Below are 113,943 nucleotides of genomic sequence, written 5' to 3'. Positions count from 1 at the left end.
AAAGGACATCCTGGCCATCGGCTTGCTTCCGCCTGGAATGATCGAACCGCGAAAGACGCGAATCGCCCTGCGGGCGCCCGAACGGCGCACGGCCTTGCTTCCGCCTCCACACGCGGGGCGGGCCCGGCGGCCTCCAGGAGCCGGCAATCCCGCCCCGCGTGTGGCCAATCGCGCATGGCGCGATTGGGGGCCGAAGGCCCAGGCGGCCGAACTCCGTTGCGTTTCGCGCCCTTTCGCGTCATTCGCGGTTGCTAGCGCTTTTGGCTGAGTCAGGCCGATAACCAGGAAGGACACCCCTTTCAGCCTTCGCGCTTTTCTTCGCGCCTTTCTTAGCGCCCTTCGCGTTCCGCAGTTGCCTTTTGTCCTCGCGGCCTCCCGCCCAGCAGCCCCATCTCCTCCAGGCTGTCCCGGATGCCGGCCTCCGGCCCGCGGGGCGTCACGCCCAGGTCGCGCACCAGGCGCGGATTGAGCACCCGCCGGGACTCCCGCAGGAATGCCAGGAGGCCCGGGCTCAGGGCGCCCTGGGCTTCCGCCCAGGTGACTTCCCGGGGGGCGGGCAGGCCCGCCAGGACCGCCACCCGCGCCGTGAAGGCGGCCATGCTCTCGGAGCAGCCGTCCGCCACGTTGACCACGCCCGCCACCGGTCGCGCCAGGGCCGCCAGGCAGGCCGCCACCAGGTCGTCCACGTGGATGCGGTTGCCCGGGCCCGAGTCCTCGGCCCGGAGCACCGGCTCGCCGCGGCGCAGTCGGTCCAGGGGCAGGCGATCGGGCCCGTAGATGGCCGCCACGCGCAGGATCACCCAGCGGGCCTCCCGCGCCTCGCACCAGCGCCGGGCCTGGCCTTCCGCGTGCAGCCGCTGGCGCGCGCGGTCATCCGCAGGCGCCGGCGGGGCGGACTCGTCCACCGCCGCGCCGCCCGTGTCTCCGTACACGCCGGTGGTGCTCACGTACACGAGCACCCGGGGCCGGGCCGGGCCAAGGACCGCCAGGAAGCGCCGGAACCGCCCGTCCTCGCCGTCCGGTCCGGCCGGTGGGGCCAGGTAGACCACGGCCGAGAGGTCCTCCGGAACCGGGAACGCCGCGGTCCCGTCGAAATCCGCCGGGACGGCCCGGATGCCCTCGCGGGCCAGCCCGGCCGCGGCCGCCGCCGACCGCACCAGGGCCAGCACTGGGCCCTGGCCGACCAGATGCCCGGACAGGCGCCGGGCCAGGCGTGTTCCCGTGTAGCCGCAGCCCGCGATGAGGCAGGTTCCCGCCGATCCAGCCAGTTCATGCGCCATCCAGCCAGCATAGCCCCCGCCGTGAGAGGCTGGTCGGGGGGTTCCCCCCGGTTCGGAGCCTTTGGTGTCCCCCCTGTTCAAGATGGTCGTGCTGGCCTGGCTGGTGATCGGCCCCGTGGGGCTCTGGCTGCGCCGCCGGCGCCGACGGACCACCTGACCCGGCGGGACCGCCTCCAGGGCCGGAGGATCAGAGCTGGGGCGGCAGGGCCAGGCTGAAGCGGCTGCCCCGGGCCAGGGGCTCGTACCAGGCGTCGCCGCCGTGGTCGTGGGCGATGCGGCGCACGATGGCCAGGCCCAGGCCCGTGCCCTTCCACTTGGTGGAGAAGTAGGGCTCGAAGAGCCGGTCCCGCTCCGCCTCGGCCACGCCGGCCCCGTCGTCCTCCACGTCGAAGCGCAGCCGCCCGTCCGTATCCGTGAGCGACATGGAGACGTGGCCATGGCCCTCCACGGCGGCCACGGCGTTGTCCACCAGGTTGATGAGGGCCCGCTTCACCATGTCCCCGTCCCAGAAGGCCTCCCGGGGGCCCTGAGGGAAGGTCAGGGTCCATCGGATGCCCGGCTGGTTGGGCTCGTAGAGGGCCAGCACCTGGCGCAGCAGCTCCGCCGGATCGCAGGGCGCGAACTGGGGCGAGGGCAGGCGGGCGAAGCGGCTGAAGCTGTCCACCAGGCGCGAGAGGCTGGCGACCTCCGCCAGGATGGTCTCCGCGCCTTCCTGCACGGCCTCGGGATCCAGGCGCCCTTCGCGGGTGCGCCGCAGCAGCCGCTGGGCCGTGAGCTGGATGGGCGTGAGCGGGTTCTTCACCTCGTGGGCCATGCGCCGGGCCACCTCCTGCCAGGCCGCGCGCTTCTCGGCCTGGGCCAGGAGGGAGAGGTCCTCCAGCACGGCCAGGACGCCGCCGCCCTCCAGCGGCTCGAGGATGGCGCGCACGGGGCGGCCCTCGCCTTCGCCGCCGAGGCGCAGCTCCTCCTGCACGCCGCGGCCGGATTCGCGGACCGCCGCCAGCAGCTCGGGCAGGCGGCCCAGCCGCGGCAGGGCCGCCACGGAACCCCAGCTCTCCTCGGAGGGATCGAAGGCTTCCAGGCCCATCCAGGTCTTGGCCGCGGCGTTGAAGGTGCGCAGCTCGCCGTCCGCCCGCCAGCTCATGACGCCCACGGGCAGGGCCGCCAGGATCTGGCCCAGGTAGGCCCGCTGCTGCTCCAGGCGGCTGGCCTGGGCCTCGATGGCGGCTCGGCTGGCCTTGAGGTCGCGGATCATGGCGTTGAAGGTGCGGGCCAGGAAGGCCAGCTCGTCCTCGCCCATCTCCGGGATCTGCACCTCCAGGTCCCCGCTGCCCACGCGCTGGGCGGCCTTGGCCAGGGCGCGGATGGGCTCGCTCAGGGACTTGGCCAGCGCCAGGCCCGACCACACCGCGAAGAAGAGGGTGAGCAGGGTGAGGAAGAGGAACGTGCTCTGGGGCAGGGTCTGGAGCGTGGCGCGGGCGGCCCGGATCTGCTGGCTCTCCCGGTAGCGCTGCTCCAGGGCCAGCACCCGCTCGAGGGTCTCCCGCGGCATCAGGATGCCCACGGCCCAGGTTCCGTCGCCCCGGGGTACGGTGCGCAGCAGCCAGAGGCCCTCGCGGGTCTCCCGCCCACCCTCGGCCCCCAGGCCGGCCAGGTCCGGCGGCTCGAGGCCCTCGCGCAGGTCCATGGCCTTCACGCCGCCCTCGCCGCCCTTCACGCCTTCGCCGGCCCGGGGCCCTAGAAAGGCCACCAGGTCGAGGTTGGTCGCCGCGCGGAGGGCGGGCGCCTCTGCCGAGGGGGACTCCAGCAGGCGGCCCGCGCCGAAGACCAGGCGGGCCTCGGCGGCGGCGCGGAGATCGCCGGCCACCTTCTGCCCGTCGCGGATGGCCACCTCCGTCTCGGGGCTGAACCAGCGCTCCACGTTCTTGTTGATGAAGTTCCGGCCCACCAGGAAGAGGATCAGGCTGGGCACGATGCCCACGATGAAGAGGGTCAGCACCATGCGGGTGCGCAGCCGGGAGCCCAGGATGCCGCTCTTGCGCTCGAAGTAGAGCTTGGCCAGGCTGCGGGCCACGATGAAGAGCAGGGTCCCGATGGCCAGCACGTTGGCCAGGCCCAGGGCGATGAGGGCCCAGCGCGAGGGCGCGTCCAGCCCGCCCTCCGCCACGCGGTTCCCCACGGCCTTGTAGCTGAGGATGATCATGACGATCAGAACGCCCAGCCCCACCGCCACGTAGAGTCGGGTCAGCTCGGGGTGGCGCTTGGGCGGCTTGGGGACCATGCCAGCAGGCTATCCTGGAAGCTCCCCGAAAGGCAGGGCGATGGATACGGAGACAGCCGCGAGCAGGGCCTTCCTGGCCGACCTCGCCCCGGTGGAGGACGCGGCCTGGGATGAGGTCGAGACGGCCTCCGGCCGGCGCCCCCGCCTATCGGCCGAGTTCTGGACCTCCCGCCAGCGGCAGGCCGCCAACCTCCACGAGATCTCGTACCGGGCCTGCTACAAGCCCCAGCTCCCCCGGCACTTCATCGAGCGCCTCACCCTGCCCGGCGAGCGGGTCTACGATCCCTTCAGCGGCCGGGGCACCACCGCGCTGGAGGCGGCCCTCATGGGACGCCGCGTGGCCGCCAACGATCTCAATCCCCTGTCCCGGATGCTGGCGGAGCCCCGCCTCACGCCCCCGGAGCCCGCCGCCGTGGCCGCGCGCCTGGCGGACATCCCCCGCGCCGGCGCCTCCGACGGGCTGGACCTGTCCATGTTCTTCCACGCCGACACCGAAGCCGAGATCCGCGGCCTGCGGGCCTGGTTCCTGGGCCGCGAGGCCGCGGGCGAGCTGGACGCGCTGGACGCCTGGATCCGCATGGTGGCCACCAACCGCCTCACGGGCCACAGCCCCGGTTTCTTCTCCGTCTACACCCTGCCTCCCAACCAGGCGGTCAGCGCCGACAAGCAGCGCCAGATCAACGCCAAGCGCGAGCAGGTGCCCCCCTACCGGGACACCCACGCGCTGGTCCTGAAGAAGACGCGGCAGCTCCTCGCCGGGCTCGACGCCCTGGCCCTGCGGAACCTGGCGATGGCGGCCGAGGACGCGTTCTTCCTCACCGGCGAGGCCCGGTCCACACCGGCCCTGGCGGACGGCTCCGTGACCCTCACCGTCACCTCGCCGCCCTTCCTCGATGTGGTCGACTACGTGGGCGACAACTGGCTGCGCTGCTGGTTCAACGGCCTGGACGCCCAGGCCATCGGCCGGGGCCTCAGCACCCACCGCACGGTGGAAGCCTGGTCCCAGGCCATGGGCGAGGTCTTCGCCGAGCTGTTCCGCCTCACCCGGTCCGGCGGCTTCGTGGCCTTCGAGGTGGGCGAGGTGCGGGGCGGCAGGCTGAAGCTCGACGAGGTCGCCCTGCCCCTGGGCCTGGCGGCGGGCTTCCGCGCCCACGGGGTGCTGGTGAACACCCAGGTCTTCACCAAGACCGCCCACATCTGGGGCGTGGACAACAACGACAAGGGCACCAACAGCAACCGCATCGTGCTGTTCGAGAAGGTCTGAGGGTCAGGGCCACCGTGGCCTTCGCCAGAGCCCAGCCCGGGATTCAGGCGAAGCCATGGTTAAAAACCGATGCAAAAATCGTTTTGATTCATTGACTCAGGTTCAATAAATCCCATCTTGGGGCTCTGTCCTTGGCTGCCCAGCCATTCCCGGGCAGATGCCTTGGGCCGCCAGACCCAGCCACCCGGAGGTGCGACCATGACCGCGACCGCCACCGCCCCCCTGACGCCAGACATGGCCGCCCTCAAGGCCCGCCTCAAAGCCGTGTGGATGGCCGGCAACTACGGCCATTTCGCCACCTACCTGGAACCGGGGGCCCTGGAGTTCCTGAACCGCCTCGGCCCCGAGCCCGGCACGCGGATGCTGGACGTGGCCTGCGGCGCGGGCCAGATCGCGATTCCCGCGGCGCGGGCCGGGGTGCGCGTGACGGGCATCGACATCGCCACCAACGCCATCGAGGCCGCGCGGTCCCGCGCCAGGGCCGAAGGCGTGGAGGCCCGCTTCGAGGAAGGCGATGCGGAAATGATCGCCTACGAGGATGCGGCGTTCGACCTGGTGGTGAGCCTCATCGGCGCCATGTTCGCGCCTCGGCCCGAGCAGGTGGCGGCCGAGCTGGTGCGCGTGTGCCGGCCCGGCGGCCGCATCGCCATGGCGAACTGGACGCCCGAGGGCTTCGTCGGCCAGATGTTCAAGGCCATCGGCAAGCATGTCCCGCCGCCCCCGCTCATGGCGCCCCCGGTGAAGTGGGGGGACGAGGCCACGGTCCGCGAGCGATTCCGCGAGGGCGTGGCGAAGGTGGAGTCCCGCAAGCACCTGTATCCCATGCGCTATCCCTTCCCGCCAGGGGACGTGGTGGACTTCTTCCAGACCTACTACGGCCCGCTCAACCGGGCCTTCGCCTCGCTGGATTCCGACGGGCAGATGGCCCTGCACCAGGATCTCGAGCAGCTCTGGGCCGACCACAACCGCGCCCAGGACGGCACCACGGATGTCGAGGCCGAGTACCTGGAAGTGGTGGCGGTCCGGGAATAGCGGCTTGCCCCAGACCCGGAAGGGCCGACCCTTGTCCTGGTTTCAGAACCAGGAAGGGGGCGGGATTGGGACTCAGAGTCCTGCTGGTCTATCCGGAAATGCCGCCCACCTACTGGAGCATGCGCTACGCCCTGCCCTTCATCGGCAAGAAGGCGGTCTTCCCGCCCCTGGGCCTGCTCACGGTGGCGGCCCTGCTGCCGGAGGGCACCGAGGTCTCCATGGTGGACCTGAACGTGACGCCGCTGACGGATGCCGCCCTCGCCGCGGCAGACCTCGTCTTCATCTCCGCCATGATCGTGCAGAAGGAATCCATGGCGCGGGTCGTCCGCCGCTGCAACACGCTGGGCAAGCCGGTGGTGGCGGGCGGGCCCTACCCCACCAGCTGCCATGACCAGATCGAAGGCGTGGCCCACTTCGTGCTGAACGAGGCGGAAGTCACGCTGCCGCTGTTCCTCCAGGACTACGCCAAGGGGGAAGCCAAGCCCCTCTACGCCAGCGCGGAGAAGCCCGACCTCACGCGCAGCCCCGCGCCGCGCTTCGACCTGGTTCGGCGGAAGGACTACGCCGAGATGGCTCTGCAGTTCTCCCGCGGCTGCCCGTTCGATTGCGAGTTCTGCGACATCATCGAGCTCTTCGGCCGCCGTCCCCGCACCAAGACGCCGGCCCAGTTCCTCCACGAGCTGGAGCTCCTGCATCGGGAAGGCTGGCGCGGTCCCCTCTTCCTGGTGGACGACAACTTCATCGGGAACCGCCGGGAGGTGAAGGCCCTGCTCGCCGAGCTGATCCCCTGGCAGCGCGCCCACCACCACCCCTTCGCCTTCTTCACCGAGGCCAGCCTGGACCTGGCCAGCGACGAATCCCTCATGGACCAGATGGTCCAGGCCGGCTTCAACATGGTGTTCCTGGGCATCGAGACGCCCGACCCCTGCGCCCTGAAGGCCGCCGGCAAGCAGCAGAACCTCCGGGCCGACCTGCTCGCCAGCGTCCGGACGATCCAGCGCAAGGGCATGGAGGTCTGCGGCGGCTTCATCGTGGGCTTCGATAGCGACCGCGGCGACATCTTCGAGCGCCAGGCCCGCTTCATCCAGGAGGCCGCCATCCCCACGGCCATGGTGGGCCTGCTCACGGCCCTGCCCCGTACCCGCCTCCACCGGCGTCTGGCGGCGGAGGGGCGCCTCACGGGCGATTCCGGCGGCGGCAACAACACCCACGACCTGCGCCTCAACTTCCTCCCGAAGATGGAGCCCCGCAAGCTCGTCGACGGCTACAAGCGCCTCCTGGCCGAGATCTACCACCCGGACCGCTACTTCGACCGCTGCCTGCGGCTCCTGAAGACCCTGAAACCCCATCGCGCCACGCGGCGGAAGCTGCACGCCATGGAGCTCCGGGCCTTCGTCCGGTCCCTTCTCGTCCAGACCTTCTCGCGCTACGGCTGGGCCTACTGGCGCTTCCTGGTGAAGGGCTTCTTCGCGCGGCCCCTCATGGTGCCCGAGACCGTCACCCTGGCCGTCAAGGGCCACCACTACTTCAAGATCACCCGCAGCCTCCTCGAGCTCGAGCGGTTCAAGGCCAGCCTGCAGGAGCTGGCGCGGACCTTCGAGGCGCGCCTCCAGGCCGCCCGCGCGCAGGACGTGCCCCAGCGCCTACCCCAGCATTTGGCCGAGCTCAGATCCGCCCGCGACCGGGTGCTCGCCCAGATGCAGGCCCGGTACCGGCGCCTTCCCCAGGACTTCCGCGCCTACGCCGACGACGCCGTGACCGCCTTCCGCGCCGGCCTGGACGAGCGCCTCGCCCGCATCGCAGGCGAAGCGCCGATCCCCATCTCCTGAGCTGATTCCAAGGAGTCAGCGATTAGCCAACGTCCTCGGACAGCAAGCCCGGACGCGGGGGCCCGGGGGGATGCGCGCAGCGCGCCGATGGATCCCTGCCATGCATGCATGGCAGGGATCCATCGGACAACATTAAAACCGGTAGCCGACACCCACCCCGAAGAGGAACGGATCCACCTTCACCGTGGTGACCTTGGCGCCGGCGGCGGTCTTCACGTCGCTGCGGATCTGCGCGAACTTCGCATCCAGGTTGATGAAGCACCGCTTCGCGACCTTGACGTCCACGCCCACCTGGGCGGCGAGGCCGACGCTGGTCTTGTCCAGGTCCAGGGCGCCGCCCGCCAGCTTCACATCGGAGATCAAGGTGAGGTTCAGGCCCAGGCCCACGTAGGGATCCATCGTCTGGTCCGGGAGGAAGTGCCACTGGGCCGTGAGGGTGGGCGGCAGCTCCTTGAAGGTGCCGATCTTCGCGCCCGACAGCGTGACGTCGTGCTCCTGGGGCACGGTGAGCACCAGCTCCGCGGCGAGGTTCTTCGTGAAGAAGTAGCTGATGTCCACTTCCGGAATGGTCTTCGAGCTGACGTGGATGGCGTCGGCGGGGAGGCCGGAGGCCGCGTCGGACTTGTCGGCGGGCTGGAGCGAGACGGCGCGCAGGCGCACCATCCATGGCCCTTCCTGGGCCCGGAGCGGGGCAGAGCTCAGCAACCCGGCGGCCAGAGCCACCGGCAGGATGAGGGACTTCATGGGACATCTCCTTGGCATCGCCCCAGAAGCGGGGCATGGGACACAAAGGCCCCCCGCCCCGCCATGGGACGGGGAGCCGGTTCACACGCGAGGGATCAGATCAGTAGGAAGGTCCGCGTTCGATGCTCTCGGCGGTCACCGCATCCCGGAACGTCAGGTACACCCACAGCTGGTAGCCGATGACCACGGGCAGGAAGCAGAGCACCACGCCCAGCATGATCTTCAGCGTCAGCGGGCTGGAGGCGGCGTTGAACGCCGTCACCGAGGCCGCGGGGTCCAGGCTGGAGGGCAGAAGATCGGGGAAGAGGCCCGCCACGCCGAAGAGCACGGCGCCCAGGATGAGGGCCGACGAGGCGAACCAGGCCTTCCACCAGGCGCCCTTCCCTGCGAAGACCCGCGTCAGCAGCAGGCCCGCCACGGCCAGCAGGGGCAGCGCGAGGAGGACGGGCTTCGCCAGCACGTTCTGCCAGAGCCGCGTGCTGAACCAGGTCTGGACGAGGAAGGCCACGGCCACGACGGCTTCCATCAGCCACAGGGTGGTGGCCATGCGGCCGGCCCGCGCCTGCAGGTCGCCCTCGGTGCGGGTGGTCAGCCACAGGGCGCCATGCACGGCGAAGATCAGCACGAACAGCGCGCCGCCCAGCAGGCCGTAGGGGTTCAGCAGCGTGAGCAGGTTGCCGTGGAAGAGCCCCGCAGCGTCCAGGGGCAGGCCCTGGAAGATGTTGGCGAAGGCCACGCCCAGCAGCAGCGCGGGCAGGAAGGAGCCCGCCACCAGGCAGGCGTCCCACGTGGCGCGCCAGCGGTCGCTGTCCACCTTGCCCCGGAACTCGAAGGCCACGCCCCGCAGGATGAGCGCGAAGAGCAGCAGCATCAGCGGCGTGTAGAGGCCGGAGAACATGATGGCGTAGGCCCTTGGGAAGGCCGCGAAGGTCACGCCGCCCGCCGTGATGAGCCACACCTCGTTGCCGTCCCAGAAGGGCCCCATGGCGTTCACGAGGATGCGCTTGTCGGTTTCGTCCTTCGCCAGGAAGGGGAACAGCGTGCCCAGGCCCAGGTCGAAGCCGTCGAGCATGAAGTAGACGGCCCAGGCCACGCCCCAGATCACGAACCAGATGGATTCCAGCATGGTCGCCTCCCTCACTTCGCGGCCGCGGCGGCGGCGTCAGGGCCCTTGCGGGCGAACGTGAACAGCAGGTAGAAGTCCACCGCGCCCAGCAGCGCGTAGACGAGGAAGAACGCCGCGAGCGAGGTGCCCACCTGCGAGGTGGCCAGGGGCGACACGGCGTCGGAGGTCTTCATCAGGCCGTAGACGATCCACGGCTGGCGGCCCAGCTCCGCGATGGTCCAGCCCAGCTCGTTGGCCAGGTAGGGCAGCGGGATGAGCCAGGGCAGCACCTTCAGGAAGCGCGGCTGCTCTTCGATGCGGTGGCGCTTGAGGAAGGCCCAGAGGCCCAGCGCCAGGAACAGCATGCCCAGGCCCACCATGGCGCGGAAGCTGAGGAACACGGGCAGCACGGGCGGGCGCTCCGAGGCGGGGTAGTCCTTCAGGCCCTTCACCTCGCCGCCGGTGGAGTAGGTGGCCAGCAGGCTGAGGCCGCTGGGCACGGAGAGCGACTGCACGGTGTTGCGCTCGTTCGCGGCGTCGGGCCAGGCCAGCAGGTGCATGGGCACGTGGCGGCCCGTCTCCCAGTGGGCCTCCATGGCCGCCAGCTTGGTGGGCTGGGCGGTGCTGAGGATCTCGGCGTTCATGTGGCCCTGGGCGATCTCAAACAGCGCGAAGATCAGCGTCCAGGCCGCCGCCAGGCGGAAGGACTTCTTGAAGAAGGCCGTCTCATGCCTGCGGATCAGGTGCCAGGCGGAGATGCCCAGCACGAAGAAGCCCGCCGTGAGGTAGGCGCCGCCCAGGGTGTGGATGAACTCCAGGATGGCGAAGCGCTGGGTGATGACGGCGACGAAGTCCGCCAGCTCGGCGCGGCCGTTCCGCAGCACGAAGCCCGTGGGGTGCTGCATCCAGGCGTTGGCCACCAGGATCCAGAAGGCCGAGAGGTTCGAGGCGATGGCCACCAGCCAGATGGCGGTGACGTGGGCCTTCTTCGAGAGCTTCTCCCAGCCGAAGTGCCACACGGCGATGAAGGTGGACTCCAGGAAGAAGGCCGCCGTGGCCTCGATGGCCAGCAGCGAGCCGAAGATGTCGCCCACGTAGGCGGAGTAGCGCGACCAGTTCGTGCCGAACTGGAACTCCAGCGTCAGGCCCGTCACCACGCCCACGGCGAAGTTGATGAGGAAGAGCTTCCCCCAGAACTTCGCCATGCGCTTGTAGTCCTCGTCGCCGGTGCGCACGTACTGCGTCTCCATGAGGGCGACGAGCATCGAGAGGCCCAGCGTCAGGGGCACGAACAGGAAGTGGAAGTAGGTGGCGACCGCGAATTGCAGGCGCGACAGGGCTAGGACATCCAAGGTGTCCTCCTTTCAGGGGGGGGTATGGGTGAGTGCGCTAGGAGACGGTACAGGCCGACGCCGCCGTCCGGACGGCGGCGTGGCGGGAGAGGTGGGCGCTGAGGTGCGCCTCGGAATCGTGGGCCAGGGCGTCGAAGCGCACGCCCGCCAGGTGGTCCCGCAGGGCCTGCGTGGCGGCCGCCCAGGCGCCCTGCACGGGGCAGCCCTTCGACAGGGGGCAGATGTGCTTGCCGTCGAGGCACTGGTTGAGGACGATGCCGCCCTCCACCGCCTCGATGACATCGAGCAGCGAGATCTCCGCGGCGGGCCGCGCCAGGCTGATGCCGCCCCCCGTGCCCCGGGCCGTGCGGAGGATGTCCGTCTTCACGAGGCTGGCGGACAGGCGCCGCACGAAGGCCTCCGGCAGGAGGCGGAGCTGGGCGATCTCGCCGATGGAGACGCGCGTGCCGGGCTCGAGCGTGGCCAGGTGCAGCACCAGCCTCGCCGCGTAGTCCGTCTGTCTGGAGATGCCGATCATGGGGCCCCGGAATGTGACTATTTCACTAACATTACCGAACGAGTCACATTGGTCAATACCCATGGGTCAACAATTTTGCGGATGACTGAGTCCCCTTCTCAGCACAACCAGCACGTGGGCTCCGCACCCCCCTACAGCTTCACCGACCGCAGCCGCAGCGCGTTCCCGATGACCGACACCGAGGACAGGCTCATGGCGGCGCTGGCGATCATGGGGCTCAGCAGCAGCCCGAAGACCGGGTACAGCACGCCCGCGGCCAGGGGGATTCCGATCACGTTGTAGATGAAGGCCAGGAACAGGTTCTGGCGGATGTTGCCCAGGGTGGCCCGGCTCAGGCGGATCGCCCGCAGGATGCCGCGCAGGTCGCCCTTCACCAGGGTGATGCCGGAGCTCTGCATGGCGATGTCCGTGCCCGTGCCCATGGCGATGCCCACCTGGGCCAGCGCCAGCGCCGGCGCATCGTTCACCCCGTCGCCCGCCATGGCGACGACGCGGCCCTCGGCCTGGAGCCGCCTGACCACATCCCCCTTGCCCTGGGGAAGGATCTCCGCCTCGAAGTCCTCAAGCCCGAGGCGCGCCGCCACGGCCGCCGCCGTGGCCCGGCTGTCGCCCGTCAGCATGACGATGCGGAGGCCCTCCTTCCGCAGCTGGGCCAGGGCCTCCGGCGTGCTCGCCTTGATGGGGTCCGCCACGCCGATGAGGCCCGCCGGGCGGCCGTCCAGGGCCACGAGCATCACGGTCTGGCCCTCGCGCCGCAGCGCCTCGGCTTTCGCCTCCAGGGCTTCGGTGGCGATGCCGCGGTCGCGGAGCAGCCCCGCATTGCCCAGGAGCACCGCGCGGCCTTCGACGGTGCCCGTCACGCCCAGGCCCGTGACGGACTGGAAGCCGTCCGCCGGGGGCAGGACCAGCTGCCGGGCCTCGGCCCCCGCGACGATGGCGGCGGCGAGCGGGTGCTCGCTGCCGCGCTCCAGGGCCGCGGCCAGGCGCAGCAGGGTGGCTTCGTCCTGGCCCTCGACCGGCGCCACCGACGCCAGGCGGGGCCTGCCTTCGGTGAGCGTGCCGGTTTTGTCCACCAGGAGCGTGTCCACCTTCTCCATGGCCTCCAGGGCCTCGGCGTCGCGGATCAGCACCCCCGCGCGGGCGCCGGCACCGGCCCCCACCATGATGGACATGGGCGTGGCGAGCCCCAGGGCGCAGGGGCAGGCGATGATGAGCACCGCCACGGCGTTGAGCAGGGCGTAGGCCAGGCGGGGCTCGGGCCCCCGGAGGGCCCAGACCAGGGCCGTCGCCGCGGCGGCGACCACCACGGCGGGGACGAACCAGGCGGCCACCTGGTCCGCCAGGCGCTGGATGGGGGCGCGGCTGCGCTGGGCCTCGCTCACCTGCTGCACGATCTGGGCGAGCAGCGTGTCGCGGCCCACGCGCTCGGCGCGGATGAGCAGCCCGCCGGTCCCGTTGAGGGTGCCTCCGATCACCTTCGAGGCGGGGGCCTTCTCGGTGGGGATGGATTCGCCGGTGACCATGGATTCGTCCACGGCGCTCGCGCCTTCCAGCACCACGCCGTCCACGGGCACCTTCTCGCCGGGGCGCACCCGCAGGCGGTCCCCCACCTGGACCTCCGCCAGGAGCACATCGCGCTCGGCGCCGTCGGCCTCCACCCGCCGCGCGGTCCGGGGGGCGAGCCCCAGCAGCGCCTTGATGGCGCTCGACGTCGCGCTGCGGGCCTTCAGCTCCAGCACCTGCCCCAGCAGCACCAGGGTGACGATGACCGCGGCGGCTTCGAAGTACACGGGGACCGTGCCGCCGTGTCCCCGGAAGCTGTGGGGCAGCGCCCCCGGGAACAGGGCCGCGAACAGGCTGTACACGTAGGCCACGCCCGTGCCCAGGGCGATCAGCGTGAACATGTTCAGGGAGCGGTTCCGGACCGAGGCCCAGCCGCGCTCGAAGAAGGGCCAGCCCGCCCAGAGCACCACCGGCGTCGCCAGCGCCAGCTGGATCCAGGTGAAGGCGGCCGCGCCGAGGCGGGCGCGCAAGGGGTCGCCCGGGACCAGGTCGGACATGGCCATGAGGAACACGGGAAGCGTCAGGGCCGCGCCGGTCCAGAAGCGCCGGCTCATGTCGGCCAGCTCGGGATTCGGCTCATCCTCCATGGCTGCGGCGCGGGGCTCCAGCGCCATCCCGCAGATCGGGCAGGCGCCGGGCCGGTCCCGCACCACCTCCGGGTGCATGGGACAGACGTACTCCGTTGCCGCGGCCTGCATCGGAGCCTCGGGCTCCAGCGCCATGCCGCACGTGGGGCAAGCGCCGGGCCGGTCCCGGCGGATGTCGGGATGCATGGGGCAGACGTACCACGGCCCGGAAGGCGCTGCCGGGGCGGCTTCGGGCCGGGCGGAAGGATGGTGCCCGTGGTCGTGAGGCATGGGTGTCTCCCGCGGCAAGCGATCCAGGGCACTCTATCCCGTTTCAGGACTCCCAGCCGCCGCCGGTTCCGGGAGCCCCTCGCGCGGCCCGCTCAGCTCTGCCCGCCCCATCCCGGCGGCTCGACGAGGACATAGGCCCGGCCGTTCTCGTTCCAGGCCTGGGCCCGGTGTCCCTCGGAAGCGATCCGGCGGGGCTGGTCCGAATCGAAGGGCAGGCCCTGGAGGGTGCGGTCGAAGACGTAGATGGCCCGGCCGTCCTGGAGGTAGTAGCAGACGGCGCGGCAGGCCTCCATGTCGCACACGCAGCCCCCCTTCATGGCCTGCCCGGCCAGGCACTTCGGCAGTGCGGCGGAGAATCCGGCGGCCTGGGCGGACCATCGCCGGCCCTGCTCCCCGGAATCCGGGCCGGAGGCCCCCGCGGTGAACTCCATGCGCGGGCCCTCCATGTACTGCTGGATCGAGGCCCGGGCGAGCCGCGAGCCTTCCTGGCCGCGCCCGAGGGCCATCCACCCCCAGGTTCCCCCGCCCAGGAGGACCATCAGCAGGGCGGCGATCCCCAGGGCCGGCCAGGTCCAGCGCGAACGCCGCGTTCCGGCCCCGAGCAGCAGGCTGCGCCGAAGATCGTCGGGGGCGGCGCCGGGGCGCAGGGTGTCCTTGAGCTGCTGGTCGAACCCAGGGGTCGAGGTCATGTTCCGGGTCATACCGCACCTCCTTTCACGGGGCGCCCTTCCTCTGCCATGGCGGCCTTCAGGGCCGCCTTGGCCCGGTGGATCCGGCTCTGGACGGTGCCCAGGGGAAGGTCCAGGAGGCCACCGATCTGCTCGTAGGAGAGCTCCTGCTGGAAGCGCAGGAGCAGGATGGAGCGGGCCGCCTCGGGAAGCCGGTCGAGGGCGCCGGGCAGCGCCGCGAGCAGCGACGGATCCACGGCCTCGTCCACCTCGGGGCCCGGCAGGTTCTCGAAGGCCTCGTCGTCCCAGACTTCGAACCGGGCGCTGGCCCTGAACTCCATGGCGATCTCGTGGCGGAGGATGGACAGCAGCCAGCCGCGGGCCGCCAGGGCGTCCCGCAGCTGGCCCAGCTTCTCGAAGGCCTTGAGAAAGGTCCGCTGGACGAGCTCCCGGGCGAGGTCCTCCTGGCGGAGCTTCGCCCGGGCGTAGGCGTACACCGCGTCAAGATGCCCCTCCACCAGGGATTCAGATGTCAGGTCCAATGGATGTCCTGCATGCCGTCCTCGACGCGCCCGACCGTGGCGACCACCCCGCGCGGCATCCGGACGAACCGGCCGGGACCGGGGCGCGGTGGGCCACTCCACCAGACCACAGGACGGATCAGGACGGCAAGTACCAGGACTCGGCGGGCTTCTCGGACGGAGCGGGCTGGGCGTGGCTGGCCTGGTTCATGGGGCAGGCTGTCTCGCAGCAGGCCATGGGATTCGCCGCCGTGGCGGCGGCATCCTCCCAGGTGGGCAGGTACCAGGCGGTGGGGGCCGTCACGGCCGGGGCCGCGGGGCTCTGCACCTCATCGCAGGCCATCATGCCGTTCGTCGCGGCCTTCGCCTCCTCCCAGGTCGGCAGGTACCAGGAGCCGGTCGCCTCCGGGGCGGGCGCGTCGTGGGCGGCCTTCGCCATTCGCATGTGCGCCATATCCATGTGCGCCATATCCATCTTCATGGTGCAGGAGGCCATCTGGCAGGCTGAGGGGGCATCGGCGTGCATCGAGTGCATCGAGTGCATGGAGCCTGCGCCCCCGGCGAAGGCAGGGGCGAACGCGGCAAGCGCCAGCAGGGCGAGTGGGGTTCGAGTGATCTTCATGGCTTCTCCCAGGTGAGTCCGCCGGATTCGGCGGCTCACAGGAAGGGATGCACGAGGGGACGCTTTGTTCCCTCCCATTCCGCCGGCCTGCGGTTCCGGTGGCCCGGCTCAGCCCAGGCGCTGGTACAGCAGCGCGTCCTCGCCGTCGGCGTAGTAGCGGGGGCGCCGGCCGCAGGGCGACCAGCCGCAGGCCTCGTAAAGCCGCACGGCGGCCTCGTTCGAGGGGCGCACCTCCAGGTACAGCCGGTCCATCCCGTCCGCCGCCAGCTCCCGCTGGCTGGCCAGCAGCAGGGCCCGGCCCAGGCCGCGGCCCCGGGCCGCCGGGGCCACCGCGATCCGCACCAGCTCGGCCTCCCCCGCCCGGGGCGCCCGCGACCACAGGGCGAAGCCCACCTCCGGCACCGTCCACAGGGCCTCGTGGCCGGCCAGGTCGCCCCAGGGCTCCCCGAAGGCCTCGCGGTCCAGGGCCACCACCCAGGGCGGCAGCGCGGCCCCCTCCAGCAGCCGGTGGACCGCGTGGGGCCGGGTCATCGCGCCACGCCCTTCCGCAGGGCCTCCGGCAGGTGGGCGGCGGCGTGGGGGAAGTTGACCTCCGCGTCGGTCTCCCGCAGGTAGAAGGGCTTGAGGGGCGCTTCCGGCGTGCCCTGGGCCACCCGCCGCGCCAGCGCCACCAGGCCCGCCAGCGTGGCCGCGCCCTCGTCGGCCAGCGCGATGCGGTGGTCCGGCAGCACGGCCGCCACCTTGGGCGCGAAGGCCTCCGGCGCCCACCAGGCCTCCTCGCCCACGCGCCCGGGCAGGTCCGCCAGGGCATGCTTGGCGGCGGGTTCCGTGGGGCCGTCCGCGCCCCAGCGCTGATGGAAGGCTTCGCCCCGCTGGCCGTCCAGGAGGATCCAGACCGGCCCGGCCACGCCCGCTACTTCCCCCGCTTGGCGCAGCGCTTCCGCCCGCAGCGCGAAGGCGGAGAAGCCCCAGGTGGGCAGGCCCGTGAGGCCGAAGCCCTCGGCCGTGGCCACGCCGATGCGCAGGCTGGTGAAGCCCCCGGGCCCCAGGCAGGCGGCCACGCCCGTGAGGTCGCGCGGGGCGGCGCCGGCCTCGGCCATGAGCTCGTCCAGCGTGGGGATCAGGCGCTCGCTGTGCCCCCGTCCCACACCCGAGACCACCCGCCGCGTCCACGCGCGGTCCCCCCGGATCAGCGCCAGGTGCAGGATTTCCGTGGTGGTGTCGAGGGCGAGCAGCATGGAATCCAGTCTGACAGGCGCGCCGTGCCCAAGCGCTCGAACCGGCGCGCCGCGCCCATACGCGAAGCGGCGGCCGTCCGGCCGCCGCTTCGCGTATGGAGAAAAGCCCTAGACCGCCTTCAGGACCTTGCCGGCCTGGATGCAGGAGGTGCAGACGCGCAGGCGCTTGGGGGCGCCGCCCACCAGGGCGCGCACGCGCTGGATGTTCGGATTCCAGCGGCGCTTGGTGACGTTGTTGGAATGGGAGACGTTGTTCCCGAACTGGGGCTTCTTGCCACAGACTTCGCACTGACGGGACATGGGAACCTCACGGGCCAGAAAGGGAAATAGCCAAGAGACTCAGTGTAATCGGATGTCTGGGAAATGCAAGGGGAAAGGGCTTGCGCCGCGCGCCCCGCCGCATCCAGGATAGCCTCCACGACCTGGAATCCCATGGACCTCGCCCTCTGGGCCCTCGCCTTCACGGTTCTGGACTGGCCCGAACGCCAGAAGGCCGAAGCCTGGGCGGCGGTCCAAGCGGGGGCGGAGCCCGCGATGGCGCCCGACCAGGCCGCGGCCCTGGCCCGCCTGGAGGCCAGCCTGCCCCGGCGGCGGCAGGAGGCTCTCAACCGCGGCGCCCGCCTGCTGCTGCCGGGCGACGAGGGCGCCGACGCCCTGCTGGCGCCCCTGCCCTACCCCGTGGCCCTGTGGGTGCGGGGAAACCTGCCCCCGCCGGTGCCCGGCGGGCGTCATAGCCTGGCCATCGTGGGCAGCCGCCAGGCCAGCCGGCACGGTCGGGACCGCGCCCGGAACTGGGCCAAGGTGCTGGCCGAGGCGGGCGTGGCGGTGATCTCCGGCCTGGCCCGGGGCATCGATGTCGCCGCGCACCTGGGGGCGCTGGACGCGGGCCCGGGCGGCGCGGGCACCTGGGGCGTCCTGGGCTCGGGCCTGGACCATCCCTACCCGCCGGAGCACGCCCCCCTCATGGACCGCATGGTGGCCGCCGGGGGCGGCATCATCACCCCCTTCCCGCCCGAGGCCCCGCCCCGGAAGTGGCACTTCCCCCGCCGGAACTGGCTGCTGGCGGCTTGGTCCGAGGGCGTCCTGGTGGTGGAGGCCCGGTGGCAGTCCGGGTCCATGGTCACCGCCCGCCTCGCCCTGGACCTGGGCAAGGACCTCTGGGTGTGCCCCGGGTCTCCGGAGGACCCTTCCGCCGAAGGTCCGAACTTTTTACTAAGGGAAGGCGCTGCACGGGTTTGCCTATCCCCGGAGGGCCTGTTGCAGGACCTGGGCCTCCCCCCCCGCACTTGACAAACCGGCAGGGCCAGGATCCATCCTTAGGGGCCGTTCGGGGCGGACAGCGTTTTTCGGGCGGCCCCGGGGCGGGCCCTGCGCCCCCTGGCTTTTGAGAATGTCCAAGTGCTGTGAATGGGAGGCCTGGCCTCCAAGGAGAAGTGCCGTGACCAAACTCGTGATCGTCGAAAGCCCGTCGAAGGCGAAGACCATCACCAAATACCTCGGCAAGGGGTACAAGGTCATGGCCTCCGTGGGCCACATCCGGGACCTCCCGCGCAAGCTGGGGGTCGACATCGAGAACGGCTTCCAGGAGGAATACGAGATCAGCCCGGCCAAGGAGAAGGTGGTCAAGGAGCTGAAGGCCGCCGCCAAGACCGCCGACGAGCTGGTGCTCGCCACCGACCCCGACCGCGAGGGGGAGGCCATCAGCTGGCACCTGCTGGAGGCCATCAAGCCGCCCAAGAGCCTGCCCGTGAGCCGCGTCCTCTTCAACGAGATCACCCCGGCGGGCATCCAGAAGGCCATGGCCGCGCCCACCTCCATTAATAAGAAGCTCGTGGACGCCCAGCGGGCCCGCCGGGTGCTGGACCGGCTCGTGGGCTACAAGGTGAGCCAGGTGCTCTGGGACAAGGTGCGCCGCGGCCTCAGCGCCGGGCGCGTCCAGAGCGTGGCCGTGCGCATCATCGTGGACCGCGAGAAGGAGATCCAGGCCTTCAACCCCGTCGAGTACTGGGTGCTCAAGGGCAAGTTCGCCGCCAAGCTGCCGCCCAGCTTCTGGATGAAGCTGGTGAAGGTGGGGGGCGAGGCCCTGCAGCTCGGCAACAAGGAGGCCAAGCGCCGGGTGGCCGACGCCGCCCAGGCCAAGGACCTGAAGACGAAGCTGGAGAAGGCCGCCTACAAGGTGACCAGCCTGGAGACGAAGGAGAAGAAGCGGAACCCCGCCGCCCCCTTCACCACCGCCAAGCTCCAGCAGGAGTCGGCCCAGAAGCTCAAGATGAGCGTCAGCCGCACCATGCAGAACGCCCAGCGCCTGTATGAAGGCGTCGACTTCGGCGAAGGCCCCGTGGGCCTCATCACCTACATGAGAACCGACTCGCCCCGCATGGCCCCCGAGGCCGTGGAGGCCACCCGCGAGCTCATCGCGAAGAAATACGGCAAGGAATACCTGCCCGCCAAGGCCCGCGTCTACACGGGCAAGGCCGGGGCGCAGGACGCCCACGAGGCCATCCGCCCCACGGACGTCGCCCGCACCCCCGAGAGCCTGCGCGGGCACCTGGAGCCCGACCAGTTCCGCCTCTACGCCCTCATCTGGCGGCGGACCATGGCCTCGCAGATGGAAGCCGCGCGCTTCGACGAGACGGTGGTGCAGACGGAAGCGGAAGTGGGCAACGAGACGGCCCTCTTCGAGGCCAAGGGCGAGATCGAGCGCTTCCCCGGCTGGCTGGCGGTCTACCGCGCCGACAAGACGGAGAGCGACGCCGAGTCCATCGCCGACGCCACCAAGGATGGCACCCGGGATGGCGAGGAGGACGAGGACGAGGAGCAGCTCCCGGCCCTGAAGCTGGGCGAGGCCCTGAAGCTGGAGCAGCTCGACGCCGACCAGTCCTTCACCAAGCCCCCGGCGCGCTTCAACGAAGCCACGCTGGTGAAGGAGCTGGAGGAGGACGGCATCGGCCGGCCCTCCACCTACGCCAGCATCATCAGCACCATCCAGGACCGGGACTACGTGAAGAAGCACGAGGGCCGCTTCAAGCCCACGGAGCTGGGCATGGTGGTCACCGAGCTGCTCATCCAGGGCTTCCCGCGCCTGCTGGACAGCAAGTACACCTCGGGCATGGAGGGCAACCTCGACCGCATCGAGGAGGGCCAGCTCACCTTCAAGAAGGCCATGACGGACTTCTACGGCCCCTTCGAGAAGGCGCTCCAGGCCGCCGGGCAGGACATGCAGAACCTCAAGGCCGGCGTGCCCACGGGCGAGAAGTGCCCCAAGTGCGGCGACCGGAAGAAGCACCCGGGCATGCTGCTCAAGCGCATCGGCCGCAACGGGCTCTTCGTGGGCTGCACCAACTACAGCGCCGAGGCCGAGAAGGACAAGTGCGACTACACGGCGGACCTCGAGAAGATGGAGGAGCCCGAGGACGCGCCCGAGTGCCCGCTCTGCGGCACCACGCCCATGAACCTGCGCAAGGGCCAGTGGGGCCCCTTCTGGGCCTGCCCCAACTACCCCAAGTGCAAGGGCATCGTGAAGGCCGATCCCAAGGGCATCCCCGTGCCGCCGGACGAGCCCATCGGCGAGAAGTGCCCCAACTGCGGCAAGGACTTCGTGAAGCGCCACGGCCGCTACGGCGAGTTCATCTGCTGCATCGACTACCCCACCTGCAAGACGGTGAAGAAGGAGATCCTGGCCGTCCCCTGCCCCAAGTGCGGCGGCGGCCTCAGCCCCCGCAAGACCCGCTTCGGCAAGGTCTTCTACGGCTGCGTGAACTACCCCAAGTGCGACTTCACCGCCTGGGACAAGCCCGTCCCCGTCACCTGCCCCGCCTGCAAGAACCCCACCATGGGCGAGAAGACCCGCAAGCCGCGGGGGAAGGATCCGATTCAGGTGCTGCTCTGCCCCAAGTGCGGGCATGAGGAGCCGATGGGATAGGCTTCACGTCGACGCCGTCATAATTTACGGCTCGTGAATTGCCGACCACAAACGCTATTGCACACCCGCAGATCAACAAACATAATCTACCAACACAAGTGAATGATTATAGCTATTGAACTATCAGAAAGCGGGGGATACATTGATTCCTGCAAGCCAAATCGAGAAAAATAGATTGTTATCTATCGCAGTCCTACGCTCCTTCATGATTGAGCATCAGGACTACTACGACATGTTGATACCGTTTGTTAAAATTGCGATTTCAAAAATTCAATCCCAAAATATTACTTCTGAACAAGTAAGGGTTTCACTACTTGAAACAAGTGGACTAGAATTACCAATAAATATTATAGATCGTTTAATCGTAAAATTAATTGACAGAAATATTTTAACAAAGCATGAGAATGTTATTGTCGTAAAGAATAAAATCAGAACTGCCGAGATAGTGGAGACTATCAACAGGAACAACAAAAGATTTGATACGATCAAGGACAATTTTATAACATTTTGCCGTGACAAAGAAATTAAAATTAATGAAAATTTTAATTTTATGTCCGAAATAATTAATTTCTTACAAATTCATTCTTATGATCTACTAATTAAAGATTTCTCAATCAAGAAAAAAGAAACCACTGGTAAGTTATGGCCGATTGCTCAATTCATAAAACACCTTCATGATAATAATTTAGCTGAGTTCGAAATCATCTCTTCCTTTTTTCAAGGGTTTTTGTTATATCAATCCGTAACCCATGAAGAAAACTGCAACGATTTTAAATCAAATTACACTAGTTGTTTATTTCTTTATGATACAAGATTAATTTTAGCTTTAATTGGATTATCATCTCCCGAAGAAGAGAAGTCAATTCAGGAACTTACAAATTTATTGCTCGCATATAAAGCAAAAATTGCTTTTTTCGACAGAACCAAAGATGAAGTTGTTGGTATTATTTTGGATACGGCAAAAAACCTTAATGATACCAATATTAAAACAATCAAAACGGCATTAAGAGCAGCTAGAAGTAAAAAAATCTCTACTGCTGGCCTTATGCAAATTAAACTCGAGTTTGTTTCTACTCTCAACTCAAAGGGCATTGACCAAATCGATATACCGCAACGGGACCCCAATTATGTAATTGATGAAAGAAAACTAGAGGAATTAATAAATCAAGAGTATGGTCGAGAACGGCCTTTGGCGGCCAATCGACATGATATAGATTGTATTGCAGCAATTTACCAATTTAGAGAAGGGAAATTGACGAAAAAAATTAGCGAAAACGCTGCAATTTTTATTACTCACAATTCCGCATTGGCTAAAGCCGTTAGAACATTTATAAACGCAGAAGGGGATGACTTTAATGGATTCCCACCCATTGTGACCGATTATTGGTTAATCAATCGTCTGTGGTTACTGGCCCCGAGCAAGAACAGCAGAATAATTGACAATGCCTTGCTCGCACACTCAATATCTTGCCTCGAAAAAATCACAATCCGTAACGAACAAGTTCAGTATGAATTAGATGATCTTTTAAGGAAAGAAAAGATCGATAGCGACACCTATTACAAATTGAGAGCTCACTCCTCAGAAATTGCCGATTTTACACTCACTAATGATAAGGCATTATCCGAAAAAACACTTCCAGAAATAATTGAGTTTACGACACAAAAATTCGAAGCACTTGTAGAGAAGCAAATTGAACCAATCGCTAAGCAACTTCAAAAATCAGAACAAACCATTCAAACACTTAAAGAAGAGGCATTACAGCAGAAATGGGCCCGGCGACAGCGTCAAAAAAGAAAATTGAAACAAATCATAAATCTACTGAACTGTGGTTTCATAATATTCATATGCGGAATCTCCTATTCAATTTCTTCCTACATCACTCATCTAAATTTAACTAAATACCCGGTTCTCATCCCAATAATTAAAATACTTGTATACATTCTCGGATTTTTATTTATATATATTAAATTAGAGCCCTGGGTCTTCCCCAAAGGGCCTCTTCGCTCGATAAGCCATAGGACTTTTTCAGGCCTCAGAAAATCTTTCTTAAAGGCGGGTCGCATTAGATCGCGGCTGGTCAATTAAAAAATATTTAGATATGCAGGTCAGCTTAGAAAATCATTTCGCCACCTAGTGGAGCCCTCTCCATGCTTCAGGATCTCCAGGCCATCCTCGCCTACTGGCGCAACGCCCGCTCCCGCACGGTGCGGGTGCTGGAGGCGCTGGCACCCGAGGATCTGGAGTGGGCGCCGGCGACCGGGGCCTTCACCTTCGGCGACCTGTTCCGCCACCTGGCTGGGCTGGAGCGCTTCATGTACGCGGAGAACGTGCAGGGCCGCCCCAGCACCTACCCGGGCCACGGGGCTGTCTTGGCGGCGGGCCTGGACGGCGTGCGCGCCTACCCGGACCGCTGCCACGCCGAGTCCCTGGCCATCTTCGGCACCCTCGCGGACACGGACCTGCTGGCCCCCTGCGTGAACCCAGCCGGGGCTTCCATGGCCACATGGAAGTGGCTCCGCGCCATGGTCGAGCACGAGGCCCACCACCGCGGCCAGCTCTACCTCATGGCCAGCCTCCGCGGCCGCCCCGTCGCCCCCCGCTTCGGCCTCACCGAAGAACAGCTCGCCGCCGCATCCAAAGCGAAAAGCTGAATCAGCCTCGGATGAACACGGATGAAGACCGATGAAAGATCATTCAGCCGGAGATGAACGGGGATGAACGGTGATGGCGCGCCGCGAGCTTCCCGCATGGGCCCGCCGGAGGCGGCTTCCGGCCTGGAATGATCGAACCGCGAATGACGCGAATCGCCCTGCGGACGCGCGAATGGCGAACGATCCTGCTTCCGCCTCCACGCGCGGGGCGGGTCTGGCGGCCTTCAGGAGCCGGCATTCCCGCCCCGCGTGTGGCCAGCCGCGCCTCGCGCGACTGGGGGCCGAAGGCCCAGGCGGCCCATCCCCGCCGCGTTTCGCGCCCTTTCGCGTCATTCGCGGTTGCTTGCTTTTCATGGCTGAGCCAAGCCGATCAGCAGGAAAGCTGAATGAACCGGTGATGAACAGTGATGGACGGTGATGAAAGAATTCCTATCACTGTTCATCACCGTTCATCACTGGTTCCCATGCTCTTCCGGCCCTGCATCCGTGTTCATCCATGGCTATAGGATGGCCATGAGCAGGCGCTGGAGCTGGTCCAGGTGCAGGAGGTCGTGGCCGGCGAGCATGGGCAGGAGCTGGCCCAGGGATTCGGGACCGCGCTCGCTGTGCAGGCCGGCGCGTTCCAGCTCCACGGGCGTGAGGCTCCCCCAGAGGCGCAGGTTGTGGGGGCGCAGGGCGCGGAACGTCTCGACGAGCTCCCGGGGGTCGCGCGCGTTGTGGCGCTGCCCCACCACCCACTGATCCTGGTCCATGACCTGCATGGGCGGGTTCTCCTCGCAGAGGATGAGCCGGGTGCGGTAGCCGTAGACCCACTCGCAGTCGCAGAGGTGGCCGATGACCTCGCAGGGCGTCCACTTCCCGGCGATGGGCCGGGTCTGCAGCCGCTTCCCGGCGTGGTCCCGGACCAGGCCCGCCAGCACGTCGCCCGTCGAGCCGAGCACCTCCAGCGGATCCCGGTCCCCCAGGAACCCCAGGATTCTCGCCCGGTAGGCGGCGGTGGCGTCCTGCGGATCCGGGGTGCTCGCCATGGGGTCCTCCGTGGGGGTGGGGAGAGAGCCTACCCAGATCCGGGGGCTCGCGAAAGGGCCACTGATGGCCACCGATTGAAAAGATCTTTTCGCCACCGATTCCGCTGATGACGCTGATGGCGCGCCGCAAGTTCTCCGCATGGGCCCGCCGGAGGCGGCTTCCGGCGTCGCCGGAAGGGAGCCGGGGGCGCCGTGGCCGCGCTCCCAGAAGGCACGGCGGCGGCGCCCCCGGCTCCGCCCATGCTGCCTGGTCGCGGTAATCACTGAAATCGGTGAAATCGGTGGCGAAAAGCAGTTCCGCTTTCATCGATGTTCATCGGTGGCTCCAGAAAACCTTTCCTCCACCCCGCCCGAAGGCTCCGATGGCACCGACCCCAGGCCGGCCCCATCCTTGGGGGTGCGCTGTGTCGAAGGAGGCTGCCATGGCCACGACGAAGCTGGAGGAATTCCTCAACCAGAACGGGGTGGTCCACCAGATCATCCATCATCCGCTGGCGTTCACGGCCACCTCGGTGGCCGGGGCCGCCCACATCAAAGGCAAGGAGATGGCCAAGACCGTCATGGTGAACCTGGACGGCCACCTGGCCATGGCGGTGCTGCCCGCCGACCGCAAGGTGGACCTGGAGCGGCTGCGGCAGGCCACCGGGGCCGTCAACGTCGAGCTGGCCGACGAGCGCGAGTTCATCGGCGACTTCCCCGAGTGCGAGCCCGGCGCCATGCCGCCCTTCGGGAACCTGTACGGCATGGACGTCTACGTGGAGCCGCACCTGGCGGCCGACCCGGAGATCGCCTTCAACGCCGGCTCCCACACCGAGCTGATCCGCATGGCCTACAAGGACTTCGAGCGCCTGACCCACCCGAAGCTCGTGGACATGTAGATCCGCTGAGATCGGCCTTTCCCGGGCGGCGCCCGGCGCCGGGCCCTGTGAGGAGGTTCCCATGCGCCTGAAGGGCAAGTCCATCCTCATCACCGGCGGCGCCAGCGGCATCGGGCTGGCCACGGCGGTTCGCTGCCTGGAGGAGGGCGCCAGCGTCGTCCTCGCGGACCTCCCCACCTCCCAGGGCGTGGCCCACGCCAAGGACCTGGACGGCCGCCACGCGGGCCGCTGCCTGTTCCTGCCCTGCGACGTCACCGCCACGGATCAGGTGGACCGGCTCATCGCCGACACCGTCAAGGAGCTGGGCCGCCTGGACGGTGTGTTCAACAATGCCGGCATCGGCGGCATGAGCCTGGCCCACGCCACCAGCGACGAGGACTTCCTGCGGGTGATCGACATCAACCTCATCGGCGTGTTCCGCGTGGCCCGGGCGGCGCTGCGCCAGATGTACCCGCAGGGCAGCGGCAGCATCGTGAACTGCGCGTCCATCCTGGGCGTGTTCGGCCAGACCATGGTGGCGGCCTACTCGGCGGCCAAGGGTGGGGTGGTGAACCTCACCCGCACGCTGGCGCTGGAGGCCGCCGCCAAGGGCGTGCGCGTGAACGCCGTGGGGCCGGGCTACATCGACACGCCCCTGCTCTCGGGCCTGGACCCCGATGTGCGCCGGGCGCTCATCGAGCTGCACCCTCTGGGTCGCCTGGGCCGCCCGGAGGAGGTGGCCCACGCCGTGGCCTTCCTCCTGAGCGACGAGGCCAGCTTCACCACCGGGGCCCTCCTGATGGTGGATGGCGGCTTCACGGCCGGGAAGTCCTGACCTCGGCGGCCTGGTAGATCCCCCGCACCATCTCGACACCCCAGCCCTTCAGGGCCGCGGGCAGGTCGAACCCGAGCCGCTGGTAGTGGGCGCGGACCTCGCGGCCCGCCGCTTCGTAGGCGTCGCGGCTGGCCCAGGCGGCGAGGGTCACGAGGTTGAAGGCGGACGCCCCGTCCCGCTGCTCGAGGACCAGGTGGCCCCGGAAGCCGGGCAGGGTGCGGATGAAGGCCAGGTTCTGCTGCATCCGGTCCGTGAACGCGGCCCGGTCGGCCTCCGGCACCGTGAAGGCGTCGTGCAGGAAGTAGAGTCCAGGCTCGCGGTCGAGGTCGAGGGAGAAGGGGGACATGGGGGCTCCTGATGGATGGCGGAACGGATCGCGCCGCCTCCCGAATGCTTGTCGCGACGGCCATCTGGAACTTGTATGAATTCAGGAACTCCAGGCAGGAGTAGCATCACCCCATGCAGGTCCACGCCTTCGCCCCGACCGAAGCGCTCGCCCCCTTCGTCCGCGCCTTCGAGATCATCGAGGCGGACGGCGCCACGGAGAAGCTGCTCATCCCCGAGACGGGGCTGATCCTCGGCTTCCGCTACGCGGGTTCGTCGAGTCTGGTGGAGGGCGCCACGCGGCTCGCGGTCCCGGACCACGTCGTGACGGGCCTGCGGGCCACGGCCCGCCGCATGGTCACCGCCGCCGGCAGCGGGATCGTCCTGGCGAAGTTCCGGGACGGCGCGGCCGGGGCCTTCTTCGATCCGCCGCTGCACCAGCTCTTCGGGGCCACCCTGCCGCTCGAGGAGCTGGCGGATCCCCGGGCGGTGGAGGCGGCCTCCGCCGGCATCCGGGCGGCCCGCGACCACCGGGCGCGCGTGGACGTCCTCGAGCGGTTCCTGCTGGCGCAGAGGGCGCGCCGGGACTGGCGCAGGGATCCGGTGGTGGGTGCCGCGCTCCGGGCCCTCCGGGCCGATCCGTCCCTGCGCGTCGCGCCCCTCGCGGGAGAGCTCGGCCTGAGCGTGGACGGGCTGGAGAAGCGCTTCCGCCGCGGCGTCGGGGCCTCTCCCAAGCAGGTGGCCTCCATCCTCCGCCTGCGCCGGGCCCTCGGCGCCCATCGCCCGGGGACGCCCCTGACCCGGCTCGCCCTGGACGCGGGGTACTACGACCAGGCCCACTTCATCCGCCAGGTCGTGGCCGCGGTGGGCGTGGCCCCGAGGGCCTTCCTCCACGCGGCGGAGTTCTGCCTCTGAGGCCTTCCCGCGCGAAGCTGGGATACTGCCCCCATGTCCCTCCCAGGTTCCGACCCTTCGCCGGCCCGCGCTGAGCGTCCGCTCCTGGTCCTGCTGCCGGGCCTGGACGGCACGGGGATCATGTTCGGGCCCTTCGTGGCGGCCCTGGAGGCCGCGGGCTTTGAGGCGCGGGTGGTGCGCTATCCGCCGGCCCTGGTGTCCTACCCGGCCTGCGCCCACTTCGCCCGCACGCTGCTGCCCCGGGACCGGCCCTTCCTGCTGCTGGGGGAGTCCTTCTCGGGCCCCGTGGCCCTGGCCCTGGCGGCGGAGGCGCCGGAGTACCTGGTGGGCGTGGCGCTCTGCGGCACCTTCGCGAAGAATCCGCGGCCCGGCCTGGGCCGGCTGGCGCCGCTGCTGCCCATCCTGCCCAACCGCCTGCCGGCGGCGGTGATCCGCTTCCTGCTCCTGGGCCGCTGGGCCACGGAGCCGCTCATGGACCTCCTGCGCGCCCTGGTCCCGCAGGTTCCGGCCGCCACGGTGAAGGCCCGCCTGCGCGCCGTGGTGGCCGTGGACCAGACGCCGCTGCTGGGCCATCTCCGCGTGCCCGTCCTGGCCCTCGTCGCCGCCCGGGACCGCCTGGTGCCCCCTTCCGCCACCGCCTGGCTCCGCGCCCGCCTGCCCAACCTGGACATCACGCGCCTGCAGGGCCCGCACTGGCTCCTGCAGACCCGCCCCGACGCCTGCGCCCAGGCCATCGAGGCCTTTCTGGGCCGCCTGCCGAATGCCAGGTGATGGGATACTCCCCCCATGCCCTTCCTCGCCCGCCCCGCGATCCGCTGGTCCGTCCTCATCGCCCTCTGGGCGGTGGTGGGCGCGGTGCTGTGGATCCTGCTGGTGCAGGTCTTTCTGCTGGCGCTGAACCCCTTCTGCCACGCGCAGCGGCCCGGCGTGGCCCACGTGGAGGTGCGCAGCGTCGACCGGGACCCCGACAGCCAGATCACGGACTTCGTGACGGTGAAGCAGGGGGACTCGGAGCAGGTGCTCAAGATGGCCAAGGCCGAGGCGGCGGAGCTGCGCCCGGATGACGAGGTGTGGATCCTCGACGCCTGGTACGCCGACGGGCTGCGCCCCACCCAGTTCCGCCTGACGCCCCTGCGCGTGCTGCTGGAATACCCGGTGCTGCTCCTTCTGCCCGCCGCCTGGGGCCTGTGGCGCGTGCGGAAGGCCAAGCGGGTGGCCGACGCCGCCCCGCCCCCGCCCGTGCGCCGGGTGTTCACGGACGACTTCCACCTGCGCGCCCAGCGGTTCGCCAAGCCCACGGCGGAAGACAAGCATCCGCCGCAGGACGTTGACGAAGGCTGAGCGCCGGGCCCTACTTCGCGGGTTCCTTCGCGGGCTTGGGCGCCCAGAAGGCGGGATCGCTGGCGATGAGGCCGGGGCTGGGGTAGCTCAGCTTGGGGCTGAAGGCGAAGAGCTGGTTGCTCACCCCGTTGACTGTTTCCACGAACGCCTTCTGCATGGCTTTCCGGCCCTCCTCGCCCAGGGCGTCCATGAAGGCCTTGTTGGCGGTGTCCATCGCGTCCATGTCCGCCAGGGACTTCATGGGACGCAGCACCACGTAGGTGGGCGACCAGGTGCCGGCCTCGACCTCGTAGAAGGCGAAGGAGGCCGGGAAGTGGCTCTTCTCGTAGGCGGCGATGGCCATCTTCACGGCATCCTCGAAGGCCTTGGTCATGCCCTGCTTGACCCGGAAGGTGCGCACCCGCATGTACCGCATCTTCCCGATCTCCACGTCGGGCCCGTAGCTCAGGTCCTTCCGGTAGGAGGACAGGAAGCTCTGCGCCTCGCTGAGGTGCTCGCCATCCTTCTGCGAGATGGCGTCGACCTCCTTCTTCAGGGCCATGTTCTTCTCCTGCTCCTGCTGCTTGGCCTCCCAGTCCGCGTAGGACCGGAAGCCCATGCAGAACCAGGCCTCCGAGGGCCCCGTGAGGGAGCTCATGCCCAGGTAGTGCTCCGAGGACTTGCCCTTGGCCAGGGCCCGGCTCCAGGCGGACTCGGTGGCGGCGTGGGCGGCGCCGTGGCCTGGCTTGACCGCCTCGCGGTAGACCATCAGGAGCGGGGGCGGCGGCTGGGGACCGCCCTGGGCCCGCAGGGTCGCGAGGGACGGGGCGAGGAGAACCGGGGCCATGAAGAAGGCCAGCCGGAAAGCCGGGAATGGGGAGAAGGGGGAATGCTTCATGGAAGCCCACCTCCAGAGGGCGGACCCGAGGGTAGTCCCCCTCCATACTCCATACCTAGTATTTTTTATGTTGTAACAGGATAAATAAACCTGTTTTATCCAATAACAAACCAGAGCATCAGCAGCTTCTCGACACTTGCCCATCAGCCATTCCGACCTGGCGCAGGCGCTGGATGGCCTCGGCGGTCCCACCGCCGGAAGGGCGGTGTTCCATGGGCACCGGCCGTCCCGTTCAGGCGCCCTCGGGCTTCCCCACCTCCGAGGCCTTGAAGCTCCGGTAGAGCAGCAGGTCGTAGAGGATCTTCAGGGTGCCGGCGATGAGGAAGGGGGCTCCGGCCAGGGCGGGCACCGCGAGCAGGGGTCCGGCCAGCGAGGGCGAAATCGCCGCGCCGGTGGTGCGGGCGATGCCGGTGACGCCGGCGGCGGCGGAGCGCTCGTCCGGCGCCACCACGGCCATGGTGTAGGCCTGGCGCGTGGGCACGTCCATCTGGGAGATGCTGAAGCGCAGCAGCAGCATGGCCACCGCGAGCGGCAGGGTGGGCATCAGCGGCACGAGGATCAGCAGCACGTTCGAGGGGATGTGGGTGAAGACCATGGTGCGGACGAGGCCGATCTTCTCCGCCAGCTTCACGGCGTACAGGCTGGAGAGGCCCGCGAGGATGTTCGCCGCGAAGAAGATCGACCCCAGGGTCCCGGGCGCCACGCCGAATTTCACGTGGAACCAGTAGGCCATGATGCTCTGGATGACGAAGCCGCCGGCGAAGGCGTCCAGCGAGAACAGCGCCGACAGCCGCAGCACCACGCCCTTGGAGGCGTGCAGGCCCCAGCGGCTGGCGTGGGCCGCGGCGGGCGGCGCCTCCACGGCTGGCGACATTCGCGCGAAGAGCGCTGCGAGAAGCAGCCCCACGGCGGCGTAGGCGAAGACCAGGACGCGGTAGCTGGCCACGGGGGTGCGGCCGGCGGCCTGGAGGGCCTGGGCGGACCAGCCCCCGGCCAGGGCGCCCAGGGCGGTCGCGAAGGAGCCCGTGAGGTTGTACCAGGCGAAGACGCCGGTGCGCCGTTCCCCGGGCAGCACCTGGGAGAGGGCCGCCTGCTCGATGGCCAGGAAGGGCCCCACCTCATTGCCGGAGGGGCTGATGACGCCGAAGGTGGCCGCCAGCACCAGCACCGTGAAATCGCCGCTGAGGGCGAAGGGGATGCCCGCCGCCACCATGAGGGCGGCGCCCACCATCAGCATCTTCTTCCGGCCCAGGCGGTCGGCGTGGAGGGTGATCCAGAGCGAGATGAGCGTGTCGCCCACCAGGGTCAGCGTGAGCAGCAGCCCGATGCGCCCCTCGCTGAAGCCCAGGCCGGCCAGGTAGAGCACCAGCACCACGGACAGGAAGCCGTACGAGAACATCCGCGCGGCGCGGGTGAGGAAGAGGAGGCGGCCGTCGGCGTCCAGGCGGGCATTCGAGGGCATGGGACCTCCCGGCGAGTCCCCACTGTACACTTGCCCGGCCGCCCGCCGGCAGAAGGTCGCCCATGGACATCAAGCTCTCCCCCGACACCGAGAAGCGCCTGCGCGGCCCCATCCAGCGCTTCGTGAGCGAGGAATACGGCGTGAGCCTCGGCGACCTGGGAGCGGACACGTTCCTGCGCTTCTGCCTGGTGGAGCTCGGCCCGGCCATCTACAACCAGGCGGTGGCCGATGCCCAGGCCTGCGTGCAGGAGCGCGTGAGCGAGCTCTCGGACATCTGCTTCGCCGACGAATCCGACTACTGGGACAAGGGCGCGAAGAAGAAGGTGGCTCGCAAGCCCCTGGCGGGAAGGTAGGAGCCGACCATGCCCCACTGCATCCTCGAAGCCTCGGACAACCTGCTGGACGTGCCGGACTGGGCGGGCCTGCTGGAGCGGCTCCACGGGACCCTGACGGCCACGGGCCTCTTCCGCGAGGAGGACCTCAAGAGCCGCGTCATCCTGCACCGGACCTTCCGGGTGGGGGACGGCGCGCCGGACCGGGCCTTCGTCACCCTGGACCTGCAGATCATGGAAGGCCGCGAGGACGCGGTGAAGGCGCAGCTCAGCGAAGCCCTGATGGCCCTGCTCGCCAGGGCCTTCCCCCGCACCTCGGCGGCCATGCGCCTGAACCTCACCGTGCAGGTCAGCGAGCTGCACCGCGCCAGCTACCGCCGGCAGACCAGCGAACCCTAGGAGCCCCCGTGGCCGAACCCATCACACCCCGCCAGAAGATGCTGCTGCAGCTGGTGGCCCAGCACCCCGACGTGGCCCGGGATCACCTGCTGAAGGCCGGGGCCGCGGAGGCCGACCTGGCCTACCTGGAGCGCCAGGACCTCATCCGCGAGCGCCCGGCCGGGCACTACCGCGTGTCCCACCTGGGGCAGCAGGTGCTGAAGCGGATGTAGGGCCGGAGCCGCGAAAGGTGGCTTCGATCCCCAACCCGCGCGCTCCCGATGGACGCCGGGTGGCCGGGGCGTGAGAATACCCCTCCACTCCCGGAGCCGCCATGACCCCGCCCACCAACCCGCTCACCCGGGCCGAAGCCACCCGCTACGAGGAGACCAGCCGCCACGCCGACGTGATGACCTTCATCGCGGGCCTGCGGGCCAAGGGTGACAAGCGCCTGCACGTCACCAGCTTCGGTGCGAGCCCCCAGGGCCGCGAGCTGCCCCTGCTGGTGCTCTCCGCTCACGGTGCGAAGACCCCCGAGGAGGCGCGGGCCCTGGGCCTTCCCGTGGTGCTGGTCATCAGCGGCATCCACGCCGGCGAGGTGGAGGGCAAGGAAGGCTGCCTCATGCTGGTGCGCGACCTGCTGGACGGCAAGCCGGGCCTGGACGCGGGCCAGATCCTCGAAAGCCTCACGCTGGTGGTGGCGCCGCTCTTCAACCCGGACGGCAACGACGCCATCGACCCCGGCAACCGGAAGCTGCACCTGCCCAAGCTCACGGGCCAGCTCGGGCCCGACAGCGGCGTGGGCACCCGCGTGAACGCCGCGAAGATCAACCTGAACCGCGACTACCTGAAGTACGAGGGCGCCGAGATGCGCCTGCTGCAGACCCGCGTGTGCCAGCCCTGGGCGGCCGACCTCACCATCGACAACCACGCGACGAACGGCTCGGTGCACCGCTTCTCCATGACCTATGACATCCCCCACACCGTGGAGAGCGGCCGGGGCGAGCCCATCGAGTACATGCGCCAGCGCCTGCTGCCGCCCGTCACCGCCGCCCTGAAGGCCAACCACGGCCTGGACGCGGGCTGGTACGGCAACTTCGTGGAGGACGAGCGGGCCCTGGACGCGGACCGCGACGCCGAGCCCGGCGCCCCCGTGCGCGAGGGGTGGATGACCTACCCGCACCACCCGCGCTTCGGCAGCAACTACCGGGGCCTCACCAGCCGCATGGATCTGCTGCTGGAGTGCTACAGCTACATCCCCTTCTCCGAGCGCGTCCGCACGGCCTATGCCTTCATGCTGGAGACCTTCAAGTACGTGGCGGCCCACCGGGACGAGGTGGTGCAGACCGTGGCGGAGAGCCGCACGCCCCGGAACCGCATCGCCGTGCGCTACGACCTGAAGACCTTCCCCCAGCCCGTGGAGATCCTCACGCGCACGCCACGCACCCTGGAGGGCGCGCCCAGCACCGTGACGATCCCCCACCTGGGCCGCTTCGTGGGCAGCCTGGTGGTGGACCGCCCCGCGGCCTACCTGGTGCCGCCGCCCGTGGCCGCCCACCTGCGCCTGCACGGCCTGGCGCTCCAGGAGGCCCTGGGCACCTTCGAGGTGGAAGTCCCGGTGGTGGAGGCCCTGGAGACCGAAGGGGGCCGGGCCATCCTGGAGGCCGCCGCCGTGGGCGAGCTGTCCGTTTCCTGGCGGCGCGGCCCGCGGAAGGCGCCGGCCGGCTGGTCCCTGGTGCCCACGGACCAGCCCCTGGGCGCCATCGCCGCCTACCTCTGCGAGGCCGAGAGCGACGACGGCGCCGTGGAGAACGGCCTCCTGCCAGCGCCCACCCGCGGTGACGAACTGGCCCTCTGGCGCGTGCCCGATCTGGGCTGAGCCCGCCCTTCCCTTCCCGGTAGGGCACGGACGCCACCCGAGTAACGGGCCGCGCGAGGTGCGGCCCGGGGCCGGAGGCCCGGATGTCCTGCCCTGGACGCCTCTGCGTTCTCCGCGCTCCGTGCGGTTCCGGCTTTTCAGGCAGAAGCCCGCCGAACATCAGGCAATTGATATTTCATTTACACCAAATAAATAATTTAATAATTAATCTCAAAAAAGTTTCAAAGCCTGTCGATCCCGCCGCCCTCCGTTCGACGCATGAGTAGAATCCGGGGCCAGCCGCCATACCGTGCGGAAGCATCCCGTGGTTCCCACCCGAAGCGCATCCACGGAGGCCCCCATGCCCACGAACACCTCGCCCGCCCCCTCCGCGCACCCCACCCGGCCCCGATGGCTCTGGGCGGGCCGCATCCTCAGCGCCCTGCCGATCCTGCTCCTGGCCTTCGACGGCCTCGCGAAGGTGATGCGGCTGCCGCCGGTCCTCGAGGGCTTCATCAAGCTCGGCTACTCCGAGAACGTCGCGCGCCCCCTCGGCCTCACCCTGTCCGCCTGCGTCGTGCTCTACGCGGTTCCCAGGACCTCCGTGCTCGGAGCCATCCTGCTCACGGGCTACCTGGGCGGCGCGGTCGCCACCCATGTGCGGGTCGGCGATCCCCTGTTCTCCCACATCCTCTTCCCCACCTATGTGGCCGCACTGGTGTGGGGAGGGCTGTACCTGCGCGAGGCGCGGCTCGAGGCGCTCCTGCCGCTCCGGACGATCGACCTTTCCAACCCCAACCCTTCCAAGGAGCAATGAACATGCGCGTCATGGTCATGATCAAGGCAACCCAGGATACGGAGGCAGGCGCCCTCCCCGACGAGAAGCTGCTGGCCGACATGGGCCGCTACAACGACGAGCTGGTGAAGGCCGGCGTGATGCTCGCGGGGGAAGGGCTCCACCCCAGCTCGAAGGGCGTGCGGGTGCGGTTCTCCGGCGCGACGCGGACCGTGACCGACGGGCCGTTCACGGAGACGAAGGAACTGGTCGCCGGGTTCTGGCTCTGGCAGGTCCGGTCGATGGCGGAGGCCGTGGAATGGATCAAGCGCTGCCCCAATCCCACGGGGGAGACGGCCGAGATCGAGCTCCGCCAGGTCTTCGAAGCCGAGGACTTCGGCCCCGAGTTCACCCCCGAGCTGCGGGAGCAGGAGGAACGCCTGCGCGCCCAGATCGCCGGGAAAGCCTAGTCGCACCAGCCCCACCTCCGCCACGCCACCAGGGAGAGCCTCCGATGCCAAAGATGATCTTCGTGAACCTGCCCGTCGCCGACCTCAAGACGTCGATGGCGTTCTACACCGCCCTCGGCTTCACCAACAATCCCGCCTTCTCGGACGAGACGGCGGCCTGCATGGTCTGGAGCGAGGCCATCTACGTGATGCTCCTGACCCATGCCAAGTGGCGGACCTTCACGGCACGGCCCATTCCTCCGCCCACCTCCAGCGAGGTGATGCTCTCCCTCTCCTGCGAGAGCCGGGAGGCGGTGGATGCGATGAACGCCGCCGCGGCCGCGCATGGTGGAGAGGCCGACATCAACCCCATCCAGGACCTCGGTTTCATGTACGGCCGCGATTTCGCCGATCCGGACGGGCACGCCTGGGGGCCGGTGTGGATGGATCCGTCGGCGATCCCCCATGAGCAGCAGGCCGGTTGAAGGGGCTCCCATGAGACGGCTCAGGATCATCGAACACATCTCGCTGGACGGCGTGATCCAGCATTCCGCCGATGACGACGGTTTCCGCTACGGCGACTGGACCGTGCCGTACCGGTCACCCGCGGGCCGGGATGCCATGCTGGCGGCGTATGGCGGGAGCTTCGATCTGCTGCTTGGCCGCCGCACCTACGACATCTGGTCGGGCTACTGGCCCAAGGCGCCGAGCAGCCCGATGGCCGACGGCCTCAATGCGGCCACCAAATTCGTCGCGACCCACCGTCCGGAGAGCCTTGCGTGGGGCCCGTTCGAGGGCCTTGGGCCGGACGTCGTCGGGGACCTTCGCCGCGTCAAGGCACAGGACGGCCGGGATCTCATCCTCTCGGGCAGCTCCACGCTGACCTCGACGCTGCTCGAGCATGGGCTCGCGGACGAAGTCCTGCTGGTTGTCTATCCGGTCCTGCTGGGCACGGGGAAGCGCTTCTTCGCCGAGGGAACCCCGCCCCGTTCCTTCGAGCTCGTCAGCACGAATGCCTTCCACACCGGCATCATCTTCACGACATACCGGGTTGCCGGACCCTTGAAGACCGACCCCGTCGGTCACGACTCAAAGGAGGCTTCCCGATGAGCAAGAGCACGATCTGTCTGTGGTTCGACCGCGACGCGGAGGAGGCGGCGCGCTTCTACGCCGAGACCTTCCCGCAAAGCCGCCTCGGCGCCATCCACAAGGCCCCTTCCGACTATCCGGACGGAAAAGCCGGCGACACCCTGGTCGTGGAGTTCGTCGTCGCCGGGATCCCCTGCATCGGGTTGAACGGGGGGCCCCAGTTCAAGCACAGCGAGGCCTTCTCGTTCCAGATCACGACGGAAGACCAAGAGGAGACGGACCGGTACTGGAACGCGATCGTCGGAAACGGCGGCGAAGAAAGCCAGTGTGGGTGGTGCAAGGACAAGTGGGGCATCAGCTGGCAGATCACGCCCCGCATCCTGACCGACGCGATGGCCAGGGGCGGCCCGGCCGCCAAGCGCGCCTTCGAGGCCATGATGCCCATGGGGAAGATCGACATCGCTGCCATCGAAAAGGCGATACGGGGTTGATTCCCACCCCTCGGAAAGGTTGAGGCGCCCCGGGAGGTTGCGGCCCGCCGGTGAAGCTGGTCTGATTCCCATGTGACGACATCCGACGCCCATCGAGCCATCGACGCCGTCTGGCGGATGGAATCCGCGCGGCTCATCGGAGGGCTCCTGCGGATGGTGCGCGACCTGGACCTGGCGGAGGAGCTCGCCCAGGACGCCCTCGTCGCCGCCCTGGAGCAGTGGCCCGGGACCGGGGTCCCGGAGAATCCCGGGGCCTGGCTCATGGCCACGGCCAAGCGCCGGGCCATCGACCGGCTGCGGCGGATCAAGCTGATGGAGCGGAAGCACGAGGCCCTGGGCCGGGAGCTCGAGGCCGAGCAGGAGACCGCCATGGAGGCCTTCGACGCCGAGCTGGATGATCCCATCGGGGACGACCTACTGCGGCTCATGTTCATCGCCTGCCATCCGCGCCTCTCGCCCGAGGCCAGGACCGCGCTCACCCTGCGGCTGCTGGGGGGCCTGACGACCGGGGAGATCGCCCGCGCCTTCCTCGTGCCGGAACCCACCATCGCCCAGCGCATCGTCCGGGCCAAGCGGACCCTGGCCGAGGCGCGGGTCCCCTTCGAGGGGCCCCGCGGGGCCGAGCTCCGCGACCGCCTGGACTCAGTGCTGGACGTGATCTACCTCATCTTCAACGAGGGCTACTCGGCCACCGCCGGCGAGGACTGGATCCGCCCGGGGCTCTGCGAGGAGGCCCTGCGGCTCGCCCGCATCCTGGCCGGGCTGGTCCCGCGGGAGCCGGAGGTCCACGGCCTGGCCGCCCTCCTGGAGATCCAGGCCTCCCGGCTGCGGGCGCGCGTGGGGCCCGACGGCGAGCCCATCCTCCTGCTCGACCAGGACCGCGGGCGGTGGGATCAGCTCCTCATCCGGCGCGGCCTGGAAGCCCTGGAGCGGGCCCTGGCGCTGGCCCAGGCGCTGGGTGTCCCCCCGGGGCCCTACACGCTCCAGGCGGCCATCGCCGGCTGCCACGCACGCGCCCGCGCGGCCGCCGACACGGACTGGGCGCGCATCGCCGCCCTCTATGGCGAGCTCGCCCAGGTCGCCCCCTCTCCCGTGGTGGAACTCAACCGCGCCGTGGCCCTCGGCATGGCCTTCGGCCCCGCCGCCGGGCTCGAGGCCGTGGAGGCGCTGGCCACCGAGCCGTCGCTCAAGGGCTACCACCTGCTCCCGAGCGTCCGCGGCGATCTGCTCGCCAAGCTCGGCCGCGCGGAGGAGGCGAAGGCGGCCTTCGAGCAGGCCGCCGCGCTCACTCGGAACGCCCGGGAACGCGGCTTCCTGCTCGAGCGGGCGGCGGCCTGCGGCGGCGCGTGACCTCCCGGCCCGGATTCCGGACCCAACCCACCAGGAGCCTCCGATGCCCTACATGCTGCTGATCATGGAACCCCGAGGACAACGCGCCGCCCGCGGCGAAGAGGCGGGCCGCGCCGTCTACGACCGGATGCTGCGGTTTGCCGAGGATCTCCAGGGCCGGGGCCTGCTCAAGCTCACCAGCTCGCTCCACTCCGATCACGAAGGGGTTCGCGTGGAGGTGCGGAACGGACGGCCATCCCTGCTCGACGGCCCCTTTGCCGAGTCCAAGGAGATGGTCGGCGGCTTCTTCTACCTCACCTGCCAGACCCGGGAGGAGGCGGTGGCCATCGCCCTGGCCTGCCCCGCCGCCGAGTGGGCCACCGTCGAGGTGCGCGAGACGGGGCCCTGCTACGAAGGCGCCTGACGGCCGCGATCCCCGGTCCTTCGCCGGCCCGGACCCGCGGTTCGCCGGTTCGCTCCCCGGCAGGGGGGAACTCTCCCTAGATTGAAGGCACCCCGGGAGATCCCATGCCCTTGCAGTCCCCTCCCCACCCTGGTTTCTTCGAGGTCCTGACCACGCGCCGGGCCTACACCACCGTGCTCTACCTGCTGCTCACCCTCGTCACGGGCATCCTGGCCTTCACCTACGCGGTGACGGGGCTGTCCCTGAGCCTGGGGCTGGCCATCCTCATCATCGGCGTCCCCGTGGCGGTGGCCTTCCTGGCCGGCGCCCGCCTGCTCTCTGTGGCGGAGCTGCGCCTGCTGGGGGCGCTCGTGGGCGAGGGAACCCCCGAGGCGCCGGCCCTGCTGCCGCCGGGCGAAGGGTGGCTGGCCCGCACGAAGGCCCTGGCGGGCGACCCCCGCACCTGGACCAGCCTCCTCTACTTCGTGCTGCTCATGCCCCTGGGCATCGCCTACTTCACGCTGCTCGTCAGCCTGCTGGCCACGAGCCTGGCTCTGCTGGCCGTGCCGGTGCTGCACCTGCTGCAGGTGGGCGGCAGCTTCACCGGCGATGTGGGCGGCGTGGCCTGGATCTCCGCCCACCCGGGCCTGGCGGTGGCCCTCTGCGGCCTGGCGGGTCTGGCCCTCCTGCCCCTCACCCTCCACCTGGCCCTGCTGCTGGGCCGCTTCCAGATCTGGCTGGCCCGGCACCTGCTGGTCAAGCCCTGAAGGAGATCCCATGGCCACACGCACTGAGGAATTCAAGCTCGAGGGCGGCAAGATCCTCGACAAGATCAAGGAGCTCATCCACCAGGGGAACATCCGGCGGATCACCCTGAAGAACGAGGAGGGGAAGACCCTCATCGAGATCCCCCTCACGGTGGGTGTGGTGGGCGCGGCCCTGCTGCCGGTGTTCGCCGCCGTGGGCGCCCTGGCCGCCGTGGTCACCCGCATGGTGATCGTGATCGAGAAGACCGAGGCGGACTGAAAGATCAGGCCACCCGCCGCACGGCCACCAGGGTGAGGTCGTCGCCCCGGGGGGCATCTCCCAGGTAGCGCTCCAGGTCCGCCCGGCAGGCCGTCAGCAGGTCGGGAAGGGGAAGGCTCGCGCTCCGGCGCAGGGAGGCGGCCGCCCGCCCGATGCCGAACTCGCGCTCGCCCCGGGCGGCCTCGGTCCACCCGTCCGTGTAGAGCAGCAGGGTCTGGCCCGGAGCCAGCGCCAGCTCCCGCTCGGTGTAGACCGAATCGCCGAACAGCCCCAGCGGCAGGCCGCCCCCTTCGAGGGGCCGCACGCCGCGGCCGTCCGCCAGCAGCGGCCGGGGATGCCCCGCGTTGGCAATGGAGAAGCGCCCGTCCGATTCCAGCCTCAGGGCGGCCAGGGTCGCGTAGCTGACCGAGGAGGTGGCCTCGGCGAAGAGCTCGTTGGCCCGCTTGAACAGGTCCGGAAGCGGCTGTCCCGTGGGCACCAGGGCCCGGAACAGGGCGTGCAGGTGGGACTGGAGCAGGGCCGCCGCCACGCCCTTCCCCGACACGTCCCCCAGCACCAGGTGGAGGGGGGAGCCGGGCGCGGCGGGCGGGATGAGGTCCACGTGGTCGCCGGAGACCACGCCGCGGGGCTCCCAGTGGTAGGCCACCTCCCACCCGGCCTGGACCAGGCGCGCGGGCGGCAGGAGGGTGCGCTGCACCTTCCCCGCAGCCTGGAGATCCCGCTCCAGGCCCCGGCGCTCGGCTTCCGACAGGCATTCCAGGCAGACCCGGACCAGGGGATCCTCGGCCAGGCGCTCGGCGCTCATGGGGTCGTGGCAGACCGCGCAAAAGCCCCAGGTCCCCACCTCCAGGGCGCCGATGGCCGCGTCCACCCGCCGCATCAGGTCCACCCACCGGTGCTCGTTCCGGGAGGCGGTCAGGCGGGCCAGGTGGTCCCGCCGGGCGCTGAGCCGCTCGAGGGTCCGCGCTTCCAGGGGCGTCACGGCAGCTTCCCCAGGGCCGCCTCGGACAGCTTGCGGAGGAGGCCGATCTGGCCCGCATGGTAGGCATTGTGCTGCAGAGTGCCCAGGAGGAGCCCCCGGAGCGTGGTGTCGGAGCCCGGCCTGGCCTCGTCCAGGCGGGTCTCCTCCAGGGGGCGCACCGCGTCCCGGAGGCCGCAGTGCGCCGCCTCCAGGGTCTGGCAGAGGGCCTGCCAGGCGGCGTCGGAGCCGGGCGCCGCGGCTTCCCAGTCCCCTCCGGCCTCCGTGGAGGAGCGGGTCTCGCCGAGGATCTGGCGCCGGGCGTCCTCCATCCAGTAGGCCAGGTGTCCCGCGAGGTCGGCGATGGAATGGGCGGAGGGCCCCGGCCGCCAGCGGGCGCGGGCCGCATCGACGCCGGCCAGCAGCTCCATGACCGCGGGGCCATGCCAGGCGCCCCCCCGGAAGGCACGCTCCAGCTGGTCCGCCAGGCGGGTGGGGGCCGTGTCGCAGGTCTCGGACATGACTAACCTCCTTGGTGCTTGATGCAGGTTAATATGGACCGATCTTTTAACCTGTCAAGCATGCAAGGCAGGTTAGCCTTCTCCCATGGAACCTTCGCTCAACCTGGCCCTCAAACTGGCCCTCAACCTGGCCCCCAACCTGGCCCCCGAGCTGGCCCCGGCCGCCCCCTTCGAGTTCTCCGGAGGCGACCTCAGCCTGGATTTCGCGAACACCTGGGGGGACCGGGGCCGCCCCGAGACCGACGACCTGGGGTCCTACCCGCGGCTCCTGGCCTTCGCCCGGCAGGCGGAGCTCCTGACCGCCGGCGCCCCGGAAGCCCTCGCCGCCCAGGCCCTGGCCGACCCGACCGCCGCCGAGGCCGCCCTCCAGGCCGCCCGGGCCCTCCGGGAGGCGCTGTACGGCCTCTTCTCGGCCCGGGCCCATGGGCGGGGGGTGCCCCCCGGGGACCTGGCCGCCCTGAACCGGGCCCTCCGGGAAGCCCTGCCCCACCTCTGCCTCGCCGACGACGCGGCCACTCCGGCCTGGCGCTGGCGGGAGATGGAACGGCACCTCACGGCCCCCCTCTGGCCCATCGCCCGGGCCGCGGCGGACCTGCTGACCGCGGAGAAGCCGGCCCCGGTTCGGGAGTGCGGAGGCTCCCAGTGCACCTGGCTGTTCCTGGACCTCAGCCGCGGCCGCTCCCGGCGCTGGTGCTCGATGACCAGCTGCGGCAACCGGGAGAAGGCCCGCCGCCACTACCATCGGACCCGGAAGCCAAAACCGGGGCCCGAGGGCGGCCTCGATTGATGACACTTCAATCTTCTTGATTTCCGGGCAGCGCGATGGAAGGATGGGCCGCCTTCCCCTTTTCCATCAGGAGATCCCATGAAGAAGACCCTCGCGCTCGCCCTGCTCCTCGGCGCCCCCCTCGCGGCCCAGTCCTTCGAGGTGGGGCTCTTCGTCGGGCAGCAGCAGTACCCCTCCCCCCACATGGACGTGGCGCCCGGCACCACCCTGAACGTGGAGGCGGACAACAAGACCGTCGTTGGCGCCCGCTTCGGCTACTCGGTGGTGGACTTCGGCCCCGTCCTGCTCCAGCTCACCGCCGGCTACCAGCCGGAATCCAAGTCGACCCTCAAGGCCACCCTGGCCGGCACGCCCATGGGCGAGAGCGAGCTGAAGCAGAGCCACTGGTCCGCCGGGGCCATGTTCAACTTCAAGGCCGTCATCGCCGTGGGCGCGGGCCTGGAGTTCCGCTCCGAGTCCCTGAAGGAGAGCGGCGGGGACAGCACCACCTACAACCGCGTGTGGGCCCGCGTGAACGCCGGGTACGCCTTCCCCACGCCGCTGGTGAAGCCCTTCATCGGCATCGAGGCGGCCTTCCCCCTCAGCTCCAAGAGCAACGACTTCGCCTCCGCGGCGGACCTGCTGAAGAGCCTCGCCCCCAAGAGCCAGATCGGCATCTACGCCGGCATCCGGTTCTGATCCCACCCGAGTCGGACAGGCCCGGCGGCGCACCCGCCGGGCCTGTCCCGTTATGCTGGGGCCGGAGAAACAACGGCCATGCGCATCCTCGCCCTCGACCACCTGGTCCTCCGCGTCACCGACCTGGAAGCCATGACCGACTTCTACACGCGGGTGATCGGCCTGGAGCTCGACCGGCGGGTGCCCGACCTGGGGCTCGTCCACCTCCGGGCGGGGCGATCCATGCTCGACCTCGTTTCCGTGGGCGGGAAGCTGGGCGTGTCCGGAGGGGCGGCGCCGGGCTCGGAAGGGCGCAACCAGGATCATTTCTGCCTGCGCATCGAGCCCTTCGACGAAGCCGCCCTGCGGGCGCGCTTCGCCGACCAGGGCCTCGGGCTGAGCGAGGTCCACGACAACTACGGGGCCGAGGGCACCGGCCCCTCCGTCTACCTCCGGGACCCGGAGGGCAACGTGATCGAGCTGAAGGGACCCTCGGCAGATTGAGCGCGGGCGGGGTTCAGGCGCCCTTGTAGAGCGACTCGATGAGGGTGGCGTACATCTCGTTCACCACCCGGCGCTTGACCTTGAGGCTGGGGGTGAGCTGGCCGCTCTCCAGGCTCAGCTCGTGGTCGAGGATGGCCACCTTCTTGACCCGCTCGAAGTTGGAGAGGTGCTGGTTGACCGTCTCCACCCGCTCCATCATCAGCTCGTGCACCTCCGGGCGGGCCACCAGGTCGCGGTTGTTGGAGAAGCGGATCTTCTTCTGGTGGGCCCAGCGGTGCAGGCTGTCGAAGTTGGGGATGAGCAGGGCGGAGATGTAGTTCCGCTTGTCGCCCAGCAGGACCGCCTGGGTGATGAACTTGTCCGTCTTGAGCAGCTCCTCGATGGGCTGGGGCGCCACCTTCTTGCCGCCGCTGGTGACGATGATCTCCTTCTTGCGGTCCGTGATCTTGAGGAGGCCGCGGGGGCTCAGCTCGCCGATGTCGCCGGTGCGGAAGTAGCCGTCCGCGTCGAAGGCTTCCGCCGTGCCCTCCGGATTCTTCCAGTAGCCCTTCATCACGTTCGGGCCCTTGACGAGGATCTCGCCGTCCTCCGCGATCTTCACGTAGGGCTTGCCGTCCCAGGCGTCGTAGATGGGGCGCCCCACCTTGCCGGGAGCCACCTCGCCGAAGCGGTTGAAGGAGACCACGGGGCTCGTCTCCGTGAGGCCATAGCCCTCGGTGATGGGCAGGCCCACGGCCCAGAAGAAGGCCATGACCTTGGGCGCCAGCGGCGCGCCGCCGCTGATGGCGAAGCGGATGTTCCCGCCGGTTCGGGCCAGGATCTTGTGGAAGACCAGGTGGCGGCTCCACCAGAGCTGGAACTGGATCCAGATGGGGATGTTCTGCTTCTCGTACAGGTAGGGCACGGACATGTCGCCCGCCCACATGGCCCAGTGGAAGATGAAGCGCTTCACGAGGCTGCTGGAGGCCACGTTCTCGCGCACCCGGGCGTAGATCTTCTCGTAGATGCGGGGCACGCTGATGATGATGGTGGGCTTGGTGGCCTGGAGGTCATCGGCCACGGTGGCGATGCTCTCCGCGTAGTAGATGCTGGCGCCGATGCGGAAGGTGGAGTAGTGCCCCGCCATGCGCTCGAGAATGTGAGAGAGGGGCAGGAAGGAGAGGCAGCGATCCCCCTTCTTGAGCTGCAGCAGCTGGAGCGTGCGCTCCACGTTGGACACCAGGTTCCCGTGGGTGAGCATGGCGCCCTTGGGATCGCCCGTGGTGCCGGACGTGTAGATGATGGTCAGCAGGTCGTCCGCCTTCCGCTCCTTGGCCCAGGCCCGCACCTCGGCGCGGCGGGCCTCCAGGCCCTCGCCCTCGGCCATGAGGGTGGAGAAGGGGATCACGCTGGAATCGGCGGGAATGCCGTCCATCTGCACCACCCACTGCAGGGCGGAACCAGGCCCCTGCGCGGTCAGGGCCTTCCGCGCCTGGTCCGCCGTGGAGCAGAAGACGATGCGCGCCTCGGAGTGCTTGAGGATGAAGGCGCTCTGGGGCGCGTTCAGGGTGGGATAGACCGGCACGGTGGGCAGGCCCGAGATGGCGCAGGCGTAGTCCACGACGGCCCACTCCGGGCGGTTCTCGCAGATCAGGGCCACGGGCTCGCCCGCCTTGAGGCCGCGGGACTCCAGGGCCAGGGCCAGGCGCTCCACCCGGGCCTGCAGGTCCTGGTGGGAGATCGGCACGTAGCCGCCGCCCTTCCGGTAGGCCAGGGCATCCGGCGACTGGAAGGAACAGGCCTGGTAGAACAGATCGGCGATGGTTTGGACCATGGTCTTGCTCCGGAAGAAGATCGTCAGGGCGCGGGCCGCACCACCACCGATTCGGTGGGGCCGAGGCCCCAGCTCTTGAGCAGGGGTTCAGGCACCGAGATCACGCCGTCGGCCAGGCCGGGCACGAAGCGCGCCGCCTCGTGGGCCACGCCGCCCCGCCACTGGATCCGCACCTGGGTGATGAAGCCATGGCTGTAGGGCTGGAGGCCCCGCCAGCGGGATTCGTGGATGACGCCCAGCGCCACATGGTCGCCCTTCTTGAACAGCCCCGTCTTCATCGCCTCTACTGCCAGGGGGACGGCAGGCTCGAAGACCTGCAGGCGCTCGGCCTCCAGCAGCGCGAAGGCCGCCTCCAGCACCGCCGTCTCGTTCAACTGGGTGGAGGCCATCACCTGGTGGAAGTCCTGGTAGCCGTCGAAGTGTGCGATGGCCTTGAGGGCCTCGGGGGTGAGCTTCAGGCCCGCGGTGAGGGCCGGCTCCGGAAGGAAGGTCCAGGGCACCGCGTCCAAGGAGGGGAAGTAGGCCCCCAGGCGGCGGCGGGTGTCCAGGGTGCGGGCCGATTCCATGAGCAGGTCCGGCACGCTCCGCCGGATGCTGCCCACGGGCTTGACCGGCACCGCCTGGAACTCGAATTCGCCCCGCTCCCAGGCCAGCAGCTCGAAGGCGGCGGATTCGCCGGTGGAGCGCGAGGTTTCCGCATGGACCACCGCGCCGCCGCTCACGTACATCACGCCCTGGAAGCGGCCGTTCTGCATGAGCAGCTGGCCGGTCTTCTTGTTCAGATGGAGCAGCTGCACCACGTCCGTGATGCTGATGCTCTCGAGGAGGCCCCGGAGGTTGCTCATGGGCGCTCCGGAGCCGTGAAAGCGCGGATTCCCGCCGCCCCGGCGGAAGGGGTGCTGCGGGGGAAGGCATGGAGCGATGAGTAGGGCATGGCCGGGGACTTACCAATCAAGGAGGATCGACGGGTTGAGTGGTCCACCATTGGAAGGCCCCGCGTGGACCTGGTCAAGATGCGGAAAATCGGCCCATGCAAGAGCCAGCGCCGGTGGCACGCGCCCAGGGAAAACCCGGCCTGGGCCGATGGCCCGTAGCGACACGAGGCATTCATCCCGGCATCGCGGATCTCCCGGGCACCGTACACTGGCATCACCCACCGGAGCCTCCATGCCGTACCCCCACCTGCTGGCCCCCCTCGACCTGGGCTTCACCACGCTGCGCAACCGCGTGCTGATGGGCTCCATGCACACCAACCTGGAGGAGGCCAAGGGCGGCTTCGCCAAGCTGGCGGCCTTCTACGCGGAGCGCGCCCGCGGCGGCGTTGGCCTCATCGTCACGGGCGGCATCGCGCCCAACCTGCGCGGCCGGCTCTCACCCTTCGGCTCGCAGCTCTCCTGGCCCTGGCAGGTGGGAAAGCATCGCCAGGTGACCACCGCGGTCCACGAGGCCGGCGGCAAGATCGCCCTCCAGATCCTCCACGGCGGGCGCTACAGCTACCATCCCCTCAGCGTGGCGCCTTCGGCCCTCAAGAGCCCCATCACCCCCTTCAAGCCCCGGGCTCTCTCCCCGCGTGGCATCCGAGCCACCATCCGCGACTATGCCCGCTGCGCGGCCCTCGCCAGGAAGGCCGGCTACGACGGCGTGGAGATCATGGGCAGCGAGGGCTACCTCATCAACGAGTTCATCGCCGCCCGCACCAACCGCCGCACGGACGCCTGGGGCGGCAGCTACGAGAACCGCATGCGCTTCCCCGTGGAGGTGGTGAAGGCCGTGCGCGCCGCCGTGGGCCCCGACTTCATCGTGATCTTCCGCCTGTCCATGCTCGACCTGGTGCCTGACGGCAGCACCTGGGAGGAAGTGGTCCAGCTCGCCAAGGCCATCGAGGCCGCGGGCGCCACGATCCTCAACACGGGCATCGGCTGGCACGAGGCCCGGGTGCCCACCATCGGCCCCATGGTGCCCCGCGGCGCCTACGCCTGGGTGACGAAGAAGCTCAAGGGCGAAGTGTCGATCCCGCTGGTCACCACCAACCGCATCAACACGCCGGAGGTGGCCGAGGAGGTGCTGGCGGAGGGCTGCGCGGACATGGTGAGCATGGCCCGTCCCCTGCTGGCGGACGCCGAGTTCGTGAAGAAGGCCGCCGAGGACCGCGCCCTGGACATCGCCACGTGCATCGCCTGCAACCAGGCCTGCCTGGACCATGTCTTCGAGCAGAAGCGGGCCACCTGCCTGGTGAACCCCCGGGCCTGCTACGAGACCGAGCTGGTCTTCGAGCCCGCCTACGCTCCCCGCCGCATCGCGGTGGTCGGCGGAGGCGCGGCGGGCATGAGCTTCGCCTGCCACGCGGCCGAGCGAGGGCACGTGGTCACCCTCTTCGAGGCCCAGACCGAGCTGGGCGGCCAGGTCAACTACGCCAAGCGCGTGCCGGGGAAGGAGGAGTTCTACGAGATGCTCCGCTACTTCGGTCGCCGCCTGGCCACCGCGGGCGTCACCCTGCGCCTGGGCGAGCGGGCCACCGCAGACCAGCTGGCGGACTTCGAGGAGGTCGTCCTGGCCACCGGCGTCCTGCCCCGCACGCCGGACTTCCCCGGTGTGGACCATCCCAAGGTCATCAGCTACCCGGACCTGCTCTCGGGCCGGAAGGTGGCCGGACAGACCGTCGCCATCATCGGCGCCGGCGGCATCGGCTTCGACGTGGCGGAGTTCCTGGTGCACGCCGACCACGGCCCGGACCGCGCCCGCTACCTCGCGGAATGGGGCGTGGACGGCGCCCACGCCCACCGGGGCGGCCTGCTTCCGGCCCCCCAGCCGCCCCTGCCGGCCCGCACCGTGTACCTGCTCCAGCGCAAGACGGACCGCATGGGGGCCGGCTTGGGCAAGACCACGGGTTGGGCCCACCGGGCCGGCCTCAAGGCCATGAAGGTGAAGATGATGGGCGGCATCCACTACGAGCGCGTCGACGACGAGGGCCTCTGGATCCGCGACGGGAAGGACGCCGGCTCCAGGTGCCTGGCCGTGGACAGCGTGATCCTCTGCGCGGGCCAGGTCTCCGAGCGCAGCCTCGCCACGCCCCTCACCGAGCGCGGCGTCTCCGTGCACCTCATCGGCGGCGCCGACCTCGCCGCCGAGCTGGACGCCCAGCGCGCCATTCGTCAAGGCGCGGAACTGGCGGCGAAGATTTGATTTTTTTGCCACGGATGAACACGGATGAACGCGGATACTGATTCATCCGTGTTCATCTGAGTTCATCCGTGGCAAACATACTTCCCTTTGTTTCCGCTTCCGCCGCGCGGCGCCTCTTCCTGGGCGCCCAGGGACTGCTGGATGATCCGACGCGCCGGGCGACGGTGCCATCGCTCCAGGCCCTCATCGAGAAGCTGGGCTTCGTGCAGGTGGACACCATCAACGTGGTGGCCCGGGCCCACGACCTCACCCTCTCCAGCCGCCTGGACGGCTACCGTCCGGAGCACCTGCGGAAGCTGCTGGAGGACCGCCGTAGCCTCTTCGAAGCCTTCACCCACGACGCCTCCGCCATCCCCACGGCCTGGTTCGGGCACTGGAAACCGCGCTTCGCGCGGGACCGGGAGCGCATCCACGCCCACGCCTGGTGGCAGCACCACTTCCGGGGCACGGACGGGGCCCGGGTGGTGGGAGACGTGAAGGCCCGCATCGAGCGCGAGGGACCGCTGAAATCCTCGGATTTCGAGCACCCGGAGAAGCGCGGGCCATGGTGGGGCTGGAAGCCGCAGAAGGCCGCCTTGGACTTCCTCTGGCGCAGCGGCGAGCTGATGATCCCGCGCCGCGAAGGCTTCCAGAAGCTGTACGACCTGACCGAACGGGTGCTGCCGGACCATCACGCCCTGCCCTGCCCGAATCCCGAGGCGCACGTGGAGTGGGCCTGCGCCAGCGCCGCCGAGCGGCTCGTGGTCTTCACGCCGAAGGAGCTGGCGGAGTTCTGGGCCTCCATCGAGGCTGCGGAAGCCAAGGCCTGGTGCGACCGCGCGGCCAAGGCCGGGCGCATTGTCCCCGTGGCCGTGGAAGGCGCCGACGGCGAAGCTCGGCCTGCCTTCGCCCTGGCGGACTGGGAGAAGCGCCTGGCCAAGCTGCCCGATCCCCCGGAGCGCACGCGGCTGCTCTGCCCCTTCGACCCGGTGCTGAGGGACCGCGCCCGGGCGCTGCGCCGCTTCGGGTTCGACTACCGCTTCGAGGCCTTCGTGCCCGAACCCAAGCGCCAGTACGGCTACTTCGTGCTGCCCATCCTCGAGGGCGAGCGCTTCGTGGGCCGCCTCGATCCCAAGCTGCACCGCGACCGCGGCCAGCTGGAGGTCCGGGGCCTCTGGTGGGAACCCGGCATCAAGGCCACCAAAGCCCGGAAGCGCGGCCTGGACGAGGCCCTGGAACGCCTGGCCACCTTCGTGGGCGCCGAGGAGATCCTGCTCCCATGACCGCCCACCCCGACTACTGGAACGCCTTCTACGATGACGAGGCCCGGCCCGGCTGGGACATGGCCCGGCCCACGCCCGTGCTGGCGGAGGCCCTGGCCTGCGCCGCGGCCGCGGGTCTGGCGCCGGGCGCCTCCGTCGTCGTGCCGGGCTGCGGCTACGGCCACGACGCCGCCGGGCTCGAAGCCGAGGGCTTCGCGGTCACGGGCCTGGACTTCGCGCCCCTGGCCCTCCAGGGCGCCCGGGCGCGCTACGGCGACCGGATCACCTGGTCGTCGGCGGACTGGTTCTCCCCCGCGCTCGGTCCCTGGGACGCCATCTTCGACCACACCTGCTTCGTGGCCATGGACCCGGAGCGGCGCCGGGACTACGTGGAGGCCTGCGCGCGCCACCTGAGGCCCGGCGGGCTGTGGATCGCCGTGGTCTTCGACGACGTCCAGGGGCGTCCCGGCCCACCGCATGCCATCCCGCTGGAGACTTGCCGCGAGCTCGCCCTCCCCCGCTTCGAAATCCTCCACCTCGCGCGAGCCTCCGCCAGCCATCCCCGCCGGGCGGGGCGCGAGCTGCTGATGGTGGCGAGGCGCCGGCAGGATTGACCGGTGCCCCTCCGGGAATCCTTGGCCTAGAATGGTCCAAACCCCCGGAGCGCCCCATGCGAATGAAGCCCTTGGCTTTCCTTCTCTCGCTTTCTACGCTGAGCCTGCTGGCCCAGGACGTGGTGCGTCTGGGCAACCTGAAGTTCGCCCACTACGGCGCCGTGTCCTACATGAAGGAGATCGCGCCGAAGTACAACCTGAAGATCGACGAGCGGATGTTCGCCAAGGGCATCGACATCAACCCAGCCATCGTGGCCGGCGAGATCGACGCCAGCGCCGCGGCTCTGGACGCCGCCATCGCGGGCCGGGCCCAGGGCGTGCCCATCTACGTGGTGGCCGGCTTCGCCAAGGGCGGCGCCCGCATCGTGGTGAACGCCGCCACGGGCATCAAGTCGCTGAAGGACCTCAAGGGCAGGAAGGTGGGCGTGGCCCGGGGCGGCGCCCAGGAGCTGCTGCTGCTGGCGGAGCTGGCGAAGGCCGGCCTGACGTGGTCGGACAAGCCCGGCAAGGATGTGCTGGTGCTCTACATGCCCTTCGCGGACCTGAACCAGGCCCTCATGGCCAAGAACATCGACGCCATGTGCCAGAGCGAGCCCTACAGCTCCCAGGCCATCAACCGGAAGTTCGGCGTGGAGCTCCTGAAGCCCTATGACACCCCCCTCGGCGAGCCCATCCGCGCCCTGGTCATCACCGAGAAGCTCTACAAGGAACGCCGCGACGTAGCCCAGCGCTTCCTGCTCTGCTTCGTGGAGGCCACCAAGAAGTTCATCGACGACCCCAAGCTGGCCGAGAAGTACGTCCGCGAGAACATGTTCAAGAACCAGATCAGCTCCGAGGACTACCAGGACGCCATCGGCAACTCCCCCTTCAGCTATGACATCACCACGGAGCATGTGCAGGTCACCACGGACCTGATGGCCAAGTACGGCGTGGGCAAGATGGCCACGCCGCCCAAGGCGTCCGATTGGGTGAAGCTGGACCTCCTGGCCGAGGCCAAGAAGCAGCTGAAGATCGACCAGCCGGCGGCGGCTCCCAAGAAGGCGGCCCCCGCCAAGAAGGTGAAGAAGGGATGAAGCGCTACAGGCACGCCGCCTCCGGCATCCTCGTCCCGCTGGCGGCCCTGGCCCTCTGGCAGCTGCTGTCCGCCAAGGGCTGGGTGAACGCCACCATCCTGCCGTCGCCCATGCAGGTGCTCACCAAGTGGTGGGCCTACCTGCGGCCTCTGGAGGCCTTCGATCCGGCCCAGGGCTCGTACCTCAAGTGGTGCTTCTCCGGCGAGCTGCCGCAGGACGCCATGGGGAGCCTCTACCGCGTGCTCGTGGGCTTCCTCATCGGCACGGGCCTGGCCCTGCCACTGGGCCTGGGCATGGGGTACAGCAAGGTGGTCTACGCCCTCTTCAACCCCCTCATCCAGGTGCTGCGGCCCATCCCGCCCATCGCCTACATCCCGCTGTCCATCCTCTGGTTCGGTCTGGGCAACCCGCCGGCCATCTTCCTCATCAGCATCGGGGCCTTCTTCCCCGTCCTGATGAACACCGTCACCGGCGTGCAGAACGTCGACAGCATCTACCTTCGCGTGGGCCGCAACCTGGGGGCCTCGGGGTTCACCCAGTTCACGCGCATCATCCTGCCGGCCGCCACGCCCTACATCTTCACGGGCGCGCGCATCGGCATGGGCACCGCGTTCATCGTGGTGATCGTCTCCGAGATGATCGCCGTGAACAACGGCCTGGGCTACCGCATCCTGGAGGCCCGCGAATACCTCTGGTCCGACAAGATCATCGCCGGCATGTTCACCATCGGCCTGCTGGGCCTGGGCATCGACACGGTCATGAGCCGCCTCAGCTCGCGCATGCTGCGCTGGCACCGCGGCCTGGAGCAGGGATGAGCGCCATGGACAGCCACATCTCCGTCCAGGGCGTGCACAAGGTCTTCCAGAGCGGGGGACAGGACGTGTACGCCCTCAAGGCCATCGATCTCGAGGTCGCCCGCGGCGAGTTCGTCTGCCTGCTGGGCCCCTCGGGCTGCGGGAAATCCACGCTCCTCAACGCGGTCGCGGGCTTCAGCCTGCCCAGCTCCGGGCACATCCTGGTCGAGGGCCAGCGCATCGAGACCCCCGGCCCCGACCGCGGCATGGTGTTCCAGGAGTACGCCTTGTTCCCCTGGATGACCGTGGAGCAGAACATCGCCTTCGGCCTCCAGATCAAGGGGCAGCCGAAGGCCTCCATCCAGTCCAAGGTGGACAGCCTGCTGGAGTTGCTGCACCTCCAGGATTTCCGCAAGCGCTATCCCAAGGACCTGAGCGGCGGCATGCGCCAGCGCGTGGCCATCGCCCGGGTGCTGGCCCTGGACTCGCCCATCATGCTCATGGACGAGCCCTTCGGCGCCCTGGACGCCCTCACGCGGCGCAACCTGCAGGACGAGCTGCTGCGCCTCTGGACCGAGCTGAAGAAGACCATCCTCTTCGTCACCCACAGCATCGAGGAGGCCCTCTACCTGGCGGACCGCACCGTGGTGATGACCTACCGTCCCGGCACCATCAAGCGCGACTTGCGCGTGGACCTGCCGCGCCCCCGGGACGTGGCAAGCCCGGCCTTCAACACCCTGAAGAAGGAGCTGAGCCTGCTCCTCATGGAAGAGCAGAACCGGCACGAACAGGACGAATTCCGCGGCGCGGCGGTGGACTGAGGCGGCGGCTGGCCTATTTTTTCGGGTTGGTGTCCACGCCCACCAGGGTGTAGAGCGGGCAGGTCCCCGTGAAGGCGGTCGCCAGCGGCACCAGCCCGATGAGGCCGAACCAGCGGGCGTTGCCCTTCAGCAGGAAGAGCAGGCTCAGGAGCACGAGCCCGACCAGGATGCGCACGACCTTGTCGGTGCCTCCTATGTTCATCTTCATGGCAACCTCCTTCAGGGTTGAGGGGGAAGGGTCGGTGGAACGGGAAGCGCGTCCGTCCCCCGCCCCCGGGTGGCCAGGGCCACGGCCAGGGTCCAGAGGGGCGCCAGGTTCAGCCAGGGCACGGCCTCGGTGACGAAGGAGGGCAGGAAGGCCCAGTGGAAGCCCACCAGGAGCCACATCACGATCATGGTGAGAAGGTCCAGGCCGGCCCCCAGGAACCAGCCCGCGGGGCCCGTGAGGTCCGCGGGCACCTGGATGGCGTCCACCGCCAGGGCGATGGCCCAGGCCAGGCGGATGCGCGTTCTGCTGAGGGGACGGATCATGTGAGGAAGTCTACGCCCGGTCCTCCGGAATGCGAGGATGGAGGCTCCGCCTCCGGACGCCCCATGCCCCTCGCGCCACCCGCCCCATCCGCCCTCCAGGCCGTGATCTTCGACTTCGGCCAGGTGGTCTGCACCTTCGATAACCGCCGCATGTATCGCGCCCTCTCGGCCCTCTGCGGCCTGTCGGAGGAGGACCTGGCCCGGCGCGTGGCCAGTTCGGACCTCCCCCGCGCCTACGAGTCCGGCGAGATCTCCTCCCCAGCCTTCCTGGAAGGCCTGTCCGTCTTGTGCGGCTTCGCCTTCCCCGAGGCCGACTTCATCCGTGCCTTCACGGACATCTTCACGCCCATCCCCTCAACCTTCGACCTGATCCGGCGCCTGAAGCCCCGCTACCGCCTGGGTCTGCTCTCCAACACCAGCCCCTGGCACGCGGAGCACGGCATTCGGACCACGGGGGTGTTCCCCCTCTTCGACGCCGCGAGCTTCTCCTACGAGGTGGGCGCCATGAAGCCCGATCCCCGCATCTACCAGGACATCGTGGCCAAACTCGGCCTCCCGCCGGGGGCCTGCGTCTTCATCGATGACCTTCCCGGGAACGTCGAAGGTGCCCGCGCCACCGGGATGCACGGGATCACCTACACAGGGCCGGTGGCACTCCTGGTCGCGCTCCGGAAGCTGGGCGTCAAGCCCTGATCAGCGGCGGGCCTTCCCCGTGGCCCGTTCGATGCGGATGCGCACCACCGCCGTGCGGAGGAGGTCCTTGCCGATCTCCCGCGCCACCACGTCCGCGTGGTCCGGGGCGAAGCGGAGCCCCAGGGCCTGCAGGGCCGCCCGCTTCCCGGCCTCGTCCGCGACCAACTCCGCGCGGCCGAAGACGATGACGCTGGCGTAGCGGGTGGCCAGCTCCGCAGGGATGGGCTCCGCCAGGGTCACGGCGCAGTACGACACCTTGGGGTTGAAAGCCAGGTTGTCCAGCTTGTGGCCCTTCGTGGCGCAGTGGAGGATCAGCGCGCCATCCACCACGGCGTGGTTCACGGGCACCGCGTAGGGCCAGCCCTCCGCATCCACCGTGGCCAGCACGCCCCACTCCGCCTCCTGGAGCAGGCGCAGGGCCTCCGCCTCGTCCAGGGCGCGGTCGCGGCGGCGGATGGGGTGGTTCGGGGCGCTCATGAGCGCTCCTTCTGCTTCATCGCCAGCCAGTTCAGCGCCTCCAGGGGCGTCATGCGGCTGAGGTCCAGGGCCTCCAATTCGCCGCGGAGGGCGTCGGGTTCCACCTCGAAGAGGGGCAAGGCGGGTTGAGATGGCATGGGCGCCCGGGGCGGCGCTTCGGGCGCCTGGGCCAGCAGCCGCTGGGCCTTCTGGATGACGGCCTTGGGGAGGCCCGCCAACCGCGCCACCTGGATGCCATAGCTGCGGTCCGCCGGACCCTGGGCCACGCGATGGAGGAAGTGCAGCTGCTCCTCCCACTCCTGCACCTCCACGTGGAGGTTCTGGATGCGGGCGTCATCGGCCAGCTTGGTCATCTCGAAGTAGTGGGTGGCGAAGAGCGTGCGGGGCGCGCCGCTTTTGAGGTCGCGCAGGAAGACGGCGATGGCCTCCGCCAGCGCCAGTCCGTCGCGGGTGGAGGTGCCCCGGCCGATCTCGTCGAGGATGACGAGGCTCGCCGCCGTGGCCTGGTTGAGGATCCGCGCGGTCTCCGTCATCTCCACCATGAAGGTGGACTGGCCCTTGGCCAGCTGGTCGGAGGCGCCGATGCGCGTGAAGATGCGGTCCACCAGCCCGAAGCGCATGAGCTCCGCGGGTACGAAGGACCCCGCCTGGGCCAGCACCACCAGCAGGGCCGCTGTGCGCAGGAAGGTGGACTTGCCGCCCATGTTGGGGCCCGTCACCACGGCCATAGGCTGCGCGGCGGTGAACTGGAGGTCGTTGGGAATGCACTCGCGGCCCAGCCGCGCCTCCAGCATGGGATGGCGGGCGGAGGCCAGCACCAGCTCCCGGTCCTCGCCCAGTTCGGGCCGCGTCCAGCCCGACAGCCGCGCCCGCTCGGCCAGGGCCGCCAGCACGTCAAGGGCTGCCACGGCCCGGGCCAGCCTGGTGAGGTCGGCCCGGTGCTCCAGCACCAGGGCCAGCAGGCGCTGGAACTGCACGGCCTCCAGGCGGACCTGGTCGCTCTCGGCGCTCAGCAGCCGCTGCTCGAAGGCCACCAGCTTTTCGGTTGTGAAGCGCTCGGCGTTGGCGAGCGTCTGCTTGCGCAGGAAGTGGCCGGGCACGGCGCCCAGGTTGGCCTTGGTGATCTCGAAGTAGTAGCCGAACACCCGGTTGTACTTGATCTTCAGGCTCTGGATGCCCGAGGCGGCACGCTCCTCCTCCTCCAGCTCCAACATCACCTGCTTGGCGTCCCGGGCCAGGCGGCGCACGGCGTCCAGCTCGGCGTCGACCCCCTCGCGGATGGCGCCCCCCTTCTCCAGGTCCAGGGGTGGGGCTTCGGCGAGGACCCGCTGAAGCTCGGAAAGCAGGGGCGTGCAAAGCGGCGTCTCCGCAGGCCAGAGGCCCAGCTCCGCCACCTCGTCCGCCCAGCCTTCGTCATGGATGCGGGCGGGCAGCTTCTGAAGCACAGCCAGGCCCTCGCGCAGCTGGGCCAGCTCCGGGGCCGTGGCGAGCCCCAGGGCCACGCGGCCCAGTAGGCGGTCCAGGTCCGGCACCTGGTCCAGGAGGCTCTGGATGGGCGTGCGGCGGCGGTCCTCCGTGAGCCAGGCCACCTGGGACCACCGGCGCTCCAGGGAGGCGCGGTCGCGCAGGGGCTGCTCCAGCCAGGCCTTCAGCAAGCGCGATCCCATCCGCGTGCGGCACTGGTCCAGCAGGGCCAGCAAGGAGCCCGCACGGCCGCCGTCCAGGCCGTTGGCCAGCACCTCCAGGTGCCGGGCGCTGGTGGCGTCCAGCAGGGGGCCCGCCGCGCCCAGTTCCAGCGACACGCCCTGGAGATGGGCGGGACGGCCCTTCTGCGTGGCCTCCACGTGATCGAGCAAGGCCGCCAGGGCGCCGAGCGCCGCCGGGTAGGGATCGAGCCCCACACCCTCCAGGTGCTGCCAGCCAAAAAAAGCCAGCACCTGCTGCTTCGCGCGGGAGGCCTCGAAGCGCCAGGCGGGAAGGCGCGTTCGGGCGGCCTCCAGGTCGGGAAGGTCCTCGGCGCCTTCTGCCAGGATCAGCTCCTGGGGCCCCAGGCGCTCCAGCGTGGCGCGGAGGGCCTCTTCGCCGTCGCCGGGAAGCACCCGCAGGGCACCGGAGGCCAGCTGCAGCAGGGCCAGGCCCCACGCACTGCCCGAGCGATGAAGGGCGCAGAGCCAGCGGGCGTCGTCGTCCAGCCAGGTGCCGGGCGTGATGATGCGCTTGATGGCGCGGGGCAGCAGGCCCTTCACCTCCTCGGCCTTGGCCGTGGGCTCGGCGATGGCCGCGGAGAAGCCCGCCGCCAGAAGCTTCGGGAGGTACGAGTCGAGGGCGAAGTGGGGCACGCCGCACATGGGGGTTTCCGATTCGGTGCCCTTGCCGCGCAGCGTCAACGCGATCTCCAGCACCGGCGCCGCCCGCACCGCGTCCTCGCCGAGGATCTCGTAGAAGTCCCCCATCCGCGTGAGCAGCACGGCGTCCCCCGCCTCGCGCTTGAGGGCGGCGATCTGCTGCATCATCGGCGTGGACATGGGCTTCCTGACCTGTAGGAAAAAAGGAATGAATTAAGCGGAGGGAAGCGGAGGGGCGGAGGAAAGCGGAGGAACCCTGGGGTTCAGCATGCGCTTGATGCCGCCGTCCTTCATGGGCCAGCGCCAGAAGTTGAGGAGGAATGCAAGCCGTTTGGAGGCGCAACGCAGATAGGTCAGCAACTGAGCCTCGTGGAAATCCGTGAGGTGCTCCACGGTCTTCAATTCCAGCACGATCTCGCCCTCGACCAGCAGGTCCATCCGGTAGGCCACGGGAATCTCCAGGTTTTCGTAGTGAATGCCGAGGGGAACCTGGCGTTCGACCTTGAGCCCAGCCTTCTCGAGTTCGTAGGCCAAGCAAGCCTCATAAGCGCTTTCGAGCAAGCCTGGACCCAAAGTTCGCTGACCTTTGATAGCACAGCCTAGGATCGCCTCCGTCAAACGCTCCTGCTCCAATCCTCCGCTCTCCTCCACCACTCCGCTCCCCTCAGCTTCTTCCCCGATTCCTTTCACCTGAAATTCCATACGCTCGTGCTGTGACGAAACCCCGATCTTCCCACAGCCGCCGGGTTGCCGCGATGATGGGGCCATGGAACGGGTGGACTGCATCGTCATCGGCGCGGGGGTCGTGGGGCTGGCCCTGGCGCGCGAGCTGGCCCTCCGGGGCCGCGAGGTGGTGCTGCTGGAGGCTGAGGATCGCGTCGGCACCGGCATCAGCTCGCGCAACAGCGAGGTCATCCACGCGGGGATCTACTACCCGACGGATTCCCTCAAGGCCCGCCTCTGCGTGGCCGGGAACCGGGCCCTCTACGCCTACTGCGCCGCCCGCGGCGTCGAGCACCGCCGCTGCGGCAAGCTCATCGTCGCCACGGAGCCTGGCCAGGTGGACGCCCTGCGGGGGCTCCGGGCCAAGGCCGAGGCCAATGGGGTCCTGGACCTCCAATGGCTGGAGGCCGATGAGGCCCGCAGCCTGGAGCCGCGTCTCCGCTGCGCCGCGGCCCTGCTCTCCCCCAGCACGGGCATCGTGGACAGCCACGGCCTCATGCGGGCTCTGCGGGTGGACGCAGAAGCCGCGGGCGCGACCGTCGTGCTGAAGAGCCCCGTCCTCGGCGGCCTGGACACGCCGGAAGGCCTGCGGGTGGAGGTGGGCGGAGCCGAGCCCATGAGCCTCATCGCGGCGCGCGTCTTCAACTGCGCCGGCCTGGGCGCCCAAGCCGTGGCGAGCGGCTTCGCGGGCATCCGCCCAGGCAGTGTGCCGCCCCTGCACCTCTCGAAGGGCAGCTACTTCTCCCTCTCCGGCGCCGCACCCTTCTCGCGGCTGGTCTATCCCGTGCCCGATGGCAGCCACCTGGGCGTGCACCTCACGCTGGACCTGGCCGGGCAGGCCCGCTTCGGGCCCGACATGGAGTGGGTGGAACGCGAGAACTACGACGTCGACATCCGCCGGGCGGACGGCTTCTATGCCGAGGTCCGAAAGTACTGGCCGGGCCTCTCCGACGGCGCCCTCCAGCCCGCCTACGCGGGCATGCGGCCCAAGCTCCACGGCCCGGGCGAGCCCGCTCCCGACTTCGTCATCCAGCGGGAGGACATCCACGGGATTCCCGGCCTGGTGAACCTGTTCGGCATCGAATCTCCCGGCCTCACCGCCAGCCTGGCCCTGGCCGTGGAAGCGGCGGGCTAGGTCGTCGCCTCACGCCGAGGCCGGTGGGAAGCATCCGGTCCCAGGGCGCCGCCTCCGCCCGGTCGGCCGGGGGTCGGACCGGCTTCCACCCCGGAGCCACCATCAGCGCGGCTTTGATCAGTGCCACCGGCGCGGAGGCCGGGTTTTCTGAGACACCATGGGCCCGAGGGTCGATAATCCTGGGACCTGCCCATGACCGACTTCTTCCCGGATCCGCCCTCGCCCTCTTCCGTCCCCGGCGGAAACGGGGACGACTGGACCGCCGCCGCCCCGGAACCGGCCCAGGATGCGACCCGGCTCGAGCGGGCCGACGGGTCCTCCGGGAACTCTGGCGACCGCGGCCCCGGCCTGAGCCACGAGGAACTCCTGGCCCGTTTTCCGCTGCCCCGGGAGGGGCGCTATGAGGCCCTGGAGGTGGTCGCCGAGGGCGGCATGGGGGTGGTCTACCGGGCCTTCGACCGCCAGCTGCAGCGCACCGTGGCCATCAAGCTCCTCAAGCGGCTGGACCGGGAGGACACCGAGCGGTTCCTCCAGGAGGCGCGGGTCCAGGCCCAGCTGGAACATCCGAACATCTGCCACATCTTCGAGGTCGGCGAGGCGAAGGGCCACCCCTACCTCGTCATGCAGTTCGTGGATGGTCCGACCCTCCGGGAAGCCAACGAGGGCCTCGACCTGCGGGCCAAGGTGGAGGTCATCCTCCAGACCGCCGAGGCCCTGCACACCTGCCACCGCGCCGGCATCGTCCACCGCGACGTCAAACCCGGCAACGTGATGCTGCAGAAGACCGACAAGGGCCTGCACGCCTACCTCATGGACTTCGGCGTGGCGCGGGATCTGGACGCCATCTCGCACACTCGCACCCACGCCATCATGGGCACCCCGACGTACCTGAGCCCGGAGCAGGCGCTGGGCCGGGCCGACAAGGTGGACCGCCGCTCGGACGTCTACGCCCTCGGCACCCTCCTCTACGAGTGCGTTGCGGGAGTGCCCCCCTTCCGGGGCGCGACCCCGCTGGCCCTGCTGAGGAGCATCGCCGAAGACGAGCCCGTTCCGCCCGCCCGTCACGTTCCCGGGCTTCCGCGGGACCTCCAGACCATCATCCTCAAGGCCCTGGAGAAGGAACCCGAGCGCCGCTACGACTCGGCCCGCGCGTTCGGCGAGGACCTCCGCCGCTTCCTCGACGGCGATCCGATCCAGGCCCGGCGCCCCTCCCTCCTCTACCGCGCGGATCGGCTCTTCCGGCGGAACCGGCCGGCGGCGATCCTCCTGACCTGTTTCCTCCTGGCGGCGGTCTATGGCCTCTTCTTCGCCCTGAGGGCCCGCTCTCAGGCGCGCTTCGCCCAGCAGCTGACTCAGGAGGTGGAGCGTCTCAACAGCCGCATCTTCCAGGTGCGCAGCCTGCCCCGCCATCCCACGGGTCCGGAGCTTCTGGAGGTCCGCGCCGCCCTGGCGCGGCTTCAGGCGGAAACCGAGGCGCAGGGCCGCTGGGCCCAGGGACCTGCCCGCCTCGCCATCGGCCGCGGCCACCTCGCCCTGGGGGACCTGGAGCAGGCCCGCATCCAGCTCGAGGCGGCCAGGAAGGCCGTGCCCTGGGATCCGAACGCGGCCCAGGCCCTCGGCACCACCCTGGCGCGCCTCTACGTGGCGGAGCTCGAAGGCCTCCATGGCCAGGCCCTGGAGGAACGACGCCGGGACCTGGAGTCCACCCTGCGTGGTCCAGCTCTGACCCTTCTGCATGAGGCTCGGGGGCGCAGCCTGGAGGGATCCGCCTACGCCGAGGGCCTGCTCGCCCTCGTGGAGGGGCGCCACGACGAGGCCCTGCAGAAAGCGAAGGAGGCCCAGGCGCATCAGCCCTGGTTCCCGGAGCCCTGGCTGCTGGAGGCCGAAGTTCGCCAGGAGCTGGCCTTCGGCCTTCTCGCCAAGGGCCGGCGGGAGGACGCCCTGGCCCAGATCGGGGAAGAGGGCGTCGCGCTCACGGCGGCCCAGGACCGGGCCCGCAGCGCCCCCGAGCCCCTGGTGGAGGAAGCCCAGCGCCGCTTCGTCCTGCTGGGCCTGAAGGTGGACCAGGGCCAGGCCACCCCGGTGGATCGCGACTGGGCGCTCACTCCCGTCCGCGAAGCCCTGACGGTGGACCGCGACAACTGGCGGGCGCACAGCTACGGGACCGCCATCCACCGCCGCTGGGCCGCCTACCTGCTGAACCGCGGCGAGGACCCCAGCTCCGAACTCGATGCGGCCGCGGCGGATGCCGAGATGGCGCTCGCGCTCCGGCCAGCCGAGGCCGCCCTGTGGGTGAACTGGGCCACGGTCCTCCGCAACCGCGCCGAACGCGAGATGGCCCAGGGACGCGATCCGGAGCCGTTCCTGTCCAAGGCCGAGGCCGGCCTTCAGAAGGCGCTCGAACAGCCGCGCCTGCACGACTTCCTTCTGGACGCGCTTGGCAACATCCACGCCCTGCGGGGCGAGCGCCAGCTCCAGACCGGAATGGATCCGACCGCGGAAATCCGGGCCGCCGCCGACCGCCTGGAAGCCGCCTCCGCCATGCGCCCCTGGGTCGGCCACGACTACAGCGAGGGCGCGGCCTACCAGACCCTGGCCCAGTATCAGGCCTGGGCCGGCGCCGATCCCCGCGCCGCCCTCGAGGAGGCCCTGCGCTGCCACCGGAAGGGCCTGGCCCTCCAGCCTTCGTCGCGCCTCTCGCGCCTGGGCCTGGCGACCGCCCTCCTGGACCGGGCGGCCACAGACCTGACCCAGGGCCGGAACGCCACCGCAGACCTGGCCGAAGCCCGCCGGGAGATCGAGGCCGTCCTGGCCCGGGGGCCTGGCCAGCCGGACGCCCTGGCGGCCAGCGCCCGCGAGCGGCTGCTTTCGGCCCTCGCTGGCCGCGCCTCCGCGCTGGCCCGGGAGGCCCTGGCCCTCCAGAAACGCGCCGTGATGGCCACCCCCGGCAATCCGGTTCTCCAGATCGCCTGGGGGGCCCTGGCCCTCGACGCCACCCGGGAGCTGCGGCTGCCCCTGGATCCCGCTGCGGCCGCCGCCCTCCGCGCCGCCGCCCGGATGCGTCCCTGGGACGGCTGGGCCCAGCTGCTGGACGCGGAGCGGCTGAAGCGGGAGGGGCGCCCGGACGAGGCCAGGACCCAGGCGGCCAAGGCCCTCCAGCTGAATCCGACACTGAAGCGTGAGGCGGCGAGGCGGGGTCTGGCCTGATCCGGCGGTCCCGTTCAGGGGCCACCTCCGCCGCGAACCAGTCCAGGCCATCCTCCAGGCGTCGGCGCGCCCCCCGGAAGTGCCGATACTGGGCGAGCCAGCCAGAGATCGCCCTGAGGGGCCCGGGCAGGTGTTCGGAGACGACCGGCAGGTTCGTGGGGGAGGGTTCGGCCAGGGCCTGGACAGGCGGGTGGGCTCCACCCGGGCCGTTCAGGTCGTGCCCTGGGGTTCAGAGGTTCGTACGATTTTTGGAAGAAAATTTTAGTGCAATCAGATCATATTTGTATCACCATGGAACCCGAGGTGGTCCATGTCCCTCCTTCCCTTCACCCAGAAAGCCAACGACGCCCTGGTGGCCGCCCGAGAGCGGGCCGTGGCGGACCAGCACCCGGAGATGGTGCCCCAGCACCTGCTCCTGGCCCTGCTGGCCCCCGAGGCCGGGCTGCGCCCGCTGCTCGAGCGGGCCGGGCTGGCGCCCGAGGCCCTCCAGGGGCTGACCGCCGCCGCCGAAGAGCTCGTTTCGAAGCTGCCTCGGGCCGTGGGCGGCGCCGAACCCCAGGTGGGCCCCGCCTTCCGCCACTTCCTCGAAGTCGCCAGCGACACGGGCCGCGGGCTCGGCGACCGCTTCCTGGCCACGGACGCCCTGCTGCTGGCCCTCAGCAACGCCCACACGGACGCCAAGAAGGTGCTGGAGCGCTTCGGATTGGACCGGAAGACGCTGGAGGCCGCCATCCGCGAGACCCGCAAGGGCTCGAGGGTGGAGGACGAAAAGGCCGAGGAGAAGTTCGCCAGCCTGGAGAAGTACGCCAAGGACTACACGGCCCTGGCCGAGGCCGGCAAGCTCGATCCGGTCATCGGCCGCGACGAGGAGATCCGCCGCGTCCTGCAGGTGCTCTCCCGGCGCACCAAGAACAACCCCGTGCTCATCGGAGAGCCCGGCGTGGGCAAGACCGCCATCGTGGAGGGCCTGGCCCAGCGCATCCACAAGCGCGACGTGCCCGAGAGCCTGAAGGGCCTGCGGGTCATGGGCCTGGACATGGGCTCGCTGGTGGCGGGCACCCAGTACCGGGGCCAGTTCGAGGAGCGCCTCAAGGGCGTCATCGAGGAAGTGGAGAAGGCCGAGGGCCAGATCGTCCTCTTCATCGACGAGCTGCACCTGCTGGTGGGCGCAGGGGCGGTATCGGGCGGCATGGACGCCGCCAACCTGCTGAAGCCCGCCCTGGCCCGGGGCGAGCTGCGCTGCATCGGCGCCACCACCCTGGACGAGTACCGCAAGCACATCGAGAAGGACGCCGCCCTGGAGCGCCGCTTCCAGCCGGTGCTCGTGGACGAGCCCTCGGTGGAGGACGCCATCTCCATCCTGCGCGGCCTGAAGGAGCGCTACGAGCTGCACCACGGCGTGCGCATCCAGGACGCGGCCCTGGTGGCCGCCGCCCACCTCAGCCAGCGCTACATCTCCGACCGCTTCCTGCCCGACAAGGCCGTGGACCTCATGGACGAGGCCGCCAGCGCCGTGCGCATGCAGATCGACAGCCGCCCCACGGAAATCGATGTCCGCGAGCGCCGCGAAATGCAGCTGCAGCTCGAGCGGCACTCCCTGACGAAGGAGAAGGATGCGGCCAGCCGCGCGCGGCTGGCCGAGCTGGACAAGGAGCTGGCCGAGCTGAACGAGGAGCTGAGCAAGCTCCGGGCCCAGTGGGAGAACGAGAAGAAGGTCATCGAGGACACGCGCGCGCTGCAGAAGAAGCTGGACGACCTGCGCATCGAGCTGGACCAGGCCAAGACCAAGGGCGAGTACGAGCGGGCCTCGCGGCTCGAGTACGGCGAGATCCCGGCCCTGGAGAAGCAGATCGCGCTCAGCTCGCCCCGGGAGAGCGCCATGCTGCGCCTGGAGGTGGGCGAGCCCGACGTGGCCGCCATCGTGAGCCGCTGGACCGGCATCCCCGTGAGCCGCATTCTCGAGGGCGAGGTGGAGAAGCTCCTGAAGATGGAGGCCCGCCTCCAGGAGCGCGTGGTGGGCCAGGATCCCGCCTTGACGGCCATCTCAGACGCCCTGCGGCGGAACCGCGCCGGCCTGGGCGACCCCAAACGGCCCATCGGCAGCTTTCTCTTCCTCGGCCCCACGGGCGTGGGCAAGACGGAAGTGGCCCGGGCCCTGGCGGAGTTCCTCTTCGACGACGAGAACGCCCTGGTGCGCATCGACATGAGCGAGTTCACCCACGAGGCCGACGCCACCCGGCTCATCGGCGCGGCGCCGGGCTATGTGGGCTACGAGGAGGGGGGCCGCCTCACGGAGGCCATCCGCCGCCGCCCCTACGCGGTGATCCTCCTCGATGAGATGGAGAAGGCCCACCCGCGCACCTTCGACCTCTTCCTCCAGGTGCTGGAGGACGGCCGCCTCACGGACGGCCAGGGCCGCACGGTGAACTTCCGCAACACGGTGGTGCTCATGACCACCAACCTGGGCAGCCAGGCCATCTTCGACGCCGGCGGCGACGCCACCAAGGCCGACGCGGCGGTCAAGGCCGCCCTCCACGGCCACTTCCGGCCCGAGTTCCTGAACCGACTGGACGAGGTGGTGATCTTCCGGTCCCTGGATCAGGCCGACATGAAGGCCGTGGCCCGCATCCAGCTCAGGCGCGTGGAGGCGCTGCTGAAGGAGCAGCGGCTGGACCTGGAGGTGCCGGAAGAAGCGCTGGACTGGCTGGCGACGGAGGGCTTCGACCCCCACTACGGCGCCCGCCCGCTCAAGCGGCTCATCCAGCAGTCTGTCGTCAACCCGCTGTCCCGCCTCATCCTCCAGGGCCAGCTCCAGCCCGGCGGCCGGGCCCTGCTCTCAGTCCGCGACGGCCAGCTCCTGGTGGAGGGCGAGGCCGTCCAGTAGGCGCCCTCGCCCGGCAGCCTTCACCCCGCGCTGCGCTTGGGTTCAGGGGAGATGCGGGCAGAAAACGCCGCATCCGTGCGAAACTTGCCCCAGGCTTGGCCCCACCCGATGAGGCCCAGGTACACGGAGCCCGCGTGCCTCTCACCCCTCCCATCCCCATCTTGATCGTGGACGACGAGGCCGATCTCCGGAACCTCCTGGTGGAGGCCCTGGTGGACCACGGCTATGACGCGACCGGCGCCGAGGATGGCGCCCGGGCGCTGGAGCAGGTCCGCCAGAAGCATTTCCCGGTCATCTTCACCGACCTCAACATGCCGGGCGGACTGTCGGGCCTGGAGCTGCTGCGGGCCATCCACGAGGAGGACCCGCGCAGCCTCGGCATCCTGATGACGGGCTACGCGACCACGGAATCGGCCATCCAGGCCCTCAAGCGCGGGGCCTACGATTTCATCCAGAAGCCCTTCAAGCTGGTGGAGATCGAAGCCAGCCTGGGGCGCGCCCTGGAGCACTACCGGCTGCTGCGGGAGAACGAGGAGTACCAGCAGAACCTCGAGCGCATGGTGGAGGCCCGCACCCAGGAGATCCTGGGCCTGAAGAACGACATCGAGCGGCTCTTCGAAGGCTTCGTGAATGCCTCCGTGACCGCCATCGAGGCGCGCGATCCCAGCACCTCCGGCCACTCCAGCCGCGTGGCCGAGCTCACCGTGGGCCTGGCGGAGGCCGTGAACGGTACGCCCAACGGCCCCTACGGCCAGGTCCACTTCACGCCGGTCCAGATCCGCGAGCTCCGCTACGCCAGCCTGCTCCACGACTTCGGGAAGGTCGGCGTCCGCGAGCAGGTGCTGGTGAAGGCCAAGAAGCTGCCCCACGAGCGCCTGGAGAGCCTCTATCAGCGCCTCCACCAGCGTTCCGTCGAGTCGTTGCGGGATCGGGTCCTCGAGGCCTGGGGCCAGGGGCAAACCCTCGATGAGATCCAGCTCGAGGACCTGCTCCGCCGCCAGGAGGAGGAGACCCGGCGCATCATGGACCTGGTGCGGCGGAGCAACGAGCCCACGGTGCTGCCCCAGGAAGTGGCCCAGGAGCTGGACCGGCTGGAGGACCTCACCTACCAGCACTGGAGCGGGGATCGCCGGGTCCTCTTCGAACCCGACGACCTGGACCTGCTGCGGATCCCCAAGGGAAGCCTCTCCACCGAGGAGCGGGAGGAGATCGAGAGCCATGTCACCCACACCTACCGCTTTCTCACCCAGATCCCATGGACGAACGAGCTGGCCGGTGTGCCCGACATCGCCTACGCCCACCACGAGCGCCTGAACGGGCGCGGGTACCCGAGGCGCCTGACGGCACCGGATATCCCGGTGCAGAGCCGGCTCATGGCCGTGACCGACGTATACGACGCCCTCACCGCGGCCGACCGCCCCTACAAGGCCGCCGTGAGCCTGGAGCGCAGCCTGGAGATCCTGGACCAGGAGGCCAGGGCGAACCTGCTGGATGCCGAGGCGCTGCGCATCTTCATCGGGGCCCGGATCTACGAACGCACCATGGTGCAGGGGAGAACGGCCGTCTCATGACCGACGCCGACCCTCAAGGCCGACCCTCAAGGTAAGGTGGGGGAATGACCAGCCCGCAGCAGCTTCTCTGGACCGGCTTCCGAGGTCTCGACACCGCGGAGGTGGACCTTCCGTTCGCCCCAGGGGGGATCATCCTCTTCGGACGGAACCTGGACCCGGACCCCGGGGCGGGCCCCGCCCGCTGCCGGGCCCTCATCGATGGCCTCCAGGGCCGCTACGGACAGGACCTGCCGCTGGCCGTGGCCCTGGATCAGGAGGGCGGGCCCGTGAGCCGCCTGCGCCCCTGGGTGGGAGCCACCCCGCCCTTGCGGCTGATCTGGACCAGCGGCGGCGCAGAGGCCTGCGAGGCCTGGGGCCGCCTCTGGGGCGAGGGCCTCCGCCTGCTGGGCTTCAACGTGGACTTCGCGCCCGTGGTGGACCTCTGGGACGGCCACCCGGACGCAGGCATCGGCGACCGGGCCGCCAGCGGGGAGCCTTCCGAGGTCGCCGCCGCCGCCGGGGCCTTCCTCCACGGCCTGGAATCCACCGGTGTCCGGGGCTGCCTGAAGCACTTCCCCGGCCTGGGCGGCACGATCCTGGACAGCCACAAGGGCCTGCCCGGCCTGGAGGAGGCCGCCCAGGTGGATCGCAACGCCGCGGCCTTCCTCCCCCTCGCCCACGCGGACCGGCTGGTGATGGTCGCCCACCTCCGCACCCCCGCCTCGACCCCCCTGCCCGCCAGCCTGCACCGCGGCTCCGTGGCCGCCAACCCCTGGGGCATCCAGGGGCGGTTCCTCCCGGACGACCTGGAGATGGGCGGCTGCGCGGACTGGAGCTGGGACGACCGGGTGCGCTTGTCGCTGGAGGCCGGCCACCAGTGGCTGCTGGTCTGCCAGAGCCCCGAGGGCTGGGCCGCCTGCGCGGAGGCCGCGGACCGCCTTCCCGAGTCCCTGTGGGCCGCCCCTGTCCAAGCCGCCCGGGCCATGCGGCGCCACCTGCCCCCCGCCCCGCCCTTCGGGGCCGCGGCCTGGGACGGCTGGCTCAAGCGGCTCCGGAGCGCGGCCGAAAGGATCTGATGAGCGCCCGCGTCCTCATCGTCGACGACAACGCCATGATCCGGAACGAGATCAAGGCGGTGCTCATGCGCGATGGAGGCTTCACGCACTTCCTGGAGGCCGCGGACGGCCTCACGGCCTTCAAGACCATCATGGAGACGCCCCCGGACCTGGTGCTCTGCGACCTGGTGATGCCGGGCTTCGACGGCCTGAAGTTCCTCGGCCTCAAGGCCAGCCGCAAGGAGCTGGAGCAGATCCCCGTGATCATGCTCACCGCCGAGGACGACCTGGACCGCAAGGCCGAGATCCTGGCTCGGGGAGCTTCCGACTACGTCACCAAGCCCTTCCACGAGAAAGAGCTCCTGGCCAGGGTCCGCATCCACACCAAGCTCAAGCGCCTCCAGGACGAGCTCCGGGAGATGAATGCCCGCCTCGAAGGGCTGTCCGTCACCGACGCCCTCACGGGCCTGGCGAACCGGCGCCTCCTGTACTCCCGGCTGGAGGAGGAAGTGCGGCGCGCCCGGCGCACCAGGGTGCCGATCTCCGTCGTGATGATCGACATCGACCACTTCAAGAACGTGAACGACACCTACGGCCACGCCATGGGCGACCTAGTGCTGCGCAACATCGGGGCCCTGCTGAACGCGTCCATCCGGGCCACGGACCTGGCCGCGCGCTACGGGGGGGAGGAACTCACGCTGGTGCTTCCCTACACCGACGGCGCCGCGGCCTTCCAGGTGGCCGAGGGCCTGCGGGTGAAGATCGCCAACCAGGTTCACACCCTGGGCGGCACCGCCATCCAGAAGACCGTCAGCCTCGGCGTATCCTCCCGCGACGGCCAGGCCGAGATGCCTGGGGCAGAGGAGCTGCTGAGGCTGGCCGACGAGGCCCTCTACCGCGCCAAGCAGGGCGGCAGAAACCGGGTGGAACGGGCGGAGTAGGCGCCAGCCCTCAGCCCTCAGCCTTCAGTCTTCAGGAAATGATTCCTGATGCGCCGCCCAGCGGCGCATTGATGGTTAAGTTAGGCGCCGACCCAGCCGACGGGCCCAAAGGCAAACAAGAATGCGGCCCAGGAGGCCGCATCCTTTTCTCACTGAAGACTGAAGGCTCAGGACTGAGGACTGGAACCCTATTTCGCCGCCTTCCGCAGCGCCTCGATCTTGTCCGTGTTCTCCCAGCTGAACTCCGGGCGGCCGAAGTGGCCGTAGGCGGACGTCGCCCGGTAGATGGGCTTGCGGAGATCCAGGGCTTCGATCATGGCCTTGGGGGTGCAGCTGAAGACCTCGCGCACGGCGCGGACGATGGCCTCGTCCGACACCTGGCCGGTGCCGAAGGTGTCCACGGCGATGGAGACGGGCTCGGCCACGCCGATGGCGTAGGCCAGCTGGATCTCGCAGCGGTCCGCCAGGCCGGCGGCCACGATGTTCTTGGCGATGTAGCGGCCCATGTAGGCCGCGCTGCGATCCACCTTGCTGGGGTCCTTGCCCGAGAAGGCGCCGCCGCCGTGGTGGCCGCTGCCGCCGTAGGTGTCCACGATGATCTTGCGCCCAGTGAGGCCCGTGTCGCCCATGGGCCCGCCCACCACGAAACGGCCGGTGGGGTTCACGTGGAAGATGGTCTGCGCGTCCAGCAGGTCCTGGGGCAGGGCAGCCTTGATGACATCCTGGACCACTGCGTCGCGGATGCTGTTCTGGGTGATGTGCTCGTCGTGCTGGGTGGAGATGACGACGGTGTGGATGCGCTTGACCTGGTCCCCGTCGTACTCCACGGTCACCTGGGACTTGCCGTCGGGGCGCAGCCAGGGCAGCTCGCCGTTCTTGCGCACCTCCGCCAGCTTCCGGGTGAGCGAATGGGCGAAGTGCACGGGCGCGGGCATCAGCTCCGGCGTCTCCCGGCAGGCGTAGCCGAACATCAGGCCCTGGTCGCCGGCGCCGCCGGTGTCCACGCCCATGGCGATGTCGGGGCTCTGCTGGTCGATGGTGACCATCACGGCGCAGGTGGCGTAGTCGAAGCCCTTGATGTGGTGGTCGTAGCCGATGTCCTTCACCACGTCGCGCACCAGCGCGGCGACGGGGATGTAGGTCTCGGTGGTGATCTCGCCGGCCACCAGCACGAGCCCGGTGGTCAGGAGTGTCTCGCAGGCCACGCGGCTGCGAGGATCGTCCTTGAGGGCCGCGTCCAGCACGGCGTCGGAGATCTGGTCCGCCATCTTGTCGGGATGGCCTTCGGTGACGCTTTCGGATGTGAAGAGATGACGCCCCTGGGCGGCCATGCCTGACTCCTGGGAACTCCTCCGGACGATCTCGGAGGAAACGGAAAGTATATCGTGGGACCTCAGGTTCATACACCTTTCGGATGACGCGGGAAACCTTGCCATGCCCTAACCTGTGGGATTAAGGTGGGATGTTTCCATCCCCGCAGCGATTGCCCCCAAGCCCCCTCAGTGGAGGAACCCATGATTCTCTTCCGTCGTCCGGCGCTGGCCCTCACGCTGATGGCCGCGTCCATCCTGATGGTGTCCACCGCATGCAAGCGCGAGGATCCGCAGATCCGGGAACTGACCCAGAAGGCCGCTGAGGCCGACAAGGCCAGCCAGCAGGCCAACCAGGCCAGCGCGGAGCAGCAGAAGAAGCTGGCCCAGGCCGGCGTGAACGACATCCGGCCCAATGCCGAGACCCTCCAGCTCACCGACGAACAGAAGAAGGCCCTGGAAGAGCGCATCAAGAACGAGAAGAACAGCTCCTACCAGGCCCTCCTCCAGGAAGTGCTCGACAAGGACAAGGAGATCAAGGACCTCAACTCGAAGATCGCCAAGCTGAAGGCCGACCTGCCCAAGCCTGACATCGCCCGTCCCAACGACAGCCACTACGGCATGGCCATGCGCTTCCTCAAGAAGAAGGGCGTGTCCGAGGCCGAGGCCAAGAGGCTGGTGAGCCGCGTGGCCATCATGGAGAAGCTGGCCCCCGGCTTCGAGGTCTACCACTTCTACGCCAACGGCACCTACGGCACCTGGGTCTCCCAGGGCAAGGCGAAGATCACCCCCAACGACCTGATGCGCCAGGAGCGGGAGAAGATCGAGGGCGAGCGCGACGAGGCCGTGGCCCAGAACGAGAAGCTGCAGGAAGAGGTCACAGACCTCGAGACCCAGAAGCAGAAGATCACCGAGGAGATCGCCACGCTCCAGACCGAGCGCGCCAACCTGATCGACGAGCGCACCAAGCTGCAGGCCGACAACGCCTCCCAGCTCGCCAGCCTGAACTCCATCCACTACGTCGTCGGCAACCGCGACACCCTGAAGGCCGAGGGCGTCATCGAGATCCCCGTCTTCGCCAAGGACCGGGCCGGCAAGAACTGGCGCGACGAGGTCTTCACCCAGAGCCTCGACCTCCGCTCCGGCAAGACCATCACCATCAAGGCTTCCGAGGTGGGCCTGAAGAAGATCGGCAAGGTGAACGTGGTGCCGGGCTCCTACCTGAAGGACGAGCACTACAAGCTCACCATCAGCCCCGACAAGCAGACCGCCACCGTGGAGCTCATCACGGTGAGCCGCTTCAAGAACGACAAGGTCGTCTTCGCCGTCACGGACTGACCTACCCGAAGTCAACAAGGGGCCCCAACCGGGGCCCCTTGTTTTTGTGTGGCAATTCCACGCCGGGCCGCCTATCGTCATCAAACCAATCCAGGACCGATTCCACTTCAACCCCACCCATGAGGTGACGCGATGCTTTCACGCTTGAATCAGGCGCTCCTCGGAGCTTCCCTGCTGACGCTTCTGGCCTGCAGCAGCGGCGGGGACTCCAAGGCCCCCACGATCGTCACGGGCCCGGGCTACATGCCCAGCACCACCACGCCGGTCTTTGATCCGGCCAACGCGAACGTGCCCCTGCCGAACGTCCTGGCCACGGCCACGGCCGCGGACCCCCTGACGGGCCGGGCCCCGAACAAGCCCATGACGCCCCCCGAGGCCCTGGCCTACGTGAACCTCCATGAGATGGGCGGCACCAACGCCGTCTCCGGCCTGAACGCCCCGATCTACATCCAGTTCAACGCCGCCGTCGACGCCACCACCGTCACCGCCGCCAACGTCAAGGTCTTCCAGATCACGCCCGATGCCGCCGGCACCGAGAACAACCCCCTGGGCTTCGCGGACGTCTCCGGCCTGTTCACCTACCAGTACGCCGCTGGTGGTACCGACCTCTTCCTGTTCCCCAACTTCCCCCTGCTGCCTGGCACCCGCTACCTCTACGTGGTCACCAACCGCGTGAAGGACACCGCGGGCAAGCCGATTTCCGCCTCCCCCTACTTCGAGGCCCTCAAGTCCACCACCCCGCTCACCGGCTCCTTTGCCGCGCTCGAGCCCGTCCGGGCCAACGTCACCAGCGGCTCCACCATCGTCTTCTCCGGCTACGCCAAGGTGATGAACGACCTCATCACCGCCTCGGCGACCACCACCGTCGCCCAGCGATCCGACATCACGGTGATGGGCCGGTTCATCACCACGGGCGCCGGCTACATCGTGCCCAACCCCCTCGCCCCCAATACCCGCATCCCCGTGGAGACCGCCCTGCGCTCCTTCGCGGCCGGCGCCACCCTGGGCGGCCTGCCGGGCAAGACCTGGTCGAACGCCGTCAGCGTGACGGCCGTCTTCGACCGTGGCGGCACGAACCCCAGCCCTGACGCCTACTGGAGCGCCGTCATGGGCACCGCCACCGCGGCCCCCGCCAGCGTGGGCACGGTCATTCTCGGCACCATCAACAGCGGCGAGCTGTCCGTGGATCCCGTCGTCGTGGCCACCAACGCCTCCGTGGCCGGCGGCGACCTCACGGGCGTCACCGGCGCCTACAATCCGGCGGCAGGCGTGGTCCAGCCCTACCGCACGAGCGGTGCCCTCACCAGCTACTACCACGTGCCCCGCGCCATCCCCTTCGTCTACATCGCCCCGGCCGCAGGCTCCAACTGGCCCCTGGTGATCTACCAGCACGGCATCACCAGCCAGAAGGAGACGGTCATCGCCCTGGCTCCGACGCTCAGCGCCGTCGGCCGCGCCGTGGTGGCCATCGACCTGCCCCTGCACGGGGCCCTGGCCGTCCCGGCCCACCAGGTCGCCCCCGGGGACTCCGCCACGGTGAAGGCCCAGAAGTCCGCGGCCTGGGGCCAGGACTTCATGGCCATCGGCGCCCCGCTGGCCACCCGCTCCAACATTCAGCAGGCCGCGTTCAACCTGAACCGCCTGGAGCTCACCGTGGCCGCCGGCGGCTTCGCCGCCCTGCCCGCGCCGCCATCCGCCGCCGGCATCACCTTCGTCGGCCACAGCCTCGGCTCCATCGTCGGGACCTACTACCTGGCCGGGAACACCACCCTCGCCAGCACCGGCGCCCCCTACACGCAGGCCACGCTGGATGCGGACATGAAGGGCTACCTCAGCGTGCCCGGCGGCCGCACGGCCTACCTCATCCAGAACAGCCCCGCCTTCGGCCCCTCCGTGGATGCCGGCCTGGCGGCCGTGGGCATCGCCAAGAACTCGCCCACCTACCACCAGTTCTTCCTGGTGACCCAGACCATCGTGGATCCGGCGGATCCCGCCACCATGACCACGCCGCTGGCCGCGGGCCTGCCCAGCCGCCTCTCCAACCGCGTCTGCATCCAGGAATCCGTGGGTGACCAGGTCATCAGCAACCCCTACACCCGCTACCTGGGGAACGCCCTCGGCGGACGCGAGGTCCTCGGGTCCGTCGGCGCCGCGGTGGCCCCGGGCTTCAAGCAGCTGGCCTACACCGCTGGCGGAACCCCCAACCACGCCGCGGGCGTCCCGGCCCAGTTCATGTTCACGATCACCGGCGGCGCCCTCGCCCCGAAGGTGGCCAACGCCGCCATCACCGCCGCGGACACGGCCCCGACCCAGGGCTACTTCCAGTTCGACCAGACCGGCATCGGCCACAGCTCCCTGCTGGATCCCTCGAACCTGACCAACCTCATGCTCATCCAGAAGCAGATGCGCTACTTCCTGGGCATGACCGGCGTCAACCTCGTGGTGGATCCCACCCAGGGCGGCGCTGCCCTGCCCGTGGCCCCGCCCGCCTTCCCCGGCGTGCAGGTGCCCGCGCAGTACACCATCCTCGGCCACTGATCCCAGGGCCGCATCCAGGAGAGGCGGGGCTTCGGCCCCGCCTCTCCGTGTCTACCCTTCCAGCTCCGGGAAGGCCGCGAGCAGCTGCTGCCGCGCCTCCAGCAGCTCCGGCGCGGCGGGATCCCGGCGACGGCGGAAGCCCTGGATGGCCTGAAGGTCCTCGCCGGCGCGCTCGAGGGCCGGGAGGCCCAGGAGCACCACCAACAGGGCCAGGGGCGGGACCAGGGCGACGGGCCAACCCCATAGGCTGCCGGCCAAGCCGCCGAGAGCCACGGCCCAGAGAGGGTGCAGGAGGAGTCCCGCCAGCAGCTTCAGGGTGGCCGCCTGGTCGCCCTCGTCGGTGAACCGGCCCGCCACCCAGCCCACCAGGCGGTAGGAAGGCCAGAACAGCAGCGCCGGTGGAAGCAGCAGGGCCGCCAGCCCCAGCCGCAGGACGGCACCCGGCAGCCAGCGCCGGACCTCCGCACCCGGATAGGGATGCCCCACCTGATCGGGCCGGACCCCCTTGGCCCGGAGCCAGGCCTGGGCCCCGTGGACCCGGGCCTCCAGGGCAGCCAGGTCCTCCTCCGGCAGTGCGGCGAGGTGCGGCACCAGGGTCCGCACCCGGCGGCGCAGGACCTCCAGGTCCACGCGGCTGCCGGGCGCGTCCGTCAGGAGCCAGGCCACCTCCTGGGCCAGGGCCAGCACCCGCACCTCCTCATCATGGAGGGTGAGGGGCTTGAGGGCGGCCCGGATGCGGGCGGTCAGCTCCGCCACGGCCTCCGGGTTGGCCCCTCGCGGCGCAAGATCCCGCCAGGCCACGGGCTCGCCCACCCGCAGGAGGACGCTGTGGCGGAAGGTGGCACGGTCCCCGTAGACCAGGCCCGCGGGCACCAGGGCCACCGGCACGGGACTGGACAGGGCCATCCGGGCGGCGCCGGTCTTGAGGGGGGCCAGGTCCGCTTCCGAGTGGCTCACGCCCTCAGGGAACATGGCCACGGAGCCGCCTTCGGCCAGCACGTCGTGGACCTTCCGAAAGCACTGCTGGATGGTCTCCGGCGTGGCGCCGCCGTCCTTGGGCCGGGTTACGGGGATGGCCCGGAAGGCCGCAAGGAAAGGTCGCAGGGGCGCGAGCTTCCACAGCGTGGCCTTGGCCAGCCAACCCGCCCGGCGCTCCAGGAGGGCCCCCGCTGCCAGGGGATCCAGCAGGCCGTTGGGATGGTTCAGGAGGATCAGGCAGGGGCCCTGCGGCAGGTCCGGACCCTCCCGGCGAAGGGCGCGGAACCAGATCCGCCCCAGCAGCCGCGCGACCCGGCTGGCCGCCATGTCAGGCCTTCGCCGGGCGGTGCCGGGCCCACCAGAGGAACGCACCGCTGAGAACGATGGCCGGCAGGACAAGGGTGAGCGCCTGGGCCAGGGCATCGCCGCCGGACCGCCCGGCGGCGTGAAGCGCATCCGCCCGGCGACCCACCAGCTCGGGACTGATGGCGTCCCCCAGCAGGTGGATGAGGAGCACGTTCACCGCCACCCCCGTGGCCCGGATGCTGGCGGGCAGGCTGCTGACCGTGAGGGCGTTGACCGGGCTGGTGTTCACGAAGAGCAGGAACATGCCCGCGAAGAACAGGGCATAGGCCGTCCCCAGGTGGCCGGTGGCCAGAGCCCAGGCCACCACCGGCGCCGAGGCCACCAGGGTGAGGCCCGAGATCCCGGCCCCGGCATCGGGCCAGCGCTTCTGCCAGCGGTCCGTGAGCCAGCCGCCCAGGAAGGTCCCCAGGATGCCCGTCACCACCGCCAGCGCCCCGAAGACGAGGCCCGCCCGGGCGGTGGACACGCCAAACCGGCGCTGGACCAGCGTCGGCCCCCAGGTGCTGAGGCCTCCCATGGCGAAGGTGTAGGCCACGTAGCTGGCGGTGCAGGCCAGCCAGATCCGATTCCGGAAGACGTGGCCCAGGCGCCGCAGATAAGGCTCCCCGGCCTCCTGGTCCCCGCCTTCATCCATGGCCCCCCGCACGGGATCCAACTGGAAGGCCATCCAGAGGGCGAGAAGCAGGCCCGGCAGACCCGCCACCAGGAAGGCGGCCCGCCAGCCCCAGGCCCCTGCCACCAGGCCGCCCAGCCCATAGCCGAAGGCACTGCCCACGGGAATGGCCAGGTAGAACCAGGTGAAGGTCCGGGCCCGGTCCGATTCGTGGAAGCCGTCCGCCAGCATGGCCGGGCCCAGGCTGGCATAGGCGGCCTCACCCACCCCCACGAGGGAGCGCGTCACCAGCAGAGCCGGGTAGCTGTGGACGAAGGCCGCGCCCACGGTGGCCAGGCTCCAGAGCGCGACGCCCCCGGCCACGAGGCGGGGGCGGTGGAACCGGTCGGCCAGATAGCCGAAGAGCGGCGCGGCGCACATGTACACCGCGATGAAAACGAAGGTCAGCCGTCCGAGCTGGGCGTCGGACAGGTGCAGTTCCCGGCCGAGGGGCTCGAGGATCGCCGCCACGACGTACCGGTCCAGGTAGTTCACCAGGTTGATGCCGGTGAGCAGCAGGAGCAGCCGTCGGGCGGCGGTCATCTCGTGGCGCGGCGGGTCAGGCTACTTCTTGGGGGCCGCGGGCTTGGCGGCGGGCTTGGGCGCGGGCGCCGCGGGCTTGGCCGCGGGGGCGGCGGCAGTCTCGCTGGCGTCCAGCCGCTTGGCCACCTCGGCAGTAAAGCCCCTCATCCACTCCTGGTCGGCCCAGGAGAGGACCTGCACGGCCTGATCCGAGAAGACCATCTGGAGCTTCTGCTCCTTGGCCAGCTGCTCGACGATGGGGCCCGCCAGCTTGGTGATGGCCTCGCCCACCTTCTTCTCCACGCGCTGGTACTCCTGCTGGCTGTCCTCCTGCATCTTCTTGGCCTCGAACTCCAGGTCCCGGTACTTCTTGGCCAGGGCCTCCTTCTTGTCGGGGTCGATGCTCGGCGAGTTCAGCTGCTGCTGCAGGGTCTGCAGCTCCTGGCCCTTGGCCTGGAGCTTCTCCTGGAGGTTCTTCCCGGTGATCTCCAGCTCAGAGAAGATGGCGCCGGCCTTCTTGGAGATGCGGACCAGCTGGTTGATGCTGAAGAAGGCGAAGCGGGGAGCCTCCTGGGCCGCGGCGGGCGCGGCGAGGGCGGCGGACAGGCACAGGGCGGCCACGGACGGGGCGAGCAGGCGCATGGGGGATCTCCAGGGCGAAAGAGCCATTGTAGCGTGGGACGGGGCCCCTCGCAGGAATCAGAAGGTGGTGCCGATGGAGAACTGGAAGTCGTTCCGGCCCTCCGTATCGAAGGGATACGGATTCAGCTTCCGGGACCAGATCAGGCGCAGCGGGGCCGGGCTGATGGGCAGGAAGAACCGGAACTCCAGGCCCGCCGAGCGCAGCAGGGTCGGATTGGTGTAGGAGTACTCGTTGTTGCGGAGGTCCTTGTAGGTCACCGTGTCCTTGCTGAAGACCTTCGTGCCGCTGCCCCAGGCGTTGCCCGCGTCGTAGAAGAAGACGAGTCGGAACTGGTCGGCGATCTTGAACTGGTACTCGAAGTTCGCGATGAACTGCTTGTTGCCGCCCACCACCACGGGCTGGCCGTAGTTGTCCAGGAGGACGCTGCCCACCTGGCCGTAACGGTAGCCGCGGATGCTGTTCTCGCCGCCGGGCCGGTAGAGGTCGTAGAGCGGGAGATCGTCGCTGCCCATGTTCTGGAGGTAGCCGTAGCTGAGGTTGGCGGCGAAGATGTGGCGGTCGCCGATATTGGCGAATTTGGCGAAATCCCAGGTGGCGCGCAGGAAGGGCTTGTCGCCCCCGAACTGCCAGCCGCCGTATTCCAGGCCAAAGGACACCCGGGTGCCCTGGGTGGGCTTGAACTGGTGGTTCACCGTGCTGTAGGACAGGCTCTGGCTGAAGGTGGACGTCAGCTGGTTGCCCATGTCCCGGAAGTAGTAGTTCCGACCGCCCTCGATGCGGATGAGCCGGAAGCTGTAGCCCATGGAGTAGGTGGTGAAGAAGGCCCAGGGCTGGTTGGGGAACCAGTTGCTCAGGCGGGCGCCCACGGACACGCCGAGGCTGCGGGTGAACTGCTTGTAGGCGTTGGCGATGCCCACGCGGGAGGCGTCGTAGTCCGCGGACCCGTTCGACACCGAGGTCGAGAACGAGTACGGCAGGTCGAAGACGAAGGGCTCCGTGAAGCCCACCGAGATGTTCTTCGAGAACTTGCCGCCGTTGTAGCTGACGGACAGGGTCTCGCCGCCGCCGCCGAGGTTGCGGGTGGAGAAGCTCACGCCCAGGGAGAAGCCGAACAGCGACCCGTAGCCGCCCTGGAAGAGCAGTTCGTTGACGCCGGCCTCCTCGCCGCGGATCACCACGTCCACCTGGGGCTTGTCCGGCACCAGGTCCACCTTGGGCTCGGAGTTCTTCACGTCGAAGAAGCTCAGCTGGCTGATGCCCAGCAGAGAATCCTTGAAGAAGTCCGTGCGGAAGAGGTCTCCCTCCTTCAGCATCATGCTGCGGCGGAGCACCTTGTCCTTGGTGGTGAGGTTGCCTTCGAACTCGATGCGCCGGACTGTGTACTGCTCGCCCTCGTCCAGCTTCAGGAGGGTATCCACCTTCTTGACGCCGTTCTCTTCGCGGATGTCGAACTTCTTCTCCGCGCGGAAGAGGATGTAGGCCTGGTTGCTGTAGGCCTCCTTGAGCTTGTCCACGGTCTGGTTCACCGCGTCCAGGTCGAAGGGCACCGGCTTGGCGCCGGGTTTCGGAGCCTCCAGCGACGGCCGGATGTTGAAGAACTTCTTGAGGAAGGAGTGGTTGTCCCGCTTCACCTCCGCGTACTTCATCGGGTAGTAGGTGTCGCGGAAGAGCTTGCCGCCCTCGGCCTTGAAGGTCCCCTCGAAGAACTGCTCGCCCTCGAGGATGGGAATGGTGAGGGTGGCACGGAGGTCGTACTTGGGGGACTTCGCCTCCTTGATGCGCTTCTCGTTCTTCTTCTTCTGCTTCTCGGTGGTCTTGTCCTCCACCTCGATGACCGGCTTGCCGACGAAGACATCCTTGTAGCCCAGCCGCCAGTAGGCCTTCTTGAGGTTCTCCAGGTCCTCTTCCATGTTCTTGTCCACCAGCAGGTCGTGCGTGGTGAGCCAGCTGAACATCCAGTGCCGGCGCGTCTTCTTCATGACGCTCCGCAGCTGGGCGCTGGAGAACACTTTGTTCCCGCGGAATTCCACGCGGTAGATCTTGGCCTTGCCGCCTTCCTTGATGTCGAAGACCAGGCGGGCCACGCCCGGGCCCATGGGCTCGAGGGTGATGTCCACCACCGGGTTCCGGAATCCCTTCTCGCCGGCCTGCTCCACGATCTGGTTCTTGATCTTGCGGGCGGCCTCCGGGTCGTAGACCGTGTCCGGGTTGATGGTGAGCTTCTTCTCCTTGATCTTGTCCTTGATGTTGGTGATGCCCACCTCGGTGCCGCCGCGGTAGTCGATCTCCTTGATCAGGGGGCGCTCCTTGATCCGGATGACCAGCTTCTTGCCGCCCGGGGCGTCCTCCACCTCGAGCTTGACGTCATCGAAGGAACCGCTGGCCCAGAGCTTCCCCATCACACCGCTGAAATCGATGTTCCTGAGGTCGTCGCCCACCTTCACGCCCGACTTGAAGATCACCGTCTCGGCGGTCTGCTTCTGGGCGCCGATCACCTCGATCTTGACGATGGGTTCGATGTCCTGGGCCGCCAGGGAGAACGAGAACCCCGCAGCCAGCAGCAGGGGAAGCACGCCGCTCCACCACCGGGGCTGAGTCCGGTTCCACTCCATGTTCCGCTGCGTCATTCAGGCGCTCCGACCAGATGGGTTTCCTGGCCAGCGGCCACGTCTCCGGAATCAGACAGGGTGGGGACGAGCTTCTCGCCCACCAGATCGAACTTCACGAGTCCCGAGGGCACCGTGTCCTGGCCCACCATCAGCTCGGCGAGGGGGTCCTCCACCTGCTTCTGGATGGCCCGCCGCAGCGGCCTCGCCCCGTAGGCGCGATCCCGCAGGGTGGTCTTCACCAGCCAGTCGCAGGCGGCATCCGTGAGGGACACGGAGAGCTTGTGCTTCTGGAGGGTGACGTTGAGATCCTCCACCAGCAGGCGGACGATCTTGCGCAGCTCGTCGTCGCCCAGGCGGTTGAACACCACGATCTCGTCGATGCGGTTGAGGAACTCGGGCGGGAAGGTCCGCTTGAGCACCTTCATGGCGTCGCCGGACTTCGCGTCGGGACGGGCGTCCTGCTCGACAAAGCCGAGGTTCTTCTCCGCCAGCAGCTCCCGGCTGCCCACATTGGACGTCATGATGATGATGGTGTTCTTGAAGTCCACCAGGTTCCCGAAGGCGTCCGAAGCCTGACCATCGTCAAAGATCTGCAGCAGGATGTTGATCAGGTCGGGATGGGCCTTCTCGATCTCGTCGAAGAGCAGGACGCAGTACGGATTCCGCCGGATGCGGTCCGTGAGCATGCCGCCCTCCTCGTAGCCCACGTACCCCGGAGGGGCGCCGAGTAACTTGGAGACCTCGTGCTTCTCCATGTACTCGGACATGTCGAAGCGGATCATCTTCTTGGCGTCGCCGAACAGGAAGGCCGCCAGGGTCTTGGCCAGCTCGGTCTTGCCCACGCCCGTGGGGCCCAGGAACAGGAACGAACCCATGGGCCGGTTGGGATTCTTGAGGCCCGTGCGGGCCCGGCGCACGGCGCGGGCCACGGCGCTCACCGCCTCGGGCTGGCCGATGACGCGCTCGTTGAGCTTGGGCTCCATGTTCACCAGGTTGGCCTTCTCGTCGCCCTTGAGGGCCTTCACGGGAATGCCCGTCCAGCTGGCCACCACGTCCTCGATGTCCTGCTCGGTCACTTCGGGGAAGCGTGCGTAGTCCTCGTCCGTCAGCTCGCCCCGGTCCTTCTGGAGCTCCTCGCGCAGCTGCAGTTCCTTCTGGCGGAGCAGCACGGCCTTCTCGAAATCGCGGCTGAGGACCGCCTCGTTCATCTCGTTGATGACCCGGTGCAGCTCCTCTTCGTGGGACTGGCCCTCGGCGTCCTGGCCGCCGGGCCCCACGCGCAGCTTCACCCGGGCGCCGGCCTCGTCCAGCAGGTCGATGGCCTTGTCGGGCAGGAAGCGGTCGGTGATGTAGCGGTTGGACAGGTAGACCGAGGCTTCCATGGTCTTCTGGGCGTAGCGCACCCGGTGGAACAGCTCGTAGCGGCTGCGGATGCCCTCGATGATGCGCAGGCTCTCGGCCTCGTCCGGGGGGTTCACCGTCACGGGCTGGAAGCGCCGCACCAGGCTGCGGTCCTTGTCGATGTACTTGGCGTATTCCTTGTGCGTGGTGGCGCCGATGCACTGGATCTCGCCCCGGCTGAGGGCCGGCTTCAGGATGTTGGCGGCGTCGAGGCTGCCCTCGGCGGCGCCGGTGCCGATGAGGCTGTGGATCTCATCGATGAAGAGCACCACGCTGGGATCCTTACTGGCCTCGGCGATGATGGACTTCAGCCGCTCCTCGAACTGGCCGCGGTACTTGGTGCCGGCCACCACGAGGCTGAGGTCCAGCGCGTAGATGCGCTTGTCCACCAGGCTGGGCGGGACCAGACCCTCATAGATCTTCTGGGCCAGGCCCTCCACGATGGCGGTCTTGCCCACGCCCGCCTCGCCCAGCAGGATGGGGTTGTTCTTCCGGCGCCGGCTGAGGATCTGGATGATGCGCTCGACCTCCTGCTCGCGGCCGATGAGGTTGTCGAAGATGCCCCGCTCGGCCATCTCCGAGAGGTTGCGCGCGAACTCGGAGAGGAGCGGGTGCTCCTTCTTCTTCTTCGCGATCTTCTCCTCCTTGGTGCTCTCCAGCAGGATCTCCTTGGCGGCGATGAGGTCCGCCCCCGCCTCGATCAGGAGCCGGCCGGCCAGGCAGCCCTCCTCCTTGAGCATGCCCAGCAGCAGGTGCTCGGCCCCCACATGCTTGTGGTTGAGCTTGGCGCTCTCCGCCGTGGCGTGCTGGAGGATGCGCTTGACCTCCTCCTCCATGGGGATGTCGATGCTGGTGCTGCTGGGGGTGATCTTCTTGTCCCGCGGAGTCAGGGCCGCCACCAGGCGCTCGCGCAGGGCGCTCACGTGCACGCCCATGCGCTCGAGCAGCTGGGTGCTGGTCTTTTCCGACTCCCGGAGAAGCCCCAGCAGGAGGTGGCCGCTCTGGATGCTTTCCGCACCGAACTGGCTCGCCTCGTAGCGGGCGAAGAACATCACGCGTCGTGCTTTTTCGGTGAATTTTTCGAACACGGGACACCCTTTCGGGTTAGGTGCGGATCGCCCTTACGGGGGATTGGATGGCTCCGAAGCCGGGATGGTTCCGGGGCGGCCTACCAGGGTAGCGCCTTCCAACACCGTTGTCCCGGCCCCGCTGGGACGGAACCGACCCCTGACCCGGGGCCGGACCCCGCCTCCACCCGGGACAGAACCCCGCTGCGACGGTAGACTGGAGGGCTGGGAGGGCGACATGAGCCTGGTTAGGACCAATCTGGCGATCCTGGGGCTCCAGTGGGGGGATGAGGGCAAGGGCAAGGTCGTGGACCTCCTCAGCCCCAAGTTCCAGCAGGTCGTGCGTTTCCAGGGCGGCAACAACGCCGGCCACACGGTGGTGGTCGACGGCCAGAGCATCGCACTGCATCAGGTGCCCAGCGGCGCCCTCCACCCCGGCTGCTTCCTGGTGGTGGGCAACGGCGTCGTCCTCAACCTCGACGTCTTCCAGCAGGAACTGGACCGTCTCAAGGCCCGGGGCTTCGACCTGGGCGGCCGGCTGATGCTGTCCGACCGGGCCCACCTCATCCTGCCCCACCACATCGCCCTGGATCTCTGGCGCGAGGGCGGCGCCAACAAGATCGGCACCACGGGCCGCGGCATCGGTCCCGCCTACGAGATGAAGGCCGGCCGCATGGGCGTGCGCCTGGGCGACCTGCTGCACCCGGAGACGCTGGCCGACCGCATCCGCCCCGGCTACGAGGAGGTCCGCCTGCGCCTGGGCGCCGAGGCGGCCAGCCTGCCCGCCCTGGAGGCCGTCGTCGACGGCCTGCTCCGCACCGCCGAGCCCCTCCTGCCCTACATCGGCGACACCCAGAGCCACCTGGTGACCGCCTGGGAGCGCGGCGACCGCATCCTCTTCGAAGGCGCCCAGGCCACCCTCCTCGACATCGACCACGGCACCTACCCCTTCGTCACCTCCAGCAACTGCAGCCTGGGCGGCCTCTTCACCGGCACCGGCCTGCCTCCCAAGGCCCTGGACAAGATCCTGGGCATCGCCAAGGCCTACACCACCCGGGTGGGATCGGGCCCCTTCCCCGCCGAGATGCACGACGCCACCGGCGAGCGCCTGCGCCAGGTGGGCAAGGAATTCGGCACCACCACCGGCCGGCCCCGCCGCTGCGGCTGGTTCGACGCTCCCATCACCGCCCACGCCTGCCGCACCAATGGCGTGGATGGCCTGGCCATCATGAAGCTGGACGTACTGGACGGCCTGGACGAGGTGGGCCTCATCGTGGGCTACCGCACCGGCGAAGGCACCGTCACCACCAAGCTCCCCAGCTGCGCCGCCGACTGGAAGGACCTGAAGCCCGAGGTGAAGCTGTTCAAGGGCTGGGCCAGCACCCGCGGCATCACCCGGCACGGCCAGCTCCCGGACGCCGCCCACGCCTACCTCGAGGCCCTGGTCGAGAGCGTCGAGGTGCCCATCGCCTACCTCAGCACCGGCCCCGATCGCCAGGAGGGCTGCATCTATCCCGGGACCTTCCTGGAACCGCTCCTGGCTTGACCATGAGCGGTATCGCAGGCACACTGGTCGTCCTGCCCATTCAGGCACCGCACGCTCGCGTGCACCGCGCGCTCGAGGGCTCGCGGGCCTGAAGCCACCGGCAAGGGCCCTTAGCTCAGCGGTAGAGCAGCGGCCTTTTAAGCCGTTGGCCGCGGGTTCAAATCCCGCAGGGCCCACCAAGTTCCACCCCATGGGGCTATCGTCTAGGGGTCAGGACACCGCCCTTTCACGGCGGTAACACGGGTTCGAATCCCGTTAGCCCTACCAGCCAACCCACTGAGAAATCAGTGGGTTTTCTTTTCTGGATTCCGGCCATCCTCCTCAAATTTCTTCCCACGGGAAAATGTCGGGGAAAAAGATGCCCCCGAGAGTCCGTGAACAGACCTTCAGGCACTCCCCGGAGGATGGGCTTGCCTTCAGGGTGCTGGCCTTTTACGTTGGAGGCGGAGTTTGGATGCGCCACCAGCACGCGACAACCTGGATGAGCCTGGAGACGGTTGGAGTCTCCAGGGCCGAAGCCTAGGCTCCGGCCCTCACCCCACTCAGATGCGCCCCCATGAGGGGCTTGAGCGGTCATTCATCCAGGGAATCCACCATGACGCATGCTTCTGTAGGCCCGGGCCTGCCATCGTTCAACATCCTCGCTCCCTACGGCTGGTCCCCGGCCCGCAGCGAGGCATTTCAGATCTCTGCTCCTCTCGGTTGCGAACCAGGACGCATCGTGGCCGCATCACGCGGACTCGTCCTCGCGCGAACCGCCAAGGGCGAATGCTGGAGCGCACCTACAGGCCGCTTCCGCGAACGCCTGCAAAGGGATGGAATAAGCCTGTGCGCAGGAGACTGGATCATGCTTCAGCCGAATCCAGGTCCCTCGAAAGCCTCGATCATTGACCTGCTCCCACGCAGCGCTTCGCTCATGCGACAGGGGACCGGCCCCGGCATCCGCCAGCAGTGCCTTGCGGCCAACCTCGAAGTGGTCTGGCTGGTCATGGGGCTGGACCGCAACTTCAATCCGGCGCGCATGGAACGGTTGCTCGCCCTGGCCTGGGGCAGCGGCGCCCAACCTGTGGTCGTGCTCACCAAGCGCGACCTGAACGCACAATGGGAGGCCTTCGCAACCCGTATTGAAGGGATTGCTCCCGGCGTGCCGGTGCTGGCGATCTCAGCGCACAGCGGCGAAGGCCTGGAGGAGCTCCAGGGCTTTCTTCCCGAAGGGCACACCGCTGTCATGGTCGGGTCCTCGGGTGCCGGAAAGTCCACCCTCCTCAACGCCCTGATGGGCAGCGATGTGCGGCGCACGAAAGAGATCCGCGTCTCGGATGGCCGAGGGCGCCACACCACGTCCCTGCGCGAACTCTTCCTGCTGCCCCGTGGCGGATGCCTCATCGACACGCCGGGCATTCGCGAAGTGGGCCTTGGCGCCGAGGGAGCCGACCTGGATTCCGCCTTCTCCGATATCGCAGGCCTTGCCGGTGATTGTCGCTTCCGCGATTGCAGCCACAGCGCTGAGCCAGGGTGCGCGGTGCAGGTGGCCCTCGCGGAGGGCTCCCTCGACCCGGACCGCCACGGCCACTACCTGCGCCTGCGCAGGGAGGTGGCCTTCGAGGCGGCTCGCAGCGACGAACATCTCTGGCGTGAGCGCGAGGAGAAGTGGCGCCGCATCAGCAGACTCCAGAAGCAGTTCAAGGAAAGGTGAGCAGATGCCTTCCTGTCCTGTGGCCGCAGGCGGATCCACCGAGGTTCGTCTCCCCAGCCGAGCCTTTGGATTCCCGAACCTGATCCCGGAAGCCCGTGACGAGGTCCCGGCGGTGACCTTCTCCGCTCGCAGAAACGGGACCGTTCACCAGTCCCCAGGGGGATGACGCACGGGGTGTCGCCCCTGTCGACCCCCCCGACGCCTCGCGTCAGGCCTTCGGGGGCCTGACGTGGCTGAGGGCGTATTTCGCCGCTCTGAGCAGTTGGCCCGTCAGGCTCTTCTCCCGTCCCTTGAACCTGGCTTCAATCTGGTCCACCTCACGCCCGATCTCGACGTCGATGGACGCCGATTTGCGCATGGAGAGGATCTGGGAGGGGTAGACGCTCCGGTGGCCGGTCATGAGGAAGCTGATGACGCAGGCGACCGCGGCATAGGGAGCCACCGCGGGTCCGAACAGTTCCACCGTGAGGATGCTGGCCGCGATGGGCGTATTGGCCGCCCCGGCCAGGAGGCTGGTGGTGCCGATGGCCGCGAACGTCGGCACGTTCTGGTGAAGCAGGGTCGCGAACAGGGTTCCGGAGGTGGCCCCAACGAAGAAGATCGGCGTCACGATCCCTCCGCTCCCTCCGAAGTTGAGGGTCAGGCTGGTGAACACGGGCTTGAGCAGGAACGCATACCAGGGACTCGAATTCCCTCGTAGGCAGGACTCGATCGTCCCCAGACCTAGCCCCAGGTAATCCCTCGAGAACAGCAGCGCCAGGGCCAGCATGGCGGCGCCTCCCAACAGCCCCTTGAGCGGCATCCAGATCCGCAGCCTGCGTGCCACCCACTCCCCGGCTTTCAGGATCTCGATCAGCAGCATGGAGCAGAGCCCGAAGAAGATGCCCGCCAGCATGACTTTGAGGAAGAACGCCTCGCTGAACACGGGCGTGAAATCGAGGTTGTGGTGGAAGTACTCCACCCTGAGCGCCTTGGCCACCTGGAAACTCGTGATCCCGGCGATGAACGAGGGAAGCAGGACGTCGTACAGGATCGTGCCGACGAACAGCACCTCCACCCCGAAGATCGACCCGGCGATGGGAGCACCGAACACCGAGGCGAACCCCGCGCTGATGCCGCAGATCACCAGCTTCTTCCGGTCCTGGTCGCCGAACTTCAGCAGGTCGGCGAACAGAGAGGACAGACCGCCTCCGATCTGGGCGCAGGGCCCCTCTTTGCCGGCCGAGCCCCCGAGCGCCAGGGTGAGCACGGTGACCACGATCTTCACCGGGACCACGGCGGCCTTGATCCTTCCGGCCCGCCGATGGATGGCCTCGATCACCTTCTCCGTCCCGTGGCCTTCGGCCTCAGGCGCGCACCAATTGACGAGCAGCGAGCTGATGGCGAGGGCCAGGGGCAGCAGGTAGATCGTTCCCGACCACCGGTGGGCGAGGGAGGTGCTCCAGGCCAGGCTCCGCAGGAAACCCGCGGTGGCGAGCCCCACGATCAGCCCCACGCAGGTGGCCAGCACCACCCACTTGATGATGCTGATGAAGAGCACGCTCTCTTCGGCCAGCCGGTGCTTCATCTCATGATCCGAGAGAAGGGGAGATCGAAGGTGGAGGGTGTGTTGCGCATCCGCGTTTCAGCCTGGGGTGGCGGCAGGTCAAGCATGGGTTGACAACTTTGATTTGCAATGCAAATTATTTGCATGGCAAATCAAAAAGTGGTTCCACCGCCGGGAGGTTCGGACGGGCCAAACCACCTGGAGGCGGCTTGGCCAGGTTGCGGGACCTGCGGGTGGCTTGAACACGGCCAGTCCTCCATGGGTGCGCGGGTGGCCACCCATGCTTCCCTGAACCGAAGAGGGCACGAGACATGGTCAAGGCAACCCAGCCAGAGGTGAATCGCACCCATTCGCCCGGGAAAACCCGATTGATCGGCCAGGCGATGCAGAGCTTGCGCAGGATCGTGAGGGCCCTGGAGGACTACTCCCGCGCCGTGGAGCGGACATTCGGCCTGACGGGCCCGCAGGTGTGGGCCCTGTGGGGGCTCGGGGAATACGGACCGATGTCCCTCAAGGATCTGGCCGCGCGCATGCAGCTGGAACCCAGCACGGTGGTGGGCGTCATCGATCGACTGGCGCTCAAGGGACTGGTCCAGCGCGGTCCAGACCCTCGAGATGGCCGCAGGATCTCCTTGACCCTCACTGAAAAAGGGCAGGTAATCCTGGCAAAAGCCCCCCATCCTGCCCAGGGGCACCTTCTCAAAGGCCTGGAATCCATGCAAACCGGTCAAATCGTGAGTTTGGTCGAATCCTTGCACATTTTGGAGCAGGTCCTGGACGCCCACGAGCTTCGGGCGCCCTTCTTCTTCGCGGAGGATTGACCCGCCTGCCGCAGCCCGACGGGGGCCCGGCCGGATTCGAGAAACCATCCAGATTGGGTGCGACGCACGGCGTGTCGCAGGACCCTGGGGGGGTCGGGCCGCCTCCCTGAAGTGACGGATGTCCAAAGGAGGGGGTGATGATGCGGCCCGCAGAGCGAACACCCCTGGGAATTCGCGTGCATGGCCTCTCCAACTCGGCGGGCCAGGAACGTCAAGTCAGGATGAGAGCCGGGTCCAAGCTCGGCAAGTTTACCCTGCAGAGGGGAAGCGCCTTCAGGCAGGCAGGCGAGAGGAAACCATGAGCCCATCCGAAGTGCTCCCCACCCTCGACCACGGACTCATCGGCAACGGCAACCTGCTGGCCCTGGTCTCTCCCACCAGCGCGATCGAGTGGCTCTGCCTGCCGCGGTTTGACTCTCCATCGGTCTTCGCCCGGCTGCTGGACAGACGCAAGGGCGGCGTCTTCCGCTTCCTGGTGAACGGCGAGGAAGTGCGAGGAGAGCTTCAGTACCTCACGAACACCAACGTGCTGATCAACCGGTTCCAGCACGATGGCGTGTCCTGGGAACTCATCGATTTCGCCCCGCGCCTCCCCTACGGTTGGGCCGTGGACGCCCCGCTGCGCCTGGTGCGGATCCTCCGACCCCTGCATGGCCTGGTGCGCCTCCGGGTCGATTTCGATCCCAGACTCGACTACGCCCGGGGGGAGACCGAACTCCTGGCCATGCCCGACGGCATCGAGGTTCGCGGACCAGGCGGCCCCCTCTTCCTCCAGAGCAACCTTCCCATCAGCTACGTGGCCAACCGCCGTGATTTCGTCCTGGACGGGCCCGTGTTCTTCGACCTGTCCTACGGCTGTCGGACCCGCGTGTCGATGTCCCAAGTGGGCCATGAGCTCGAACTGACCGAGCAGGGGTGGCACGTGTGGGCCAAGTCGTGCGCCCTTCCCTTGTTCAACCCGGAGCTCGTGCTCCGATCCGCGCTCTGCCTGAAACTTCATGCCTGCGAAGACACGGGCGCGATCATCGCCGCGACCACCACCAGCATCCCCGAAGCCTTGAACACCTCCCGGACCTGGGACTACCGCTACTGCTGGCTGCGGGACGCCGCCTTCGTGGTGGAGGCCCTCCGCCGCTTGAGCCACCTCCGCGAGGGGGAGCGCTTCCTGCGCTTCCTTCGCGACGTCGCGGAAGCCGGGCCCCTCCAGCCCCTCTACGCCCTGGACGGGAATCCATCTGCTCCCGAGGAGATCCTGGATCACCTGGAAGGCTTCGGGGGCTGCGGGCCGGTGCGCATCGGAAACGGCGCCACGGAGCAGCGCCAGCACGACCTCATGGGAGAGCTGGTGCTCTGCCTCGAGACCCTGCTGCGGGACCCGAGGCTCGTTCATGACGAGGAGGACTTGAGGTTCTTCCCGCTGGTCCAGCGGCTGGTCGAGGAAGCCATCCTCCGCGCCCCCGAGCCGGACACGTCCATCTGGGAGTTCCGGTCCTTGATGCGGAACCACACGTTCTCGCGCACGATGTGCTGGGTCGCCGTCCACCGCGGGGCCGCCATCGCCAGGCGGTTCGGAGAGTTGGATTTCGCCAGGCGCTGGGAGCGCGTGGCGGACCGGGAACATATCACCATCCTGGAGCGGGGATTCAACGCGAAGCGCGGGTTCTTCACCCAGTCCCTCGACGGGGAGTTCCCCGATGCCTCGATCCTGCTGCTCCCGACCCTGGGATTGGTCGATCCCAAGGACCCCCGCTTCCTTTCCACCCTGGAGGCCTACAGCGAGGAACTGACCGAGGGAGGATTGATGCTCCGCTACCGGAATGACGACGACTTCGGGCGGACGACCTCCGCCTTCACCATCTGCTCCTTCTGGTGGGCCGAGGCCCTGGCGCTGGCTGGACGGCTGGAGGAGGCGATCCAGGTCTTCGACCGCGTGTGCCGTCACGCGAACCCGCTGGGCCTCTTTTCGGAGGACATCGATCCCGCCACGGGCCGCCTGCTGGGGAATTTCCCCCAGGCCTACACGCACGTAGGGCTCATCCATTCCGCCATCACCATCGGTGAGCACCTGGAAGCGCTGGAAGGCAAGGTGCGCGCCTGGTCTTGAGCTGGAGACCCCGGAGGCGGATTCGGTCCCCGGCGTGATCCACTCCGCGAGGCGACGCGTTTGTCGCCAGGGTCCGGCCCACAGTCCCGAGTGCCTTCCGGGATATGGCGGCCTTCCTGCGTCCAGCTCGAAGGAACCGCCCTGAGCCACGCAGATTCCGCCACCCTTCCGGATGAACCACAAGAGACACGTCCCATGACCATGGGCGATCGATAGAAGCGGCTCCCCGGCAGCAGGCCTATAATCGGGCCATCCCCCGGCATGACCGCATCAGTGGAGGTACTCGATGGAGCCCACGGTCTCGTTCGTCCTCAACGGCAAGCCCGTGAGCGTCGCGAGCCCTCGCGACCGCATGCTGGTGTGGGTCCTGCGTGATGAGCTGGGCCTCACGGGCACCAAGGTGGGCTGCGAGGCAGGGCTCTGCGGGGCCTGCACCGTGATCGTCGACTCTGAAGCGGTGCCCTCCTGCTCCACGACGTTGGGAGACGTGGCCGGAAAGGCCGTGCTCACCATCGAGGGCCTGGCCCTGGACGGGAAGCTAAACCCAGTCCAGGAAGCCTTCCGGGAACACCACGCCTTCCAGTGCGGCTACTGCACCTCCGGGATGATCATGGCGGCCTGGGCCTTCCTGAAGAAGAAGCCGAAAGCCACCCGGAGCGAGATCGTGGAGGCCATGGAAGGGAACCTCTGCCGCTGCGGGGCCCATGTGAGGATCCTGGACGCGGTCGAATCGGCAGGACAGGCCATGGGAGGTGCGCGATGAGGCGCCGGGACTTCCTTCAGGGTGTCGCCGCGGGGGCCGTGACCTTCCTCTTCACCATCCCAGCGGGCTCGGCGCCCATCGTGCCGACCCGGCCGGGCGCCTACCCCGAGGACTTCAATGCCTTCCTGAAGATCTCGGCCGACGGCCGCGTAGGCTGCTTCGTGGGCAAGGTGGAGCTGGGCCAGGGCGCCATGACCGTGCTGGCGATGCTCGTGGCCGAGGAATTGGAGCTGGATCCCGCCAAGGTGGACATGGTCCTGGGCGATACGGACCTCTGCCCCTGGGACCTGCCCACCGGCGGTTCCCTCACCATGTGGCATACGGCCCCGGTCCTGCGCGGCGCGGCCGCGGAGGCGCGTGCCGTGCTCCTGGGCATGGCCTCGAATTCCCTCAACGCCCCGGTCGCAGACCTGGCCCTGAAGGATGGGGCCATCTGGGTGAAGACGGCCCCCGCCCGCCGCACCACCTTCGGAGAGCTGGTGAAGGGACGCAAGCTGGAGCGGCACCTGGGCAAGGTCAAGCCCAAGCCCCTCTCCGACTGCACCCTGATCGGGCGCCGCGTGCCCCGCAAGGATGCCCTCGCCAAGGTCACCGGCGCCGCCAAGTACGCCGGCGACCTGCGCCTTCCCGGGACGCTCCACGCCTGCATCCTCCGGCCCCCGGCCCAGGGCCAGACCCTGGTCGCTGCGGACACCTCGGCCGCGGAGCGGGTGCCTGGGGTTCGCATCGTGCGGGACGGCAGCCTCCTGGCCGTGCTCCACCCCCAGCCCGACACCGCCCGCAAGGCCCTGGCCCTCGTGAAGGGCACCTTCGAAGGGCCGGAGCCCGATGTGGACGATGCCCGCATTTACCAGTACCTCGTGGACAAGGCCGCACCAGGTCAGCGCGTGATGATCTCTCGCGGCGACGTGGCGGCGGGCGAGAAGCGGGCCGCCACCGTGGTGGAGGGGGAGTACCGCAACGCGTACGAGAGCCACGCCACGCTGGAGCCCCACGCCTCCGTGGCCAAGTGGGAGGGGGGCCGGATGACCGTCTGGTCCTCCACCCAGTCGCCCTTCGTCTTCCGCGATTCCGTGGCCGAGGCCCTCAAGCTGCCCCCGGACAAGGTCCACATCATCGCCCAGTTCGTGGGGGGCGGCTTCGGCGGCAAGCTCGTGGGCCTGGACGCGGTCGAAGCTGCCCGCATCGCCCGGCAGGTGCCCGGCGTGCCCATCCAGGTGGCCTGGAACCGGGAGGAGGACTTCTTCCTGGACGGCTACCGGCCGGCCGCCGTGGTGAAGATCCGCTCCGGCCTGGATGCCGGGCGCGGCGCCATCACCTTCTGGGACAGCACCGTGGCGGGCGTCTCCCAGGGCGAGGCTGAACTCGCCTACGACATGCAGTCGAACCGGTATCAGGCCCCGGCCGTCCCCAACCTCCACCCCCTCAAGGTCGGCGCCTGGCGTGCCCCCAACGCCCACACCAACGCCTTCGCGCGGGAGAGCCAGCTGGATGCGCTGGCGGCCAAGGCTGGCCTGGATCCCGTGACCCTTCGCCGCCGCCTCATCACCGATGGCCGGCTGCTGAGTCTCCTGGATCTGGCCGTGGAGACCTTCGGGTGGGAGCCCGCGCCCGGCCCCACAGGCCGGGGCATCGGACTGGCCTGCGGCGCCTGGCGCCAGGGGCTCGTGGTCGCCATCGCCCAGGTCTCCGTGGACAAGGCCACCGGCAAGGTCAAGACGGAGCGCGTCCTCGAGGCCGTGGATGTGGGCCTCGTGGTGAACCCCGACGGGGCGCGCCAGCAGGTGGAGGGCGCCATCACCCAGTGCATCGGACAGGCCCTCAGCGAGGAGATCCGCTTCAAGGGCGGCCGCATCCTCGACAAGAACTTCGACACCTACCTGCTGCCCCGGTTTTCCGCCATCCCCCGCATCCAGGTCGTGTTCCCGGAAACCTCCACCGCAGTCACGCAGGGCATCGGCGAGCCCCCCGTCGTGCCCGTGGCCGCCGCCTTGGCCAACGCCGTGTTTGACGCCACGGGTGCCCGGGTCACCCACGTGCCCTTCACCCCAGAGCGGGTCCTCGAGGCCCTGAAGCACGCGCCAGCCAGGTGACGGGGTGTAAGTGCCAACCAGGTTGATCGTCCAGGCTGGTTCGGGAAGCTGAATGTCGGCGGCTTGAACGGACAGTGGCTGTCCATCGTGACGTGCCATACATGGATGCCCCTGTCCCAGGCCGGCGCGGGGCCTGCCGCTCCGAGGGCACGCAGCCTCATCTCTTCCCGCTTCCGCTACGCTGGACTCTTCCTGACCATGCTGAGCCTGACCTACGCCAACCGCACGGAGCGCCTCCTCGAGGCGCTGACGGAAGCTCTGCGCCGGGAACGGCAGGCCTTCGGGATGTGGGAGCCCATCCAGCTGGTGGTGCCCAATCCGAATGTGAAGCGCTACCTGCTGGACGGCCTGGGGAAGTCCCTGGGCATCCTGGCCCATTTCAAGGTGGACTACCTGGATGGCCTGTGGCGGGGGCCGCTGGGCCAGATGGATCCGCCGGTGCGGCTGTGGAACCGCCACGCGCTCCAGGGCGCGATCCTGTCCGTGCTGTCGCAGCCGGGTGCCCTGGAGGCCGTGGACCTGCAGCCGCTGAAGCGCTACCTCGAGGGCGACGGGGCCGACCTGAAGCTTTTGCAGCTGGCGGAGAAGGCCGCCGGCCTCCTGGAGGACTACAGCCTCACCCGCCCGGAGTGGGCGGTGGCCTGGACCGCTGGGCGGTCCGTCTCCGGTGCGCCGACCGACCTGGAAGCCTGGCAGCGGGGCCTGTGGAACCGGATCCTCGCCGGGGCCGAGGCGGGCCCCGAGCGCTGGACCACCCTCGCCGGCCTCCTGCGGGAGGGACGCTTCGACCGGATCCCCCTGCCGCCCCGGATCCATGTCTTCGGGTTGAGCTATGCGGCCGAGGTCTACCACCGGGCTTTCGAGGCGGCCGCCAGGCGGGTGGACGTCCACCTGTACGCCCTGAACCCCTGCCAGGAATTCTGGGACGACCTCCCCACCGAGGCCGAGCAGCGCCGCCGGAGCCAGCGGCGGGCCCTCCTGCCTGAGGCACTGGACGAGGCCGATCCCTATGCCCTCGAGTCCGAAGCCGATCCCCTGCTCCTGCGCCGCTGGGGGCGTCCGGGGCGGGAAAACGTCCGCCTGCTCAACGAGATCTCGGACTGCGACTTCCAGAGCGCCTTCCCGGAGCCGGACCGCTCCACCCTGCTGCGCCGGGTGCAGGACGCGCTCCAGCACCGTGCGGCCTGCGAGCCTGGTGAGCCGGACGGCTCCGTGCGCATCCTGGCCTGCCCCAGCCCGGCGCGGGAGGCCGAGGTGGTGGCCTCCGAGATCTGGCGGCTGATGGAGGCGGCTCCCGCCGGGCGGCCGCTGCGGTTCTCGGACATCGCCGTCGTGGTGCCGCCGGAGGGGAGCCTGCGCACCGCCTACATCGATCACCTGCGCACGGCCTTCGACACCACGGGCCGCATCCCCCTGGTGGTGGTGGACGCCCCCTCGCCGGCGCTGGCAACCCTGCTGGACGGGGCCGAGCTGCTCCTGGATCTCCCCCTGGGCCGAGGCAGCCGCCGGGACCTGCTGCGGGCCCTGACCCATCCGGCCGTGACGGCGCATTTCCCCGACCTGGACACGGAGGTCTGGGCCCGGTGGACCGAGGCTGCGGGCATCGTCCGGGGCCTGGGACCCGAGGATCTGGCGGACGAGGCCCTGGTCGAGCCGGGCTTCTTCCACTGGGAGCAGGGGCTCGAGCGGCTGGCCCTCTCCGCCTTCCTGCCCCCCGAGCTCACCTGGTCAGACGCCGGTTTCGAGCGCCCCTCCGCCCACGCCGGGGACGCCGCCGCCACGGCGGCCTTCGTGGATCAGGCTTCCGCCCTCATCCAGCGGGTGCGCGGCCTTCGGACCTTCCACGGCACGCCCGCCGCCTGGGGGGAGCGGCTCTCGGACCACTTGCTGGCCCACCTCGGCGGCGAGGATGCCGCCGATGCCGGAGGCCGCGCCAAGCTGGCCCAGGCCCTCCTCCGCCTCTCGACCCTCGTGCCGCCGGGATTGGAGCCGCCCATCCTGAACTACCGGCAGGCCCGCGAGCTGGCCGGCCAGGCCCTCGCCGGCATCCGGGGCGAAGCCGGCGGGCGCCCCCTCCAGGGCGTGGTGGTCGGCAGCTATGCGCCCATGCGGGCCCTGCCTTTCCGGGCCGTCATCCTCATGGGGCTTGGGGAGGGCCAGTTCCCGTCGCCCGAGGAGCGGCAGCCCCTCGACCTGCGCCATGCCAGGCGCAAGGCCGGGGATGTCGGCGCGGCCGAGCGGGACCGGTACCTCTTTCTGGAAATGGTGCTGGGGGCCCGGGAGAGCCTGCGCCTGACCTACCCCACCGAGGATCCCGTCAGCAAGGAGGCGCGGCTCCCCTCGAGCCTCGTCCAGGACCTCGTCCAGTCCCTCGCGCCCCTCACCCTGCCGGATCTCCAGGAGCAGCACCCCCGCTACCGGTTCGACGAGGCCTACTTCCCCGCGGAAGGATCCACCGGCCTCCGCTCGCTGGCCCCCTCTGCGCACCGCGAAGCTCAGGCCCAAACCGCCGGCCGGCTGGTGGCCGCCTCCATCCCGGGGACGGAGGACCGGCCCTGGTCCTCGCTGCCCCTGCCCGAGCCCATCCGCAAGGACCTCGACGTCCTGGTGGATCCCTGTCCCGCCCCCTCCGGCCGGAGCCTCCCCGAGACCCTGACCCTGCGCCTGGCCCATCTGAGGGCCTGGCTGGAGTGCCCCGTCCAGGGCACCGCCAAGGTCCGGCTGCAGCTGCGGGACGAGGAGGAGGACGTGGCGGAGCTGGAGGAGGAGGCCCTCGGCACCTCGGCCCTGCACCGGGCCCTGCTCCGCAAGGAGGCCCTCCTCCGCGTCGCCCGCCAGGACCAGGATCCGGACGCGGCCTACCACGAGGCCCGGCGGGCCCTCCAGCGCGCCGGACGGGCCGCGCCGGGGATCTTCGGGCAGGCCGAAATCCAGGAGGATCTGGAGCTTCTCGGGCACCAGGTGAAGGCCCTGCGAGGGGAAAAGATCCGGCTGGTGCGGTTCGGTCCTTCCATGAGCGTGGAGGAGGCGGCCGATGAGGTCCGGCCGGCCCTGGAGCTCGCCGTTCCCGTGCATGGGGAGGCCCTGAAGGTCCGGCTGGTGGGCTCCCTGCAGCCCCAGGCGGGGCAAGCCAGCCTCTTCCTCCTGAAGCAGGCCGGGGCCAAGCGGAATCACAACCTGACGGACGCCTTCAAGGGCAAGCTGCTTCGGGCCTACCTGGACCAGCACCTGCTGGCCGCGGCTTCGGAGTCGGAGATCACCCACAGGGCCCTCGGCATCGCCGGGCGATCCGCCGACGGAAAGGCGTCCGGGGCGTACCGAAGCGAGGTGCCCTTCTCGCCCCTGGATCCAGCGGCGGCCCGGACGCGGCTCACATCCTGGATCACCGAACTCCTGGAAACCCGGGAGCCCGGCCTGCTGCCCATCGAGGCCCTGCTGGAAGACCCGCAGCGGAATGCGGCGGAGCTTCAGCAGTGGGTTCTCGACCAGGCGGCGAACGACCGGAGCTTCGCCGCCTTCAAGGCCGGCCCCCTCCGCCGCGCCGAGCGCTTCGACCTCGATCCCGATCCCGCAGTGACTGCTGAGCGGCGGCTGGGCGACTTCCTCCGCCAGGCGGCGACCGGCACCACGGAGGAGGTCGAATGAGCCCCCTCCGCTACCCCAAGCCCGCCGCCTTCCCGGACCTGGAGCCCAAGCACTGGGTGCTGGAGGCCAGCGCCGGCACCGGGAAGACCTTCACCCTGGAGCACCTGGTCGTGGACCTGGTGCTGACCGCCGGGCTGCCCCTCGAGCAGATCGTCATCGTCACCTTCACCGAAGCCGCGGCCCTGGAGCTGCGGCGGCGCATCCGCCAGAAGCTCCAGGAGCTGCGCGACCTTCAGGAGGACCGCTTCGAGCCCGGCCGCGCCCACTGGGAGCTGGACGACGCGGCCCGCGCGAAGCTGGACGCCGCCCTCCAGGCCTTCGACCGCACGGTGATCTCCACCATCCACGCCTTCTGCCAGAAGGTGCTCCAGGATGCCGCCTTCGAGACGGGCCGCCTGTTCCGCCAGACGCGGATGGCCGAAGGCGAGCTCTTCGCGGAGGTCTTCAAGAACCACCTGCGCACCGCCTTCTGCGCCACGGAGGCCGACCAGGCGTTCCTGATGGAGGCCCTGGAGCAGACCGGATCCCCGGAGGACCTGGAAAAGCTCCTCAGGGACGGCTGGACCACGCGGGCAGCCCTGTGTCCCGACGAAAACCAACTGGCCCAGGCCAGGGCGGCGGTCGGGGTCTTCCCGATGGCGGATCTCAGAGACACCGAGGCGCTCCGAGCGGCCTACGGGAAATCCGCCAAGACGGCTCTCGAACGGCTGGCCCTCCTGGACCGCCTGCTGGGCTCGCTTCAGGCGGGGGAGACGCTGGCAGCCTGGGAGGCTCTCACCGGCAGCGACCTCTTCGAGGCGCCTTCGGACAAGAAGAAGTGGCTGCAGGCCGTGTGGGATGACGCCCTCCCTGCCGGTCCCGCCACGCGCATCCGGGACGGCCTCCAGGCGCTGAAGGCGGTTCTTCCCACGCTGGAGGCCGTGATCGTCCACCGGCTCCTGCCGCCGCTCAAAGAGGCCATGAAGACCCGGAAGGACTCCGAGGGACTCTTCGACTTCAACGACATGATCGACCAGGTGGCCGAGGGCGTGACGCATCCCGATCTGGCGGCCCGCCTCCAGGCGCGCTACAGGGCCGCCCTCATCGACGAGTTCCAGGACACGGACGGCCGCCAGTGGGAGATCTTCCGGCGGCTGTTCCACGGCCCGGACCACCGCCTCGTCCTCGTGGGCGATCCCAAGCAGGCCATCTACGACTTCCGCGGCGGGGACCTGCCCACCTACTTCGAGGCGCGGAAGACCCTCTTGGAATCCGGCGGGGCGCGGCTCGCCCTCCAGCAGAACTTCCGATCTTCCGAAGCGCTGATCGGGGCCGTGAACACCGTCCTGGCCCCCGAGGGCGGGTTCTTCTCGGCGCCGAACGAATACCCGGAACCGGTCACGGCCGGCCGGAAGCCCCGCCTGGCGGGGCCGGAGGGCGACCTGCCGCCCCTGCGGCTGCTGGAGGTCCCGGTGGCAAGCCCTGTAGGCCGGATGCGCGCGCAGATCGCCGCGGGCATCGCTTCCGTGTTCCGGGAGCTGATCGACCGCGGGACCACCCTCCATTCCGGAACGTCCGAACCGTCCCGCCTCCTCCACCCGGGGGACCTGATGGTGCTGACCCACACGGGCGCGGAATCCCAGCTCATGGCCCAGGCCCTGCGGGAGGCTGGCCTGCCTTCGGCGTTCTTCAAGGCCGACGGGCTCTTCCAGACGCGGGAGGCCTTCGAGCTGAAGGATCTGCTCGGCGCGATCCTGCGCCCGGATGATCCGGACGCCCGGGGCCGGGCGCTGCTCACCCGGTTCTTCGGCTTCGGGATCGCGGAGGCCGAGGCCTGCCTCGACCTGCCCGCGGGCCATCCCGTCCTGGCGCGGCTGGAACGCTGGCGGGAGCTGGCGCACCAGCGGCGCTACCCCCGCCTGTTCAACGCCATCCTCGAGGAAAGCGGCATCGTCCCGCGCCTCCTGATCACGGAGCGGGGCGACCGCTCCCTCACCAACCTGCACCACCTCGTCGAGCAGCTGCTGACGGAGGCCACCGCGTCCCACCTCGATCCCGAGGACCTGCTCCTGCGGCTGGGGCGCTGGATCCGCGAGGAGGACCTACCCACCCTCGACGCCGAGCCCGGCATCCAGCGGGCGGAAGGACAGGCAATGGCTGTGCGCCTCCTGACCATCCACAAGGCGAAGGGCCTGGAAGCGCCGGTGGTGGCCCTGTTCGGAGGCTACAGCGAAAACCAGCTCGCGAAGGCGGGGAGCGTGCATCGCTTCCACGACGCCGCGAACACCCGCTGCGCCTTCCTCGGGCCGCGGAGGGCCATGCCGGAGGTGATCCAGGAACTGGCCAAGGCCGATGCTGAACGGGAGGACGAGCGCCTGCTGTACGTGGCCATCACCCGGCCCAAGGTGCACCTGGTGCTGCCTGTGTTCACCCTGGGGCCCGAGCCACCCAGCTCGCAGGGCTCCTTCGACGCCGATGCCCATCCCAAGGGCCGCCACGGCCGCCTCAACCGGCGCGTCCGGGCCCTGAAGGAGGCCGAGCCCGACACCTGGGGCGCCTGGACGACACCCCTTCCGGTCCCGGTGCGCGCCCTCCCCGAGGGGCCAGCGCCCGCCCTGCCAGCGCTGCTCCGGCTCCCTCCCGCTCCGCCCTCGCCCGATTTCCCGGGCCTCGCCCGGCGGGGCCGACCGCTGCAGCTCCACTCCTTCACCTCCCTGGCCCGGGCCTTCGGGGAAACCCAGCGCGCCGCTAGCCAGGAGGAGGAAGCGCGGGCCGACGAAGTGCAGATGCCGCGACCGCAGCGGCCGGCCGGCGGCCTCCCTGGCGGCACTGCCACGGGCACGGCGCTGCATGAGCTGCTCGAGCGCATCCCCACCGGGAGGACCCGCGCCTTGGCTCCCGACGCCTGGCGGGAGGCCTTCCTGCCGCTGGCCACGGAATGCCTGCGGGGCCAGGGCCTGAGCCCTGCCCTGGCCGGCGAGGCCCTCCGCCTGGCCTGGGCCGCCTTGACCACCGAGACCCACCTGCCCGAAGGACCTGCGATACGGCTGGACGACGTGACGAAGCGACTCCCCGAGGTCCCCTTCCAGATGCCCTTCCCGGACCACCCCGACGGCCTCGAAGGCTCGCTGGACCTCCTGTTCGAGTGGGAAGGCCGGATCTACGTCCTTGACTGGAAGACCAACACCCTCGAGGGCGGCGACTACGGCGCGGAATCGCTGGACCGCACCATGGCCGCCCACTATGACCTGCAGGTGCGCATCTACACCCTCGCCGCCCTGGCCTTCGCGGGGATCGAGGATGAGGCCGCGTTCAAGGCAGGCTTCGGCGGGGCGGTGTACGTGTTCCTGCGCGGTCTCCCGACCGGGGGGATCTGGACGCGCCGGCCCGGCTGGGAGGAGGTCCAGACCTGGCGGCGGGAGCTTGGGGCCATGCACATTGAGGAGCTGGCCCTGAGCCGCATGGAGCGGGGGATGCATGGCTGAGCGCGCCGCACGCACCGCCCGCCCCCTGGGCGATCCGAAGGCCTGGCGGGAGACCCTCGTCCGCATGGGCCATGGGCCGGAACTCCTGACCCTGGCCGAGACCTTCGCGGGCATTCCCCCGGGGCTGGAACGCCAGGACCGGGACGCCCTCACCCTGGTGGCCCTGCTGGTGCTGCTCTCCACCCAGGACGGCCACACCCGCCTGCCGCTCGCCGGCACCGGCGGCGAGGAGGCCCAGGCGCGGCTGGCCCTCTTCACCGGCTCCGAGGTGCCCCTGACCGACCTTCTCGATCGCCCGGCCCTCTCGGTGGCCTTCGGAGCCCCCGGAGAACCCGCCCGGCCCTTCGTGCGCACCGGGGAATGGCTCGCCTCCGCCCGGCTGCATGCGGCGGAAACGCGGCTGTCCGAGACCACCCGATCGCGGACGGCCGCAGGCTCCGCTGGGGAAGCGGACCACCCAGACCTGGGGGACCTGCCCGAGGCGCCCATCATCCTCTCCGGGGAACAGCGCCAGGCCGTGAGTCGGGCCATCCGCGCGCCGTTCACGCTGCTCACCGGCGGGCCGGGCACGGGAAAGACCTCCATCGTGGTGACCATCCTCCGGGCGGCGATGCGCCTCGGCTTCGATCCATCCGAGATCGCCCTGGCCGCGCCCACGGGCAAGGCGGCCCAGCGCATGGGCGAAAGCCTCCGCGGGACCCTGGGCAGGATCGCGTCCCCCAGCGACGAGGACCGGCGGCTTCTGGAGAACCTGCCCGAGCCCCAGACCCTGCATCGCCTCCTGGCCTTCCTGCCCTTCCGCCAGACCTTCCGGCATCACCGGAACAATCCCTTGCCCCAGCGCCTGGTGATCGTGGACGAGAGCTCCATGGTGGGACTGGACCTGATGGACGGCCTGGCCGGCGCCCTCGACCCGCAGGCCCGGCTGGTCCTGCTCGGGGACGCGGAGCAGCTTCCGTCCGTCGAGGCCGGCGCGGTCTTCCGCGACCTGGTGGAGGCCCTGCCCGAAGCCACCCTCCGCCTGACCCACAGCTACCGGATGGATGCCGCCAATCCCGACGGCCGCTCCGTGCTGCTGGCGGCCCAGGCCCTTCGCGCCGGCGAGGCCGCCGCCCTGGATGCGGAGGGCGCGCTCGCCACGCGGCCCTCCGCCGCCGACCTCCAGGGCCGGGGCGCCGAGCACGCCGACGTGGACGATGCCGCCTTGAGGGCCTTCCTGCGGGAGTACCTCGAACAGGAGATCCTCGACCAACCTGGATTCCGGGAGGCCTCCGACCGGATCTACCACCACGACGGAGGCGCCTGGGCCGCGGGAGATGAAGCGGCCCTGGAGGCCCTCTTCCGGGCCCATGAGCACGCCAAGATCCTCTGCCCCCTGCGCGAGACGCCCGGCCTTCGGAGCGTGGCCGGCCTGAACCAGCGGCTCCATCACCTGACCGGGCGCGAAGCCGCCGGCGCGCTCGATCGCGACCTGGCCGTCTACGCCGGCGAGCCCGTGATGGTCACCCTCAATGACTACCGCCGCGGCCTCTTCAACGGCGACCAGGGCGTCGTGCTCAAGGCCCGCCAGGAGGACGGCGTCCACCAGGCCGTGGCCTTCCGGACCTCCACCGGCTTCAGGCTCCTGCCCTACCGCCCCCTCCAGCCCCAGCTCGAGCTGGCCTGGGCGCTGACGGTCCACAAAGCCCAGGGCTCCGAGTTCGACCGCGTGGTCCTGGTCCTCCCACCCGCCGACAGCCCCCTGCTGACCCGCGAGATCCTCTATACGGCCCTCACGCGTGCGCGCACCGCGGCCACCATCCTTGGGACCCGAGCAGCCCTCGACGCGGGGCTGGAACAGACCAGCCGCCGGTTCACGGGACTTGGCGCCGCCCTCAGGGCCGAACCTTCGCTGTAAGTGCCGATCGCGGGTGCGTGGCCGCTTGAGCCTCAGGGCCAGCGGTAGACCATGGCGTTGATGCTCATGCCCGCGCCCACCGAGGCGAACACGACGATGTTCCCGCTCGCCAGGGTGTGGCCCTCCAGCTGGCCTCTCACGATCAGGTCAAGGAGGGTGGGCACGGTGGCCACCGAACTGTTGCCCAGCCAGGAGACGGTCATGGGCATGATGCCCGCGGGCATTTCGGCCCTGCCGTAGAGCCGGAAGAGCCGCTTGAGGATGGCCTCGTCCATCTTCCCGTTGGCCTGGTGGATCAGCACCTTGTCCACGTGCTCCAGGGAGAGCCCCGCCCGCTCGAGGCTCAGGCGCACCAGGCCCGGCACGGTGGCGATGGCGTACTCGTAGAGCTTCCGCCCCTGCATCTTGATGTAGAGCTGGCGATCGCCGCCTTCGAGATTGAAGGAGGGGCCCATCTTCAGCAGCCCGGCATGGTCGAGAGCGTCGGACCGGGTGGCGTGCGAGAGGATGCCCACGGTCCCGTCATGGGCCTGGGCCTCCAGCACCACGGCCCCGGCGCCGTCGGCATAGATCAGGCTGTCCCGGTCGACGGGATCGGACACGCGGGAGAGGGTCTCGGCGCCGATCACCAGGGCCCGCTTCGCGTCCCCCGAGCGCAGGAAGTAGTCCGCCTGGATCACGGCCTGGACCCAGCCGGGGCATCCGAAGGGCAGGTCGTAGGCCACGCAGAAGGGGTTGGCGATGCCCAGCCTCGCCTTGACCCGCGCGGCCAAGGTCGGGACCAGGTCGGGCTGCCGGCTGCCCGCGGTCACGTCGCCGAAGTTGTGGGCCACGATGATGTAGTCCAGGGTCTCCGGGTCGATGGCGGCCGAAGCCAGGGCCTTCTGCGCGGCCTCCAGGGCCAGGTCCGAGGCGACCTGATCCTCTGAGACGTAGCGCCGTTCGGCGATCTCGGTGATCTCCCGGAACTTCCCCACCATCCGCGCCGTCTCGCCGGCGGGATAGGGCCGCCCTTCGCCTTCGTAAAAGGCCTGGCCGAGGAACGCCTCGTTCGGAACCTTCCGGGAAGGGATGCAGCTGCCCGTGCCGGTGATGACGCTTCGTACCTGGACCACCCGTTCTCCTTGCGGCAGACGAGCCGGAAATGCCGAATACAACCAGTCTACTTCCCATGACTTCCACATTTCCCCGAAATTCCCGGTCCGGCCCCGGAGAGGAAGTCGGTCAGTGGGGCGACTCGGTTTCGGCCGGGGTGGGCTTCCCCGCTTCCACGTGCCGGCAGGCCATGCAGCGGTGGACGAACTCGCCGCGACGGGTGCTGGGGAGGATGCGCAGGGGCTGGCCGCACTTGGGGCAGGGCCCGCCGTGGACCTGCGGCGTGGGAGCATCCTGGAGCTCGGCGACGATTCCTGAGACAAAGCCCCGGATGTCGGCCATGAAGGCCTCGCGGGGTTCCTCGCCGCGGCGCATGCGCTCCAGGCGGGCCTCCCAACTCCCGGTCAGCTCGGCGCTGCGCAGGGCTTCGCTCGGCAGCCCCTCGATGAGGCGGATGCCTTTCTCGGTGGGGAGCAGGACGTTGCGCTTGCGCTCGATGTAGGCGCGCTTGATGAGGGTCTCGATCATGTTGGCGCGGGTGGCGGGCGTTCCCAGGCCGCAGTCGCGCATGGCGCCCCGCAGGGCCTCGTCGTCCAGCTCCCGGCCCGCGCCCTGCATGGCCGCCAGCAGGTCGCCTTCGCTCATGCGCTTGGGGGGCGTGGTCTTCCCTTCCTTGGGGTGGAGGGAGGCCACGTCCACGGCCTCGCCCTTCTTTACCGCGGGCAGGCCGCCTTCGGCCTCCTCGTCGGCCTCCTCCTCGGCTTCGGCCGGATCGGCGGCCTTCTCCGCCTTCTTCCTGCGGTGGGGCGGATCCACGGCGGACCAGCCCTCCTCCTTCACCACGGTACCGCTGGTCTTGAAGGTCTCGCCCTCCACCTCGGTGATGATCGTGGTCTTGGCCTCCACGCGGTCCGGGAAGTAGGCCGCGAGGAAGCGCCGGGCGATGAGGTCGTAGATCCGCAGCTCGTCGCCCTCCAGGCCCCGCGCGGGTTTCTCCGTGGGCACGAGGGCCGCGTGGTCCTCCACTTCCTTGTCGTTCACGAAGCGCTTGTCCAGCTTCACGGGCCAGTGCTTCCGGAGCTCGTCCAGGAAGGGCTGCAGCTCCGCGAGCTGGCCCTGGGCCAGGGCCTTGATCCAGTGCGGCGCCTTCTGGGCGTCGGCCTCCGTGAGGTGGCGGCTGCTGGTGCGGGGGTACGAGATGAGCTGCCTCTCGTAGAGGGCCTGCGCCAGGGCCAGGGTGCCCTCGGCCGTGAACCCGAAGCGCTTGTTGGCCTCCTTCTGGAGGGCCGTGAGGTCGTAGAGCAGCTCGGGCTTCTTCTTCTCGGTGCGGCCTGTGGCGCTCTTGATCTTCCCCGGCTTGCCCGCCAGCCGCGCAGCGAGGGCCCGGGCCTCTTCCTCGGTGGCGAAACGCTCCTGGGTCTGGCCCTCCTGATCCTTGAACCAGCGGCCCTCGTAGGCTCCGTTGACGTGGGCGAAGCGGGCCCGGAGCGTCCAGAAGGGCTGGGGCTTGAAGGTGCGGATGTCCAGCTCCCGGCGCACGAGCAGCGCCAGCGTGGGCGTCTGCACGCGGCCCACGCTCCACACGCCCTCCTCCAGCCCGGCCCGGCGCATGCGCAGGGTCTGGGCCCGGGTGGCGTTGATGCCCACCAGCCAATCCGCCTCCTGGCGGCTGCGGGCGGCGTCGCGCAGGCCCGCGTAGGCCTCGCCGGGCTTCATGGCGCCGTAGGCCTCGCGGACGGCCTCGGGCGTGAGGCTGGAGGTCCAGAAGCGCAGCACGGGCTTGGCGCAGCCCGCCAGCCGGTACACCAGGTCGAAGATCAGCTCGCCCTCGCGCCCGGCGTCCGTGGCGTTCACGACCTCCGTGATGTCCTCGCGGTTCAGCAGCCGCGCCACCACGTCGAACTGGTCCCGGGTCTGCGCGATGGGGGCGTAGCGGAAGGCCTCCGGGAAGATGGGCAACCGGTCCCAGCGCCAGGGCTTCCAGGCCGGGTCGTAGCCCTCGGGGTTCAGGGCCTCCACGAGATGCCCCACGCACCAAGTCACCACCAGGCCGTTCCCCTCGAGGAGGCTTCGGCCCCGCCCGGTCACGCCCAGGGCCTCCGCCAGGGCTCGGCCCATGCTCGGTTTCTCGGCGATGATCAGGCGCAGGGGTGGCTCCCGGGAGCGAGTCCCATTGTAGGGGGACGCAGGGAATGCTCTACAGCCCCAGCGCCTTCGGCAGCCGCGGGCTGGAGATGAGGTCCACGAAGGCGGCCCAGCGGCGGGCGGGGTCGGCCACGGTGCCGCCCTGCTTCTCCACCCAGCTCCGCACCAGGTGCTCACCCAGGTTGTAGTTGATGACATAGCTGCGGTAGGTGTCGATGAAGCGCAGGCGCTGGGCGGCCTGGGCCGGAGTCCGCAGCGAGTAGCGGACCAGGAAGGCCTCGGCCTCGTCGCGCCGGAGGTGGCCGTCCAGGTAGCCGCGGGCGGCCTCGTTGTCGGCGAAGGCCAGGAGCTTCAGCTCCGCCTGCACCCGGGCCCAGCGCTCCGCCTCGGCGAGATCCAGGCCGGCCAGGGGGAAGAGGACATCACGCTCGAAGGCGAGCCGTTCCTCGCCGGGGAAGGCCACCTCCACGCCGAAGTTGGCGGTGCCTTCGGCGATGAGGGACTGGGGAGAGAAGAGCGGATAGGCCGTGAACTCCACCCAGCCCCGGCCCGCCGGGGGCGCCTGGGCGAAGCGCTGCTCCAGGAGCGCGTTGTAGACATGGTGGCCCGGGTAGCCCTCGTGGGCGGCCAGGTCCAGGGCGCGGTCGATGGCGATGGGCAGGTCCAGGTTCACCTGGATCACCGAGCTGCCGCCGCCCTGGTACCAGTTGTAGCCGGACCAAGCCTTGCCCCGCACATACTCCACGCGGAAATGGTCCGAGGCCGGCAGCGTCGCGTGAAGCCGCGTGCGCTCACGGGCCTCGGCGATGGCGGCCTGGAAGACCGCGTCCACCCGGTCCTCCGGAATGAGCACCCGCGCCCGGGCCGCCTGGTAGCGGTCCTGCACGGAGCCGGCGCCCTCGAGCGCCAGGTCCAGCCGCGCCAGGGCCGCCTCGAAGGTGGCTTCCGGCGTGCGGGGCGGGCGGACCTGGTAGAGGGCCTCGGCTTCGTCGTCGAAGCTGAAGCCCTGGCTGTCCAGGCGCGCCAGGTGGGCCGCCACGGCCCCCAGCTGCCCCAGCAGGTAGTCGCGCCGCGGCGCCTCGCCGGGCGGGACCTCGGCCGCGGCCACGCCGTCCAGGATGCGCCCGGCCTCCGCCCTCAGCGCCGGAAGGGGCCGCGGATCCCCGGTCTCCGCCTCGGCCTTCCAGGCCGGGGGCCCGTAGTAGGCATCCACGAAATCGGCGTCATGGCGACCCACCGCCAGCACCAGCCTCACATAGTCCGTCGCCCACCCTGAAAGCGCCATGCCAGCCGAGGCCTCCCGGCCTTCGACTCTACCTGGACCAGGGTCATTTCCCGAGGAAGTGCTTCACATCCACCATGGCAGGGCCCACGGCCAGGACCGCCTCCCGGAGCCGCTCGCGGGAGATGCTGAAGTAGATGGCCCAGTCCCGCAGGTCGTAGGGGTCCTCGATATGGATCAGCTCCTGGCTTTCGGACGATGGGATCTGCAGGTTGTCGGGCACAGAACCTCCTGTGGATCGATATCGCACCCGGGCAGGGGCCCAGATGCGTGTCCCTACGTGGGATCCTAGGCCCCGCCCGCCGGCGGGGCGAGATTTCCCCCCGAACGGTCGATTTTCAGGGCCGAACGGATTCGACCCCCGGCGATTCCGGCCCCGGCGCCGGCCTCCCCTCCCCGGGCCTGGCCAGCCGGGACTCGTAGAGGCGGGCCAGGAATTCCATGAGGATCCACTCCTGCTCCCGGGGGTGGGTGCGGAACAGCCGGTTGAGGTGCATGTGCGCCAGGCTCCCGGCCAGGGCGGCCCGGTCCTCCCGCAGCTGCCCCTGGTCGCAGGCCTCGCGGATGGCCCCCAGGCTCCGCAGGCCGAACACCTCCCCCGTCCCGGGAGGCCGGGAGAGCTCCGCCTCCAGATCCTTCCTCAGCGGCCTGAACCTCGCGCCGATCGCCACGACCCCGGGTCCCGTGCCCTCGAACTCCTTCCGGAGGGCGTCCCGCGTGTCCCGGGACAGATCCCGGCGCGCCAGGTCGTCCAGCCCCAGGGCGGCCCAGATCGCGTCCACCTGCCGGAGGCCCGCCTTCCATCGGTCCTTCCGACCCAGGCCCACCAGCAGGTGGCTCAGGATCCACTCGCTGTCCTCGAAGAACCACGCCTCCGCGAGGTCGAACCCCCGGGGCCCGCCGTAGCGCTCCAGCTCGGGCTCGAAGGTGTCCACCTGCCATTTCCACAGGAGGCCCTGGGCTCGGCAGTTCTCCAGGTGCCGGTGGACCTCGGGCAGCAGGCCCGTGAGGAGGCGGAGGGGCAGGCCATGGAACCGGACGCGGAGGTGGGGCTCCGGATCGCGGTACCGGACGAAGTGCCAGCGGTCCCAGAATCCCTGCGCCCGGGTCCACCGGAGCAGGGGCTCCAGCGCCACGAGGAGACGGTCCCCGCTGGCGGCGCCGCCGTAGAGCTTCAGGTAGAGCCATTCCGAGCCCGGCGGGTAGGCGCGGATCTCAGTGGCCGTGGAATCCGGCGGGAGCCGCACCGGTCGCGGCGGCGCGGCGGGAGCAGCCTCGAAGGGGATGACCAGCTCGTGGGCGAAGGTCCCTTCGGGCGAGGTGACCGGCGCCTGCCCGGCATCCGGGAAGCACTCCGTGAGGATGAAGGCGGACCGGCCCGCCACGAGGTGGTGCAGGGTCTCCACCCAGAGCACGCGATCCAGGTCCACCCGCAGGCTGTTGTCGGCATCGGTGAGCGTGACGAACCGCGGCAGCCCCAGGCGCTCCCGCAGGATCTGGAAAGCCCCCCAGGCCCCCTCGCCGCCGGCGGCCAGGGCCGCCTTCAGCTCCTCGGCGCGGATCCGCCATCGCGCGCGACTGAGGACATGGCGTCCACGGACCACCCTGGGCAGGAACGGCTGCTCGGCCAGGGCCCCCCAGGACCAGCCGCCGGCCCGGCCGTCCTGGTCCTGCAGGTGGGACAGGAACCGGTAGACCACGGGACCGCGGGCGAAGTTGTGGGCGGAGGACAGGCGGGGGATCACCTCCCGCCCCAGGCGCACGGAGGCCAGCACCACCCGGTCTCCCCGCACGGTCACCTGGAGGTCGGACGGGGGAATCACATGATCCTGGGGGACGCCCGCCGCCGCCAGGAAGGGGATCTCGTACTCCCGCAGGGCGGGCCGGGCCAGGACGTTGCCCATGCGGCCCTCGGGCACGTGGACCACCTCGGCGAACACCGCCTCCGGCCGCAGCGCCTCCTCCTTCCGGAGGTGCCGCTGGAGGGAGGCCTGGAGGCCCGGGTCGCCGGAGGCGAAGCGCCCCAGCCACCGGGCCGCCGTGGGACCCGAATACTGTTCCATCCAGAACTGGAAGTTGCCGCGATCCAGGTCCGCGGGGCTGGAGGCCACCAGGGTGGCCAGCGCCGCGAAAGCCGCGGGGAAGGGCTGGGGATCCGGCTGGGCCAGCGCCTCCACATCCGCCTCCTCCAGGGTCCAGATCCGCGTCCCCGCCCACCTCGGGAGCTGGGCCAGGAGGAACTGATCCCGGGGCGACAGGCTCCGCGGGGGCGCCGGCGCCTGGAAGGGCAGACCCTCCAGCAGGGGATCGTCGTAGGCGGGAGCGCCGTCGAACCCGATGCCGCTCTCCTCGTCGAGCACCTCCAGCAGGGGCATCCACCGCTGGCCGTACCGCTCTCTGAAGGCCCAACAGAACCTCTCCAGGGGCCGGTCGACCGGCCCCTGCGTCAGACGCCGAAGGGTGTCGGCGCCCTCCTCCAGGGCCCGGCGGATCCCGGTGGACAGCGCCAGGCCCGGCGCCGGGCGGAAGAGGTCCACCTGGAGGAGGTCCCGGATTCCCGTGGGCAGGTCCAGCCCCTGGAGGGACGGCAGGTGGGCCGGGTAGCCTTCAGGACAGGCGCCGAGGGGCGCCTGGCGGAGGCGGTCCAGGTCCCGGCCGAGGGCCACCAGCGGTTCCGCCTGGGGTGCGGTCAGGGCATGGGCCCGAAGCCCGGCGACCACGTGGCCCAGGGGATCGGGGCTGGTCAAGGGCGGGTGCAGGTCCCCGCGCAGCACCTGGGCTTCCACGATCTGTTCGAGGAAGGCGCGCGCGTCCGACAGATCAACCTTCAGGCGAACCGCCAGCCGCACGGCCAGGTCCCCGAAGGATTGCCCCGCCCGCGCCTGCTGGAGCGCGAAATCGAGGTGGGGCGTGGTCTCCACCGCCTCCAGGTGGTACGACCGCCCCTTCCCTTCCGCGTCGCGGGTCTCGAGGTAGCGGTGCCATCCGCCCCAGGCGTAGAGGCTGGAATTGGGCCGGTAGGTCACGCGGGACCGCACCTCCGGATCCCCCTCCAGGCGGTTCACCAGGGCCTCCAGGATGCCCCAGTCCAGACGCACGGCCTTGCGGCACGAGCGCCAGGAGGCCAGGGCCAGGCGGCTTTCCGGTCCCCAGGCGCCCGTGGACACCCCCGCGAAGAGCCCGAAGGGCGTCGCGCGGCTGCTCATCCGGCTGAGGTACTTCACCAGGGCCCGCTCCACCCCGCGGGTCGCCGCGTCGTCCAGCGCGCCCTCCAGCCAGGCATCCAGGCGCCCGGCCAGGTCCGGCGAAGCCAGCGCCACGGCCTCCCGCACGGCGGGCTGGCGGATCTGCGCGCGAAGCGCGGCGCGCAGTGCCTCCCGATCCCGCTCCAGCCGGGCTTCCGGGGTCTCCTCCGCCAAACCTTCCCGCGACAGGCCTTCCTGCGGCGGCGGAACCGTCACGGCGAGCGCATCCAGGGGGAGACCCGGGCTCCGGAGCACGAAGAAATCGGTGGTCTGACAGGAAGGCTGCGGCATGGACCGATGGTCTTTCCGAAGAGAATCCCTCCCAGGAGAACATGTCCCGCGGATGCCGGCCCGGGAAGGGCCGAACGGTAGCAGGTGGGGGGCCGAACGGTTCGAGCCGTGGTTACATACCGTTCATGGAAATCGGTTGGAAGGGCTCCCGCAAGGGCTCACAAACGAGGTCGCGCCGCGCGGCGCCACCTGGGAGCTCCCATGACCACCACCCTTTCCTTCCGCAAAGAATCCATCCAGCAGGCGAGCAGCGTCAGCGAGACGCTGAACCGGCAGAAGGCCGCCGCCGAGGGCCAGGGCCAGAGGACCGCTCATGAGCCCTGGGCGCCCACCCTCACCACCACGGTCTTCACGATCTAGGGGCGACCTGCATGGAGCCCTTGCCGTGGAGGTGGATGCGTCGAAGCCATGGGTCCGGCTGTTCCCGTTGGCCCGGAACTGGCGGGTCCTCCTGGTCTGCTACCTCCTCTGGGTGGCGGTCCTCATGTACAGCTACCAGACCACCCACCGGCTCGGGAACATCTGGTTCTGGGCCAGCCTCCTCTCCGGGCCCTTCACGCACATTACCGCCTTCGCAGGGCTGGCCCCCCTGCCCTGGACCCTGTCCCGCCGGCTTCCCTCCCCGTGGAGGTTCGCCGTGGGGTTCGTCGCCTCGGTGGTCGCCTGTGAATCCGTCTCCTACCTCCTGCCCATCTTCGACGGGTGGCTGCTCTCGCGAGCGGGCCACCAGTTCAACATGGCCCGCGCCACGGCCGTCTACAGCTCATTCGTGGGGCCAGCTATGATGATCGTCGGAGGTCTCACCGCGTCACGGGCCCGGTCGGAGGAGCTGCGGGCGGCCTCCGAGGCCGAGGCGCAGGTCGCCAAGAACCGCCTGCTCCAGGGGCAGGTCCACCCCCATGTGCTGTTCAACGCGCTCAACGGCCTGGCGGAGCTGGTCCACAAGGATCCCAAGGCGGCCGAAACCGCCATCCGGCACCTGTCGGACCTGCTCCGCCGGATCCTGCGGGCCTCCGAGCACATGCGCCTGCCCCTCGGCGAAGAGCGGAAGATCATCTCCGATTTCCTGGCCCTGGAGGCCATCCGGCTGGGGCCCCGGCTCAGGGTCCTGTGGGACTGGGACGAGGGGCTCGATTCCATCGAGATCCCGCCGCTCCTTCTCCAGCCCCTGGTGGAGAACGCCATCAAGCATGGGATCGCGCCGAGCATCCCGGGCGGCGACATCATCATCCGGGCCCGCTCCCGGGACGGCTCGGTCCGGCTGGAGATCTGGAACTCCGGCAGGCCTTTCCCGAGCCAGGTGAACGGAAGCGGCATCGGCCTGAAGAATCTGCGCTCGCGCCTCGCCCTGCACTTCGGCTCCGGCGCCGAGCTCGTCATAGGGCCTTCGGGCCAGGGCACGCTCGCCTGCATCCAGTTCGAGGCGACCCAAGTAGAATGGCCCCATGAAGCCTCTGAAGGCCCTGGTAGTTGATGACGAGCCTCTGGCCAGGGAGCGCCTCTCGCGGCTCCTTCAGGAGGCCGAATGCACGATCGTGGATGAGCTCGGGGACGGCGTCGCGTTGCTCCAGTGGCTGAAGCAGCCGGCCGAGGTGGACGTCATCTTCCTGGACATCCAGATGCCCGGCCTCAACGGGCTGGAGGTGCTGGCCGAGGTTCCGGACTGCCCGCCGGTGGTGTTCGTGACGGCCTTCTCCGATTACGCCGTGCGGGCCTTCGAGCTCGCCGCGGTGGACTACCTGCTCAAGCCGGTGTTCGAGGACCGCCTCGCCAAGTGCCTGCAGCGCCTCCGCGACCGCCTGGTCCGGCGGCTCAGCCCTTCGGAGCTGAAGACGCTCATGCCGCCTCCCGTCCGCTTCCCCATCCGGGCTGGAGACGGCGAGATCTACATGGACCTGGAGCTGGTGACGCATTTCGAGCTCGAGAGCGACCGCGTGTGGGCCTGCCGGGGCCAGAACCGCTACCTGACCCGATGGTCCACCCTGGCGGAAGTGGAGCAGGCCTTCCCGGAAGCTGGCATGCTCCGCATCCAGCGGAACCTGCTGCTGCGGCCCCAGATGGTCAAGGGGATCCGCCCATCCACGGTGGGCCGCATCAAGGTGCTGGTGGCGCCCCAGGTGGAGCTGACCGTCAGCCGGGCCATGACCTCGCGGACGAAGGAGTGCATCCGGGGCGAGGGAACCTGACGGGGAGCCCGGACCCGCCCGTGTCTGGTCGAGACGCGCCTCGTCGCCCGCACCCTCCCGGCGCGGATACCCCCGCGACCCCGCCCGTGATCCAATCGAACCCAGGATCCCGGGCCCCTCAGGCCCCGGACCGGGAGGTTTCCCCATGCGGCTCAAGGCGATCGTCGGCACGGTGCTCTGCGCGATGGGGGCCGCCCTCTGGAGCGGGGAGGCCACACCCCCCACGCTGCGCCTTCCGGCCTCCGTGCGCCCGCTCCGGGGGCGGCTGGAGCTGACCATCGTCCCCTCGCGGGAGTCCTTCACGGGAACCGCCACGTACGACCTGGCGATCTCGGAGCCCACGGCGACCCTCTGGATCCACGCCACGGGCCTCAGGTTCCAGCGCGCGGAGCTCGCGGCGGGCGGCGCGAGCCAGACCGCCACGGTGATCCCCGGAAACGAGGACGTGGTGGGCCTGCGCTTCGCGGCGCCCGTGGTGTCTGGCCCTGCGCGGCTGACGCTCGCCTGGGAGGGCGCGCTGGATTCCACCCGCAGCCAGGGCCTCTACCGGGTGAAGGAGGGCGACGACTGGTACGCCTACACCTTCTTCGAGCCCATCGACGCGCGGCGGGCCTTCCCCTGCTTCGATGAGCCCGGGTTCAAGATCCCATGGACCCTGGTGCTCCACGTGCCCCAGGACCAGGTGGGGCTGGCCAACGCCCCGGCCACGGAGGAAACCGCCGAGCCCGGCGGCATGAAGCGGATCACGTTCGCGGAGTCCCGCCCCCTGCCTTCGTACCTTGTGGCCCTGGTAGTCGGTCCCTTCGACGTGATCCCCGCGGGCACGGCCGGGCACCACGGCACGCCGCTCCGGTTCGTGGTTCCCAAGGGCCGCGGCGCGGAAACCCGCTACGCGGCGGAAGCCACACCGCGGCTGGTGAGCCTGCTGGAGGATTTCTTCGGCATGCCCTACCCCTTCGGGAAGCTCGACGTGGCCGTGGTCCCGCGCTACTGGGGCACCATGGAGCACCCCGGGCTGGTGGCCCTGGGCCAGCCCCTGACGCTCATCAAGCCCGGCGAGGAGACGCCGGCCCGGAAGGAGTTCTACAGCACCATCGCCGTGCATGAGCTGGGCCACTACTGGTTCGGCGATGTGGTGACCATGGCCTGGTGGGACGACACCTGGCTGAACGAGGGCATGACCACCTGGATCGACGCCAAGATGATGGAGGCCTTCGAGCCGTCCTGGCGGGTCCCCGCGAACCGGCTCCAGCTCATGGCCAACGCCATGGCCGCGGATGCCCTGCCCTCGGCCAAGCGGGTTCGCCAGCCCGTGGCCTCCAAGGACAACATCGAGAACTCCTTCGACAACAACCTCACCTACTTCAAGGGCAACGCCCTCATGTCCATGGTGGAGCGATGGGTGGGCCCCGAGCGCTTCCAGGGGATCGTGCGGACCTACATCCAGCAGCACCAGTGGAGCAATGCCACCTCCGAGGACTGGCTCAAGGCCGTGCAGGACGGGGCCAGCGCCCCGGCCAGAGCGGTGTTCGAGACCTTCATCGGCCAGCCCGGCGTCCCGGTCCTCACGGGCCGCTGCGTCCAGACACCCGGGGGCTGGAGCCTCGAGCTCACCCAGAGGCGATTCCTGTCTGCAGGCACGGAGCCAAGGACCCCGGCGGTCTGGACCATCCCCGTGGGGATCCGGACAGACCGGACCTCCGAGCCCTTCTACGCGGTGCTCACGGAGAAGTCGGCCACCTTTCCCATCCCCAGCGGCCAGCGGCCCGAGTGGATCCTGCTCAACGCCGGCGGCTCGGGCTACTACCGGGTGGCCTACGAGGCGGACCAGCTGACGGCGCTCCTGCAGGCACCGGCCTCGGCGCTGACAGCCCAGGAACGGTTCCGGCTGCTGGACGATGCGAAGGCCATGGGTGAGACGGGGGCCCTGGACCTGCCCTCTACGATGCGGCTCGCGGGGGCGGCGGCCCAGGATCCCGACCGGCTCATCGTGGCCCAGTCCCTGGCCCTTGCCGCCCGCATCCCCGCCGGGCTCCTGGGCCCGGCCGACCGGCTGCGGCTGGCATGGTACCTCCGCGCCACCTGGGGGGCTCGGGCCCGGACGCTGGGCTGGACGCCGCGACCGGGCGAGGACGTGGAGACCCGGCGCCTCCGGGCCCTCCTGGTGCCCCTCGTGGCCTTCCGAGGCCAGGACCCCGCCCTTACCCGGGACGCGAAGACCCTCGCGGCCCGCTGGCTGAAGTCGAGGAAGGGTGTGGACCCGGATCTGGTGGTCCCGATCCTCGCCACTGCTGCCCGGGCCTCCGGCCGGTCCTACTTCGACCGGATGGTGGCGCAGGCCCGCGCGACCCAGGATCGCCAGGAGCGCGCCCGGCTCATGGCAGGGCTCGGCGCCTTCCGCGCCCCCGTCCTCGTGAACGCCGCGCTGGACCTGCTGCTCCGGAAGGACTTCGACATCCGGGAGTCCGTGCTGATCCTGGATGGCGCCCTGTCCGACCCCGAGACCCGCCCCGTGGCCTGGGCCTGGCTCCAGCGGCACTTCGACGAGATGGCCCCGCTGTTCCGCAGCGACGATTTCTGCGGTCTCGTCGGGCGCCTGGGCGAGGCCCTGTGGGACACCGTGAGCCGCGAGTCCTTCGAGGCCTTCCTCCGGCCCCGGGTCCAGCCCTTCGACGGCGGCCCCCTGGCCCTGACCCGCGCCCTGGAATCCATGGAGGTTCATCAGACCCGGGGTCGGCGGGACCTGGAGGCCAGCACCCGGTTCCTCCGCGGGAAGGGACGTTCCTAGCCTCGGGAAGGAATCCCCCCGCTGTATCCTGGCCCCAGGCGCCGGTTCCCCGCGATGGGAGGGCGGACATCGGAGCGGTGTGGACGGGAACGGGGAGCGCGCGCAGGTCGTCGTCCTGGGGGGCGGAATCACCGGCCTGCTGGCGGGGTGGCATCTGCGCCAACAGGGCTACAACCCGACGGTCTGGGA

Annotated in this window: 95 protein-coding genes and 2 tRNA genes (1 of these 97 cut by a window edge); 59 read left to right on the top strand and 38 right to left on the bottom strand. The window is 69.4% G+C overall.

The features are described 5' to 3' along the window. Positions 1-329 precede the first annotated feature (329 nt). Both ML539_RS01530 and ML539_RS01525 read right to left on the bottom strand, forming a co-directional pair. Entirely contained in the window at positions 330-1,280 is a 951-nt protein-coding gene (locus ML539_RS01530) for an NAD-dependent epimerase/dehydratase family protein (protein ID WP_243320000.1), read from the bottom strand. 187 nt (positions 1,281-1,467) lie between these two features. Continuing rightward, positions 1,468-3,561: an ATP-binding protein gene (locus ML539_RS01525; RefSeq protein ID WP_243319998.1), complete on the bottom strand. Its 2,094-nt coding sequence runs from the start codon at positions 3,559-3,561 to the stop codon at positions 1,468-1,470. A 40-nt stretch (positions 3,562-3,601) separates the two neighbouring features. Between ML539_RS01525 and ML539_RS01520 the strand changes: the two genes are divergently transcribed. From ML539_RS01520 to ML539_RS01510, 3 genes are all read left to right on the top strand, one after another. Then, a complete protein-coding gene (locus tag ML539_RS01520) occupies positions 3,602-4,825 on the top strand; it encodes a DNA methyltransferase (RefSeq protein WP_243319996.1) in 1,224 nt (407 codons plus the stop codon). Between the two features lie 198 nt (positions 4,826-5,023). Beyond that, complete coding sequence (locus ML539_RS01515) at positions 5,024-5,857, top strand: class I SAM-dependent methyltransferase (protein WP_243319993.1); 834 nt, start codon at positions 5,024-5,026, stop codon at positions 5,855-5,857. A 65-nt stretch (positions 5,858-5,922) separates the two neighbouring features. After that, positions 5,923-7,686 carry a radical SAM protein gene (locus ML539_RS01510; RefSeq protein ID WP_243319991.1) on the top strand — a complete coding sequence of 588 codons (1,764 nt, stop codon included), beginning with the start codon at positions 5,923-5,925 and terminating at the stop codon, positions 7,684-7,686. 132 nt (positions 7,687-7,818) lie between these two features. Here the strand turns inward: ML539_RS01510 and ML539_RS01505 are convergent, their stop codons facing one another. The 11 genes from ML539_RS01505 to rpmB form a co-directional block, all read right to left on the bottom strand. Then, complete coding sequence (locus ML539_RS01505) at positions 7,819-8,430, bottom strand: OmpW family outer membrane protein (RefSeq protein WP_243319988.1); 612 nt, start codon at positions 8,428-8,430, stop codon at positions 7,819-7,821. Positions 8,431-8,530: 100 nt separating this feature from the next. Continuing rightward, positions 8,531-9,556 (bottom strand): cytochrome d ubiquinol oxidase subunit II, encoded by a 1,026-nt coding sequence (gene cydB, locus ML539_RS01500; RefSeq protein ID WP_243319986.1) that lies wholly within the window; start codon positions 9,554-9,556, stop codon positions 8,531-8,533. An 11-nt stretch (positions 9,557-9,567) separates the two neighbouring features. Further along, entirely contained in the window at positions 9,568-10,887 is a 1,320-nt protein-coding gene (locus ML539_RS01495; protein WP_243319984.1) for a cytochrome ubiquinol oxidase subunit I, read from the bottom strand. 37 nt (positions 10,888-10,924) lie between these two features. After that, on the bottom strand, positions 10,925-11,404 hold the full coding sequence (locus ML539_RS01490) for an Rrf2 family transcriptional regulator (protein WP_243319982.1): 480 nt from the start codon (positions 11,402-11,404) through the stop codon (positions 10,925-10,927). Positions 11,405-11,535: 131 nt separating this feature from the next. Beyond that, positions 11,536-13,824 carry a copper-translocating P-type ATPase gene (locus ML539_RS01485; RefSeq protein ID WP_243319979.1) on the bottom strand — a complete coding sequence of 763 codons (2,289 nt, stop codon included), beginning with the start codon at positions 13,822-13,824 and terminating at the stop codon, positions 11,536-11,538. Positions 13,825-13,916: 92 nt separating this feature from the next. Next, positions 13,917-14,513, bottom strand: coding sequence for a hypothetical protein (locus ML539_RS01480; protein WP_243319976.1), 597 nt, complete (start codon positions 14,511-14,513; stop codon positions 13,917-13,919). Positions 14,514-14,521: 8 nt separating this feature from the next. Beyond that, positions 14,522-15,034, bottom strand: a complete 513-nt coding sequence (locus tag ML539_RS01475; RefSeq protein ID WP_243319973.1) for a sigma-70 family RNA polymerase sigma factor — start codon at positions 15,032-15,034, stop codon at positions 14,522-14,524. Between the two features lie 118 nt (positions 15,035-15,152). After that, complete coding sequence (locus ML539_RS01470) at positions 15,153-15,635, bottom strand: hypothetical protein (protein WP_243319971.1); 483 nt, start codon at positions 15,633-15,635, stop codon at positions 15,153-15,155. A 108-nt stretch (positions 15,636-15,743) separates the two neighbouring features. Then, the gene (locus ML539_RS01465) at positions 15,744-16,166 is read right to left on the bottom strand and encodes a GNAT family N-acetyltransferase (RefSeq protein WP_243319969.1); all 423 of its coding nucleotides are present in this window, start codon (positions 16,164-16,166) and stop codon (positions 15,744-15,746) included. Continuing rightward, positions 16,163-16,873 (bottom strand): tRNA (adenosine(37)-N6)-threonylcarbamoyltransferase complex dimerization subunit type 1 TsaB, encoded by a 711-nt coding sequence (gene tsaB / locus ML539_RS01460; protein WP_243319967.1) that lies wholly within the window; start codon positions 16,871-16,873, stop codon positions 16,163-16,165. The genes ML539_RS01465 and tsaB overlap by 4 nt, the downstream gene beginning before the upstream one ends. A gap of 108 nt (positions 16,874-16,981) precedes the next feature. After that, positions 16,982-17,173 (bottom strand): 50S ribosomal protein L28, encoded by a 192-nt coding sequence (gene rpmB, locus ML539_RS01455; protein ID WP_243286606.1) that lies wholly within the window; start codon positions 17,171-17,173, stop codon positions 16,982-16,984. Between the two features lie 132 nt (positions 17,174-17,305). Between rpmB and ML539_RS01450 the strand changes: the two genes are divergently transcribed. From ML539_RS01450 to ML539_RS01435, 4 genes are all read left to right on the top strand, one after another. Beyond that, positions 17,306-18,163, top strand: coding sequence for a DNA-processing protein DprA (locus ML539_RS01450; protein WP_243319965.1), 858 nt, complete (start codon positions 17,306-17,308; stop codon positions 18,161-18,163). 148 nt (positions 18,164-18,311) lie between these two features. Continuing rightward, complete coding sequence (gene topA / locus ML539_RS01445) at positions 18,312-20,795, top strand: type I DNA topoisomerase (protein WP_243319963.1); 2,484 nt, start codon at positions 18,312-18,314, stop codon at positions 20,793-20,795. Between the two features lie 115 nt (positions 20,796-20,910). Beyond that, positions 20,911-22,881, top strand: a complete 1,971-nt coding sequence (locus ML539_RS01440; RefSeq protein WP_243319962.1) for a hypothetical protein — start codon at positions 20,911-20,913, stop codon at positions 22,879-22,881. A gap of 62 nt (positions 22,882-22,943) precedes the next feature. After that, the gene (locus tag ML539_RS01435; protein WP_243319959.1) at positions 22,944-23,447 is read left to right on the top strand and encodes a DinB family protein; all 504 of its coding nucleotides are present in this window, start codon (positions 22,944-22,946) and stop codon (positions 23,445-23,447) included. A 500-nt stretch (positions 23,448-23,947) separates the two neighbouring features. Here the strand turns inward: ML539_RS01435 and ML539_RS01430 are convergent, their stop codons facing one another. Further along, the gene (locus ML539_RS01430) at positions 23,948-24,475 is read right to left on the bottom strand and encodes a DinB family protein (RefSeq protein ID WP_243319958.1); all 528 of its coding nucleotides are present in this window, start codon (positions 24,473-24,475) and stop codon (positions 23,948-23,950) included. A 422-nt stretch (positions 24,476-24,897) separates the two neighbouring features. On the opposite strand from ML539_RS01430, the gene ML539_RS01425 reads away from it, so the two are divergent. Beyond that, complete coding sequence (locus ML539_RS01425; RefSeq protein WP_243319955.1) at positions 24,898-25,353, top strand: YbaK/EbsC family protein; 456 nt, start codon at positions 24,898-24,900, stop codon at positions 25,351-25,353. A gap of 61 nt (positions 25,354-25,414) precedes the next feature. Beyond that, complete coding sequence (locus ML539_RS01420) at positions 25,415-26,167, top strand: SDR family NAD(P)-dependent oxidoreductase (protein WP_243319953.1); 753 nt, start codon at positions 25,415-25,417, stop codon at positions 26,165-26,167. Here the strand turns inward: ML539_RS01420 and ML539_RS01415 are convergent. Beyond that, positions 26,148-26,513 carry an antibiotic biosynthesis monooxygenase gene (locus ML539_RS01415; protein ID WP_243319952.1) on the bottom strand — a complete coding sequence of 122 codons (366 nt, stop codon included), beginning with the start codon at positions 26,511-26,513 and terminating at the stop codon, positions 26,148-26,150. The genes ML539_RS01420 and ML539_RS01415 overlap by 20 nt on opposite strands. Positions 26,514-26,626: 113 nt before the next feature. Here ML539_RS01415 and ML539_RS01410 point away from each other — a divergent pair, with 113 nt between their 5' ends. From ML539_RS01410 to ML539_RS01400, 3 genes are read left to right on the top strand one after another with little or no spacing between them, the layout of a single operon-like run. After that, entirely contained in the window at positions 26,627-27,406 is a 780-nt protein-coding gene (locus tag ML539_RS01410; protein WP_243319949.1) for an AraC family transcriptional regulator, read from the top strand. 33 nt (positions 27,407-27,439) lie between these two features. Beyond that, a complete protein-coding gene (locus tag ML539_RS01405) occupies positions 27,440-28,177 on the top strand; it encodes an alpha/beta hydrolase (RefSeq protein WP_243319946.1) in 738 nt (245 codons plus the stop codon). A 15-nt stretch (positions 28,178-28,192) separates the two neighbouring features. Then, positions 28,193-28,747 carry a hypothetical protein gene (locus tag ML539_RS01400; RefSeq protein ID WP_243319943.1) on the top strand — a complete coding sequence of 185 codons (555 nt, stop codon included), beginning with the start codon at positions 28,193-28,195 and terminating at the stop codon, positions 28,745-28,747. A 10-nt stretch (positions 28,748-28,757) separates the two neighbouring features. Here the strand turns inward: ML539_RS01400 and ML539_RS01395 are convergent, their stop codons facing one another. Both ML539_RS01395 and ML539_RS01390 read right to left on the bottom strand, forming a co-directional pair. Next, positions 28,758-29,624 (bottom strand): hypothetical protein, encoded by an 867-nt coding sequence (locus ML539_RS01395; RefSeq protein WP_243319941.1) that lies wholly within the window; start codon positions 29,622-29,624, stop codon positions 28,758-28,760. Positions 29,625-29,856: 232 nt separating this feature from the next. Further along, positions 29,857-31,086: an MFS transporter gene (locus ML539_RS01390; protein WP_243319939.1), complete on the bottom strand. Its 1,230-nt coding sequence runs from the start codon at positions 31,084-31,086 to the stop codon at positions 29,857-29,859. Positions 31,087-31,148: 62 nt separating this feature from the next. Here ML539_RS01390 and ML539_RS01385 point away from each other — a divergent pair, with 62 nt between their 5' ends. The 13 genes from ML539_RS01385 (at position 31,149) to ML539_RS01325 (ending at position 39,216) form a co-directional block, all read left to right on the top strand. After that, positions 31,149-31,439 carry a DUF2164 domain-containing protein gene (locus ML539_RS01385; protein ID WP_243319938.1) on the top strand — a complete coding sequence of 97 codons (291 nt, stop codon included), beginning with the start codon at positions 31,149-31,151 and terminating at the stop codon, positions 31,437-31,439. Positions 31,440-31,448: 9 nt separating this feature from the next. Continuing rightward, positions 31,449-31,817 carry a 5-carboxymethyl-2-hydroxymuconate Delta-isomerase gene (locus ML539_RS01380; protein WP_243319936.1) on the top strand — a complete coding sequence of 123 codons (369 nt, stop codon included), beginning with the start codon at positions 31,449-31,451 and terminating at the stop codon, positions 31,815-31,817. An 8-nt stretch (positions 31,818-31,825) separates the two neighbouring features. Further along, a complete protein-coding gene (locus ML539_RS01375) occupies positions 31,826-32,029 on the top strand; it encodes a hypothetical protein (protein ID WP_243319933.1) in 204 nt (67 codons plus the stop codon). A gap of 101 nt (positions 32,030-32,130) precedes the next feature. Continuing rightward, complete coding sequence (locus ML539_RS01370) at positions 32,131-33,675, top strand: M14 family metallopeptidase (protein WP_243319931.1); 1,545 nt, start codon at positions 32,131-32,133, stop codon at positions 33,673-33,675. A 340-nt stretch (positions 33,676-34,015) separates the two neighbouring features. Further along, positions 34,016-34,471, top strand: a complete 456-nt coding sequence (locus tag ML539_RS01365) for a DoxX family protein (protein WP_243319930.1) — start codon at positions 34,016-34,018, stop codon at positions 34,469-34,471. A gap of 2 nt (positions 34,472-34,473) precedes the next feature. Beyond that, positions 34,474-34,899, top strand: a complete 426-nt coding sequence (locus ML539_RS01360) for a YciI family protein (protein WP_243319927.1) — start codon at positions 34,474-34,476, stop codon at positions 34,897-34,899. 44 nt (positions 34,900-34,943) lie between these two features. After that, on the top strand, positions 34,944-35,363 hold the full coding sequence (locus tag ML539_RS01355; RefSeq protein ID WP_243319926.1) for a VOC family protein: 420 nt from the start codon (positions 34,944-34,946) through the stop codon (positions 35,361-35,363). Between the two features lie 10 nt (positions 35,364-35,373). Further along, a complete protein-coding gene (locus tag ML539_RS01350) occupies positions 35,374-35,988 on the top strand; it encodes a dihydrofolate reductase family protein (RefSeq protein WP_243319924.1) in 615 nt (204 codons plus the stop codon). Continuing rightward, positions 35,985-36,458 (top strand): VOC family protein, encoded by a 474-nt coding sequence (locus ML539_RS01345; protein WP_243319922.1) that lies wholly within the window; start codon positions 35,985-35,987, stop codon positions 36,456-36,458. The genes ML539_RS01350 and ML539_RS01345 overlap by 4 nt, the downstream gene beginning before the upstream one ends. A gap of 117 nt (positions 36,459-36,575) precedes the next feature. After that, a complete protein-coding gene (locus tag ML539_RS01340; RefSeq protein WP_279341468.1) occupies positions 36,576-37,808 on the top strand; it encodes an RNA polymerase sigma factor in 1,233 nt (410 codons plus the stop codon). 43 nt (positions 37,809-37,851) lie between these two features. Then, on the top strand, positions 37,852-38,211 hold the full coding sequence (locus tag ML539_RS01335; RefSeq protein WP_243319918.1) for a YciI family protein: 360 nt from the start codon (positions 37,852-37,854) through the stop codon (positions 38,209-38,211). Positions 38,212-38,315: 104 nt separating this feature from the next. Beyond that, positions 38,316-38,957 carry a sensor domain-containing protein gene (locus tag ML539_RS01330; protein ID WP_243319917.1) on the top strand — a complete coding sequence of 214 codons (642 nt, stop codon included), beginning with the start codon at positions 38,316-38,318 and terminating at the stop codon, positions 38,955-38,957. Between the two features lie 10 nt (positions 38,958-38,967). Beyond that, entirely contained in the window at positions 38,968-39,216 is a 249-nt protein-coding gene (locus ML539_RS01325) for a DUF4342 domain-containing protein (RefSeq protein WP_243319916.1), read from the top strand. Between the two features lie 4 nt (positions 39,217-39,220). Here the strand turns inward: ML539_RS01325 and ML539_RS01320 are convergent, their stop codons facing one another. Together ML539_RS01320 and ML539_RS01315 are read right to left on the bottom strand one after the other, a co-directional pair. Continuing rightward, positions 39,221-40,198, bottom strand: coding sequence for a SpoIIE family protein phosphatase (locus ML539_RS01320; RefSeq protein WP_243319914.1), 978 nt, complete (start codon positions 40,196-40,198; stop codon positions 39,221-39,223). Further along, positions 40,195-40,695, bottom strand: a complete 501-nt coding sequence (locus ML539_RS01315; protein WP_243319912.1) for a DinB family protein — start codon at positions 40,693-40,695, stop codon at positions 40,195-40,197. The genes ML539_RS01320 and ML539_RS01315 overlap by 4 nt, the downstream gene beginning before the upstream one ends. 85 nt (positions 40,696-40,780) lie before the next feature. Here ML539_RS01315 and ML539_RS01310 point away from each other — a divergent pair, with 85 nt between their 5' ends. The 3 genes from ML539_RS01310 (at position 40,781) to ML539_RS01300 (ending at position 42,643) form a co-directional block, all read left to right on the top strand. After that, complete coding sequence (locus tag ML539_RS01310; protein WP_243319910.1) at positions 40,781-41,482, top strand: ABATE domain-containing protein; 702 nt, start codon at positions 40,781-40,783, stop codon at positions 41,480-41,482. A 78-nt stretch (positions 41,483-41,560) separates the two neighbouring features. Continuing rightward, positions 41,561-42,160, top strand: a complete 600-nt coding sequence (locus tag ML539_RS01305) for a hypothetical protein (protein WP_243319908.1) — start codon at positions 41,561-41,563, stop codon at positions 42,158-42,160. A gap of 78 nt (positions 42,161-42,238) precedes the next feature. Next, the gene (locus ML539_RS01300; protein WP_243319905.1) at positions 42,239-42,643 is read left to right on the top strand and encodes a VOC family protein; all 405 of its coding nucleotides are present in this window, start codon (positions 42,239-42,241) and stop codon (positions 42,641-42,643) included. A gap of 13 nt (positions 42,644-42,656) precedes the next feature. On the opposite strand, the gene ML539_RS01295 is transcribed toward ML539_RS01300, so the two are convergent. Together ML539_RS01295 and ML539_RS01290 are read right to left on the bottom strand one after the other, a co-directional pair. Further along, the gene (locus ML539_RS01295) at positions 42,657-44,456 is read right to left on the bottom strand and encodes a long-chain fatty acid--CoA ligase (protein ID WP_243319902.1); all 1,800 of its coding nucleotides are present in this window, start codon (positions 44,454-44,456) and stop codon (positions 42,657-42,659) included. 23 nt (positions 44,457-44,479) lie between these two features. After that, positions 44,480-45,301, bottom strand: coding sequence for a DUF4388 domain-containing protein (locus ML539_RS01290; protein ID WP_243319900.1), 822 nt, complete (start codon positions 45,299-45,301; stop codon positions 44,480-44,482). A 322-nt stretch (positions 45,302-45,623) separates the two neighbouring features. Between ML539_RS01290 and ML539_RS01285 the strand changes: the two genes are divergently transcribed. From ML539_RS01285 to ML539_RS01260, 6 genes are all read left to right on the top strand, one after another. Continuing rightward, complete coding sequence (locus tag ML539_RS01285) at positions 45,624-47,639, top strand: NADPH-dependent 2,4-dienoyl-CoA reductase (protein ID WP_243319898.1); 2,016 nt, start codon at positions 45,624-45,626, stop codon at positions 47,637-47,639. A gap of 68 nt (positions 47,640-47,707) precedes the next feature. Beyond that, positions 47,708-48,901 (top strand): crosslink repair DNA glycosylase YcaQ family protein, encoded by a 1,194-nt coding sequence (locus ML539_RS01280; protein ID WP_243319896.1) that lies wholly within the window; start codon positions 47,708-47,710, stop codon positions 48,899-48,901. After that, positions 48,898-49,494 carry a methyltransferase domain-containing protein gene (locus ML539_RS01275; RefSeq protein ID WP_243319894.1) on the top strand — a complete coding sequence of 199 codons (597 nt, stop codon included), beginning with the start codon at positions 48,898-48,900 and terminating at the stop codon, positions 49,492-49,494. Before ML539_RS01280 ends, ML539_RS01275 begins: the two co-directional genes overlap by 4 nt. A gap of 62 nt (positions 49,495-49,556) precedes the next feature. After that, a complete protein-coding gene (locus ML539_RS01270) occupies positions 49,557-50,567 on the top strand; it encodes an ABC transporter substrate-binding protein (protein ID WP_347710734.1) in 1,011 nt (336 codons plus the stop codon). Beyond that, positions 50,564-51,382 (top strand): ABC transporter permease, encoded by an 819-nt coding sequence (locus ML539_RS01265; protein ID WP_243294510.1) that lies wholly within the window; start codon positions 50,564-50,566, stop codon positions 51,380-51,382. The genes ML539_RS01270 and ML539_RS01265 overlap by 4 nt, the downstream gene beginning before the upstream one ends. Continuing rightward, the gene (locus tag ML539_RS01260; RefSeq protein WP_243319890.1) at positions 51,379-52,182 is read left to right on the top strand and encodes an ABC transporter ATP-binding protein; all 804 of its coding nucleotides are present in this window, start codon (positions 51,379-51,381) and stop codon (positions 52,180-52,182) included. Before ML539_RS01265 ends, ML539_RS01260 begins: the two co-directional genes overlap by 4 nt. A 13-nt stretch (positions 52,183-52,195) precedes the next feature. Here ML539_RS01260 and ML539_RS01255 read toward each other — a convergent pair whose 3' ends face one another. Beyond that, positions 52,196-52,390 (bottom strand): DUF2892 domain-containing protein, encoded by a 195-nt coding sequence (locus tag ML539_RS01255; RefSeq protein ID WP_243319888.1) that lies wholly within the window; start codon positions 52,388-52,390, stop codon positions 52,196-52,198. 11 nt (positions 52,391-52,401) lie between these two features. Next, positions 52,402-52,713, bottom strand: a complete 312-nt coding sequence (locus ML539_RS01250; protein ID WP_243319886.1) for a hypothetical protein — start codon at positions 52,711-52,713, stop codon at positions 52,402-52,404. A 63-nt stretch (positions 52,714-52,776) separates the two neighbouring features. On the opposite strand from ML539_RS01250, the gene ML539_RS01245 reads away from it, so the two are divergent. After that, on the top strand, positions 52,777-53,406 hold the full coding sequence (locus tag ML539_RS01245) for an HAD family phosphatase (RefSeq protein WP_243319885.1): 630 nt from the start codon (positions 52,777-52,779) through the stop codon (positions 53,404-53,406). On the opposite strand, the gene ML539_RS01240 is transcribed toward ML539_RS01245, so the two are convergent. The 3 genes from ML539_RS01240 to ML539_RS01230 are packed head-to-tail and all read right to left on the bottom strand — an operon-like array spanning position 53,407 to position 56,930. Next, positions 53,407-53,883, bottom strand: a complete 477-nt coding sequence (locus ML539_RS01240; protein ID WP_243319883.1) for a pyridoxamine 5'-phosphate oxidase family protein — start codon at positions 53,881-53,883, stop codon at positions 53,407-53,409. After that, positions 53,880-56,408, bottom strand: coding sequence for a DNA mismatch repair protein MutS (gene mutS, locus ML539_RS01235; RefSeq protein ID WP_243319881.1), 2,529 nt, complete (start codon positions 56,406-56,408; stop codon positions 53,880-53,882). Before mutS ends, ML539_RS01240 begins: the two co-directional genes overlap by 4 nt. 33 nt (positions 56,409-56,441) lie before the next feature. Next, positions 56,442-56,930, bottom strand: a complete 489-nt coding sequence (locus tag ML539_RS01230) for a GxxExxY protein (protein WP_243319879.1) — start codon at positions 56,928-56,930, stop codon at positions 56,442-56,444. A gap of 64 nt (positions 56,931-56,994) precedes the next feature. Between ML539_RS01230 and ML539_RS01225 the strand changes: the two genes are divergently transcribed. From ML539_RS01225 to ML539_RS01200, 6 genes are all read left to right on the top strand, one after another. Next, on the top strand, positions 56,995-58,086 hold the full coding sequence (locus ML539_RS01225; protein ID WP_243319877.1) for an NAD(P)/FAD-dependent oxidoreductase: 1,092 nt from the start codon (positions 56,995-56,997) through the stop codon (positions 58,084-58,086). A 192-nt stretch (positions 58,087-58,278) separates the two neighbouring features. Further along, complete coding sequence (locus ML539_RS01220) at positions 58,279-61,293, top strand: serine/threonine-protein kinase (protein WP_243319875.1); 3,015 nt, start codon at positions 58,279-58,281, stop codon at positions 61,291-61,293. Between the two features lie 310 nt (positions 61,294-61,603). Then, on the top strand, positions 61,604-64,177 hold the full coding sequence (locus ML539_RS01215) for an AAA family ATPase (RefSeq protein ID WP_243319873.1): 2,574 nt from the start codon (positions 61,604-61,606) through the stop codon (positions 64,175-64,177). Between the two features lie 134 nt (positions 64,178-64,311). Then, positions 64,312-65,748 carry an HD domain-containing phosphohydrolase gene (locus ML539_RS01210; protein ID WP_243319872.1) on the top strand — a complete coding sequence of 479 codons (1,437 nt, stop codon included), beginning with the start codon at positions 64,312-64,314 and terminating at the stop codon, positions 65,746-65,748. 44 nt (positions 65,749-65,792) lie between these two features. After that, a complete protein-coding gene (locus ML539_RS01205) occupies positions 65,793-66,803 on the top strand; it encodes a glycoside hydrolase family 3 N-terminal domain-containing protein (RefSeq protein ID WP_243319870.1) in 1,011 nt (336 codons plus the stop codon). After that, positions 66,803-67,723 (top strand): diguanylate cyclase, encoded by a 921-nt coding sequence (locus ML539_RS01200; RefSeq protein ID WP_243319868.1) that lies wholly within the window; start codon positions 66,803-66,805, stop codon positions 67,721-67,723. The genes ML539_RS01205 and ML539_RS01200 overlap by 1 nt, the downstream gene beginning before the upstream one ends. A 188-nt stretch (positions 67,724-67,911) precedes the next feature. Here the strand turns inward: ML539_RS01200 and metK are convergent, their stop codons facing one another. Further along, positions 67,912-69,054, bottom strand: a complete 1,143-nt coding sequence (gene metK, locus ML539_RS01195) for a methionine adenosyltransferase (RefSeq protein WP_243319866.1) — start codon at positions 69,052-69,054, stop codon at positions 67,912-67,914. Between the two features lie 183 nt (positions 69,055-69,237). Between metK and ML539_RS01190 the strand changes: the two genes are divergently transcribed. Together ML539_RS01190 and ML539_RS01185 are read left to right on the top strand one after the other, a co-directional pair. Continuing rightward, positions 69,238-70,371, top strand: coding sequence for a hypothetical protein (locus ML539_RS01190; protein WP_243319864.1), 1,134 nt, complete (start codon positions 69,238-69,240; stop codon positions 70,369-70,371). 132 nt (positions 70,372-70,503) lie between these two features. Continuing rightward, a complete protein-coding gene (locus tag ML539_RS01185; RefSeq protein ID WP_243319862.1) occupies positions 70,504-72,909 on the top strand; it encodes an Ig-like domain-containing protein in 2,406 nt (801 codons plus the stop codon). Positions 72,910-72,960: 51 nt separating this feature from the next. Here the strand turns inward: ML539_RS01185 and ML539_RS01180 are convergent, their stop codons facing one another. The 5 genes from ML539_RS01180 to ML539_RS01160 are packed head-to-tail and all read right to left on the bottom strand — an operon-like array spanning position 72,961 to position 81,168. After that, complete coding sequence (locus ML539_RS01180; protein WP_243319859.1) at positions 72,961-74,214, bottom strand: 1-acyl-sn-glycerol-3-phosphate acyltransferase; 1,254 nt, start codon at positions 74,212-74,214, stop codon at positions 72,961-72,963. A gap of 1 nt (position 74,215) precedes the next feature. Continuing rightward, positions 74,216-75,448: an MFS transporter gene (locus ML539_RS01175; protein WP_243319857.1), complete on the bottom strand. Its 1,233-nt coding sequence runs from the start codon at positions 75,446-75,448 to the stop codon at positions 74,216-74,218. 21 nt (positions 75,449-75,469) lie between these two features. Further along, positions 75,470-76,069: an OmpH family outer membrane protein gene (locus ML539_RS01170; RefSeq protein ID WP_243319855.1), complete on the bottom strand. Its 600-nt coding sequence runs from the start codon at positions 76,067-76,069 to the stop codon at positions 75,470-75,472. A gap of 57 nt (positions 76,070-76,126) precedes the next feature. Further along, on the bottom strand, positions 76,127-78,697 hold the full coding sequence (gene bamA, locus ML539_RS01165; protein WP_243319853.1) for an outer membrane protein assembly factor BamA: 2,571 nt from the start codon (positions 78,695-78,697) through the stop codon (positions 76,127-76,129). Then, positions 78,694-81,168: an ATP-dependent Clp protease ATP-binding subunit gene (locus ML539_RS01160; protein WP_243319851.1), complete on the bottom strand. Its 2,475-nt coding sequence runs from the start codon at positions 81,166-81,168 to the stop codon at positions 78,694-78,696. Before ML539_RS01160 ends, bamA begins: the two co-directional genes overlap by 4 nt. 217 nt (positions 81,169-81,385) lie before the next feature. Between ML539_RS01160 and ML539_RS01155 the strand changes: the two genes are divergently transcribed. From ML539_RS01155 to rsgA, 4 genes are all read left to right on the top strand, one after another. Beyond that, positions 81,386-82,693 carry an adenylosuccinate synthase gene (locus tag ML539_RS01155; protein WP_243319848.1) on the top strand — a complete coding sequence of 436 codons (1,308 nt, stop codon included), beginning with the start codon at positions 81,386-81,388 and terminating at the stop codon, positions 82,691-82,693. A 104-nt stretch (positions 82,694-82,797) separates the two neighbouring features. Next, a tRNA-Lys gene (locus ML539_RS01150) sits at positions 82,798-82,872 on the top strand. Positions 82,873-82,885: 13 nt separating this feature from the next. Continuing rightward, a tRNA-Glu gene (locus ML539_RS01145) sits at positions 82,886-82,960 on the top strand. Positions 82,961-83,414: 454 nt separating this feature from the next. Further along, positions 83,415-84,389 carry a ribosome small subunit-dependent GTPase A gene (rsgA, locus tag ML539_RS01140; RefSeq protein WP_243319846.1) on the top strand — a complete coding sequence of 325 codons (975 nt, stop codon included), beginning with the start codon at positions 83,415-83,417 and terminating at the stop codon, positions 84,387-84,389. Between the two features lie 208 nt (positions 84,390-84,597). Here the strand turns inward: rsgA and ML539_RS01135 are convergent, their stop codons facing one another. Then, positions 84,598-85,956: a chloride channel protein gene (locus tag ML539_RS01135; protein ID WP_243319844.1), complete on the bottom strand. Its 1,359-nt coding sequence runs from the start codon at positions 85,954-85,956 to the stop codon at positions 84,598-84,600. 290 nt (positions 85,957-86,246) lie between these two features. Here ML539_RS01135 and ML539_RS01130 point away from each other — a divergent pair, with 290 nt between their 5' ends. The 7 genes from ML539_RS01130 (at position 86,247) to recD (ending at position 100,722) form a co-directional block, all read left to right on the top strand. Beyond that, the gene (locus ML539_RS01130; RefSeq protein ID WP_243319843.1) at positions 86,247-86,756 is read left to right on the top strand and encodes a MarR family transcriptional regulator; all 510 of its coding nucleotides are present in this window, start codon (positions 86,247-86,249) and stop codon (positions 86,754-86,756) included. Positions 86,757-87,054: 298 nt separating this feature from the next. Next, positions 87,055-88,860 (top strand): glycoside hydrolase family 15 protein, encoded by a 1,806-nt coding sequence (locus ML539_RS01125; RefSeq protein ID WP_243319841.1) that lies wholly within the window; start codon positions 87,055-87,057, stop codon positions 88,858-88,860. A 286-nt stretch (positions 88,861-89,146) separates the two neighbouring features. Continuing rightward, positions 89,147-89,623, top strand: coding sequence for a (2Fe-2S)-binding protein (locus ML539_RS01120; protein ID WP_243319839.1), 477 nt, complete (start codon positions 89,147-89,149; stop codon positions 89,621-89,623). Continuing rightward, a complete protein-coding gene (locus ML539_RS01115; RefSeq protein ID WP_243319837.1) occupies positions 89,620-91,716 on the top strand; it encodes a molybdopterin cofactor-binding domain-containing protein in 2,097 nt (698 codons plus the stop codon). Before ML539_RS01120 ends, ML539_RS01115 begins: the two co-directional genes overlap by 4 nt. Positions 91,717-91,821: 105 nt before the next feature. Then, positions 91,822-95,361: an exodeoxyribonuclease V subunit gamma gene (locus tag ML539_RS01110; RefSeq protein ID WP_243319834.1), complete on the top strand. Its 3,540-nt coding sequence runs from the start codon at positions 91,822-91,824 to the stop codon at positions 95,359-95,361. Next, the gene (locus ML539_RS01105; protein ID WP_243319831.1) at positions 95,358-98,825 is read left to right on the top strand and encodes a UvrD-helicase domain-containing protein; all 3,468 of its coding nucleotides are present in this window, start codon (positions 95,358-95,360) and stop codon (positions 98,823-98,825) included. The genes ML539_RS01110 and ML539_RS01105 overlap by 4 nt, the downstream gene beginning before the upstream one ends. Further along, positions 98,818-100,722 (top strand): exodeoxyribonuclease V subunit alpha, encoded by a 1,905-nt coding sequence (gene recD / locus ML539_RS01100; protein ID WP_243319828.1) that lies wholly within the window; start codon positions 98,818-98,820, stop codon positions 100,720-100,722. Before ML539_RS01105 ends, recD begins: the two co-directional genes overlap by 8 nt. Positions 100,723-100,754: 32 nt before the next feature. On the opposite strand, the gene ML539_RS01095 is transcribed toward recD, so the two are convergent. The 5 genes from ML539_RS01095 to ML539_RS01075 form a co-directional block, all read right to left on the bottom strand. After that, positions 100,755-101,837 (bottom strand): ketoacyl-ACP synthase III, encoded by a 1,083-nt coding sequence (locus ML539_RS01095; protein ID WP_243319826.1) that lies wholly within the window; start codon positions 101,835-101,837, stop codon positions 100,755-100,757. Positions 101,838-101,946: 109 nt separating this feature from the next. Then, positions 101,947-103,953: a DNA topoisomerase 3 gene (locus tag ML539_RS01090; protein WP_347710733.1), complete on the bottom strand. Its 2,007-nt coding sequence runs from the start codon at positions 103,951-103,953 to the stop codon at positions 101,947-101,949. Between the two features lie 61 nt (positions 103,954-104,014). Then, complete coding sequence (locus ML539_RS01085; RefSeq protein ID WP_243319822.1) at positions 104,015-105,247, bottom strand: hypothetical protein; 1,233 nt, start codon at positions 105,245-105,247, stop codon at positions 104,015-104,017. 43 nt (positions 105,248-105,290) lie between these two features. Next, positions 105,291-105,467 (bottom strand): DUF3606 domain-containing protein, encoded by a 177-nt coding sequence (locus ML539_RS01080; protein ID WP_243319820.1) that lies wholly within the window; start codon positions 105,465-105,467, stop codon positions 105,291-105,293. Positions 105,468-105,582: 115 nt separating this feature from the next. Further along, complete coding sequence (locus ML539_RS01075) at positions 105,583-108,780, bottom strand: lantibiotic dehydratase (RefSeq protein WP_243319818.1); 3,198 nt, start codon at positions 108,778-108,780, stop codon at positions 105,583-105,585. Positions 108,781-108,981: 201 nt separating this feature from the next. On the opposite strand from ML539_RS01075, the gene ML539_RS01070 reads away from it, so the two are divergent. The 5 genes from ML539_RS01070 to ML539_RS01050 form a co-directional block, all read left to right on the top strand. Beyond that, positions 108,982-109,140: a hypothetical protein gene (locus tag ML539_RS01070; RefSeq protein WP_243319816.1), complete on the top strand. Its 159-nt coding sequence runs from the start codon at positions 108,982-108,984 to the stop codon at positions 109,138-109,140. Between the two features lie 25 nt (positions 109,141-109,165). Beyond that, the gene (locus ML539_RS15625) at positions 109,166-110,254 is read left to right on the top strand and encodes a histidine kinase (RefSeq protein WP_243319814.1); all 1,089 of its coding nucleotides are present in this window, start codon (positions 109,166-109,168) and stop codon (positions 110,252-110,254) included. Continuing rightward, the gene (locus ML539_RS01060) at positions 110,226-110,966 is read left to right on the top strand and encodes a response regulator transcription factor (protein WP_243319812.1); all 741 of its coding nucleotides are present in this window, start codon (positions 110,226-110,228) and stop codon (positions 110,964-110,966) included. Before ML539_RS15625 ends, ML539_RS01060 begins: the two co-directional genes overlap by 29 nt. 145 nt (positions 110,967-111,111) lie before the next feature. Continuing rightward, on the top strand, positions 111,112-113,754 hold the full coding sequence (locus ML539_RS01055; RefSeq protein WP_243319810.1) for a M1 family metallopeptidase: 2,643 nt from the start codon (positions 111,112-111,114) through the stop codon (positions 113,752-113,754). Positions 113,755-113,833: 79 nt separating this feature from the next. Beyond that, positions 113,834-113,943, top strand: the 5' end (the start) of a protein-coding gene (locus ML539_RS01050; protein WP_243319808.1) for an FAD-dependent oxidoreductase. 1,207 nt of this gene lie beyond the right edge of the window; 110 of the gene's 1,317 nt are visible here — the first part of the coding sequence; its start codon is at positions 113,834-113,836; its stop codon lies beyond the right edge, outside the window.

It is taken from the genome of Geothrix sp. SG200 (genome assembly GCF_022808935.1).
Lineage (GTDB): Bacteria > Acidobacteriota > Holophagae > Holophagales > Holophagaceae > Geothrix > Geothrix alkalitolerans.
The sequence above is the reverse complement of the archived record's forward strand: the minus strand, read 5'-3'. Positions and strand labels throughout refer to the sequence as shown.

What these genes read in the sequence shown, in the direction of transcription:
- ML539_RS01425 (WP_243319955.1), top strand. Translation starts at nt 24,898, where the DNA reads ATGGCCACGACGAAGCTGGAGGAATTCCTCAACCAGAACGGGGTGGTC.
- ML539_RS01395 (WP_243319941.1), bottom strand. Translation starts at nt 29,624, where the DNA reads ATGAAGCATTCCCCCTTCTCCCCATTCCCGGCTTTCCGGCTGGCCTTC.
- ML539_RS01355 (WP_243319926.1), top strand. Translation starts at nt 34,944, where the DNA reads ATGCCAAAGATGATCTTCGTGAACCTGCCCGTCGCCGACCTCAAGACG.
- ML539_RS01385 (WP_243319938.1), top strand. Translation starts at nt 31,149, where the DNA reads ATGGACATCAAGCTCTCCCCCGACACCGAGAAGCGCCTGCGCGGCCCC.
- ML539_RS01185 (WP_243319862.1), top strand. Translation starts at nt 70,504, where the DNA reads ATGCTTTCACGCTTGAATCAGGCGCTCCTCGGAGCTTCCCTGCTGACG.
- ML539_RS01520 (WP_243319996.1), top strand. Translation starts at nt 3,602, where the DNA reads ATGGATACGGAGACAGCCGCGAGCAGGGCCTTCCTGGCCGACCTCGCC.
- ML539_RS01465 (WP_243319969.1), bottom strand. Translation starts at nt 16,166, where the DNA reads ATGACCCGGCCCCACGCGGTCCACCGGCTGCTGGAGGGGGCCGCGCTG.
- ML539_RS01225 (WP_243319877.1), top strand. Translation starts at nt 56,995, where the DNA reads ATGGAACGGGTGGACTGCATCGTCATCGGCGCGGGGGTCGTGGGGCTG.
- ML539_RS01110 (WP_243319834.1), top strand. Translation starts at nt 91,822, where the DNA reads ATGCCCCTGTCCCAGGCCGGCGCGGGGCCTGCCGCTCCGAGGGCACGC.
- ML539_RS01295 (WP_243319902.1), bottom strand. Translation starts at nt 44,456, where the DNA reads ATGGTCCAAACCATCGCCGATCTGTTCTACCAGGCCTGTTCCTTCCAG.
- ML539_RS01125 (WP_243319841.1), top strand. Translation starts at nt 87,055, where the DNA reads ATGAGCCCATCCGAAGTGCTCCCCACCCTCGACCACGGACTCATCGGC.
- ML539_RS01340 (WP_279341468.1), top strand. Translation starts at nt 36,576, where the DNA reads ATGGAATCCGCGCGGCTCATCGGAGGGCTCCTGCGGATGGTGCGCGAC.
- ML539_RS01525 (WP_243319998.1), bottom strand. Translation starts at nt 3,561, where the DNA reads ATGGTCCCCAAGCCGCCCAAGCGCCACCCCGAGCTGACCCGACTCTAC.
- ML539_RS01370 (WP_243319931.1), top strand. Translation starts at nt 32,131, where the DNA reads ATGACCCCGCCCACCAACCCGCTCACCCGGGCCGAAGCCACCCGCTAC.
- ML539_RS01175 (WP_243319857.1), bottom strand. Translation starts at nt 75,448, where the DNA reads ATGACCGCCGCCCGACGGCTGCTCCTGCTGCTCACCGGCATCAACCTG.
- ML539_RS01315 (WP_243319912.1), bottom strand. Translation starts at nt 40,695, where the DNA reads ATGTCCGAGACCTGCGACACGGCCCCCACCCGCCTGGCGGACCAGCTG.
- ML539_RS01450 (WP_243319965.1), top strand. Translation starts at nt 17,306, where the DNA reads ATGGACCTCGCCCTCTGGGCCCTCGCCTTCACGGTTCTGGACTGGCCC.
- ML539_RS01410 (WP_243319949.1), top strand. Translation starts at nt 26,627, where the DNA reads ATGCAGGTCCACGCCTTCGCCCCGACCGAAGCGCTCGCCCCCTTCGTC.
- ML539_RS01190 (WP_243319864.1), top strand. Translation starts at nt 69,238, where the DNA reads ATGATTCTCTTCCGTCGTCCGGCGCTGGCCCTCACGCTGATGGCCGCG.
- mutS (WP_243319881.1), bottom strand. Translation starts at nt 56,408, where the DNA reads ATGTCCACGCCGATGATGCAGCAGATCGCCGCCCTCAAGCGCGAGGCG.
- ML539_RS01285 (WP_243319898.1), top strand. Translation starts at nt 45,624, where the DNA reads ATGCCGTACCCCCACCTGCTGGCCCCCCTCGACCTGGGCTTCACCACG.
- ML539_RS01260 (WP_243319890.1), top strand. Translation starts at nt 51,379, where the DNA reads ATGAGCGCCATGGACAGCCACATCTCCGTCCAGGGCGTGCACAAGGTC.
- ML539_RS01215 (WP_243319873.1), top strand. Translation starts at nt 61,604, where the DNA reads ATGTCCCTCCTTCCCTTCACCCAGAAAGCCAACGACGCCCTGGTGGCC.
- bamA (WP_243319853.1), bottom strand. Translation starts at nt 78,697, where the DNA reads ATGACGCAGCGGAACATGGAGTGGAACCGGACTCAGCCCCGGTGGTGG.
- ML539_RS01300 (WP_243319905.1), top strand. Translation starts at nt 42,239, where the DNA reads ATGCGCATCCTCGCCCTCGACCACCTGGTCCTCCGCGTCACCGACCTG.
- ML539_RS01275 (WP_243319894.1), top strand. Translation starts at nt 48,898, where the DNA reads ATGACCGCCCACCCCGACTACTGGAACGCCTTCTACGATGACGAGGCC.
- ML539_RS01350 (WP_243319924.1), top strand. Translation starts at nt 35,374, where the DNA reads ATGAGACGGCTCAGGATCATCGAACACATCTCGCTGGACGGCGTGATC.
- ML539_RS01135 (WP_243319844.1), bottom strand. Translation starts at nt 85,956, where the DNA reads ATGAAGCACCGGCTGGCCGAAGAGAGCGTGCTCTTCATCAGCATCATC.
- ML539_RS01075 (WP_243319818.1), bottom strand. Translation starts at nt 108,780, where the DNA reads ATGCCGCAGCCTTCCTGTCAGACCACCGATTTCTTCGTGCTCCGGAGC.
- ML539_RS01530 (WP_243320000.1), bottom strand. Translation starts at nt 1,280, where the DNA reads ATGGCGCATGAACTGGCTGGATCGGCGGGAACCTGCCTCATCGCGGGC.
- ML539_RS01330 (WP_243319917.1), top strand. Translation starts at nt 38,316, where the DNA reads ATGCCCTTGCAGTCCCCTCCCCACCCTGGTTTCTTCGAGGTCCTGACC.
- metK (WP_243319866.1), bottom strand. Translation starts at nt 69,054, where the DNA reads ATGGCCGCCCAGGGGCGTCATCTCTTCACATCCGAAAGCGTCACCGAA.
- ML539_RS01380 (WP_243319936.1), top strand. Translation starts at nt 31,449, where the DNA reads ATGCCCCACTGCATCCTCGAAGCCTCGGACAACCTGCTGGACGTGCCG.
- ML539_RS01335 (WP_243319918.1), top strand. Translation starts at nt 37,852, where the DNA reads ATGCCCTACATGCTGCTGATCATGGAACCCCGAGGACAACGCGCCGCC.
- ML539_RS01515 (WP_243319993.1), top strand. Translation starts at nt 5,024, where the DNA reads ATGACCGCGACCGCCACCGCCCCCCTGACGCCAGACATGGCCGCCCTC.
- ML539_RS01435 (WP_243319959.1), top strand. Translation starts at nt 22,944, where the DNA reads ATGCTTCAGGATCTCCAGGCCATCCTCGCCTACTGGCGCAACGCCCGC.
- ML539_RS01250 (WP_243319886.1), bottom strand. Translation starts at nt 52,713, where the DNA reads ATGATCCGTCCCCTCAGCAGAACGCGCATCCGCCTGGCCTGGGCCATC.
- ML539_RS01480 (WP_243319976.1), bottom strand. Translation starts at nt 14,513, where the DNA reads ATGACCTCGACCCCTGGGTTCGACCAGCAGCTCAAGGACACCCTGCGC.
- ML539_RS01430 (WP_243319958.1), bottom strand. Translation starts at nt 24,475, where the DNA reads ATGGCGAGCACCCCGGATCCGCAGGACGCCACCGCCGCCTACCGGGCG.
- ML539_RS01400 (WP_243319943.1), top strand. Translation starts at nt 28,193, where the DNA reads ATGCCCTTCCTCGCCCGCCCCGCGATCCGCTGGTCCGTCCTCATCGCC.
- ML539_RS01255 (WP_243319888.1), bottom strand. Translation starts at nt 52,390, where the DNA reads ATGAAGATGAACATAGGAGGCACCGACAAGGTCGTGCGCATCCTGGTC.
- ML539_RS01310 (WP_243319910.1), top strand. Translation starts at nt 40,781, where the DNA reads ATGGAACCTTCGCTCAACCTGGCCCTCAAACTGGCCCTCAACCTGGCC.
- ML539_RS01305 (WP_243319908.1), top strand. Translation starts at nt 41,561, where the DNA reads ATGAAGAAGACCCTCGCGCTCGCCCTGCTCCTCGGCGCCCCCCTCGCG.
- cydB (WP_243319986.1), bottom strand. Translation starts at nt 9,556, where the DNA reads ATGCTGGAATCCATCTGGTTCGTGATCTGGGGCGTGGCCTGGGCCGTC.
- ML539_RS01470 (WP_243319971.1), bottom strand. Translation starts at nt 15,635, where the DNA reads ATGAAGATCACTCGAACCCCACTCGCCCTGCTGGCGCTTGCCGCGTTC.
- ML539_RS01105 (WP_243319831.1), top strand. Translation starts at nt 95,358, where the DNA reads ATGAGCCCCCTCCGCTACCCCAAGCCCGCCGCCTTCCCGGACCTGGAG.
- ML539_RS01120 (WP_243319839.1), top strand. Translation starts at nt 89,147, where the DNA reads ATGGAGCCCACGGTCTCGTTCGTCCTCAACGGCAAGCCCGTGAGCGTC.
- ML539_RS01055 (WP_243319810.1), top strand. Translation starts at nt 111,112, where the DNA reads ATGCGGCTCAAGGCGATCGTCGGCACGGTGCTCTGCGCGATGGGGGCC.
- ML539_RS01390 (WP_243319939.1), bottom strand. Translation starts at nt 31,086, where the DNA reads ATGCCCTCGAATGCCCGCCTGGACGCCGACGGCCGCCTCCTCTTCCTC.
- ML539_RS01205 (WP_243319870.1), top strand. Translation starts at nt 65,793, where the DNA reads ATGACCAGCCCGCAGCAGCTTCTCTGGACCGGCTTCCGAGGTCTCGAC.
- ML539_RS01270 (WP_347710734.1), top strand. Translation starts at nt 49,557, where the DNA reads ATGAAGCCCTTGGCTTTCCTTCTCTCGCTTTCTACGCTGAGCCTGCTG.
- ML539_RS01240 (WP_243319883.1), bottom strand. Translation starts at nt 53,883, where the DNA reads ATGAGCGCCCCGAACCACCCCATCCGCCGCCGCGACCGCGCCCTGGAC.
- recD (WP_243319828.1), top strand. Translation starts at nt 98,818, where the DNA reads ATGGCTGAGCGCGCCGCACGCACCGCCCGCCCCCTGGGCGATCCGAAG.
- ML539_RS01360 (WP_243319927.1), top strand. Translation starts at nt 34,474, where the DNA reads ATGCGCGTCATGGTCATGATCAAGGCAACCCAGGATACGGAGGCAGGC.
- rpmB (WP_243286606.1), bottom strand. Translation starts at nt 17,173, where the DNA reads ATGTCCCGTCAGTGCGAAGTCTGTGGCAAGAAGCCCCAGTTCGGGAAC.
- ML539_RS01505 (WP_243319988.1), bottom strand. Translation starts at nt 8,430, where the DNA reads ATGAAGTCCCTCATCCTGCCGGTGGCTCTGGCCGCCGGGTTGCTGAGC.
- ML539_RS01060 (WP_243319812.1), top strand. Translation starts at nt 110,226, where the DNA reads ATGAAGCCTCTGAAGGCCCTGGTAGTTGATGACGAGCCTCTGGCCAGG.
- ML539_RS01155 (WP_243319848.1), top strand. Translation starts at nt 81,386, where the DNA reads ATGAGCCTGGTTAGGACCAATCTGGCGATCCTGGGGCTCCAGTGGGGG.
- ML539_RS01365 (WP_243319930.1), top strand. Translation starts at nt 34,016, where the DNA reads ATGCCCACGAACACCTCGCCCGCCCCCTCCGCGCACCCCACCCGGCCC.
- tsaB (WP_243319967.1), bottom strand. Translation starts at nt 16,873, where the DNA reads ATGCTGCTCGCCCTCGACACCACCACGGAAATCCTGCACCTGGCGCTG.
- ML539_RS01290 (WP_243319900.1), bottom strand. Translation starts at nt 45,301, where the DNA reads ATGAGCAACCTCCGGGGCCTCCTCGAGAGCATCAGCATCACGGACGTG.
- ML539_RS01265 (WP_243294510.1), top strand. Translation starts at nt 50,564, where the DNA reads ATGAAGCGCTACAGGCACGCCGCCTCCGGCATCCTCGTCCCGCTGGCG.
- ML539_RS01180 (WP_243319859.1), bottom strand. Translation starts at nt 74,214, where the DNA reads ATGGCGGCCAGCCGGGTCGCGCGGCTGCTGGGGCGGATCTGGTTCCGC.
- ML539_RS01415 (WP_243319952.1), bottom strand. Translation starts at nt 26,513, where the DNA reads ATGTCCCCCTTCTCCCTCGACCTCGACCGCGAGCCTGGACTCTACTTC.
- ML539_RS01115 (WP_243319837.1), top strand. Translation starts at nt 89,620, where the DNA reads ATGAGGCGCCGGGACTTCCTTCAGGGTGTCGCCGCGGGGGCCGTGACC.
- ML539_RS01170 (WP_243319855.1), bottom strand. Translation starts at nt 76,069, where the DNA reads ATGCGCCTGCTCGCCCCGTCCGTGGCCGCCCTGTGCCTGTCCGCCGCC.
- ML539_RS01070 (WP_243319816.1), top strand. Translation starts at nt 108,982, where the DNA reads ATGACCACCACCCTTTCCTTCCGCAAAGAATCCATCCAGCAGGCGAGC.
- ML539_RS01485 (WP_243319979.1), bottom strand. Translation starts at nt 13,824, where the DNA reads ATGCCTCACGACCACGGGCACCATCCTTCCGCCCGGCCCGAAGCCGCC.
- ML539_RS01490 (WP_243319982.1), bottom strand. Translation starts at nt 11,404, where the DNA reads ATGATCGGCATCTCCAGACAGACGGACTACGCGGCGAGGCTGGTGCTG.
- ML539_RS01405 (WP_243319946.1), top strand. Translation starts at nt 27,440, where the DNA reads ATGTCCCTCCCAGGTTCCGACCCTTCGCCGGCCCGCGCTGAGCGTCCG.
- ML539_RS01345 (WP_243319922.1), top strand. Translation starts at nt 35,985, where the DNA reads ATGAGCAAGAGCACGATCTGTCTGTGGTTCGACCGCGACGCGGAGGAG.
- ML539_RS01245 (WP_243319885.1), top strand. Translation starts at nt 52,777, where the DNA reads ATGCCCCTCGCGCCACCCGCCCCATCCGCCCTCCAGGCCGTGATCTTC.
- ML539_RS01220 (WP_243319875.1), top strand. Translation starts at nt 58,279, where the DNA reads ATGACCGACTTCTTCCCGGATCCGCCCTCGCCCTCTTCCGTCCCCGGC.
- ML539_RS01420 (WP_243319953.1), top strand. Translation starts at nt 25,415, where the DNA reads ATGCGCCTGAAGGGCAAGTCCATCCTCATCACCGGCGGCGCCAGCGGC.
- ML539_RS01325 (WP_243319916.1), top strand. Translation starts at nt 38,968, where the DNA reads ATGGCCACACGCACTGAGGAATTCAAGCTCGAGGGCGGCAAGATCCTC.
- ML539_RS01130 (WP_243319843.1), top strand. Translation starts at nt 86,247, where the DNA reads ATGGTCAAGGCAACCCAGCCAGAGGTGAATCGCACCCATTCGCCCGGG.
- ML539_RS01200 (WP_243319868.1), top strand. Translation starts at nt 66,803, where the DNA reads ATGAGCGCCCGCGTCCTCATCGTCGACGACAACGCCATGATCCGGAAC.
- ML539_RS01085 (WP_243319822.1), bottom strand. Translation starts at nt 105,247, where the DNA reads ATGGCGCTTTCAGGGTGGGCGACGGACTATGTGAGGCTGGTGCTGGCG.
- ML539_RS01230 (WP_243319879.1), bottom strand. Translation starts at nt 56,930, where the DNA reads ATGGAATTTCAGGTGAAAGGAATCGGGGAAGAAGCTGAGGGGAGCGGA.